This is a genomic window from Kiloniella sp. (assembly GCF_048259265.1).
Taxonomy (GTDB): Bacteria; Pseudomonadota; Alphaproteobacteria; order Kiloniellales; family Kiloniellaceae; genus Kiloniella.
The window spans coordinates 461,373-576,715 of sequence record NZ_JBLXHT010000001.1; the positions used below are offsets into that span (position 1 = coordinate 461,373).

A 115,343-nucleotide genomic window follows, 5' to 3' on the forward strand; every position below is an offset into this window, starting at 1 on the left:
CGTTTGCTCTGCAAAAGATGTAATAGATTTTCACCACCAGATTCTTTGGACTGAGGTTGATTTGCCAAAGTTTTGTCTTCTCTGTTTTTATCGTCTGGGGACATCCCTAGCTACTCCGCCTCTTTATTGTCTTTTGCTGTATAGTGCCGAATTGTTTTGAAGATTTAAACTAACTTTGTGTTTTTACTTATTTAAGCATAAGTGAGTAATCACTCATAATTGTAGCCTTTTCAATTTAAAGTCAAGTGTGGGGTTGGAAATTGTTGTGTCAAAGAATGAAAATTTACAAATTTAGATAAAAATGGTCGTTAATAGAAATGTTATAAATAAACTGTTAATCAGTTAAATGAGTATTGGTTTTATTATTCTTCAAATTGTTCTTCTTATTGTTTTTATTGGGTTATATCTATTTATCTGTGCTTTAGGATCAACGAATGAGGTCTGTTTCCAAACGCGTATGATGGTATTTTTATTCCTGAATCACCGATAAAACGGTCGTTAATAACCATGAAAAGGATTTTGGCTTTCCCATTATATCCTCGGCCCAATTCGGGTTCTTTCAGGGAGGATTAAATATGAGAGCAAAATCAGGCTTTCTAAAAGGTTTGAATCCGACCATGGCAATATGGTCGAAGTTTCTTGTCTTCGCCTTGGTGATTATGGCGTTCGTCGCCACCGAAGGCGTTGGTGATTTTTTTACAGGAATTAACAATTTCCTGGTTGGCACCATGAAATGGTACTACTTGGGAATTGTTGCATCTTTCTTGTTTTTTGTTATTTGGTTACTGTTTAGTCGATACGGTAATCTTCGTTTGGGTAAAGACAGCGACAGACCGGAATTCAGTTATTTTTCCTGGTTCGCAATGCTGTTTGGTGCTGGCATGGGGATCGGTCTAGTCTTCTGGTCAATTGCTGAACCAATTTACCACTTTCAGTCTAACCCCTTTATTTCAGAAGATGCGTCGCAAACAGCAGAAGCGGCACAAGTCGCCATGCGCATCACTTTGTTTCACTGGGGATTACACCCATGGGCTATTTACGTAATTGTTGCCCTGTCATTGGCTTACTTTGCCTACCGCAAAGACTTGCCTTTGACCATTCGTTCTTCACTGTATCCACTTATTGGTGAACGCATCTATGGTCCTATTGGGCATCTCGCTGATCTATTGGCTGTGTATGGTACAGTCTTTGGTGTTGCGACGTCTCTTGGGCTTGGTGTTCAGCAAATGGCCACCGGACTGTATGAAATTACTGGCTGGGGTTTCTGGATTACGGAAACGATCACCGACGGCGTTACGAAAACCGAACCCGCCTTGGCAGCAATGATGGTGTTGATTGCCATTATTTCTGGTTTGGCAACGATCTCTGTCGTGTCTGGCGTCGGTAAAGGGGTTAAAATCCTTTCCGAGGTTAATCTGTGGTTGTCCATTGCAATTCTGGCATTTTTTATTGCTTTCGGCCCAACCCGTTATCTTCTCGGATCATTCCTGCAGAACATGGGTGATTATATAGGAAATGTAATTCCTTTGAGCCTCTGGACCAATGCAAATGATGAAGCAAGTCAATGGCAAGGCTGGTGGACAGCTTTCTATTGGGGGTGGTGGATGTCATGGGCACCATTTGTAGGTATGTTTATTGCGCGTATTTCACGTGGCCGGACAATCCGTGAATTTATTCTAGGTGTTCTATTGGTGCCAACATTACTTGGTGCTGTCTGGTTAACCGCATTTGGTGGTACGGCATTGCATATCGAGCTCTTTGGTGACGGGGGTATCGTCGAGGCAGTTAAGTCTGATTTGACGTCAGCTCTATATGTAACCTTGCAAAAAATGAATGCTGGTTTCATGGGATCAATCGCTGCGATTGTTGCGACACTCCTTATTGCGACCTATTTCATTACCTCTTCTGACTCAGGCACTTTGGTGGTGAACACCTTATTATCAGTCGGGGATGAAAATCCACCTACTGTACACCGAGTCATTTGGGGGCTTGGGGAAGGTTTTGTTGCTGCCGCGCTATTAATGGCAGGGGGGCTAAAAGCCTTACAGGCGGCGGCGATTGCTGCAGCATTGCCATTCTCAATTATCATGATCTTTATGATGATTGGCTTGGTAAAGTCTCTTCGTCAGGAAGATTTAGGAATTGCTTATGCACCAAGCGGAGACCGTGTTAGCGGAAGTTTGAACGACTAACCGTTTATGCGTAAACGTTACTAAATGAAACGGCCCCACTAAATGTTGGGGCCGTTTTTGTGCAATTTCTATTTTGATACTTTGGGATAAAGGGACTCTATTTCTTCCTCATATAGCTCAATAACTTTGTGGCGTCGCACTTTTAGCGTTGGTGTCATCATTTCATTGTCAATTGTGAAAGGTTCTTTGGCGATCACAAATTTACGCACTTTCTCAAGCGGGGAGAGCTGTTTGTTGATTTGATCAACGGCTTTGGCGATAGAGATTTTTAACGAAGGATTGTTGTGTACAGAGGCGAGAACGGCGGCAACTCCGTTGGCTTCTCCCCATAGGTCGAGAAACTCATCATCCGGCACGATAATAGCCGTTAAGTGAGGGCGTTTGTTCCCGTATACCATGACTTGATGAATTGAAGGATGGAGAGATAGCTCCCCTTCTACACGAGCAGGGGAAACGTTATCACCCCCGGATAAAACGATAATATCCTTTTTGCGGTCAGTGATCTTTAAGCGTCCACGATGATCAATTTCGCCAATATCTCCGGTATGTAGCCAACCACCTATAATGGTTTCATCGGTGTATTTCTGATCATTCCAATAACCTGACATCAAAAGCTCGCCCGAAGCCAGTATTTCGCCGTCATCAGCGATTTTGATTTCAACACCCCTGAGTTGAGGGCCGACAGTGGACATATCTATTTTGTCGTGCCTGTTAACCGCGATAACTGGTGCCGCCTCTGTCTGTCCATAGCCCTGGAGAATTGTCAGGCCAAGCGCATGAAAAAACAGTCCGACATCCTCATTCAGGGCCGCGCCGCCGGAAACCATTGCTTTCAGGCGCCCCCCAAAACGCTGACGAAGTTTGTTACGAACCAATTTTTCCAAGAGGCGATCTTGAAGGTTTTCGACCAACCCGAGATTATCCGACTGATAGTACTTTTTTCGGCCGAGGGCTTCTGCTTTGTAGAATAGTTTGCGTTTGAGCGGTTTTTCTTTTTCCAAGCCACGGGTAATGCGACTGTGCATGGACTCAAATAATCTGGGAACTGCCGTCATAATAGTCGGACGGGCCTCAGCAAGGTTGCGCAACAGATGTTCTGCCCCTTCGCCGTAGTAGATTTGCGCCCCCAGCAGTAATGGGAAAAACTGTCCGGCTGTATGTTCGTAAGCATGGGAAAGAGGAAGGAACGAAAGAAATATCTCATCACCCAAGCCAAGGTGATAGAGAACGTCCCAAGCGCCTTCACAGTTACAAAGTATTGCGCCGTGACTTAACATGACTCCCTTGGGAAGTCCGCCCGTTCCTGATGTGTAGATGAGACAGGCAGTATCTTTTCTGGTGAGCTTATCTGCCTCTGCTTCGATATCCTCCGAAAGGTTATCCCCTTCGGCGATTAAATGCTCCCAATCATGTATTGGCAGTTCTGATTTGCCTTCGCTGATCTCAAAGATGTCCATGTCATCCTTGTCGATCGTATCCATTGTAATGGCCCACAGACAATTGGGGGCTTCCTTTGCCGCGGGAAGAGACCTTTTACAAAGAGCTTTCGTGGAGACAATAATCCCCTTGGCATCTGAATGGTCAAGGACGTGCTTATGGTTGGCGTGGGTATTTGTTGTGTAGGCTGGAACAGATATCCCTCCGGCAGCCATGATGGCCAGATCAGCAATAAACCATTCGGGTCTATTTTCGGCAACAAGGACAACTCTGTCACCTTTTTCAAGCCCGATCGTTTTCAGGCTACGTGCCAGTGCGGTTATCCGCCGAGATGTTTCCTCCCAACTAATGGGCCAGTATTGTTTGTTCTCTTTGAACCAAAGAAAAGGTTGTTCTTTTTTTTCTTTCGCGTGCGCGTAAAAAAGACTGACAAGGTTCTTGTAGTGCGGCGGAGAAATAGTTTGTTCCATGTTCCTTGTTAGGCCTTTACCTGTTCGCGTGATTTCTTATCATTATGTATTGTAATATTTGGCGATTCACACCTTGTTTTCAATTTCTAGATCCTAACTTATACAGACAACGTTCGTATTTGAAGACCGCGTTTGCGGAATGAGAGGAATTTTTATGACCGAAGCTGCTCACCCCAAAGAAGTAAATGATGAAAAGCTTGGTACTTTACCCGCCTGGGATTTGACTGATCTTTATCCCGCACCAGATTCTACCGAACTGGAAAATGATCTGGTTGCTGTCGAAAAATCAGCCATTGCTTTTAATGCTAAATATGCGGGGAAATTAGCGGATCTGGACGGGGATGCTCTTTGTACTGCGATTGAATCGTTTGAAACGACGCAAGAGATTATGGGCAAGGTGATGAGCTATGCCTATCTGGTCTACGCCGGTAATATGAGTGATCCGGAAGTTGGAAAATTTTTCCAGTCTATGCAGGAACGCAGCACAGGTATTTCGTCACACATCTTGTTTTTCTCTCTAGAGCTGAATCAGTTGGACGAGGGTGATCTACAGATCAAGATAACAGATAGCTCACTTGCCAAATATGCCCCTTGGTTGAGAGATTTACGGGCGCAAAAAGATTATCAACTTTCTGATGATGTGGAAAAAATTCTCCACGAGAAGCGTGTTTCCGGTCGCTCAGCATGGGTACGCCTGTTTGATGAAACGATGGCGAGCCTTCGCTTCCCTTATATGGGGGAAGAATTTAGTTCGGCACAGATTCTGAATAAACTCAGTGATCGCGACCCCAAAGCACGTAAAGAAGCGGCTCAGTCACTGGGAAAGGTGTTGGGCGAAAATCAGCGCCTTTTTGCGCATATCACGAATACTTTGGCGAAAGATAAAGAAGTCGAAGATCTGGCGCGTGGTTTCTCTCTCCCTGTTTCTTCCCGGAACCTCGCTAACGTTGTCGAAGACGAAGTCGTTGATGCTTTGGTAAGTTCGGTGTCTGATTCTTATCAGGATCTTGCGCATCGTTATTATAAGCTGAAAGCAAAGTGGTTTGGTGTAGAGCAACTTCCTTACTGGGATCGTAATGCCCCCCTGCCGGATGACGATGATGATGTTATTACGTGGGCCGATGCAACAGAGACTGTGTTGACTGCCTACGCAGGATTTTCGCCAAAGCTTGCTGAAGTGGGACAAAAGTTTTTTGATAACCCTTGGATTGATGCGCCTGTTCGTCCAGGTAAGGCGCCGGGTGCCTTTGCTCATCCGACCGTCCCTTGTGCGCACCCTTATTTACTTGTGAATTATCAAGGTCGGACACGAGATGTTATGACCTTGGCGCATGAGCTTGGGCATGGCGTACATCAGGTTCTAGCCGGGGGGCAAGGACCACTCATGTCGGATACGCCGTTAACGCTTGCTGAAACGGCTTCTGTTTTTGGTGAAATGCTGACTTTCCAGTCTGTCTTGAAAAAGAAAGCGGATGCCAAGGCGCGTAAGATCATGCTGGCTTCCAAAGTGGAAGACATGCTGAACACTGTCGTGCGACAGGTCGCGATGCACCAGTTCGAAACTCGAGTTCATGATGAACGTCGTAAAGGGGAACTGTTGCCCGAACAGCTTGGTGAAATTTGGATGCAGACCCAAAAAGCAAGCTTGGGGCCTGCTATTCGTTTCGAAGATGAATACGCAGCCTATTGGTCTTATGTCCCACACTTTATCCATGCACCGTTTTACGTTTATGCCTACGCGTTCGGGGATTGTCTGGTCAATTCACTCTATGCGGTTTACCAGCAAAGCGAGGATGGGTTCGCAGAAAAGTATCTTGATATGCTCTCTGCTGGTGGTTCAAAGCGTCACAAAGAGTTGCTCGCGCCCTTTGGTCTAGATGCAAGTGATCCGGATTTTTGGAAACAGGGACTCAAAGTTGTATCTGGATTTATTGATCAGCTGGAAGCTATGGAGGAATAATATTGCTCTGTTGTGATTTACCAGCCTCAAGGCAGGAGTTCCTTGAGGCTGGTAATGACTTAAGCCAAGGTAAGTGACCCAGTTTCAAGGAATGATTCAAGGTTTTTGATATAAGGCGCTGGATCGATGTTGTGGCGATCAAGCCATTCTTGGCTGTAATAGGTATCGAGATAGCGATCACCGGAATCGCAGATCAAGGTGACGATACTGCCTTTTTCTTTACGGGCTCTCATTTCGGACATGAGAAGAAAGGCACCATAAAGATTTGTTCCTGTGGATGCCCCGCATTTGCGTCCAAGTAGTTTTTCCAGAACGTTGATTGCAGCAATTGAAGCGGCATCTGGAATTTGAATCATACGATCAACCAGACTGGGCACAAAAGAAAGCTCAACTCTTGGGCGGCCGATGCCTTCAATTCGTGATCCAGAACTGGTTAGGTTTTTATCACCCGTTTTGTAGAAGTCATAAAAGACTGAACTTTCCGGATCAACGACGCAGAGTTTTGTTTCGTGCGTACAGGATTGATCATAGCGGATAAAGCGGCCGAGTGTTGCTGATGTGCCGCCCGTACCTGCGCTGGCTACAATCCATTCCGGGCAGGGGTGGGGTTCTAGCGCCATTTGCGAAAACAAAGACTGCGCAATGTTATTATTGCCCCGCCAATCGGTCGCGCGCTCTGCATAGGTGAATTGATCCATATAGTGGCCGTTTAACTCGTGCGCGAGCCGTTCTGATTCTGTGTAGATGTCTTTCGCATCAACCAGATGGCATTCACCACCATAAAATTCAATTTGTGCCAGTTTTTTTCGAGCTGTGGTTTTGGGCACGACGGCAATAAATCTTAGATTTAGTAATCGGGAAAAGTATGCCTCGGATATTGCTGTGCTACCTGATGATGCCTCGATAATGGTGGTATCCGGCCCAATCCATCCGTTACAAAGACCATAAAGAAAGAGTGATCTTGCAAGCCGATGTTTCAGACTGCCTGTCGGGTGTGTGCTTTCATCTTTAAAATATAAATCAACGCCAAGGCAACTTGGCAAATCCAACTTGATAAGGTGGGTATCAGAAGATCGGTTATAATCCGCTTCGATTTTGTTGAGAGCTTGTTGAACCCAAAGTCTTTTATTCATTAGAAAATCCGAAAATCGTAGTTCTTAAAAACACAGGATAACATAAGCTTTGATCCTGTTGATATCTTTGCGGGCGAAGGTATATGACCAATGGTGTTATTTTCTCTCAAATATAAGCATAATTTAGATTTTTATTGGGATAATTTCCCAAAATTTTTTGCCTGCAAGGTGAGGAAGATTGAGTTGGTACTTTTGAAGGTCAAACACCATATAAAGGTTTAACGTTTCATGTTTGGCAAGTTTCAGAGATTGTACGAAAGATCAGCAGAATGCAGGATGACGAAGATCTCCAAGATATAAGCGATTCAGGATCACGTCTCTCGGGGCGTTTGAAACGCTATGCTAAAGTCGGGAGCTCTGTGGGAGGGCTTGCTGCACAGGTTGTTGGAAATCGTGTGTTGGGGACAGGTCTAAACTCTGCAAAACATTCGGCAGAGTTGAAGAACGCTTTGGGAGGGCTTAAAGGGCCTTTGATGAAAGCGGCACAAATTCTTGCGACGATTCCCGACGCACTCCCCAAAGAATATGCCGAAGAGCTCCGTCAGCTTCAATCAAATGCACCATCCATGGGGTGGTTGTTTGTGAAGCGTCGCATGAAGACGGAGATGGGGACGGGGTGGCAGAGAAAATTCCAATCCTTTGATCAAGTCGCAACGGCAGCTGCATCACTTGGTCAGGTCCACCGTGCGATTGCTTTGGATGGGCAAGAGCTTGCCTGTAAATTGCAATATCCGGACATGATTTCGGCCGTTGAGGCTGACTTAAAACAGCTTGCTTTGTTGTTCGGGATTTATCGGCGTTATGACAAGGCGATTGATCCTTCAAATATCTTACACGAATTAACCGATCGCTTACGAGAAGAGCTGGATTATCAACGTGAAGCGCAAAACATGGGACTTTACGGGCACATGCTTGTAGATGAAAAACATGTATGTGTACCGAAAGCTGTTCCCGAGTTAACGACCAATCGTTTGATCACGATGAACTGGCTTGATGGTGTTCCGCTTCTTAATTTCATCAGTTCTCATGAAAACGATCTGGAAATGCGAAATCAGGTCGCGATGAATATGTTTCGTGCCTGGTATGTTCCCTTTTATAAATATGGCGTTATTCATGGTGATCCTCACCTCGGCAACTATTCCATACGAGAGAACGGTGATGTCAATTTGTTGGATTTTGGATGTATCCGTGTTTTTGATGCATCTTTTGTTAAGGGGGTTATTGATCTTTATTTTGGGCTTGAACGAGATGACGAAGACTTGGCTGTTCAAGCTTATGAAAGCTGGGGTTTTAAAATTCAAAGCCGAGAGATGCTAAATACGCTAAACATATGGGCGCATTTTCTTTATGGACCTCTGCTTCAGGATCGAAAAAGAACCATAGTTGATGATTATCAGGGGGGCGCTTACGGTGCCGGAGTAGCAAATAAGGTACATCAGGAACTACGTCGATTAGGTGGGGTCAAACCACCAAGGGAATTTGTTCTCATGGATCGTGCTGCTGTCGGTCTTGGGTCAGTGTTCATGCACTTGAATGCCGAAATAAACTGGCACCAACTGTTTCATGATCTTATTTCAGATTTTGATCACCAGATTTTGTTGGAAAGACAAACATCAGCCTTAAACGAATTCAATGTTCCAATTCCGACACGTGCATAAAGTAGATCTGTAAGCAGCTATTTGTCAGCTGTGAATACAGGCGAATCGATATTTTTAATATACTACATCAATAATTTGTTATTTGTGGGTGAAATTATTTCCCAACTGGCACAGGTGTTTTCCTTGGCTTATGGCGTTTTTAGAATGTTTTTGTGCAGTGCACACTTGCAGCTTTGATTTTAATTGCCTTTTAATAACAATGACAATTTGTTGGATGTTTCGATCCAACGACAATTCTTGTGGGGAGAAAATATGAAAATTGCTATTCCCAAGGAGCGTCGCCCGAATGAAACACGGGTCGCTGCTTCTCCTGAGACGGTGAAAAAACTCGCCGCTTTGGGGTGTGATGTCTTTGTGGAAAAAGGAGCAGGTGTTGCAGCCAGCTTCACGGATACAGCGTATAAGGATGCTGGCGCGACGATTGGGAAAGATGCCGCGACAACCTACAAGGATGCTAAAGCTGTTCTAAAGGTTCAAAAGCCAATTGCAGGCGGTAAAGATGATGAACTTAAGGTTTTGCTTAAAGGTACCATCGTTGTCTCAATAGCAGATCCTTATCGTTCTGAGAAAGAATTGGATGCTTATGCAGAGGCTGGATTAACAGCATTTGCAATGGATTTTGTACCGCGTATTACCCGTGCACAATCGATGGATGTTTTGTCAAGCCAATCAAATTTGGCAGGATATAAATCTGTGTTGGACGGTGCTGCGGTGTTCAATCGTGCTTTTCCGATGATGATGACCGCTGCCGGGACTATTGCTCCGGCCAAGGTCTTTGTCATGGGGGCAGGGGTTGCCGGACTACAAGCTATTGCAACGGCACGGCGCCTTGGTGCTGTTGTATCGGCGACGGATGTTCGTCCGGCTTCGAAAGAACAAGTTGAATCGCTTGGGGCAAAGTTTGTTGCTGTTGAAGACGATGAGTTTAAACAGGCTGAAACCGCTGGTGGTTACGCAAAAGAGATGTCGGATGCCTATAAGGCAAAACAGGCAACCTTGATTGCAGAGACCATTGCCAAGGTTGATATGGTCATTACCACGGCATTGATACCAGGACGTCCTGCGCCAGTATTGGTAACGGCAGAAATGGTCAAGTCAATGAAACCAGGATCGGTGATTGTTGACCTTGCTGTCGAAAACGGTGGTAACTGTGAACTGTCTGTAGCCGGAAAAGTTGTTGAAAAGGATGGTGTATCCATCGTTGGTTATAATAATGTTCCCGGACGTTTGGCGACGGATGCATCTTCGCTCTATGCCAAGAACGTTTTCAATTTCTTTGAACTTCTGTTCGATAAAGAAGCTAAGGAATTAAAAATTGACTGGAATGACGAAATCATCAAAGGAACCTGTGTAACACACGAAGGTTCGATTGTTCATCCAGCGTTGGCCCATACTGAAAAAAAGGCGGCTTCTAAAACAGAGACAAAGACAGCGGCCGAAGGTGAGCCAGCAACACCAAAATCAGCGGCCCAGAAGACTGCTATAAAAACGACAGTAAGAAAAACAACTACGACGAAAAAAGAATCTTCTAAACGGGCGCCTGCTAAGAAAACAACAGCGAAGCAAACGACAAAGGCTGCGGCGAACAAAGCTGCTCCAAAGCCTAAAGCGGCGCCTAAAAAAGCGTCGGCTAAGTCTGCTGAAAGTAAGCCCGAGACAAACACTGAACCTAAAGATGGGGGAGATGCCTAATGTCTAGTGAGGAATTTATAAACAAGGCAACTGACGTCGCTAATTCAGCACGTGCCTTATCTGACGAGGTTGCATCTCTTGCATCTGAGGCCAGTCGCCTTGCTATCGACACGGCCGGGCAAAGTGCAGGGTCCCCATTTATTATGGGCCTGACGGTGTTGGTTTTAGCTGTGTTTGTTGGCTATTACGTTGTCTGGAATGTAACCCCTGCATTGCACTCGCCTTTGATGGCGGTAACCAATGCCATTTCATCGGTGATTATTGTTGGCGCATTGATTGCTGCGGGACCAGCCGATGTTGGTTTTAGCGAAATCATGGGTTTCATTGCCATTGTGTTGGCTGCTGTGAACATCTTTGGTGGTTTTATCGTCGCGCAGCGTATGCTGCAAATGTTCAAGAAAAAGCAATAGGGGGAGCTTACTATGTCATCAGATCTTTCTGCTCTGTTATATCTGGCTGCTTCAGTCTGCTTTATTATGGCGCTTCGCGGGCTTTCACACCCGACAACCAGCCGACAGGGAAATATTTTTGGTATCGTTGGAATGGTTCTGGCCATCGGAACGACCCTTATGGCACCTGGCGTGGTGAGTTTTGGCACCATTCTTCTTGGACTGCTTGTCGGTGGGGCTATTGGTACCGTCATTGCCTTGCGCATTAAAATGACTGCCTTGCCGCAACTTGTTGCAGCCTTCCACAGTCTTGTCGGTTTGGCCGCGGTTTGTGTTGCTTTAGCAACCTTCTACAAACCAGAAGCCTATGGTATCGGACGGGTTGGCGATATTCAGATCTCAAGTCTTGTTGAATTGGCAATTGGTACAGCCGTTGGTGCGATTACCTTTACGGGATCAGTGGTCGCGTTTGCTAAGCTGCAAGGACTTGTTTCGGGTGCACCGCTGGTCTTCAAGATGCAACACATGCTTAATGCTGCACTTGGTGCGTTAGTTGTTGTGCTGCTTGTTTTGCTCTGTACAACACAGGAACCTCTTTATCTCTGGGTATTGATCGCGGTTACACTGTTGCTTGGCTTCTTACTGATTTTGCCGATTGGCGGTGCGGATATGCCTGTTGTTGTGTCCATGCTGAATTCCTATTCAGGCTGGGCCGCGTGTGGCATCGGTTTTACCCTGCAAAACAACTTGTTGATTATCACAGGTGCACTGGTTGGTTCTTCGGGGGCTATCCTCAGCTACATCATGTGTAAAGCCATGAACCGTTCTTTTATCAGCGTTATCCTTGGTGGCTTTGGAGCCGAGGCTGATGATGGTCCCGCCGGGAGCGGCGGTGATGATGATCGGGTTGTAAAATCCGGCTCTGGCGATGATGCGGCTTTCCTGATGAAAAATGCGGGGTCAGTTGTTATTGTGCCGGGATACGGTATGGCTGTTGCACAGGCTCAGCATACGCTGCGTGAAATGGTTGATTTGCTCAAAGCTGATGGGGTTAATGTGCGTTATGCTATTCATCCTGTTGCTGGGCGTATGCCGGGGCACATGAACGTGTTGCTGGCTGAAGCATCTGTGCCTTATGACGAGGTGCTAGAGATGGACGAGATCAATCGCGATTTCAAATCAACGGATGTTGTTTTTGTTATCGGTGCGAATGACATTACTAACCCAGCTGCCAAGACAGATCCCAAATCACCTATTTATGGGATGCCTATTCTGGAAGTTGATCAGGCCCAGACCGTTCTCTTTGTAAAGCGTGGTATGTCTGCTGGATATGCTGGTGTTCAGAACGAGCTTTTCTTCCGGGACAACACGATGATGCTGTTCGGTGATGCGAAACAGATGTGCGAGAAGATTGTGAAATCTTTGGAGCAACTCTAAGAGCTTCTTATCGTTGCTGTATTGGAAAAGGGCATCCTCGGATGTCCTTTTTATTTGTTTTTCTGTTGTAAGAACCTCGCACTAAAGAACCAACATGCGGTAGTTTTTTTACAAATTATTTCTTGATACTTGGCTTGAAAGGGATCATGTATCCCGTCCCTTTTTCCAACCTTATGTAAAACGAGGATGAAGCCATGAGTGATATCTCAATTGGTATTGATTTCGGTACGACGAATACTGTGATTGCTTTGGCTGACCAAAAGGGAGCGGTGAAATCCGTTAAATTCAAGCACGATGATATTCTGCATGATGTTTATCGTAGCCTGCTTTGTTACGAGAAGCATAGTCCGGCTAAAAACTCTAGAGTAGATGTAGCCGGTGGCCCCTGGGCGCTGGAACAATACCTAACGGCGCGCGGTGAAGTGCGTTTTCTTCAGTCTTTCAAAAGTCATATCGCCAGTAAGCTGTTTCAGGAAACGCAAATATTTTCCAAGCGTTTTACCTTGCAAGATATTATGGCTGATTTTTTTACGCAGTTTGTCTCGGATGCCGGAGATCAGATCCCTGAAGAAAAAACAAAGGTCATCGCGGGGCGTCCAATTATCTATGCGGGGCATTCTCCGGATGAAGACTTAGCGCGCGAACGATATGATGCGGCTTATAAAAGTATTGGTTTTTCCAACGTAAGTTACGTCTATGAGCCTGTGGGGGCGGCGTATTACTACGCAAAAAATATTGAGAAAGAAGCAACTATTCTTGTTGCTGACTTCGGCGGCGGAACAAGCGATTTTTCTCTCATCAAGTTTGAGCGTTCAGGTTCAACCTTGCGATCTACTCCTTTAGGCTATGCGGGGGTTGGTATCGCGGGTGATACCTTTGATAGTCGATTAATTGACCATGTGGTTTCTCCGTCTCTTGGTAAAGGCAGCGGATACTATTCCTTGGATCGTAAGGTTCTTGATATGCCCAACAGTTTCTACAATCGTTTTTCCAAGTGGCACGAGCTTGGGGTTTTGAAAAGCCCAACAACCCTTCGCGAACTTCGTGAACTAAAATCAGTGGCGGTTCATCCGGAAATGATCGAAGCCTTTATCGATGTTGTCGATAATGATTGGAGCATGGATATTTACGATGCCATTTCCAAAGCGAAAATGGCTTTAACTCATAGTAATGAAACGAATTTTTCGGTTCACTTCAGTGACAAAAAAATTGAGAAGACGATTTGTCGACAAGATTTTGAAAGCTGGATTGCCAAGGATTTGGCTGTGATCGAAAAAAAGGTCGATAACTTGTTACTGGAAAGCAAGATTCCTCTGTCTCAGATTGATAAGGTCTTTATGACGGGGGGAACATCTTACGTTCCGGCTGTGCAGACGCTTTTTGCCAAGCTTTTCGGAAAAGATAAATTGGCAAGCGGGAAGCAACTTGAATCCGTTGCTTACGGCCTTGCTCTGGTAGGTCAAGACCCAGACTCTCAAAGCTGGGCTGTTTAGATCGTGACTGCTTATGCTTTAAAGTAAGGATCGGGTTGCTGAGTAGAGAGATGCTCGAATTTGTTTTAGGCGCAAAACGGGCCGCCGTCTGAGTTAGAGGGCAGCCCGTTCTTCTTCCAAGAGGAAGATATCTCGCCTTAAGCGACGTTCACAGAACGCCGATCAGACTTTAATAGCCTTCACGTTCCATACGTTTACGTAGAAGTTTGCGATAGCGACGAACTGCTTCGGCACCCTCGCGCTTTCTGCGCTCACATGGTTTTTCGAAGTGACGACGCAACTTCATTTCACGGAAGACACCTTCGCGTTGCAGCTTTTTCTTAAGCGCGCGAAGAGCCTGATCAACATTATTATCACGAACGTGTACTTGCACGGGCGATCAGCTCCTTTCTAACGTCAGTCCATGATTGGTCTGACAGAGTTTTCTCGGTTACCCGAGTTGAACACATAAAGAACAACCGCTGGACCGATGGTACAGCAGGTTCATGGCAGTACCTATCACAGCCTTTTATGAATGTGAAGGGAAGAATAAAGAGCGCCCCAGATTCTTTAGAGATTCTTTTTCCCAGTATTTCTGTGCTTTAGCACTATAATATGATAACTTTTGCAAAGACACGGCGTTTTATTTTGATCCTGTGTAACCAGAGTTCCATAGTATAAACATGACCTTACTAAATATATCAAAAATGGGGCATCCTGTTTTACGACAGATTGCTGCATCTGTTTCTGATCCGACATCGACCGAAATCCGCGAGCTTGTTGAAAACATGGTCGAGACCATGACAGAGGCTGGTGGTACAGGTATAGCAGCCCCTCAGGTTTTCGAGTCGAAACGTATTTTTGTCTTCTTCGTTTCCGAAGATCGCGCCAATGCTGAGGCTGAAAGAATGGGGATTTCGATAGAGGGCGAGGCAGCTGTGCCTTTGACTGTTCTTGTGAACCCCGAAATTGATTTTATCGGTAATCAAATAGATGAAAGCTGGGAAGGGTGTCTTTCCATTCCGGGCTTGATGGGGAAAGTTCCCCGCCACAGGTCAATTCGCTATCGCGGGTTGGGGCTTGATGGTAAGCTTATAGAGCGTGAGGCCACCGGGTTTCATGCACGCGTTGTTCAGCATGAATACGATCATTTGAACGGTGTTCTCTACCCAGAACGAATGACAGATATTAAATCACTTATTTTTTCATCAGAAGTCGGTTATCAAAAAGCTGATGAATGAGATCTTTGGGGTAAGTGGAATGTTTCTGCATACTATCTTCCCGGAGCAAAATTGTACGTGAGCTAGGAAACTTAAGGAATCGTGATATGAGCGAAGCAAAAAAAGTCAAACTGTTAGAAGCTTTGTTATGCATTGTTCCTTTTGAGGGGTGGAGTGATGCTGCTCTTACTGAGGCGGGAACCAATTGTGATCTCTCATCTCAGGATGTTTCCATTCTCTTTCCAAGGGGCATAACTGATGTGTTGCGATTTTATAATCAGCAGCTTGACCATCAAGTTATGGAAAATTTGGAAAAGAATGGCGCGGTTGACATGAAAGTACGCGATCGAATTACATTAGCTGTAAGAACCAAACTGGAGCTTATGACACCGGATCGTGAAGCCATTCGCAAAGGCGTAAGCTTTTTCACAATGCCGCTTAAGGCTACGGAAGGTATGCATAATGTTTATGATACCGTCGATGCCATGTGGTTAGCCGCCGGGGATACATCCACCGATTATAATTTTTATAGCAAGCGCTTGTTGCTTGCGGGTGTTTATAGTTCGACGCTTTTATTTTGGTTGGATGATTGTTCTGAAGATTTTGAAAAAACCTGGAGCTTTCTTGATCGACGTATTGCAGAGGTTCTCAAAATTGGCGGCGCGTTAGGTAAAACAATAGGTAAGGTAAGTGCGCTGGCCAATAAATTTCAAGTTTGTGTCCCTTTTTCCAAGAAGAGCCCGTAAGAGAAGTTTGTCATTCTTAGCATCTTTGTCAGATCGGTTGATCGTGGAATATTTTTTTGAGCCAGTGGTTAGCCGGGCGACTACGGCCTTGGGTGTTGATGACAAACTCTTGACCTTTAGGGGCCGACTTTAACTCCCAGCCTTTGGGCGTTGGTGTCCATTTGTCCGCGTTTCGGTGATAAGATAGTGCGGGTGTCGGGTGTGCAAACCATTTAGGTAAACTCCAGACAGAGCGAGTGGAACCCTCAGCAGTCAAAACTCTATCCTGATCGATCTGGGAGAAAACGCCTCCGCCGGGAATATCGAGTTCTTGCCGACCGATCTTTAATTTGTCTTTTGCAATATAAAGGGTGTTGTTTACCCCGAATGAATGTGTGAGGTGAGGATGATCCGCATAGGCTGGGGATTGTTTTGCTGTAGAGTGAATATCAGTGCCGATGTTGATCACCTTTTGAATCTGTAGCCATCCATAGATAACGTGTAGGTCTGGTTGTTTGGGCAAAGGGCGCAAATTATTATCTACGCACCTGAACCAGCCAAAGAAGAGAAATAAATCTCCAGCAGTAATGCCTTGATTGGCAAGATGTTGTTGAGCTGCACCATATTGCCCAAAGCAACAGGTCCAATCGGGATGACGTGGAAGGCTGTCGGGATAGAGATCTGGGTCCAGATGCGCTCTGTCTTGAGGGGAAGCTGCTTTGGGTTTTAGCTTCTCAATGACAGCCCCTAAGTGCCCAATCGGCGAGGCGATATCCTGATAAGTCTTTGGCCCCATTGGGTGAGGGATGGGCAGGGAAAACATTTTTCCATTGGGTAGGATTGGGCTCGGACCACCGCCATACTGGGCATCAAACCCTTTTCGACTCAGGATAATCCGCATCTCATCACGATGTAAATTAATTCCGGGGAATGATCCGGGTAAAGTGGCCCATTTTGCGTCCGGGTTTTGCTTCGTCTTTTCCATATAGATGAAGCTTACTGGCGGGATCAGAGAGGATCTCTTCCCATTTTTCAACATCGTCCCCGAGTAGGTTTGTCATGACGGCATCCGAGTGACGGAAAACAGATCCAAGGTTTAATCCTGCAATGGAGCGGATAAACTGTTCAAACTGGGATGTGACGCAGGCATCCATGGACCAATGACCAGAATTGTGTGGGCGTGGGGCCATTTCGTTGATCAAGATTTCATCATCCGTTGTGACAAACATCTCTACGGCCATCATGCCGACGAGTTCCATTTCTTCGGCCATGTGTCGCGCCAAAGCTTCTGCGCGATCACTAATTTTTTGCGAAATGCGTGCCGGGACGATTGTTTGGTCCAGAATATGGTTTTTGTGGCGGTTCTCTACTGGAATATACGCCTGACAGTCACCTTGAATACTTCTGGCTACGATAACAGAAATTTCCATACGGAAATCGACTAGGGCCTCTACAACTAACTCTGCTTGATCCAAATTTGGGGCAACTGCATTCCATGCATCGGTTAATTTCGTATCAGCAGCTATAAAAGTTTGTCCCTTGCCATCATAACCCATTTCGGTGGTCTTTAAAATGCAGGGGCGTCCCATGTCTCTGACAACACGATCAAGTGATTCGGGGTTCGTAACTTCCATATAACGTGTCGTCGGAACGTTAATAGAGTTGCAGAAATCCTTTTCACGTAATCGATTTTGGCAAATGTGTAGAACGTTTGGACCAGGATTAACCGGGATGCGATCAATCAGAAACGCCGCTGTTTTGGCAGGAACATTTTCAAATTCATAAGTGACAACATCAACGTGTTCAGCAAAATCAGCAAGGGCCTTTTCATCATCATAAGCTGCTGTCGTTGAATATTTAGAAACTTCACTTGCAGGACTATCAGCTTCGGGACAGTAGATGTGGCAATGATATCCCAGCTCAGCAGCCGCAGATGCAGCCATTCTTCCGAGTTGTCCACCCCCAAGAATACCAATAATGGAACCTGGGGCGAGTGGGGCTGAAAGCGACTTGCTCATAATCGTTGTCTCCACGGATGTCCGTAAAACGTTGCCTGAATAATAATAGGTGTCTTAATTATAGGGTATCAACTGGCTCTATGGCGACAGCATCAGTTTGTTTTTGACGCCAGTTATCCAGAGCTTCTGCAATGTCTTCGTTTTGCAGCGCAAGTACTGAGCCTGATAAAAGAGCTGCGTTGATCGCGCCAGCTTTACCAATTGCCAATGTCCCAACGGGTACTCCGCCCGGCATCTGGACGATTGACAGCAGGCTGTCTTGTCCCTTGAGGCTTTTGCTTTCGATTGGAACACCAAAAACAGGTAATGGCGTCATAGCGGCTGCCATCCCCGGCAAATGCGCAGCACCACCAGCACCTGCGATAATAATGCTCAGACCTCTGCCGCGCGCCGTCGTGGCGTATTCAACCAGACGATCTGGGGTTCTATGAGCAGATACGATACGTTTTTCGTAAGATATACCCAAGGCTTCGAGGGTTTCGGCCGCATGTTTCATCGTGGGCCAGTCGGATTGGCTACCCATGATTATACCAACTTGCGGAGATTTCTCGGACATTGCTTAATCCTGATTTAGCTGTGTATCGGAGCGCATTATTAAGACGTGTGAGAAAAGAAGGCAAGTAAAGAGAACACAATGCTTTGTCTGGAAATTACGGAAAATTACCGTTTTTTGGTAACTTTATGTAAAATGATTGTATATAAAGTGCGTTGAGTATTTATTTTTTGGCGCCTCGTTTGATGGGATGGCTTTAAAATAACAGATGTTCCGGCAGGAAGCTGGAATGAAAATAAAGCAAAGGGATTGCTTGTCGTATGAAGGTCCAAAGACCAACCGGTGGAACTGGCTCTGTAAGCAGTGTCGGGCGTGTTTCGGCAACACCGACTGTAAAACCAGCACAAAAAGTTGATGGAGTGTCTGATGCGACAGCTCCTGTAGATGTTGCCTCGATTGGAGGCATTCCAGAGGCCGAGTTCACGCCAAAGGTTCGTGCTGCGATCGAGAAACTGATGAAAGAAGTTCAGGATGTTCGTCAGGAGTTGGATCAGGCCAAAAAAAGAGTGGATTACCTTGAAAAGCTCGCAGATCAGGACGTTCTGACACCTGTTCTAAATCGCCGTGCTTTTGTGCGCGAGCTTGATCGGATGATGGCATATAGCGAGCGCTATGAGGTGCCGGGTAGCGTTATTTATATAGATGTGAATGGCATGAAAGAAATCAATGACGGGTTGGGGCATGAAGCCGGTGATGAGGCTATTAAACATGTTGCATCCACATTGCTCAGTAATGTGCGTTCTTCTGATATTGTCGGGCGACTGGGGGGGGATGAATTTGGTGTGATTTTACTTCAGGCTCCTCCGGATATCGCAGCAGAGAAAGGACAGTTATTGGCTGGGGAAGTTGCAAAGATACCTTTTGATTATGAGGGCAATTCTGTGAATGTTCATGTTTCCCATGGTGTCCATAGTTTTCAGGGCGGGGATGCTGATGCGGCGCTCAAAGCAGCTGATAGGGCAATGTATGAACAGAAAAAAGCCAAACAAAATACTTCAGGAGAACGAGATGTCTCTTAGAGGTATCTGAAAACGTACCCCTAATCGGTTAGAAAATATTTAGGTTTTTGCAACCCGTGTCTGGGAATGCTTGTTCAGGCTATAATATCTGGCAGCAACTTGCTTTCAATTCTGTTCATGCTGTCTTTGAGATTAAGCTTTTTCTTTTTTAATCTTACAAGCTGTAACTGATCAAACGGAGCGTGCTCTTGCAAGCGGGCGATAATATCATCCATGTCTCGATGCTCCTGTTTGAGCCTTTCAAGTTCTTCGATTAGCTCTTTTCTACTACTACCTGTTGTATTTTCCACGTGTCAGGGTCTCTTGAACTCACATTTAACAGAAGGAGTTACTTATACTCTGACTTTAAAAATAAACATAGTTTTTGTGTAAGTTTTATTTCGATCGTTGTGGATTTGGTGAAAAGTGCCTGATTTTGGTTTGCTGAAAGAGCATTCTAGATAACAGTTAAGAGCGATTCGATAGTTTGTTCTTTATTCACAGTGCGCTATAAGCTGTGGTGAAAATGTTTGATCAAAGCCAGTTGCCCATAAATCCTTTTTGGAACTTCTCTCTTGATGTTTACGGACAGCAAGGGGTTGCTCCTGCCTGTCTGGTTTTACAGGAAAAGTATGATCTGGATGTTAATTTATTGCTTTTTTGCTGTTGGGCCGGATTTTGCGGAAAGCAACTGAGCACAAAAGAACTTTCCGGTTTGATCTCTGGTATTGAAAAGTGGCGAGATCATGTGATCCAACCCTTACGCGATATTCGGACATGGATGAAGTCTGAAACCATAAATGGTTTTCGCCATACAGAGGGATTGCGAAATCTTGTGAAAGATTCGGAACTATGGGCCGAAGCTTTGCAGCAAAACTTTATGCACCTTCATATGACGTTGCGACCTGCATTATTACCCTCGTCAGGAATGGCCGCAAAAAACATGGTTTTATATTTGGAGCTATGTGAAGTTGACGCCATTGGAACCGTGGATTGTGCTGACTTGGCCGCAATTGTTCGTGGCGGGTTCCCAGAGTTGCCACCTTTGGAAGCTGTGTGGCTGTTTCAGTAAAAGATCTAGCTAATTTTCCTGTCGCATCATTGGCGGGTGCTCAGGTAATCTAGCCTGGTGTGTGGGACTTGGTTTAGGATGATAAGTTGGTGAAGACCAAGTCCGATTTACAGGTCACCGGGTTTCAAGTCCAAATTATCGAGTTTCAAGTTCAGTTCTCTGGGCGCTTCTTGCTATTTTCATCCCATCGGTTCATCCCCGGGATCTCGATATCAAATAAATCAAGAATTCTACCCAAGCTATAATCTACCATTTCGTCCAAGCTATTTGGTTTGGCATAAAAGGCTGGAACAGGCGGTGCGATGATTGCGCCCAGCTCGGACAGGTTGACCATGGTACGCAGGTGCCCTGTGTGAAGTGGTGTTTCCCGAACCATAAGAACCAGTTTTCTGCGTTCTTTTAAGATAACATCTGCTGAACGGGTCAAGAGACTCGAGGTGACACCACTTGATATTTCAGACATGGTTCTGACAGAACAAGGGGCAATCACCATGCCGAGTGTTCGATAAGACCCGCTGGAAAGGCAAGCGGCAATGTCTTTGACATTATGAGTGACATCAGCAAGGCTTTTGACGTCTGAAACTTTTAAATTACTTTCGTAAGTCAATGTGATTTCAGCAGAATTACTCATGATTAGGTGAGTTTCAATATCGGTAGGGCGTAAGATTTCCAAGAGGCGAATACCGTAGGTTACACCGCTTGCTCCGCTGATTCCGACAATAATTCTCTTCTGCGTCATGGGTAACTATCTTTCACAAATATGATAAAAAAATGAAATATATATTGCCTGGCTCTTGGCAAGTTTGTCTGACAGGTCTAGCATATATACACGCTGTCTTCTCAACAATGTTTGTGGGTTTGGGTTGGTACGAATAAAACAAGATAACTGCGGTTGGGACGCTTTGGAAATTTCCCATATGCGAAAGCCTAATAAACGGCCTGCGGTCTTGATTTTGCCATCTCAAACACGATCAGTACTTTCTAAAAATTTTTTCAGATATTGTAATGGAGATTTTTCAGGAAAATTTCTAGTGCAATGATGATTCTTGGAGAAATTAATTGAAGTAAAGATTCACAACATTAAGTGTGATTGGTAGCAATTGAAACTTAGTATTTAAAGGGAGACGAATATGGCCACTGCCGAACGCATCGAGTCCTTGCGCACAAAACACGTTACTTTAGAGAGCGCTATTGATCAGGAGAGTACGCGCCCGCATCCCGATGAATCCCTACTGATGTCACTTAAAAAGCAAAAGCTTCGCGTTAAAGACGAAATGCAAATGTTGAGTGATCCCCACTAAGAATGCCGAGGTATTTAACGTACCTTTTGCTTGCATTTAGATAAATGAAAAAAGCACTCGCTCGGTTGTCCCGGGCGGGTGTTTTTTATTATCTTGCCTGTAAAAAATTTGTAAAATAATTATCTAATGCAGGCTTCTGTCTATTGGGGAAATTGATCCCCTAGTTAATATGCAGCAAGCTATTCTGACCAGTCGGGGAGGCTGGATAAAAAATATATAATCATGTTGGGACAACATCATGGGTTTATTTGATGACGTGCAAGCACGTTCTTTGGCAGAGTCAGAGACTTTCTGGGCCGAAGCCGCATCGGAAATTAATTGGTATAAGTCATATGCCAAAGTGCTAGACGACACTGACGCGCCATTTTACCAATGGTTTAGCGGGGGAGAACTAAACACCTGCTATAACGCGCTTGATCGACATGTAGAACAGGGGCAGGGCGATCAGACAGCCTTGATATACGATAGCCCTGTCACCGATACAAAAGAGAATATCAGCTATTCCGATCTCTTAAATCGTGTCGCCAAATTTGCGGGGTCACTTGTTGAGCTTGGTGTTGCAAAGGGTGACCGCGTTATTATTTATATGCCAATGATACCGGAAGCGGCGGTCGCAATGTTGGCTTGTGCAAGGCTTGGTGCTGTTCACTCGGTCGTCTTTGGCGGATTTGCAGCTAATGAGCTTGCAACGCGTATAGATGATTGTAGCCCGAAAATTATCGTCTCTGCTTCTTGCGGTATAGAGGTGAGCAAGGTTATTCCCTATAAGCCTTTGCTTGATGAAGCGATTGATCTTTCAACGCATAAGCCTGATCACTGTGTAATCTGGCAACGCCCGCAAATAGAAGCATCTATGACAGCCAAGCGCGATGTGGATTGGGCACAGGCAGAGGCGAAGGCCTCGGCTGTTGATTGTGTCCCTGTTACTGCGACAGATCCGCTTTATATTCTCTATACTTCTGGAACTACAGGGCAGCCCAAAGGAATTGTGCGTGATAATGGCGGGCATGCTGTTGCCCTGCATTGGTCGATGAAGAATATATATAATGTTGAACCTGGCGAGGTCTTTTGGGGGGCGTCGGACGTCGGCTGGGTTGTAGGACATTCCTATATTGTGTACGGGCCGTTAATTTACGGGGCAACCTCTGTCATGTACGAGGGTAAGCCTGTTGGCACGCCCGATCCCGGTGCATTTTGGCGTGTTATCTCCGAACATAATGTTTCCGTTCTCTTTACAGCCCCCACAGCTTTCCGGGCAATCCGTCAACAGGACCCAGACGCTACTTATCTGGAAAAGTATGATCTTTCGCACTTTAGAACTTTGTTTCTTGCTGGGGAGCGATGTGATCCTGATACATTGAATTGGGCGTTGGAAAAACTAAAGGTCCCGGTCATTGATCACTGGTGGCAGACAGAAACAGGATGGCCGATAGCCTCTAATTGTCTTGGAATTGAAGAATTACCTATTGTGGCAGGATCTCCTGCCCGATCAGTTCCCGGGTGGGATGTTCGTATTCTTGATGCTGAAGATCATAATGAAATGCCTGCGGGGGATATCGGGGCAATTGTTTGTAAGCTTCCTCTGCCGCCAGGAACTTTCTCGACCCTTTGGAATGCGAAAGAGCGCCACCGCCAAGCTTATTTGACAAGTTTCCCTGGTTTTTATGAAACAGGGGATGCTGGTTATAAAGATGAAAATGGTTATATCTATGTCATGTCCCGAACAGATGATATTATCAATGTCGCAGGACACCGCTTATCAACCGGGGCGATGGAAGAAGTTTTAGCGGCTCATGAAGATGTTGCAGAGTGCGCGGTAATTGGCGTGGCAGATAAACTCAAAGGCCAACTACCACTCGGCTTTATGGTTCTAAAAGCGGGAGCCATAAAATCTCATAGCGATGTTGTTGCCGAAGTTATACAAAAAGTCAGGCACGATATTGGCCCGGTTGCGGCCTTCAAGCTTGCTGTGGTCGTCGGACGGTTACCCAAGACGCGATCGGGTAAAATTTTGCGTGCGACAATGCGTAAAGTTGCCGATAACGAAGACTATAAAGTTCCCGCGACCATTGATGATCCGGCCATTCTGGATGAGATCAAGGCATCTCTGCAAAGCATTGGTTACGCGAAGTCGTAACGTGGCAATTGTTTCTGGTGGGGATTGTATCTATTGATCCATCCTGAAATATGTAAGCTTATTTCAGGACGGGACAACCTATAAAAAAGGCCTCTTAAAAATAAGAGGCCTTTTTGGGTTTTTGATGTGTAGGATATTAATCAGTCTTTTTGAAGGCGCGTGTGAAGGCTTCGTAGGGATCTTCCGGAAGTTCTTCTTTGACCGGTGCAGCTACAACTTCCTCTTCCATTGGTTCTGGTTTTGGAATGATGCGGCCAGCTTTTTCAGCTTCTTTGATCGCTTTGTCGATTGTCGCGTTCAGGTCGACTTGCTTACAAAGGCCAAGCAGAACAGGATCGCGAGGACGAATGTTACTAATATTCCAGTGAGATCGATCTCTGATCGCCTGAATGGTTTTCTTTGTCGTACCAATCAGTTTTGAAACATGGTTGTCCGTAAGCTCTGGGTGGTGGCGAACCAACCATGCAATTCCATCTGGTTTATCCTGACGTTTTGCAATTGGGGTGTAACGAGGACCCTTTGTCCGTTTGGACGGCTGTGGCAAATCATCCTGCTGATAAAAACGCAAAGATTTTGACGAATCCTTCTCGCAGCGTTCTAGTTCCGCGCGAGTGATCTGAGAATTTGCAATGGGGTCCATTCCCCGAATACCTACAGCGACTTCACCATCGGCAATTCCTTGCACTTCGAGTGTGTGAAGTTGACAGAATTCTGCAATCTGCTCAAAGGTTAGCGATGTGTTCTCGACCAACCAAACGGCGGTCGCTTTTGGCATTAGTGGTTGAGACATTGGTTCTCCTAATCGTGCCGTCGGCTAATGATCCTTCGGCTACGGTAATACGTATCCAACGGGTGGCTTACCCCGAATATACCGCGAGGCCAAGCAGTAAATAAAGGATTGAGGTGTTTTTTTATTAATTAGCTGGCTTTGGGGCTATTTTTCAAGTTTTAAAACAATTTTTCCGATATGTTTGGATGATTCCATTAATTTATGAGCTTCAGCAGCTTCTTCCAATGGTAGGACTTTGTAAATCAGAGGACCAAGCTTACCACTTTCAATTAACGGCCAGACTTTTTCTGTTAGATTGTTACCTATCTGGGCTTTAAATGCTCTGGAACGTGCACGCAGGGTTGACCCGGTGATTTTTAAGCGTTTGAGCATCACAGGCATAAAGTTTATATCTGCCTGTGATCCGGACAAGAAAGCGATGAAACAGAGGCGGCCATCTGTTCCCAAACAGGAAATATCGCGTTGTATGTAGTCTCCGCCGACCATATCCAGAACGACATCGACGCCTTTTTTCTGGGTGAAAGCCTTAGATTCTTCTACAAAATCCTGTGTTTTATAATTAAGAGCCAAGTCGGCCCCGAGATCCAGGCAGGCTTGACACTTTTCATCGCTACCTGCTGTGGTAATCACTTTGGCGCCAAAAGCTTTGGCCAATTGAATGGCGGTTGTACCAATGCCAGAGGTTCCGCCATGGATCAGAATAGTTTCGCCGGGTTTAAGCTCACAGCGATCAAAAACATTGCTCCACACAGTGAAATAGGTCTCTGGTAGCGCAGCGGCTTGTTCCATCGAAAGATTCTTTGGTATAGGCAAACACTGTCCAACCGGGGCAGTACAATATTCAGCGTACCCACCGCCACCAACAAGGGCGAGAACCTTGTCTCCTGGTTTATATTGGTTGATTTGTGCCCCTGTTTTGACAATCGTTCCTGATATTTCAAGGCCGGGAATATCGGATTCTCCCGGGGGAGGAGGATAGAGACCTTTGCGTTGAATCACGTCTGGGCGATTTACGCCAGCATAACTGACTTTTATAAGGACCTCATTTTCTGCGGGGGCCGGGATCGGACGGTGTGTCGGCACCAGCTGATCTGCGTCACCGTACTCTTTGATTTCAATTACGGTCATTTTTTCGGGGAATGGTCCGGAAGTATCTTGTGCCACGCGTTTACCCTGTCGGTTATTAATCTACTGTTTCTCTTTTAGATCTTCAGTTTAATATGCAGAGACGGCTATTGCCAATGACAACAATTGATATGCTCGAAATTCATAATCAGGAATTGATACCAAGGTATATGTGGCTGTATGTGAACAAACCGTATGAGAGCAAAAAAGTGGGGATGGTATGGATATTGATGATCTTGAGCCTAGAAAAGGTAAGCCTCAGCTCAAAGATTTAGAGCCTATGGGGTTAGATGAATTAAGAGAATATATTGCGCGGCTAGAGGACGAGATCACGAGAACACAGATAGAAATAGATCGAAAAGAAAAGCATCGTCAGGGGCTGGACGGTTTGTTTAAAGCTTAAGTCCAGTCATTGGGGTGTTTGTCGCGCTGCAAAACTGTAACGATGGTAAGGGGGCATTTTGTTCGTCAGTTTAGAAATAGTTTTACCAGTCTTTGCAATTATCTTGTCGGGATACATCGCTGGTAAAAGACAATGGGTGTCTTCTGCTGCTTTGAAGGGGCTATCCTTTTTTGTATATTATATGGCAATCCCGGCCCTTTTGTTCCGTACAATGGCTCAAGGGAACTTGTCAGCGGATATCGACTTTTCTCTTATCGTTGCTTTCTACAGCGTTTCACTTTCTATTTTTATTTTGAGCGCGGTTCTCGGACGCTTCTTGTATGGGCATGGGCTAAAAGAAGCTGCTGTGATGGCAATGGGGGCGACCTATGGCAATCTTTTATTACTTGGTTTTCCCTTAGTCTATTCTGCTTTTGGAGACAAAGGCATGGTCCCTTTGACCATGTTGATTGCTTTTCAAGCTCCGATACTTATGGCCTTAACGTCGATGTTGACGGAATATGACCTGTCGCGTGAAGGGGATGGAGGGCAAGGGGCCAAAACCATGTTGCTTTCTTTGGCAAAAGCGATTTGGAGCAATCCCATTATCATAGGACTTATCGCAGGTGGGCTTTATCAACTTTCAGGTTATGAGTTTGTCTCGGTTATGGATCGTTTCACGGCTTTGTTAGGTGGAGCTGTTATCCCCTGTGCCCTTTTTTCATTGGGGGTATCCCTTACTGAATTCAAACTCGCGGGTGATTTGAAACAAAGTTTTTTAATTGTTGTGTTAAAAACAATTATCTATCCCTGCATCGTTGCAATCCTTGTTTTTAACGTTATTGATGTTCCGCCTTTGTGGGCAGCAGTTGCTGTTATTTTGGCCGCGCAGCCGACAGGTGTGAACGTTTTTATCTTAGCGCAGCAATATGGGGTCTTTACGGCAAGGGCGGCGTCTGTCGTGCTTTCTTCTACGATTCTATCTGTTGTTACGGTAACGATGTTGATCGCATACTACGTGAACGTCTTGCCCAAGTAATTGTTATCAATTCTAATATTACAGGAGAAATAAATGTCGGGCCTCAAAGGGAAAGTGGCGGTCATTACAGGATCGACCAGCGGTATTGGTAAGGGGATTGCTGAAATTTTAGCAGCAGAAGGTGCTGATATTATGCTGAACGGTTTTGGGGACCGATCCGAAATTGCAGACCTAGAGAAAAAAATCGCCGCGGATTTTGGTGTAAAGGTAGCCTATTCAAGTGCTGATATGAGTAAATCATCTGAAATCACGGGTATGATATCTGAGGCTCAAGAAAAACTTGGTGCTGTTGATATTTTGGTGAATAACGCAGGGATTCAGCATGTTTCACCTGTCGATGAGTTTCCTGAAGAACGCTGGGATGCGGTTATTGCCATTAACCTCTCGTCTGCCTTTCATACGATAAAGGCGTCTTTACCTGGGATGAAAGAAAACGGATGGGGCCGTATTATCAATGTTGCTTCTGCACATGGTTTGACCGCATCGCCAAATAAATCAGCATATGTTGCGGCAAAGCATGGCGTTGTAGGGTTGACCAAGGCGGTTGCGTTAGAGGTCGCGACGAAGGGGATTACCGTGAATGCGATCTGTCCTGGGTGGGTCTTAACTGATTTGGTTCGTGCTCAGATCGAGGCCCGAGCAAAAGAGAGTGGTAGAACTTTTGAGGAAGAAAAGCGGGCTTTGGTTTCTGAAAAAACGCCATCTCAGGATTTTTCAACACCTGAACAGATAGGTAAGCTTGCTGCTTTCTTATGTAGTGAAGCCGCGGATCAAATGACGGGGGCACCCTATTCAATAGATGGGGGATGGATGGCACAATAATTTACAAGCTATTATTATAGTTATTTATTTTGCATCTGAAGAATACTAGAACCTAAGGGAAGCTTTTTATTTGCTTCCCTTTATTTTTGCCTCTTGAAAAAGAAAAAATAGATCTTAAATCTTTAAGTGTAAGAACAAGATTTATGTTGTTAACTCTTTTTTAGTTCATTTCTTATAATCTTGTAATGTCAAAAAAGGTTTTTTAGTTCTTTTATTACTATTTGTCTTTTTTTTGATGCCTCCCTGTTGACTTGCCGCCGGTTTTTTACCGGCGGATTTTTTTTGCGTAATGCTTTGATATCATTTGAATAAGCATTGGTTCAGAGAGCGAAAAGCGCCTGAAAAAAGGCAAATTTTGTCGTAAAAATGTCAAAAAACAAAACAACCCCTTGACGAGAGGCTCGAGTCTTCATAACCTCTTGCATAACAAAGGCAAGTTGACAGGGTGGACAAACAGACCAAACGACATAGATCGTAATGTCTGTTAGATATATTGCCAAAAAAAATAAAGGCCGAGCTTATCGAATATAAGCTCGGCCTTTGGCATTTTTGATCTGAAAATTATTTCTGATCTATTAGCTCAGGTTCTTTGGAATCCCCATTTGAAATTGGGATAGTTCGTGGTTTTTTTGATTCTGGAATCTCGCGTGCCAACTCAATGACAAGAAGGCCGTTTTCAAGATTTGCCCCAGTTACCTTAATATGGTCTGCCAAATCAAAGCTTTTTTCAAAGGACCTATTTGCAATTCCTCTGTGTAAATAGGTGACTTCTTCGTTTTTATCGCGTTCTTTTTTACCGGAAACATGAAGAGAATTTTCCTTGATGGTGATCTCTAGTTCGTCCTGTGCAAAACCAGCAATAGCCATTGTGATGCGATAATCATGTTCGGCTATTTTCTCTATGTTATAAGGGGGATAGCTGGATGTTGCCGTGTCTGGTCGGGTGGATGCATCAAGCATATTCATCATGCGATCAAAGCCGACAGTTGCACGTAGTAATGGTGTAAGGTCACGATGGTGCATTGCGTGTTCTCCTTCTGAGCAACAAGCTAAACAATGAGCCTACCGTCATGGTCAGGCTCGGGAATACTAAGAAGCCCTATTGGCACTCCTTGTACTGTTTGAGTTAGGATGTGATCTGAGTGTTTTCAAGATATGACCATAAAAAAATAGCGGGATGATTTCGGAGTATGATCTTCTTTCATGAAGCACTGGCAGAAACTACTGACTGAGTGGCCTCTGAACCCTAGGGTTTCAAGTCGGTTGTTTGGGCCAAGAATTTGTTAAGGCCCTTATGATAAGCTGGGTAAAACTCTGCATGTGTCTGTGTTATTATGCAGAATAGCGACGATCAGGCGGTTATGGTTACGTATCTGGATTCGACTTATCAAGAAGCCTTGTCTCTCACCAAAGAGGCGAGGGACTATTTGGCCGATAGAGCCAGTAACCGGCATCCATGGTTAAAGCCGGAAGACAGACTGCAAATTTGTTGTGAAAGTATGCGTCTTACAACGCGACTGACACAGGTTGTGGCATGGCTTTTGTTGCAAAGAGCTGTTCTTAATGGCGAGATAACTTTGGATGAGGCTAGACAGCCGGATAACAGAATCTCTGGTCGCCACGTTTGTGAAGCTGCAGATGAATTACCAGATGGTGCTGACCCAAGAATGGTTGATTTGATGGGGCGCAGCTACCAGCTTTATATGCGTGTGGCGAGACTGGATTCTCAATTGGATAGAGCAAAAAAAAAGGCTCCGTAAAACGGAACCTTTTTTAACATTTAAACAGTTTGGCTTAGTTCTTAATGCCAAAAGCTGCAAAACGCTTGTTGAACTTAGCAACCTGACCACCGGTATCAACCAAGCGGTGCTCGCCAGTCCAAGCTGGATGACTCTTAGGGTCAATATCAAGACGCATAGTATCGCCTTCTTTGCCCCATGTAGAGCGTGTTTCGAATTCACTGCCATCAGTCATTACAACTTTGATGGTGTGGTATTCTGGATGAATATCTTTTTTCATAGTCCGTATCCCCTTAGGAAGCGGGGGCTATTTAACCGAACCTGCGCCAAGAGGCAAGTTAATTCCACGAATCGTGTAAATTTACCTGTCAGAGGCATAGGGTCGCATTGAAGCCGTTAATAAATTGTGGTTTCTCATACTGGAGTGCAAAGGTCAATTCCGTTATTAGGTAAGTTATTATTTTTATGGAGTCCAGAAATGGAGTCCTTTATTAGGAAAGATAAGTATGAGCCGCAACAGTGGAAAGAGTTTAGCTGCCGCATCGAAAGAAGATGCGCCTAAAAGCAAAGAGTTAAAGCATCTGTTGTTGTTATGGCAGTTTGTGCGGCCATACAAACTACAAATCTGTGGTGCGATGATTGCTCTCGTCATTGCTGCAGGCACTGTGTTGGGACTAGGGAGAGGGCTTAGAGCTTTGATCGACCAGGGTTTTTCCAGTGGGAATGGCGAACTTCTTGATCAGGCTGTTTTTGTTCTTTTTGGCGTAACGGTCCTTTTAGCCTTGGCTAGTTATTCGCGATATTTTCTGGTGTCGTGGATTGGTGAAAGGGTTGTTGCCGATATACGTTCCGCCGTATTTGGGCATATTATTAAGATGTCTCCTGCCTTTTTCGAAGTCACCAGAAGTGGTGAAGTTCTTTCAAGACTGACAACGGATACAACGCTTTTACAGGTTGTTGTTGGGTCGTCTTTCTCTATCGCTCTTCGTAATTTATTGATGTTTTTCGGTGGGTTAGTTCTTCTTATTGTGACGTCGCCGAAATTAACGGGGTTTGTTGCGCTTGTTATTCCTTTTGTATTGATCCCAATTCTATTCTTTGGCCGGAAAGTGCGGACCCTGAGTAAAGACAGCCAAGACAGGATTGCAGACGTTGGTGTATATGCTGATGAGACAATCGGGGCGATTCGTACCGTACAGGCTTTTAGCCATGAAGCGCTTGATCGCCAGTATTTTTCGGATCGTGTCGAAGATGCTTTTACCACGGCAGTGACGCGAATCCGATTTCGAGCACTTTTGACGGCGATTGTTATCGTACTCGTTTTCGGTTCGATCAGTGCGATTCTTTGGGTTGGAGGTCGCGATGTGTTGGAAGGTCGTATAACCGCCGGTGAGCTGTCCTCTTTTGTCTTCTACGCAATTGTTGTCGCGGGATCACTGGGTGCCTTTAGTGAAGTAATAGGCGACTTACAACGGGCGGCTGGAGCAACAGAGCGTCTGTTGAGCCTTCTGGCTCTAAAAACAGATATTGCGGCACCAGAAGCTCCAACACCGTTGCCTGCAAAAATTAAAGGGGCAGTCTCTTTCAAAGATGTGAGTTTTAATTATCCGTCCAGACCAACGCAATCGGCGATGACAGCGTTTTCTGCGGATATCAAAGCAGGTGAGAAAGTGGCTATTGTCGGGCCTTCTGGGGCAGGGAAAACGACAGTTTTTCAGTTACTGCTTCGTTACTATGATGTGCAACAGGGCGCTGTTGAGATTGATGGTGTTACTCTTCCCGACTTTGACCCTGTTGAAATGCGTAAACACATTGGCTTGGTTTCTCAAGAGCCTGTGGTTTTCTCGGCGACTGCCTACGAGAACATTCGCTATGGCCGTCCAGATGCGAGCCGAGAAGAGATAATCAATGCAGCCAAAGCTGCGTCTGCACACGAGTTTTTGGAAAAGCTTCCTGATGGATATGATACTTACCTCGGCGAGAAAGGTGTGCGTCTTTCTGGTGGACAGAGGCAGCGTCTTGCCATTGCGCGGGCTATCCTGAGAGATCCAGAGATTTTACTTCTAGATGAAGCAACGTCTGCTTTGGATTCTCAAAGTGAAGTTGCGGTTCAAAAAGCATTAGATAATCTGCTGGATGGGCGAACAACAATCATGATTGCTCACCGCTTGGCGACGGTCTTGAAAGCAGATCGTATTTTGGTCATGGACGAAGGCCGCATCGTGGCAAGTGGAACGCATGCTGAGTTGGTTAAGCAGGACGGTCTTTATGCACGGTTGGCAGAGCTGCAGTTCGGTCCGGATCTGGATGCAGAGTTAACGGTCCAAGCAGCAAGCTAAGCTTCTTTTTTTATTATCCTGGGAAAAAATAAGCACCTTATGGGCGCTGATGAGGTGACCTATTAACGTTGTGTCAGTTTTAGCTCTATACGGCGGTTACGTCTGAAGGCGATTTCATCACGACTGCTGTCTAAGGGCTGGAACTGGCCAAAGCCTGTTGCAGCCAGTCTGGATGCCGGTATGCCTTGGGTTATCAGAAATTTAACAACGGAAATAGATCTCGCTGTTGAGAGCTCCCAGTTCGAAGGGAATTCAGCTGTAGAGATCGGTTGTACATCAGTATGGCCATCAACACGTAAAATCCAGTCAATATCATCGGGGATATTGGCAGAGAGCTCTTTGAGGGTTTTTGCCAATTGTCCCAACTGCTCTTGCCCACCAGCTTCCAGTGTTGCTGAGCCACTGGAAAAGAGGACTTCTGACTGAAAGACAAAACGATCTCCAACAATCCGGATGTCTTGCCTATTGCCTAAAACCTCCCTTAGCTTGCCAAAGAATTCTGATCTGTATTTAGCCAGCTGTTGTACCTTTGTGGCCAGTGCAACGTTGAGGCGTTTTCCCAGATCTAAAATCTGTGTTTCCTGTGCAGCATTAATGGCTTCGGTGATTTCCAGCGTAGCTGAGATATCCGAGAGTTGTTGACGAAGCGCAGCTATCTGTTGGTTTAGGAGTACGACTTCGGTTTGAGCTTCTTCTGTAAGGGCTTTCTGCCCCGTAATACTCGTTTCTGCGGTTGCGAGCTTTGCCGTCAGATTGTCCCGGAGCTCTTTCAGCAGGGCTATTTCAGCGAGTTGGGTTTCAACTTTCTCTTTATCAGCTTCAATAACTTTATAAGCGTCTTCCAGTTCGGCATTTACTTGTGCTGATTCTCTAGACAGCTTGGCAGCAGCCAATTCCAATGCAGAAAGCTGATCTTTTATGCTCTTCTTGTCGTTTTGAAGTTGTTGTTTTTCGGTTGCGAGCTGGTCGTTGTTTTCTTGTAACAGAGCTTGTGCGCTAACAAGGTCCTTTAATTGCTTACTGACAGAGAGTAATTCGCCTTCCAGATTTTCTTTGTCTTCCGAGAGAGACGCTAATTGATTCGCGAGACTGTCACGTGAAGATATGGAGCTTTGTAATTCTGTTGTTAGCTGTGTCACGCTGGACCGCAATCGAGTGTTCGCCGATTTCTCTAGTGAGAGGAGTTCTGCAAGCTCGCTAATTTCCCTGTTGAGGTTTGAAAGTGCCTTGTCTTTACCGCTGAGTGCGTTGCTGAGGGTGAACTGGGCAACCATGAAGACCATGAGCACGAAAATGATGACAAGAAGCAATGTTGCCAAGGCATCGACGAAACCAGGCCAGATATTGATAGATCTTTTACTACTTCTGCGGCTGGCTGAAAACATTCGGAGTTATTCGCCTTCTGCCATTGCTGCCAATGTACGAGTTAACAGACGAATTTCGCTTCTTATTTCCTGGACAGAACTTTCTCTGCCATTTGCTATTTCACCAGAAAGCTGCTCCAAGCGAAGGTCCATGCTTCTTAGGTGTCCTTTAGAGGCTTCGTCTAGACCTGCGTTTGCTTGGGTAGATTGTGTTTGCGCCAATTGGCTGAGGATTGGTTTTAGCTGTGATTGTGTTTCTGCAATGCTGAGCATAACGCTTTGTTCTGCGCGCATATGATCCGTCAGTGTGGACATCCGTTCCGTTAGTGTAATTAAAGACTGATTCCCGCGAACACGTTCTTCTTCATCCCGAGACATTGTTCTTTCCAGTTTCTCAAGGCTTTCGGCTGTTTGTTCTAACAGTGCAGAAATATAAGCTGGAACTGATTGGTCACCTTCAGCGCCGGGACCGCCACTGGAAAGCTTGGTGATGCCTGACAGCCATTCTTCCAAGTGGTTGAGAAAACGGTTGTGTGCCTGTCCTGCTTGTAATTCCAGAAAGCCGAGAACCAATGAACCCGCTAAGCCAAACAATGAAGAACTGAAGGCTGTTCCCATACCAGATAATGGAGTTGCTAAACCAGATTTTAACTCGTCAAACATAGCAGAGGGATCATCTGCTGTTGTGCTGAGGCCAGCGATTGTATCGCCGACGGCATTCACGGTTTCCAGCAATCCCCAAAAAGTTCCAAGAAGACCTAGGAAAATCAGCAAGCCGATCAAATATCTGGAGATATCGTGGCTTTCTTCTATGCGGCTTTGGATACCATCAAGAAGAGTCCGCATAGAAAGAGTGGAAAGGCTCAATTTGCCTTTTTTCTCTCCGATCATGGTTGCCATGGGGCCGAGAAGCCTTGGTTCTCTGACTTCGTTCATTGAACCGGCAAAAACCAAACCACCTTCTGTTTCTCTTTTTAGGTGTTCCAGCCAAGCAAGCTCTGGATTAAGAGAGAGTACTTGCCGGAAAATATAGATAATACCCAAGAAAAGAACGCCTAAAATCATGCCGTTCATAACTGCATTGGCTAGGAAAGCTTCCTGGAGACTTGGCGCAAGCACTGCAACAGCAATACTTACGATCCCCAGAAAAATCCCCATTCGGATTAGGTAGCGTGTTGGCCGTTTCATGCGTTAAGCGCCCTCTGGTATTTAGAAACTTTTGTGCAAGGTACAGCTTTTATTAGGCAAAACTAAGACAGCCACTTCCCGTGCACGAGAGTTGCTCTAAGAATTAGTTTTGAACAGGAATGATCTCTACCCGGTCCGGGTTGCCGTTTTTAGCTTTGTTACCCAATGCACGAACATGCATTCTAGTGCTCGGTATGCCTTTTTCCATAAGTACGCCTCGGACAGCGAGGGCTCGGGAGAGAGAAATCCGGCGGGCTTGCGCATTACTTTCGTTATCACCCGCATAGGCCAGAAGTTGAACAACTTTACTGTCGTCGGCTAAAAGCTGATCTGCGAGTGTATTTAGTTGTGCTCTTGCTTCTGAGCTCAGATCCGCATCACTTGGTTCAAATAATAACTGGATAGGCCCGAGTTCTTCCGGGGGGGTAACTGCGGCAGTTTCGTTGTTTGGTAACAATTCTACGGGTGAAGGTGTGGCTTCAGCCTCTGTCGGAGGAGGTGGTGGAACAAGTGTTTCCGTGCTCTCTGTTAAGGTAGTTTCCGCAATTGTTGGTGCCGTTGGTATTGCCGTTTCAGAAACAGTCTCAGCAGGCTCTGGAACTGGTGGCGGTGTCAAAACAGGCTCTGCGGTCACAGTTTCAATCTTTGGAGCTGGGGCTGTGATTGATGGCGTTGGCGCGGTTACTTTTGGTGCAGGTGCAGAGAACGTTGTTCCTTTAGCTGCTGTTGCGGCTGTTTGTGTGGTCTCTTCCCCAGATGGAACTTTTGGGGATGGAGCTTTTGGAGCAACAATTTCAGGTTCAACAATTTTCGGTGTTGCAACAGGCTCAACCTTGGTTGGTTGTGTCTCTTCCACGGCAGGGGCGGGTGGAATTCTGGAACTTGGTGCTTGGGCCTGACTAATAGGTTCAATCTTTTTAGACGTGGCTTTGGGCGCAGGTGTTACTGACGCAGTTTCATACACAGGAGCTTGAGGTGCCGGAGCCGAAGGGCTTTTTTCTATAGCTGGTACGTTCTGTACAGCACGACTTCCACCATTTGGGGGCGGAACCAATAACTGTGATTGGGGTGAAAATGCCGGGATTTGAGATGGGTACTGTGGCTGTTGCCCTGTGCTTGCTACCCGAGTACCGGATACCTGTGACAAGGGGACAAGAGGTTGTCCGTAGGGATTGTAGAGGCTTGAATTTGTTGTTTGCCCGGGTTGTTGCGGATAGGTCCCCTGAGCATAAGAGTTTTGGCCATATCGTTGCTGCCAGGAATTATAATTCTGCGGATTACCCTGTGCAGAATATGGACTTTGGTTATATCCTGAACCTTGAAAGTCAGCGAAATTGTTTACTGTGACCTGACTATGAGGAAAACTTTCAGGTGGAAAAAGAAGGTTTCCCGGTCTGCTGAGGTATTGATTGTTTCCGGCACCAGGGTAACCCGCTGGAGGCGTTTGCCCACTGATTTGCCCGCCATAGGAATATCCATTGGAATAGGCAGGAACGGATCCAATCAGTTGCTCATTAACATAAACGCCAGAACTTCCAGACCCGCCAATGATTGTTGTGTTCTGTGCAACCGCTGCTGATGTACTGCATAGTAGTGCGAGTGTGGCACAGCTTGCCTGTAACAATGTTGAGCGATTTTGGTGTCTATTATTATGCATATAGCTCATAGGCTTGAACAATTTCCATCCCCCAGGATGATTCTCGAATGTGAATCTTTGTCCGTAGCTTAATGCTCATAGAGGGATACGACAATAGGGAAGGCTAAAAGAAACAAAGGCTCATCGATGATGAGCCTTTGTAAAATAGTCAAAATGGTAATTTAGAGAGCGCGGAAAGCTAGTATTTACCGGACTCTTTGAACAATTTCACCATCTTAGGGTGCAAATCAATATTCGCACAAAGAATACTCTCGCTTTTTAGCTTGAAAGCCCGTCCATCGATTTCTGTAACCGATCCGCCAGCTTCTTTTACAAGAAGTAAGCCGGCAGCAACATCCCAAGCTGAAAGGTCTCTTTCCCAGAATGCGTCGTAGCGTCCGGCTGCAACATAAGCGAGATCAAGAGCAGCTGCCCCCCATCTGCGAACGCCGGCAGTTTGTGCCATTACAGCATTGATTTCACGCAAGAATGGGCCTCTGTCACCGCGCCCAAGGAAAGGAGTTCCTGTTGCAATGATCGTGCTATCTAGGCTTACACGGCCAGAAACCCGCAGACGACGGTCATTCAAATAAGCGCCATTACCTTTTTCTGCCGTGTACATTTCATCTTTGATCGGATCATACACAACAGCGGCAACGATTTCGTCACGAACCTCCAGAGCAATAGAAATGGCAAAGTGGGGCAAACCGTGTAGAAAGTTTGTTGTGCCATCAAGGGGATCAATAATCCATCTCTCGTCCTTGCTCTCGCCTTTTTCTACGCCGGCTTCTTCTGTAAGAAAGCCGAATTCAGGGCGCGCTCTTTTCAGCTCTTCCTTGAGAATTTTCTCAGCTTTAAGGTCTGCTGTTGAAACGAAGTCAGCAGGTCCTTTTTTGGAAACCTGTAGGTTTTCTACCTCACCAAAATCGCGTTTCAGGCTACGGGCGGCTTTTTCAGCGGCGCGGATCATAACCGTAATACGGGGGGAGCGATATACCATCGAAATTACTTTCCGTGTCAGAAGGCCATACTTTAAGGGGCCGTGTTTTAAGAGGGGCCTGATTAAGCCCCTCTGTGATAAACGATTTAGTCTTTGGCTCGTTCCACATAACTACCATCAGCAGTGTTAACAACAATGCGTGTGCCAGCTGCGATATGTGGGGGAACCAGGATACGGGCGCCATTATCCAGAACACCAGGCTTGTAAGAAGAAGACGCTGTTTGTCCTTTGACAACGGCGTCTGCTTCGACAACTTCACAGATTACGGTGTCAGGCAAAACGACAGAAATTGGCTCTTCTTCATAAAGTTCAATAGAAACGGTCATACCATCCTGAAGGAAGATAACAGGTTCACCAACCATGTCTTCGTGCAAAGCGATTTGCTCGTAACTTTCATTGTTCATGAAGGTAAGCATGTCATCTTCGCGGAAAAGAAACTGATATTCGATTTGATCCAAGCGGACACGATCAACATCTTCACTTGCGCGAAAGCGTTCATTCATTTTGGTACCATCGCGGATATCTTTTAGTTCCACTTGCAGGTACGCCCCACCTTTGCCCGGTTGCGTGTGTTGAGTTTTCATGGCACGCATCAGGCGGCCTTTGTGCTCAATAATATTGCCAGGGCGAATGGCATTACCGTTAATTTTCATGATCTGTGCCCGTCTTCAGTTGTCAAATAACATCAATTAGTGTGTGTACTTTTATGTCGCTGGGGAAACTATCAGGTCCTAAGCGTTCAGGCAATCGCCTCGTTTACTTCTATGATTGCCGTTGTCGAATTATCAGGATGGCTCCATACGGCAGTTTGTAGCGCGATGAAATCGGCCCCGGCTTCAGCATGTGCTTTCGCGATTTCAATTGTGATGTCATCCATGGATACACAAGGGGGTGTCATCATCGTTTGCCACCATGTGAGAAGTTCCAGACCTTTGGGGCCGCCTTCTTCAAATTCACGAACGTCAGGATCTTCAATTTCCGGCAAGGAGCGCCTATTGTTAAAGGCAACGTAATCAGCCCCAGCCTCGCCAACTAGGATTGCATCGTGCCGAGATATACCGCAGTCAACACCAACAATATAATCTGTTCCAAGATACTCGCGCGCTTCTTTATAGCTACCTGCATCGTTTAAATGCACACCATCACACCCGAACGCTTTGGCGTTTTGGTAATCATCTTCTATGAGAAAGGCGATATCACGTTCTTGCGTTATGGGCTGAAGGGTTTCAACAGCTTTCTTCAATGTTTCTGCGTTGTTAGCTGTCCCACTCAGCAAAACACAGGAAATCCCGCCTCCGTCCAAGGCCTGAAGATAGGAGGCTTTGAACTGTTCAACGTCCTTGTCACCAGACAACAGGTCGGCGGGGGTTAGGAGATAAATTTCTGAATTCATAGCTTCTCATACCTAAGCGGGTGGTTGCTGGCAATGGATAGAAAAGAATAGCTCATATCACAAAAGCGAATAGCTCATATCACAAAAGCGAATAGGTCATACCAGAAAAGAACGAATGAAAGAGCCAGAAAAGAAAATGGGGTTCAAGAGAACCCCATTCAAATCAAAGAATTATATTCTTGTTACAGGTGCTTTCCCATCGCAACGGCTGTATCCAACATACGAAGGCTGAAGCCCCACTCGTTGTCATACCAAGCCAGAACGCGCACAAAGTTACCCCCGATAATCTGGGTTTGCGTGGTATCAAAAACAGATGATGAGGGATTGTGATTGAAGTCACAGGAAACCAACGGTAGGGCATTAATGCCAAGAACACCTTTGAGGTATCCTTTGGAAGCATCAATCATAGCGTTGTTGATTTCTTCAACGGTGGTATCACGTTCCGCTGTGAAAGTCAGATCAATACAGCTGACATTGGCGGTTGGAACGCGGATAGCGTTTCCTTCCAGCTTGCCTTCAAGTTCAGGAAGAACCTCACCGATTGCCCGGGCTGCCCCTGTTGATGTCGGGATCATTGAAACGGCCGCAGCACGTGCACGACGCAAATCTTTATGCTTTGAATCAACCGTTGTTTGATCGCCTGTGTAGGCGTGCGTGGTTGTCATAAAGCCGTTCTTGATACCGATTTGATTTTGGAGAACGTCAACAACCGGGGCCAGACAGTTTGTTGTACAGGAAGCGTTAGACACAATTTTGTGGTCAGTGTTAAGTTGCTTGTGATTAACACCGTACACGACAGTTAGATCACAACCTTTTTTAGCAGGAGCAGAAATCAAAACTTTTTTAGCGCCACCAACCATGTGAAGGGACGAACCCTCTACATTGTTAAAGGCACCAGTACATTCGAGCACGATATCGACGCCGTAATCGCTCCACGGCAATTTAGCTGGGTCGCGGTCATGCAACATTCTGATTTTTTTGCCGTTGATAATGATGTTTTCATCATCCGCTTCGACCTCTGCATTGAGGGTGCCGTGAACGGAATCAAATTTAAGCATATGGGCGTGGATAGCGGGATCCCCAGATGCATTAATAGCAACGATTTCGATGTCGTCACGATTGGTTTCAATTGCTCCACGAAGTGTGAGGCGACCAATGCGACCAAAACCATTGATTCCAACTTTGACTGTCATGATTTGGAACCTATTTTCTTTATTTAGTTACACGTATTCGAGGCTTTTGCCTCTTAGTACAACACCCCAACCTTTCGGATGGGGTGCTCATTTAATTGAAGATTAATTCAGGGTGCCTGTCGACGCCCTGCTGTTATCCTCGGCTCTTTTCAAAAATGCCTGTTGCATAGCATCGGCATTTTCTTTTTTACCAGCCCAAGTTTTGAGGGGGGCTGCTTGTAGGGCACGACCATAAGAAAAACTAAGCTTCCATGGCAGATTACTACCGATCTTGTTCATGGCATTGAGATGGTTTGTTGCCAAATCATCACTTTGACCACCAGATAGGAAAACAATGCCCGGAACAGCAGCAGGCACACAGCGCAAGAGGGTTGCGACAGTGCGTTCAGCAACTTCGTCAACAGAACTCTGTTGAGGACAATCCTGTCCGGCAATCACCATGTTTGGTTTTAGAAGAATACCTTCCAACTCGACTTCCTGATTTGCCAATTCGGCAAAAACGGACCGCAGAACTTCTTCGCTAATGGCCTGGCAGACATTGATGTCGTGATCACCATCCATCAGGATTTCAGGTTCAACGATTGGAACTAAGCCAGCTTCTTGTGCAAGCGCAGCGTAGCGTGCCAAGGCGTGTGCATTGGCGCTAACCGCTGCAAAGCTGGGGGTTTCTTCAGTGATTTTATAAACACCACGCCACTTGGTGAATTTGGCGCCAAGTTTTGCATACTCTTTCAAGCGATCCCTGAGGCCATCAAGGCCTTCGGTGATCGTCTCAGTGTCATGCCCGGCAAGTGGTTTGGCCCCAAGATCAACTTTAATGCCGGGAATGATCCCTTGATCTTGAAGGACTTTACTAAGGGGCGTGCCATCAGCTGCATTCTGACGAAGGGTTTCATCATAAAGAATGACGCCGCTGATAAAATCATTCCCGCCTTTTGCTCGGAACAACAGCTCGCGGTAATCGCGACGAGAGTCTTCGGTTGATTCTACGCTTATAGAATCAAACCGTTTTTTTATGGTGCCTGTGCTCTCATCAGCGGCAAGAATTCCCTTGCCGCTGGCTACAAGAGCTTGTGCAATATCTGCAAGTGATTCAGTCATATCTAAAATCCTTTAACAGATCCCGAGCTTTATAGACGAGCTTTAACCGCATCTACGATGGCTTCAGGTGTAATTTTAAACTTCTTGTAGAGTTGATCAATTGGGGCCGAAGCTCCGAAATCAGTCATCCCGACAAATGCACCTTGTGATCCAATCCACTCGTGCCATCCAAATGGAAGAGCAGCTTCAACGGCAACGGTTAGTGTGCCGGGGGAGAGGACTTCGTCACGATAATGCTGTGGCTGCTGCTTGAACAGTTCCCAGCATGGCATGGAAACAACGGCTGTACCAATACCCATTTCTTCAAGAAGTTTCTGACCAGCAATTGCAATCTCAACTTCTGATCCTGTTGCCAACAGGGTGACCTGACGATCCAGTACAGATGGGTTAAGAATATAAGCACCATAACCTGAGAAGTTTACAGACAAATCCTTGCGCTGTGCAGGAAGTCCTTGACGAGTCAACGCAATCACAGAAGGTGTGTCTTCACTTTCAAGTGCGAGTTCCCAGCACTCAGCAGCTTCAATCGCATCCGCAGGACGGAACACATTAAGGTTCGGGATCGCACGAAGAGAGGCAATGTGCTCAACTGGTTGGTGCGTCGGACCATCTTCGCCTAAGCCGATAGAATCGTGGGTCATAACGTAGATGACGCGTTGTTTCATTAAGGCAGAAAGACGAATAGATGGGCGGCAGTAATCGGTAAATACTAGGAACGTTCCACCGTAAGGAATAAAGCCGCCGTGAAGTGCAAGTCCGTTCATCGCGGCAGCCATGCCGTGCTCACGTACACCGTAATAAATGTAACTGCCACCATAGTTGTCTGCAGTTACAGGGCCCTGAACGCCTGATTTGGTGTTATTGGAACCTGTGAGATCTGCAGAGCCACCAATCATTTGTGGGATCAGCGCAGTAAGTTCTTCCAGTGCGTTTTGAGAAGACTGACGAGTCGCTAGTTTGGGTAGTTCTTCGCTGACTTTGATTTTGTAAGCTTGGAAAGTTTCTTTCCAGCCATCTGGTAGTTTTCCAGCCATCTGGTCTTCGAAAAGCTTCCGCTTGTCCGCTGGGATTTTTGCAAGTTCAGCATCCCATGCCGCAGAGAATTCTGCGCCGCGTTCACCAGCTGCTCTCCACGCTTTGAGAATGTTTTTTGGGATCTCAAACGGGGCGTGTGGCCAGCCAATTTTTTCTCTTGTACCAGCAATTTCATCATCGCCAAGCGGCGCACCGTGAGTTTTGGATGTTCCCGCTTTTGTCGGGGCGCCAAAACCAATTACTGTTTTACAGGCAATAAGAGAAGGCTTGTCACTGTTACGGGCTGCGTCGATTGCCGCAGCAATTGCTTCTGGATCGTGGCCGTCGATAGCAACCGCATCCCAGCCACAGGCTTCAAAGCGTTTGATCTGGTTATCGGAAACGGATAGATCCGTTGAGCCATCAATGGTGATGCCGTTGTCATCAAAAAGAACGATCAGCTTGTTGAGCTTCAGGTGACCTGCCATTGAAATTGCTTCGTGGCTGATACCTTCCATAAGGCAGCCATCACCGGCAATTGCATAGGTGTGATGATCAACAATTTCGTCGCCATAACGGGCGTTCATCATGCGCTCGCCCAAGGCCATGCCGACAGCTGTCGCAATTCCCTGTCCAAGGGGACCGGTCGTTGTTTCAATGCCAGGAGCATGACCAAATTCAGGGTGACCAGCTGTGATGCTGTCCAGTTGACGGAAGTTTTTAATCTGATCCATTGTCATGTCTGGATAACCAGTCAAGTGAAGCAAGGAATAGATTAGCATTGATCCATGACCAGCAGACAAAACAAAACGGTCGCGGTCTGCCCAGTCAGGGCGTAATGGATCAAATTTAAGAAAACGGCTGTAAAGTACGGTAGCTACATCAGCCATGCCCATTGGCATTCCTGGATGTCCAGAGTTCGCGCGTTGAACGGCATCCATGGAAAGAGCACGAATGGCATTTGCCATATCAGTGTGGTTGCTACCTGGCGCGGCGTCCGCAGCAGATACGGGAAGGCGCAGTGCAGTCATATTCAAGATCCCCAGTTGGGTTCAGATTATCCTGTCTGGAATGTTTAAGACAGGGGGCCATTAACGGCGGCAAAATGCCCCTTTGCACCGCCAAGGTCAACAGTGATCTGAGGAATGGCTGTTAAGTTCGGGAAAATGACCCTATAAAGGACACAATGAAAAGACTTGTAAGACAGGCGGTTGACCTATGTAAGATGGGCATCTTATTCTGGTTAATATTGATATTACCCTGTAATTGAGCTGGGTTACTGAATCTGGGGATAAAATTTCAGCAAATGGCTGTTTCTTGATATGACGAGATTATTAAAAGCTCTGGAGCGTCTTGCTCTAGCAGTGGATACAATTGAGAAAAACTTTGAGGCCACATCAAACGAATCCGATGGAACACTTCAAGAGATGCAAAAAAATCTTGATCAGAGTCTGAAAGAGAATGCTGATCTTAAAACCACAAAACAAGAAGTTGGTGATCGTCTTGATAAAGTGATCGGGCAACTCTCGGCCTCACTGGAGAAGTAAGAATATGGCGCAAGTAACACTGACCGTGAACGGACGCCGCTATTCAGTTGGTTGTCAGGATGGACAAGAAGATCACCTTTTGGGCTTGGCTAAATATATCAATCAAAAGATTGACGAACTTAAAGGATCAATGGGGCAGGTAAGTGAAACCCATTTAATGCTTATGGCAAGTTTGCTTCTTGCAGACGAGTTACACGAAGCCTATATCCAAATCGATGATGGTAAATCCGGAAACGGTAAAAAAGATGCCGCTGCTGACGAGGTTGAAGCAGAGAAAGTCGCAAGCGCGCTGGAAAATTGTGCGGATCGTCTGGAATCTATTGCCGCCCGATTGGAAAATCAGTAAAAGATCTCACTGGTGCTGCGGGGTGCGTTAGGCTGGTAAAATCCCTGGGGCCAATAATCTTCTTTAGGGAGCTGTCCCTGTCAAGATCGTGGTCTTGGCATATGGCGCCCACCTGCTTATGCAGGCCGCAAGAGGACTTTGAGCCGACGGCTACCGCGGCACCACGTTTTCCTCTCTGGTTTATTCAGCCCTGGTCAGGGTAAATAGCGACGAATTTGGAGGGGATGATGAATACATCGAATATAGATGAGATAGATCAACGTAAAAAGTTACTCCGTAAAGAAGCCAAGACGAATCGTGCTGAAGCTTATAAGCACAATCCGAATGCGGCTGATCAGCTATGCAGACGCCTGTTTGAAACGATTTCATTGCCTGCGCATTCAGTTGTTTCCGCCTATTGGCCTTTGGGGGATGAACTTGATCCCATGCCATTATTACAAACCTTGCATCATAAAGACTTCACCCCGGTGCTTCCTGTTATGTTGGGTGCTAGTAAGCCCTTGGTTTTCAGAAGTTGGGCACCAGGCGATACGCTTGATGATGCTGGCTTCGGGACAAAAGAACCGAGTGCCGACAAGGACGAATTGGAGCCTAATGTGCTTTTTGTTCCTCTTTTGGCCTTTGATCGTGCTGGATATCGGCTTGGCTATGGTGGCGGGTTTTATGACCGGACGCTGGATAAGTTGCGGGCTAAAAAATCAGTCATTGCGATTGGTATAGCCTATGCTGGGCAGGAAATGCCCGCAGTTATTCGTGGACCTTATGATCAACCTTTGGATTATATTGTGACTGAGCAGGAAGTTATCGAGCTTTCCTGATCACTCTGACCTAAATGCTCTGTTTCGGTAGTTTAAAGATTATCGGGATTAGGGGGGATTGGGTAAATTCTTTGCCAAGCTCTTCCTCACGGGGTAGTACACGCGGTGTATTGAAAGAAGGTGTTTTTCCTCAATAACCCGTAAATTAAAGAGACTGTTATGAGATTATTGTTCTGTGGTGATGTTGTCGGGCGCTCTGGTCGTGATGCAATTGTTGCGCATTTGCCAGGACTTCGCCGGGATCTGAAACTGGATTTCGTTATTGTGAACGGCGAAAATGCAGCATCGGGTTTCGGAATCACAGAAAAAATCTGTAAGCAGTTTTTTGATCACGGTGCTGACGTTGTTTCTGGTGGTAATCATAGCTGGGATCAGCGGGATTGCATAGTTTACATTAACAAGGAAAATCGACTGTTGCGCCCTTTGAATTATCCAGAAGGCGCGCCTGGGCGTGGAGCTGCACTCTATGAGGCGCCCGGTGGGCGTAAGATCATGGTGATGAATGCCATGGGGCGAGTGTTTATGGATCCGTTGGATGATCCCTTTGCGGCGATTTCCAAAATACTGGATCGTTATAAAATGGGGCAGCAGGGGCTTTCTGCGGTTGTGGTTGATTTTCACGGCGAAGCAACCAGTGAAAAAATGGCCATGGGACACTTTTTGGATGGCAAAGTCAGTCTTGTTGTTGGAACGCATACCCACGTACCAACCGCTGATCATACAGTGTTGCCAAATGGCACAGCCTATCAGAGTGATGTCGGGATGACCGGGGATTATGATTCGGTTATTGGCATGAAAAAAGAAGTTCCCGTCGCGCGCTTTACCAAAAAATTGCCGACAGAACGCATGAGCCCGGCTGTTGGCGAGGCGACTTTGTGTGCGTTGTATGTAGAAACAGATGATGCCACAGGGCTAGCTACTCGTGTAGAGCCTGTGCGTGTTGGTGGGCGCTTGTCTCAAACGATTCCACAGGTTGATTAGCGTTATTGAATTAAGAGTGCTTAGCGATTTTTTTTGATAGGGATTTAAAGCGCTGAACCTCATCAATCATCATGCTGGTTTGTTGAAGAGTATCTTTGGCGATGGCGGCTACTTGTGAAGCTGCTTCCAGTGGTTGGTCCGGCGAAGGGCTTGCCGTTTCAAGAAGAGTGTTTAAAGCGTCCAGATTTGAATAAAATGCGTAATCCTCTGTCAGGTCAGCAGCTTGTTCAGCAAGTTTTGAAAATTCTTTTGCATCAAGTTGATTGTCCTCGGGGAAATCGAGGATGTGAAATTTCTCAGCCATGATGTGTACCCGATCCAGATATCACGTTCTTTAGTTAATGATAGCCTACTCTATGCATTTTAACTTAAACTTTAGTTAATGGTTTTGGTTAAGCTTATCAAGTTTCAAGGGCATAATAGCGGATGATCATTTAGTGTTGGTGTGGCCGAAAAAAGAAAACAATTCTATTAGGGCTTCTTCTGGCAGCGAAATCCTGCTAGAAGGCAATTAAAAATACCGTTTAATAATACAAGAGCTAGGAATTCTGCTCATGGCAGGCCATTCACAATTTAAGAACATTATGCACCGCAAAGGTGCCCAAGATAAAAAACGTGCAAAAATTTTTGCGCGTCACACCCGCGAAATTATGGTTGCAGCCCGTGCTGGGTTACCGGATCCAGAGCAAAACTCGACCTTGCGTAATGCCATTATGGCTGCACGTGCTGCGAACATGCCAAAAGATAACATTGATCGCGCTGTCAAACGTGTTGCTGGTGGGGAAGATGTCGCAAATTACGAAGACGTTCGTTACGAGGGTTATGGTCCGGCTGGCGTCGCAGTGATTGTTGATGCGTCGACTGATAACCGTAACAGAACAGCATCGGAAGTTCGGACTGCCTTTTCCAAGCTTGGTGGTAACCTGGGGGAAACAGGCAGTGTCTCTTTCATGTTTGACCGTGTTGGTTCTTTGACCTATCCCGCGTCTGTTGCTGATGCAGATGCAATGTTCGAAGCCGCTGTTGAAGCAGGGGCAGATAACGTTGAAAGCACCGAAGATGACCACGAAATCATTTGTGATCCGGGTGATTTTGCGGATGTTCGTGATGCTTTGATTGAAAAATTTGGCCCGCCGACTGAACTTGGTCTGCAGTGGAAACCACAAAACACTATAAGCTTGAATGAAGATCAGGCATCAACAATGTTGAAGTTGATTGATACGCTTGATGATAACGACGATGTTCAAAATGTGAGTGCGAATTTTGAAATCGACGATGAAATCATGGACAAGCTTACAGCTGGTTAAGTCATAAAGGAGGCCGGGTCCAGAGATAATGCGGATCATTGGAATCGATCCCGGCCTTCGTTTTACCGGGTGGGGAATTATCGAATCAGAAGGCAGCAGCCTACACCATATTGCAAATGGTGTTGTGAAAACGCTGTCGACGAACGATCTTCCCAAACGCCTTGTGGAAATCCACGACGGCATTCAAACCGTTCTTGCTGACTATCAACCTGATGAAGCGGCCGTTGAAATAACGCTGGCCAACAAGAACCCAAGTTCTACTCTTAAACTTGGTATGGCGCGGGGTATTGCCCTCATTACTCCGGCACTGGTTGGTTTGCCTGTGGGGGAATACTTGCCAATGATTGTTAAAAAGTCAGTCGTTGGCACAGGTCACGCAACAAAAGATCAGGTTCAAATGATGGTTGAACGGCTGTTGCCGGGGTGTAAAATCACCTCTTCTGATGCAGCTGATGCCTTGGCGATTGCCATTTGTCATGCCCATAATGCTTCGACGGGCAGAAAATGGGCAGAAGGAACTGAAGATCCAATCAGTGCCGCTTTGAAAAAAGCAGGGATTGAAGACCCAAGAACTTTGAAGAAAACAGGCAAAACCTGGGGGAAGAAGTTTAGATGATCGGCAAGCTGACCGGAAAGGTTGATTCCACAGGGGATGACTGGGTTATGCTCGATGTTGGCGGTGTTGGCTACATTGTTTTTTGTTCCAGTCGTACGCTCTCTGTTCTGCCCGGCGAAGGGGAAGTAACGAGCCTGTTGATCGAAACTCACGTCAGAGAAGACCATATCCATTTGTTTGGGTTTGCGACTGCTGCTGAAAAAGAGTGGTATCTCTTGCTTGGTACTGTTCAAGGGGTGGGTGCAAAGGTTGGTCTTGCAATCTTGTCGGCGATATCGCCCGATGAACTTTCTGTCGCCATTGCTGCTCAGGATAAAACCACAATAACCCGGGCAAATGGTGTCGGACCAAAGCTAGCCATCCGTATAATGAATGAGCTCAAAGACAAAATTGCCAAGCTGTCACTTGGAACGTCAGGCGAGATTGTTGATAGTTCGACGGCAGAAGGTAAGCCTGCATCAACGCCGATGGCGATTTCAGAAGACGCAATTTCTGCCCTAGTCAATTTGGGGTACCGACGTTCAGAGGCGTACAGTGCAGTTGCGAAAATATCCAGCGAGAAGGGAGCTGATACGGCCCTTGAAGAACTTATTCGTGGTGGTCTTGCGGAGTTAATGCGGTGAACGACGATAGATTAGTATCCAATGAATTTTCCGAAGGAGATGGCGTAGAAAATTCTTTACGTCCCCTGAGCCTCGGTGAATTTATTGGACAGCGCCAATTACGCGAAAACCTCCATATTTTTATTGAGGCTGCAAAACAGCGTGGTGATGCATTGGACCATGTTCTTTTCTTCGGTCCACCAGGTCTTGGGAAGACGACCTTGGCCCAAGTGGTTGCTCGCGAACTCGGCGTTGGCTTTCGGGCGACGTCAGGGCCCGTCATTGCGAAGGCTGGGGATCTCGCGGCTATTTTGACGAACCTGCAGCCACACGACGTACTTTTTATTGATGAAATACATCGCTTGTCGCCGGTGGTTGAAGAGATCCTTTATCCAGCGATGGAAGATTTCAAGCTGGATTTGATTATTGGGGAGGGACCCGCCGCAAGATCAGTACAGATTGACTTGCCGCCCTTTACGTTAATAGGGGCAACGACTCGTTCTGGGTTGATTTCTACGCCTCTGCGCGAAAGGTTTGGTATTCCGCTCAGGCTTCAATTTTATGAGCCAGAGGAATTACAGCAGATTGTTTCTCGTGGGGCCAAAATTCTTGAAGCACCGATGAGTGATGATGGAGCTTTCGAAATTGCACGCCGGGCAAGGGGGACGCCAAGGGTATCTGGTCGATTGCTCCGTCGGGTAAGGGACTTTGCGGCGGTCGCGGGCGTTGAGTTGATTGAAGCGGCTGATGCGGATGTGGCCCTCCGCCGTTTGGATGTTGACGAAAAAGGCCTTGATGCCATGGATCGTCGATACTTACGTGTTATTGCAGAGAACTATGGTGGCGGTCCTGTCGGCGCAGAAACCCTTGCAGCTGCTTTATCTGAACAACGAGACGTTATCGAAGACGTTATCGAACCTTATTTAATTCAGCAGGGCTTTTTACAGCGAACACCACGTGGACGTTTACTCAGTTCCACAGGGTATAAATACCTTGGTTTGAACGAGCCTGTTGAGATTAAGGCCCGAAGGTCGTCGCAAATGGATCTTCTATCCGGTGCAGGAGCGTCAGGAGATAGCTCAGACGATAATAGTGAAATCGGGTGATCAGGGACAGATATGAAACAAATTTGTGACCTTCCCCTAACTGGGGTGTTTGAAAAAGGCAGTCATTATTATCCCGTTCGTGTTTATTACGAAGACACGGATAATGCCAAAATTGTGTATCACGCCAATTACTTGAAGTTTGCAGAGCGAGCCCGAACAGAGATCTTGAGACTCCTTGATTTTGAACAGACAGATCTAAGTAAGTGTTTTGGCCTTTTTTTTGCCGTAAAAGATTGCTTTCTTAAGTTCGCACAGCCTGCGTATCTTGACGACTTGTTGGTTGTTAAGTCCAGAATTACCCAAATGAAAGGCGCTAGCTTCTCATTTGAACAGATTATTTATCGGAACGATGTTCTATTAGTTCACTGTGATATCCGTATCGCTTGTGTGGACGAAAAGGGGGGACCCGCAAGGATCCCATCAGAAATAAGTCAAACTTTGAGTAAGTTCGGGGTGTAAGCCCGAGGTATAAGTTTGGGGAATGAGTTTAGGGTGCTAAAAGGAGCTGTCAAAGCCGATGGCAAATGAAGTTGTAGAAACAGTCGAGACAGTCGGTCTTGGTAGCAATGTCGTTGATTCAGTTGCATTGGGTGGGGCATCAGCTGTTCATGATCTCAGTGTGTGGGGATTATTTCTTCAAGCCGATCTGATTGTAAAAATCGTTATTTTTATCCTCATTATTGCCTCTATCTGGTCTTGGGCAATCATGATTGATAAAATTGTCAAACTGCGCAGCTTGCGTCGCCGGGCTGATCAGTTCGATGAAGCATTTTGGTCAGGCGGTTCGTTGGATGATCTTTATGATCGTATCGAAAAACGGCCTTCTGATCCTGTTTCAAGTATTTTTATTTCTGCCATGCGTGAATGGCGTCGAGCGAGTAGTCGTGGCAACGGTAGCCGAAGTGATCACGCCCGTGTCAGTTTGCAACAGCGCATTGATCGTGTGATGGATATCAGCCTGAACCGGGAAATGGATATCTTGGAAAGGGGTATGGTGTTCCTTGCTTCTGTCGGATCTTCCGCACCTTTTATCGGTCTTTTCGGGACAGTATGGGGCATTATGAATGCCTTCACCTCGATCGCAGCGTCAAAGAACACCAGCCTTGCTGTTGTTGCCCCCGGGATTGCAGAAGCTCTGTTTGCAACGGCGCTTGGTCTTGTCGCGGCTATTCCAGCAGTTCTTGCCTATAATAAGCTATCCAGTGATATCGGGCGTTATGGTGCTCGGTTGGAAGTTTTTGCAGGTGAATTCAGTGCGATTCTCTCTCGTCAGTTAGAGGAGCACTAGAATGGCTGCGCCGACACTTGGTGGGGGGGCAGCCAAAGGCAGCGGTCGTTGGAAGCGTTCCAGCCGCAAACCTATGAGTGATATCAACGTAACGCCGTTTGTGGATGTTATGCTTGTGCTCCTGATTGTCTTTATGGTAACGGCGCCTCTCTTGACCGTCGGGGTGCCTGTTGATTTACCAAAAGCACAGGCCAAAACGTTGAATGCTTCCGAAGAACCGCTGGTTATTTCTGTAAACGCCACGGGTGAACTTTTTCTGCAAGAAACCAAATTGACAGAAGAACAGCTGGTTCCTCGCTTGAATGCAATCACTGAGAATAAACCAGATACGCGGGTTTATGTGCGGGGCGATAAAGCCATTGATTACGGGCGAGTCATGCAAGTCATGAGTCTTGTTAACAGTGCGGGTTATGACAGGGTCGCTTTGATTGCTGAATTACCCAAAGAAAATAAGTAGTCGCTAAGAATATGCGTACAGGCATTGCTGTTTCTTTATTAATGCATATGGCGTTGTTGGCGTTTGTAATTTTCGGATTACCACGCTTTAACAAGCCCTTTCTTGCTGAGCAGGTCGTGCCTGTCGAGTTTGTTGTGCTTGCCGAGCTTGATTTGGAAAAGCCACCAGCTCCTGAACAGGACATCCCTGAACCCGAGCCGGAAGAGATTCCTGAACCAGAGCCTAAACCGGAACCAGAACCTAAGCCAGAGCCAACACCGGAGCCACAACCTGAGCCCGAGCCAGCTCCAGAACCTGAGCCTCAACCTGAACCGGCTCCAGAACCAGAGCCTGCGCCGGAGCCAATCCCCGAACCAGAACCTGTACCCGAACCAGAACCTTTGAAGGTTGAAGCGCCAGAGCCGGAGCTTATTGAAAATATTGAGCCTGAACCTGAAGAGGTGAAAAAGGCTTTGCCGCCAAAACCGAAGACGCGTCCAAAACCGCCTAAACGTCCGGAACCCAAACCGGAAGTCGTGAAGAAAGAGGAAGAGCCGAAGCCAAAGGTTGATGCGCTTACGTCTATCTTGAAAAATGTGGATAAACTGAAGTCAGCACCAAAGAAAACCACGACTAAGGGCAAGGCTCCAACAACGCCGACACGTCAACGCGCTTCCGCTGCGCAGATCAATGATATTCAAAGATCTCTTCAGCAGCAGATGCGACAGTGCTGGCGGGTAGATGCCGGGGCCTTACAGGCAGAGGAAATGATCGTCGAAATCTCTGTGCAAATGCGCCAAGATGGGAGCGTTAGCGGTGTGCAAATTGTTGATCAGAACAGATTTAACAAAGACGCATATTTCAGAACTGCCGCTGAGAATGCTCGTCGTGCTGTTATCAGCTGTGCGCCCTACAAGCTTCCAGTTGATCTCTACGGTGATTGGCAAACAGTGAACATGACATTTGATCCATCAAAGATGTTTGGGCAATGATTTCAAGGCTTCGTTCTAAAGGCGCCTTATATTGTTTTGTCTCGGTAATATGTTTGTATTCACAAAGTATAGCGGTTGCTGAGCCTTTTGCTTTTATAGAAACAGCGGGTAAATGCTGGAAAACAAATTTTAGCCCTAATTCTTCTTTAGATACTATTGTTGAATTATCAATGAAGTTATCTCGAGATGGTCATGTTGAAGAGGTTATCGTTGTTGATCGTGAGAGATTCGATCATGATAATGTCTTTAACAATGCATTGAATGAGCTTAGTAAAACACTTGTCGGGTGTGGTCCTTATAAATTTCCTAGTGATCTCTATGGTGACTGGAGAATGATTAATATTCGAATTGATCCATCAAAAATGTTCGATCAATGAACGGGAGAAGAACAGTGATGTTAATAAAGGCAACGCGCGGATTGCTGGTTGCAGCGATCAGTGTGTTAGGAATTGCGATTGGTAGTGTGCCTGCGCAGGCTGAGATCAACGTAAATATTACCGAAGGTTTTGTTGAACCTTTACCCGTTGCTGTTGCGGACTTTAATGGCGGGCAGCCAGAAGCACAGCTGATCGGGCGGGATATTGCCGAGGTGATTTCTGCAAACCTTGAGCGTACAGGTTTGTTCAAACCTATCGATAATAAAGCCTTCATCCAAGACCAAAACTCTCTTCAGGTTGGGGTTCGTTTTGGGGATTGGCGTTTGATTAATGCCCAAGCACTGGTGACAGGCTCTGCCCGGGTCCAAGGTGATGGCAAGGTACGTATTGAATTCCGCCTTTGGGATGTCTATGCCGAAAATATGATGACGGGCTTTTCTTATACCTCGACTCGTACGAACTGGAGACGGATTGCACATCAAATCTCTGATGCCATCTATAAGCGTCTAACAGGGGAACAAGGGTATTTTGATACCCGTGTTGTCTATGTCTCTGAAACAGGGCCACAGAATCGGCGTCAAAGACGTTTGGCAATTATGGATCAGGATGGATTCAACCATAAATTCCTGACGAATGGCAGATTTGATGTTTTCACACCGCGTTTTTCTCCAACGTCACAAGAGATCACATATTTGTCATTCGAGGGGAATGTTCCAAAGGTAAAGCTACTTGATCTACAAACTGGTCGTGAAGAAACCCTTGGGAACTTCAAGGGAATGAGTTTCGCACCGCGATTCTCTCCGGATGGAAATTCTGTGGTGATGAGCCTTGCTGATCGTGGGAATACAGAAATTTACACGATGGATCTACGGACCAGAAAGTTTTCGCGTCTGACAAATCACCCGGCTATTGATACATCGCCGTCTTATTCACCGGATGGATCTAAGGTTGTATTCAACTCTGATCGTGGTGGTAGTCAGCAACTTTATGTGATGGATATTAATGGCGGAAATGTTAAGAGAATCTCTTTTAACAAAGGACGTTACGCGACACCTGTTTGGTCCCCGCGCGGCGATCTTATTGCTTTTACACGCCTTTCCGGTAGAAAATTCTATATCGGCGTAATGAAGCCTGATGGATCAGGTGAACGTATGCTTGCGGAAGGTTACCATGCAGAGGGACCAACGTGGTCACCGAATGGTCGTGTTCTGTCCTATTACAAACAAGGCAAGTCGGATAGTCGCGGTAAGGTGAAAAGCAAAGTTTATACGGTTGATCTGTCCGGATATAACGAAAGAGAGGTCGTTACGCCTCTTGATGGAGTTGATCCGGCTTGGTCTCCACTATTGCAATAAGCTGTATGCTTGATAAATAACAGTTATATCGTTATAGTCGTGGACGTTTCCCGATTTAATCGGTGTAACTGGGGGTTTATTGAGTTTCTTCGTTGATCTGTTGTTTCAGACAGATCACCTAACAATTTTAGTATTCGGGTATTACTCGAGAGGGCGAAAAAATTATGCGCTTTAAGTTGCTCACAATGTTTGCAGCCGCACTGTTCCTAAGTGCTTGTGCCAGCAATTCTGATAACAATGCAGACGGATCAAACGATGGTTCATCTGCAACAACTGGTACAACTGACCAGTCCTCCTCTGTAAGTTCTTCATCCATTCAGGGGCCACAGCCTGGTTCTCTGGAACACCTCGTTGTAAACGTTGGTGATCGTGTTTTCTTTGGTTATGACCAAAGCGACCTTCAGGGCGAAGGTCAGAAAACTACTGAAGCACTTGCCGTTTGGATGAACAGCTATCCTGCTGTGACGCTGACTGTTGAAGGTCATGCTGATGAGCGTGGAACACGTGAATACAACTTGGCTCTTGGTGAGCGTCGTGCAAACTCTGTACGTGATTACCTTGTTGCTCTTGGTGTAAATCCGAATCGTGTTCAGGTCGTTAGTTTCGGTAAAGAACGTCCAGCTGTTCTCGGCTCTACCGAAGAAGCATGGTCTCAGAACCGTCGTGCAGTCTTCGTTGTAAACTAAGCGCATAGACTGATCTTATTAAAAATCCCGTTTGGTTGATGAAACCAAACGGGATTTTTTTGTTAAATTACTGCTTTTATATGTGTGATATTTGGTGTGCCATATTCTCACCAATATAAGGCTATATATAATCAGGACCTACTATCGTTTAAGGGTGCAAGAAAAAATGTCATTGATGGCTGTTAGTTTGAAGACGTTTCGTTTAGGCGCGGGTGCTGCGTTCGTTGTTATGGCAATGCAAGCGAGTGCTTGGGCGCAAAATTCACAAGTACAGGGGTTGGTTAATAAAATTGATCGCCTTCAACGTGAACTGGTGACACTACAACAACACGTTTATCAGGGTAAAACGCCATCTGCCGAAGAGCTTGCTGCTGTAGGTTCGGATAGTGGCGGTGCTAATGCGGGACGATTAGAGCTTCGTCTTTCCCAAGTTGAAAACCAAATGAGAGGTCTGACCGGGCAATTTGAGGAAGTAAATTTCCGTCTGGATCAGCTTGGTAAAAGGCTGGATAAGCTTGTTGCCGATACGGATTTACGATTACAGAACTTGGAAAATGGCCGACAAGTAGGGGCTGTGCAACAGGGAACACCTCTTGCTGCAAACAACACAGCTTCACAGGCCCTGCAAACGACGGGACAGCCATCAGCATCCGGGCAACCTGGTGTGTTGGGAACAATTCCAGCAGAAGATTTGAATAATTTTAATACTCAACAACAGGCAGCAACGGCACCAAATACCGCAGTAGATAGTGCGTCACCGCAAAGTTTAATCCAGGGCGGGTTACGCTCTGACGAAGTGGCAAGCTATACACTCCCCGGCGATACACCAAAAGAACAGTATGACTATTCCTTTGGTCTGCTTCGTCAAGCCCGCTATGATGAGGCTGAACAGGCTTTCTCTAAGTTTGTTGAAAATCATCCAGAAGATTCTCTTGCGGGCAACGCGACCTATTGGTTGGGTGAAACTTATTATGTCCGCGGTGATTACCAACAAGCCGCCATTACCTTTGCAGATTCTTTCCAGCGCTATCCCAATTCTTCTAAAGCACCAGATAATCTTTTAAAGCTTGGTCTTTCGCTTTCTTCGCTTGGTAATACATCAGATGCTTGTGGTACTTTTGGGGAGCTTTTGAACCGTTATCCCAATGCAAGTGCGATTGTTAAACAACGTGCAGGTCAGGAATCTCAACGCTTGAACTGCTCTTAAGCTTCGATGCAAAGAGTTTCCAGTGAGTGATCTTTCGACGGAAAAGGTGCTGCAATCAAAGCCTGCTTCCAAATCACTGCCAATTAGCGAGGAAGAGTTTGCACAGCTGATGTCTGTGATTGCTCTTCCTCGAAATCCTTTTCGGATCGGGGTTGCTGTATCTGGCGGTGCGGACAGTATGGCACTTTGTCTATTGCTCAGGAATTGGGTGAAAGCTAAGGGTGGCGAACTTCTTGCGGTGACTGTTGATCACCGTCTGCGCCCCGAATCTGGCATTGAGGCTGACTGGGTACATGCACGCCTTGCGGCTGAAGGAATTGAGCATGATATTCTTACACGTTCTCTTGCAACGGATAGTGAAGAAAAGGGGAGCTCGCAGGTTCGAGCGCGCAAAGCACGGCATTATTTGATTTCCAAATGGTGTAGAGAGAAAGAAATTTTCTTTCTGGCCTTGGGACATCATTTAGATGATCAGGTTGAAACGTTCCTTATGCGCCTTGTCAGGCAAAGTAAATCTGATGGCTTGGCTGGTATCTCTATGCAACGGCAAGACGGCGCAATGACGCTTATCCGTCCTTTACTTGGTTTTCCAAAACAGCGTTTGGTTGAAACCTTAAGGCATCATGGCTGGGGGTGGATTGAAGAACCCAGTAATCAGCGGGCAGATTATTTAAGAAACCGTATTCGACAACAGCTTCCTTTGTTAGAGCGACAGGGAGTAAGAAAAAACAGTTTAGAGCGGATCACCCGTAGTCTGGGGCGAATTCGTCGATCTCTGCAAAAAAGAACAGATGCTTTTATTGATCAAAGAGTACGTCTGAATCCAATCGGATACGCTGAAATTGATTTTCGCGAATCGGAGGAAATTCAAACGGAAATATTCCAAAGAGCTCTACAGCGTACTCTTTTGACCGTTGGGGGAGGAGATTATTCTCCTAAAACTATAAAGCTTGATCGTTTGGTTCAATCTTTGACGAGTTCAGATTCGGTTAAGCTGACGCTTGCTGGCTGTGAAATTATCAAAAAAGATGATGTTATCTTTATTGTTCGAGAGAACAGGTTGGTGCCAAAGTTGTTGTTAACCCCTGGACAGGAATGTCTTTGGGACAACAGGTTCTTTGTGCAGGTTAATGACGAAATCAAAAATGATAACCTAATGTTGCAAACATTGGGGGAAAGAGGGTGGCAGGACCTGTGCGCGTTACATCCGGGAGTAAAAAGTGTCAGTGTTTCCCGGTTTGTCCGATATAGCCTGCCAGCAGTTTATCATGGGGATAAAATCATAACCGTTCCCCATTTGGAGTACCTGAATCCGGACTGGATCGATGAAATTCAGATGAAAATGCGATTCGAACCAAAAAATATGCTGATTCAGTTGCCCTTTACGGTTGCTTAGGAGCGTAAGCGCATTATCTTCTAGGAAGAAGTGATTCATTTCGCTGGACCTGTTTGGGTGCAGCACAGATTTTTTGGAAGGTCGTTACCTTGAATTTCAGCCGTAATGCAGCCCTATGGATTGTAGTGGCCCTGCTTTTGTTTGCCCTGTTCAATTTGTTTCAGGGGCCGTCGTCTCAGAGCGGGCAACAACAGGTAGCTTATTCTGAGTTCCTAACCCAGGTCGAATCTGGGCAAGTTACCTCTGTTACTATTCAGGGGCGTGAAATCAAAGGTGTTTCCAGTGATGGACGTCAGTTCTCTAGCTATGCGCCTGATGATCCAAAGCTCGTTGAAACGCTGCGTGATGCTGGCGTGATCGTAAAAGCAATACCAAAGGAAGAGGGATCTACACTGATACAGATTCTGATTTCATGGTTCCCTATGATCCTGTTGATTGGTGTGTGGATTTTCCTTTTCCGCCAAATGCAGGGGAATAGCGGTAAGGCTATGGGCTTTGGTAAATCCAAAGCTAAGCTGCTGACGGAAAAGCAAGGGCGCGTCACCTTTGATGATGTCGCCGGTATTGATGAAGCCAAAGAAGAGCTTCAAGAGATTGTTGAGTTCCTGAAAGATCCTCAGAAATTTCAGCGCTTGGGCGGAAAAATTCCAAAAGGTTGCTTGCTTGTTGGCCCTCCGGGTACAGGTAAGACGTTGTTGGCGCGGGCGATTGCCGGTGAAGCAAATGTGCCTTTCTTTACTATTTCCGGTTCTGACTTTGTCGAAATGTTTGTTGGTGTTGGTGCTAGCCGTGTCCGCGATATGTTTGAACAGGGTAAAAAAAATGCGCCGTGTATTCTGTTTATTGACGAGATTGATGCTGTCGGTCGTCACCGTGGCGCTGGTATGGGCGGGGGTAATGATGAACGCGAACAGACACTCAACCAGCTTCTCGTAGAGATGGATGGTTTTGAATCAAACGAAGGCGTGATCATTATTGCGGCAACGAACCGTCCTGATGTTCTTGATGCTGCGTTACTGCGTCCGGGGCGTTTTGACAGACAGGTTACTGTAACAAACCCAGATATTCTTGGGCGTGAAAAAATTCTCAAGGTTCACTTGCGTAAAGTTCCTTTGGCGCCTGATGTTGATGCGCGTGTTGTTGCGCGGGGAACACCTGGTTTCTCTGGTGCTGCTTTGGCTAACCTTGTTAACGAAGCTGCCTTGCTTGCTGCCCGTTCAGGTAAGCGTGTTGTTACGATGTCTGACTTTGAAGATGCAAAAGACAAAGTAATGATGGGTGCTGAGCGTCGTTCAATGGTCATGACGGATGAAGAGCGGGAAATGACTGCCTATCATGAAGCCGGACATGCTCTTGTCGGTATTCATGTTAAGGGCAATGATCCTCTTCATAAGGTGACAATTATTCCGCGTGGTCAGTCACTGGGTGTGACCATGAACCTGCCAGAGCGAGATCGCCTTGGTTATAAGGTCATGGAAATGAAGGCGCGCCTTGCGATGATGTTTGGTGGTCGCGAAGCTGAACAACTTATCTATGGCGCAGACAACGTTACGACCGGTGCTGGCAATGATATTCAGCAGGCGACAAACATGGCCCGTTCCATGGTGATGGTTTACGGCATGAGCGAAAAGCTGGGCCGCTTGCGTTATGTTTCTCGCCAAGATGATCCATTTAGCTATGGCGGCGGCGGTGATAACGGTATGGGGGTTTCCAGTGAAACTCAGAAAATGATTGATGACGAAGTTCGAAGCATTATCGAAACGGCTGAAATGCAGGCTCGTGATGTTTTGACAAAACACCGTGATCAACTTGAACTTATCACCAAAGCACTTTTGGAATACGAATCTCTATCTGGTGAAGATGTTAAACAGCTTCTGAAAGATGGCAAGATTGACCGTAGTGATGATAGTAATTCTGATCATGGCTCTGATGTACCTCGTACTTCAGTTCCAAAGAGTGGAAAAGTTCATCGCGATGATGAAGAAGATGACAAGGGTGGTGCAACACCAGAACCTCAGCCTGAAAGCTGATCGTTTTTCTGTCATGATGATTTAATAAAACCAAGGCCTCGCATTCTGTGGGGCCTTGGTGTTTTACACAGATATCCACAGGTATCTTATGTCACATAAACTCTATATTCGCCCGGTTGGAATATCTTCTACCCAAAGCTCTGTTGGCAAGGCATTGCCCTTTATGGGGAATGGCAACAGCTTTGCTGCTGCGGAAGTGATGATCAGAACGTCAACCGGAGAAATCCGAGAGCGTCATGTTCTGCCCACTTCGGAGATTTTACCGTGGTTAACGGATAATAACCATACGGATTTAACTTCTACGGCATCTGATCTCTTGGCGACTTTGGGGAAACCAAGGTCTTCTTTTGCGGGTCTGGATATGTCTAGGCCCCATGTTATGGCTGTTATTAACGTCACGCCCGACTCATTTTCTGATGGCGGGGATCGTTATTCTGCTGGTACAGCCGTTGGTGATGGTTTGCAGATGATCGACAAGGGAGCGACAATTCTTGATATTGGTGGGGAATCAACGCGACCAGGTGCCGATCCGGTTTCGTTGGACGAAGAGTTAAGGCGGGTTATTCCTGTTGTCGAAAAACTCGCCGAAGCAGGGGCCTTGGTTTCAATTGATACCAGACATGCAAAGGTGATGACAGAGGCCGTGCAGGCTGGTGCCGCTATTATCAATGATGTCACGGCGTTGGAAGGTGATGCAGAAAGCCTGGAAGCTGCCGCAAACGCAAAAGTACCTGTTATTCTGATGCATATGCAGGGGACCCCTGAAACGATGCAGGCAAATCCGCTCTATCAGGACGCTGCTCTGGATATTTATGATTATTTGCAATTACGTGTTCAGGCGTGTCTGGATGCTGGTATTCCAAAAGATATGATTGCAGTTGATCCAGGTATTGGCTTTGGGAAAACTGTGGATCATAATCTTAGATTATTGGATACTTTATCTCTTTTGCATGGCATCGGATGCCCGGTCTTACTTGGCGTTAGCCGCAAGAGTTTCATAGGCAAGCTGTCACAAGGCGAAGAACCAAAAGATCGTGTGGCGGGATCACTTGCCTGTGCGTTAGCGGGTTTGGATCGTGGTGTTCAGATGTACCGGGTTCATGATGTGGCAGAGACAAGCCAAGCCTTTGCAATTGGACAGGCTATAAGACAGGCTGTGTAAAAGCATATTTAAAAAATATTAGTGTTGGTGTTGGAGTTATAAAAAAGAGATGAGCCGTAAATACTTTGGAACAGATGGTATTCGTGGAAAAGCGAATGAAGAGCCTGTAACAGCTGAAATTGCACTGGCTGTTGCCAAAGCTGCTGGGGCACATTTCCAACGCGGTAATCATCGCCATACAGTCGTGATCGGCAAAGATACACGTTTGTCCGGCTATCTTCTGGAGCCAGCATTAACAGCGGGTTTTGTTTCCGTTGGTATGGACGTCGTCCTTTTGGGGCCAGTGCCAACACCGGCTGTGGGGATGCTGACACGTTCTATGCGGGCGGATATGGGCGTCATGATTTCGGCATCCCATAACCCTTTTGAAGACAACGGGATCAAGTTATTCGGCCCAGATGGTTTTAAACTGTCCGATGATGTCGAAGCCAGAATTGAAGCCCGTCTACAGGACAACAAATCAATTCCCCTCGCGTCGAGTACCAAGCTGGGGCGTGCACGGCGTCTGGATGATGCATCGGGGAGATATATTGAGTTTGTGAAAAATACCTTCCCCAAAGATTTGCGTCTGGATGGTATGAAAGTTGTTATCGATTGCGCCAATGGTGCTGCATACAAGGTTGCGCCAACAGTTCTCTATGAACTGGGTGCCGACGTTATCCCTGTGGCGGTGACGCCGGACGGTTTTAATATCAACAGGGATTGTGGTGCGACGGCGACCACTTTGATGCAGGAAGCAGTTGTCGCGCACGGTGCGGATATTGGCATTGCTCTTGATGGAGACGCCGACCGTTTGATTTTGGCTGATGAGCACGGTCAAATTGTTGATGGCGATCAAGTGATGGCAATCATTGCCAAGACCCTTCACGCACGTGAACTTCTCAAGGGGGGCGGTGTTGTTGCAACGGTTATGTCCAACATGGGGCTGGAAACATACCTGAATGACCTTGGATTAGAGCTTATTCGTACCCCCGTCGGAGATCGCTACGTGGTTCAGACTATGCGTGAGCAGGGATACAATCTTGGGGGTGAGCAATCCGGTCATATGGTGATTAGCGACCACACAACGACTGGGGATGGCCTGATTGCAGCACTACAGGTGTTGGCTGCGGTTATCAGGGCTGATCGTCCAGCAAGTGAAGTTGTTCGCGGGTTCACCCCGTTACCGCAGTTACTGAAGAATGTTCGCATCACGAGCGGCGTGCCGTTGGATGATGTGTTAGGTATGGGCAAGGTACAAGATGCCATAAAAGCCGGGGAAGCCCAGCTTAATGGCACGGGGCGGGTCTTGATCCGTAAATCCGGAACCGAGCCACTTATCCGCGTTATGGCTGAAGGCGAAGACTCTGATCTTGTGAGTACTGTTGTGTCCGAGATTTCAGATACAATCTCTAACGTAACGTAATTGGGTTCCCAATCAGGTTATCTCGTTTTGAATATATATATACCTAAGGTGCTTTAGGCAGGTGGCGATACGCCACTTGTCTAAAAGACAGACGTGCCGACGTCTGGACCTTTTTTTAGTATCTCTGCCAATATCTCCAATCCTCTGATCAATTTTTCTTCTGAACCGGGTTGGCCTAGACAGATCCTGACGGCATGTGGCGGGGCTTTTCGACCAACGATAAAAGCTTCAGAGGCAGAGATGGTAACACCAGCTCTGTTGGCTGCATGGGTAAACTGGCTAGACCTCCAAGGTGCAGGTAGGTGAAGCCAGACATAGATACCTAATGTTTCGCTTTCCATCTCGTAGTCAGCAAAGATTTCTCTGGCAATTTCAACACGGCGTCGTGCACTCTTTTTTCTACCTTCCAAAATTTTATCTGCAGACCTACTCATGATCCATCTTGTTGCAATTTCAGCGGTAACAGGGGAAGCCATCCAGCATGTAGCACGAACAGCTGCGACTAGACTGGAAATACTGTGTTGAGGGCCTGTCAGAAAACCAACACGCAAGCCGGGGGCGATCGTTTTCGCCAGGGAGCTGATGTAATAGCAACGCTCTGGGGCTAGGTTTGTAATAGGGGGCAAAGCGTTTTCAGCAACAAGACCAAAAACATCATCTTCGATGATTGAAACTCTGTAACGTCGTGCAATGTCGGCTATGGCTTGCCGACGTTCCATGGGGAGTAGGCGTGTTGTTGGATTCTGAAAATTAGGCACGCAGTATAAGAACTTTACATCACCTGCTTTACAGGATTCCTCAAAGGCTTTTGGTAAAATACCATGTTCATCCATTTCAAGGCCATCAAGACGTAGTCCAAGCATTCTGCATACCGATTGTATGCCGGGATAGGTCATTTCTTCACATAAGACGCGATCACCCGGGCGCGCCAGTGCTGCCATTGCGACGGCTATGGCGTGGTGCGCACCTGCGGTGAGAATTACGTTATCCGGCTCAACGGTGAGGCCGTTCATATCAAACCATTTAGCGCCAGCTTCACGATGGTGGGCGAGCCCGGAATGGGGTTGATAGCTAAGCAGAGTTGAAATTTCCGGGTCGGTAGAGATGCTTTGCAGCGTTGATGACATTTCCTTTTCTTCAATGTCTCCTGGGGGCGGATAAGCAAAATCCATCTGGATTAAATTGTGATCTTTAAATCTCGATTGATTGAGCATGTGACGTTCAGCAGCGGATGGTCCATGAACAAAAGTGCCACGTCCAACTTCACCAAATGTAAGTCCCCGACGTTCAGCTTCGGCATAGGCGCGACTGACCGTTCCAACGGTGACCCCAAGATGCCAGGAAAGGTCACGATGCGTCGGAAGACGATCACCCTGTTGCAAGAAGCCGTTTCGAATATCTTCGGAAAGGGCGTCAGCAATTGCCATATAGCGAGGACCTGCGCCGAATTTTACTTTTGGAAGCCAGTTTGTCATGGTGACAATGTAGTCATTGACCCCCTAATTGAGCAAGGTGTAAATGAGACAATGTGTGATTTTTATATAATTGTTCGCTCTGTTTTAAATAGTTGACTTATTTTCAATTGCTTAGGTGATGCTTGGCTGTGTGATGCGCAGGGAAAGGTGAAGACAATGTCTCGTGAATTGTTACGTAATGCTTATGAAAAAGGTGAAAGATATCTTTCTGAGGTTGATAGCCAAAGGGTCTTTCCGTCTGATCATGATCTTAAGGCGCTTAGCCAATTTGAAGAGCCACTCCCAGAGAAGGGGCATGATCCCAATGATATCTTAAAGCAATTGGATGAGGTGGGCTCGCCTGCGACTGTCGCATCTGCCGGGAGCAGGTATTTCGGTTTTGTTGTCGGGGGGAGTTTACCTGTCACGGTTGGTGCCAACTGGATTGCAACTGCTTGGGATCAGGTTGCATCTTCTCCGGTGACATCGCCTGTGGCCGACAAAATTGAAAAAGTAACAACACAATGGCTTTTGGATGTCTTGGTTTTACCAGAGCAATCTGCGGTTGGTTTTGTGACTGGGGCGACAATGGCAACTTTCACCGCTTTGGCGGCTGCGCGGCATAAGATTCTGAAAAAACACGGATGGAACGTTGAAGAAGATGGTCTTTTCGGAGCGCCTGAAATCAAGGTTGTTGTGAGCGATGAAGTCCATGTCACGGTACTTAAAGCGCTGTCTATGCTGGGGTTGGGAAAGAATCGGGTTATTAAGATCGCAACCGATGCTAACGGTGCCATTGATATCAGCAGGTTACCGGTATTGGACGGCCAAACAATCGTTTGCACACAAGCTGGGAATGTGAACAGCGGTGCCTTTGATCCTATTGATGAGATTTGTAATCGTGCCAAAGCGGTTGATGCCTGGGTACATGTGGATGGAGCCTTTGGTCTTTGGGCGAGGTCTTCTGTATCTCGGGCGTATTTAACTAAAGGTATCGAAAAAGCTGATTCCTGGGCCGTTGATGGGCACAAATGGTTAAACACGCCCTATGATGGAGGTCTTGTCATTTGCCGGGATGATGATGCCCTTCATGGTGCCATGTCTGTTTCTGCTGCCTATTTGAGGGAACGAGATGGGGCATCGCAAAGTTATATTCCGGAGTTTTCCAAACGTGCCCGGGGTATTGATATATGGGCAGCACTCAAGTTTCTGGGGCGCGAAGGGCTCGATGACCTGATTTCCGGTTGTTGTGATTTAGCTCAGTATTTTGCAAAAGGTCTGGAAGCTTTGGGATTAAACATTTTGAACGATGTTGTTCTCAATCAAATCGTGGTTTCCTGGGATAGCGTAGAGAAAACAGAAGCCTTAATTGAAATGGTTCAACAAGACGGCACGTGCTGGTTTGGTCCTACGGTCTGGAAAGGTCACAATGCGTTTCGGCTTTCAGTATCATCCTGGAAGATAACGCACCAAGATATTGATCAGTCTTTGAAGGCGATTGAAGATGCCATGAAAAATATTGAGGCAGAGAATAAGATCGAGCCAGCAAAATAGGAAAGAGAAGGTCTGAGTAATAATGGAAATTCCACTGTACCAAGTAGACGCATTTACGGGGCAGCTTTTTAGTGGGAATCCAGCAGCTGTTTGTCCCCTGACCGAATGGTTACCGGATGATCTGTTGTCTGAAATCGCAGCAGAGAACAACCTGTCTGAAACGGCCTTCTTTGTTCCGACACAACAGGGGTATCATTTGCGCTGGTTCACGCCGACAACCGAGGTTGATCTTTGTGGTCATGCTACTTTGGCAACAGCACATGTGATTTCCACTGAACTGGATCAAACAACCAAAGAAATTTCATTTGAATCCAAAAGCGGGGTGCTGAAGGTTGCTTGTCACAATGGGCGATACACGCTTGATTTTCCGTCTCGCAGACCGTCACCTTTGGATGGCATTTCGATGGTTGAAGAGGCGATTGGTGTGCGCCCGCAAGCAACCTATATATCAAGTAAGCTAATGGCTGTGCTCGATGACGAAGAAAGTGTTCTTGCTGTTGAGCCAAACTTTGACAAAGTTGCCGAACTGCCTGGGGATGGTTTGATCATCACATCAACTAGCCGTGATTATGATTACGTTGCCAGATACTTTGGCCCGCATTGTGGTATTCTGGAAGATCCTGTAACTGGCTCAGCGCATGTTGTTTGTGCACCTTATTGGAAAGACGTGCTTGGTAAGTCGACAATGATTGCCAAGCAGGTTTCTAAGCGAGGTGGTGTACTCGAGATAGAGGATTGTGGAGATCGAATTCTTTTAACGGGAACGGCAATACTTTATCTCAAGGGGGTAATTTATCTATAGTGTATCCGGTTGGTTCAAAAAGAGATCATAGGCATGAATATCGAAATAGTAACATCACCTGAGGATTTTTCTTCTGTTGTGCGGCTTTTCAAGAACTATGAGAAGTGGGCGCAAGCATGCCCTTGTTTCGAAGGATTTGAGAAAGAACTGCATGAAATCGATAAACGTTATTCGCTGCCTAATGGTCGGTTATGGATTGTTAAATCTATTGAGGGGGAAGCTGTCGGTGTTGTTGGTGTAAAGTTCAAAGAGACGGCTTGTTATGAGCTTAAGCGCCTTTGGATTGAACCGTCTGGGCGGGGGCACAATACAGGACAGGCCCTTATCAATAGAGTTTTGGATTTTGCCGCGGAACAAAAGGCACGCTCAATATTACTTGAAACTGTCCGGGGGCAAATGGATCACGCGATCAAGCTCTACAAAAATTCAGGCTTTCTGCAGACTGAATTTGATGAAATCACTAATGTTATGAAAATGTCCTATACCTTTTAGAGCGGCCATATCCAGAGGATAAGAGGCACTGACACCACAAGGATGATGACATCAAGTGGAAGCCCCATGCGCCAGTAGTCGCCAAATTTATATCCACCCGGTCCCATAACAAGCAAATTGGATTGATGCCCGATAGGCGTTAAGTAGGTCGATGAGCTTCCGATTGCGATTGCGATCAGGAAAGTGTCAACATTCACACCTAAACCATTCGCAATAGAAATACCAATGGGGGCCATCAGTACCGCTGTCGCAGCATTATTCATGACATCAGATAAAATCATGGTTATGAAAATCAATAATCCCATGATGGCCCAGACAGGAATATGTGCACTCAATGATACAAGCGGCGAGGCAATCATTGCTGTACCTCCCGATGTTTCCAAGGCTAGCCCGACAGGGATCATTGCTGCCAAGAGCACGATAATTGACCAGTCCACAGATTCGTACAGTTCTTTGAGGTTGAGCTCACCCAACAAAACCATAGTGCCAACAGCACCGAGAAAAGAAATTTGGGGGGGCAAAATACCAAAGACGACCAGAAGAATTGCAATCGCGAAAAGAAGAGGTGCAACAATTGATCCCCGTTTGGGGGTTAGGGAAAGCTCTCTTTCCGCAAGAGGAAGAAGCCCTAGGGATGCTAACGTCTCAGGCATTTCCTCTCTGATGCCCTGAATGAGCAGAACATCACCGGGCATAAAACGAACCCGTCCGATCCGTTCGTTGACCGGTTGACCTTGTCGGGCAACGCCGAGGGTATTAATGCCGTGGTGTGTATGTAATTGCATGTTATGTGCAGTCCGGCCTTCAAGCCTGGATCCTGGTGTAACCACAGCCTCTAATATACCAACTCGATCAGACTGAAGATCTTCAGAGCTGTCATCTGCAGAGCCAACAAGCTCGAGATTGGCTTCATCAACAACCCGCTGGAGTGTATCGGTATCTGATTCGAGGGTAAGAATGTCTTCTGCTTTGAGGCGCATATAACCCGATGGGGCGAGCATACGGTCTTCGCGCCGAACCAAGGCTACGACAGCGACGTTACCCTGAGCCAGTGTTTCCAAATCGACAAGACGGTGTCCCACATAAGGTGAATTTTCCGGAATTCGGACTTCGGCTATATAGTCTTCAATCTGGAAAAGGCTTTCATTCTCACTGTTGTTTACAGCTCTTTTCGGCAACAGGCGCCAGCCCACGACAGAGATAAAAAGAATGCCTGTTAAGGCGACACCAAACCCCACGGGTAAGAAATCGAACATGGCAAAGCCTTGCCCGGTTTCAGCCTGTCGAAAACTTGAGATAATGATGTTAGGTGGCGTACCAATGAGCGTGGTGAGGCCGCCAAGCAATGAGCCAAAGCTGAGGGGCATCAGGACTTCGCTCGTAGGTCTTTTACTGTTGTATGCGCTGCCGATCGCTATTGGAAGCATAAGGGCAAGGGCGCCGACGTTGTTCATGAATGCGGAGCAAATGGCAACAACTGTGGTCAGTGCCAGTATGTGAAGTGTGGGATGTCCCGCAGCAGGCTCTAGAAAACGAGTTGCCAACTCGACGATACCCGAATTACGCAATGCCTGTGAGATGATCAAAACGGCGGCAACGGTAATTACCGCAGGATGCCCGAATCCTTCAAAGGCTGTATCCGCAGGGACAACACCAAGGATCACAGATCCAATAAGTGCCATCATTGCAACAACATCGTACCTTATTCGGCCCCATATAAATAAAATTAATGCGAGACCTATAATGGCAAAAACGATAAATTGATCGGTATTCATTCCCACCCTGCTTTGGCCACCTAACTTTGCGAAGTTAATTACTAAGTATATAGAAAATATTCTGGAATAGCACTGACTACAATGCTGTGCTTATGCAAAAATTTCATTTCTGTGAAAATCAGGCAAATAAAAGGGAGCATTTTGCGGTGCAATATGTTTATGATGCGTCCGCGACCTGAAAAAGTCGGTTTGCGACCCTAGCTTATAGGGTGGTTTGTTTCGTGTAGTTAAAAAAAAACTGCCATACTGGAGTAAAATGTCCAATGAAAGAAAAACCTAGTGAACGTCCCTTAAATCCAAGATTTTCATCCGGGCCTTGTTCCAAGCGTCCTGGTTGGTCTTTGGATTCACTAGGCTCTTGCTGGCATGGAAGATCTCATCGCGCAAAAGGCGGAAAAGCCAAGCTCGCGGAAGTGATCGAAAAGTCACGCAAAATCCTTGGTATCCCCGAAGATTATCGTGTCGGAATTGTCCCAGCCTCCGATACTGGTGCCGTAGAAATGGCACTGTGGTCTCTTCTCGGACCACGGGGAGTAGATATGCTGTCATGGGAAAGTTTTGGCAAGGGTTGGGTTACAGATGTAATCAAACAGCTGAAACTCAATGATGTACGTACTTTTGAAGCCGATTACGGGAAATTACCTGATCTATTACAGGTTTCTTGGGATCGTGATGTGGTTTTTACCTGGAACGGTACGACCTCTGGTGTTCGTGTGCCTAATGGAGAGTGGATCAGTTCTGATCGTGCGGGACTTTCTATTTGCGATGCAACATCAGCTGCTTTTGCGATGCCTTTACCCTGGGATAAGCTGGATGTCACAACGTGGTCGTGGCAAAAAGTTCTGGGGGGAGAAGGTGCTCATGGCATGATCGCGCTCAGTCCGCGTGCTGTTGAACGGCTTGAGAACCACGAGCCATCTTGGCCGATGCCTAAGATTTTCCGTTTAACAAAAGGTGGAAAATTAAACGAATCGATCTTCACTGGAGCCACTATTAATACGCCTTCGATGTTATGCGTCGAAGATGCACTGGATTCTCTTGGTTGGGCTGAAAGTGTGGGTGGCCTAGAAGGCCTGGTTGGTCGTTGCGATGCAAATTTTGCAGTCATTTCGGATTGGGTTTCCAAAAGTGATTGGGCTGCCTTTCTTGCTGAAGACACATCGACAAGCTCAACAACATCTGTTTGCTTGAAGGTAACGGCTGACTGGTTCATAGCCCTTTCTGATGATGCGCAGGCCAAAGCGGCCAAAAGACTTGCGGCATTGTTGGAAGAAGAAAATGCCGCGCTTGATATCGGTGCTTATCGTGATGCACCGGCGGGCTTACGCATTTGGGGTGGTGCCACAGTTGAAACCTCAGACATCGAGCTTTTGTTGCCCTGGTTGGATTGGGCAATAGAGCAAGTACGTACAGAATTCGAATAGAGTGTTGGAAAAATGGTTAAAGTACTCATAAGTGATAAGTTAAGCCCGAAAGCTGCAGATATCTTTCGCGATCGTGGCGTTGAAGTTGATACTAAAGTTGGTCTTTCCGAAGAAGAATTGATTGCCATAATTGGTGACTATGATGGTCTGGCTATCCGGTCCGCTACAAAAGTAACGCCAAAGGTTTTGGAAGCTGCGACTAATTTGAAAGTTGTTGGACGTGCGGGTATTGGTGTTGATAACGTCAATATTGACGCGGCTTCTGCCAAAGGTGTTGTTGTTATGAACACACCACATGGTAACTCCATTACCACGGCTGAACATGCGATTGCGATGATGTTTGCTGCTGCCCGACAAATTCCGGAAGCAAATGAATCAACACAAGCAGGTAAATGGGAAAAATCCCGTTTTATGGGATCAGAGCTAACAGCCAAAACCCTGGGTGTAATTGGTTGTGGAAATATCGGTTCTATTGTTGTTGATCGTGCACAGGGATTGAAGATGAAAGTGATTTCTTTTGATCCTTTCCTCTCACCTGAACGCGCCAAGGACCTCGGCGTTGAAAAAGTTGAGCTGGACGAGCTTTTGGCTCGTGCCGATTTTATTACGCTCCACGTTCCTCTGACGGATCAAACCAAGGGGATTATTGATGCCAAGGCATTGGCCAAAACCAAAAAAGGCGTTCGTATTATTAACTGCGCCCGTGGTGGTCTGGTTGTTGAAGCTGACCTTAAAGATGCCTTGGAAAGCGGCCATGTTGCCGGTGCAGCGAGTGATGTGTTCGAGGTTGAGCCAGCAAAGGACTCTGTTCTTTTTGGGGCACCGAACTTTGTTGCGACACCACATTTGGGGGCGTCAACTGCTGAAGCGCAGGAGAATGTTGCCTTACAGGTTGCTGAGCAACTTTCTGATTATTTGCTGTCGGGTGCGGTAACCAATGCGCTGAACATGCCGTCTCTGACTGCAGAAGAGTTTAATAAGCTGGAACCTTATATGGCGCTGTCGCAACAGTTGGGTAGCTTTGCGGGGCAGCTTACACGGACAGGTCTGAAAGCGATCAAGATCGACTATGAAGGCTCCGTTGCTTCCTTTAATTGCCGTCCGTTGACGCAGACGATTGTTGCCAGCCTTTTGGCTCCGATTATGGATTCAGTGAATGTGGTTAGCGCTCCTATTATTGCGAGAGAACGTAATATTGATGTCAGCGAAGCCAAACATGAACGTGATTGTGACTTCCAAACATTAATCCGCCTGACGGTAACAACCGAAAAAGGTGAACGTTCTGTTGCTGGGACGCTCTTTGGTGGCAAACGTCCGCGTCTGGTTAATATCAAAGGTATCGAAATTGAGGCGGAACTTGGCAAACATATGCTTTATCTAACCAACGAAGATACGCCCGGATATATCGGAGCATTGGGTATGCAGTTGGGCGAAGCAGGTGTGAATATTGCAACGTTCCATCTGGGCAGAACAGCGCCTGGGCAGGATGCGATTGCTCTTGTTGAGCTGGATAGTCCTCTGGATGCGGCACAGTTAGACAAGGTCAAACAACTTCCGCAGACCAAGCAGGTTGTGCAACTTAACTTCTAAGCTGAAACGCTATTATAATTAAGATCTGATTTTGCATAAAGCATAAAAAGAAGGCTGTGGGACGTTCCCACAGCCTTCTTTTTGAACTCTTTTGGGGAATTATCAGGATACTGAATTTACGACATATTTTTTGATTATTGACAGAAAAGAGTAACTTTTCAGCCTTGAATCAGGGAATCAGGTTGCTCTTGGAGAGTAAAACCTGTAGTCAATCACCGAAAGAGCCCAAGGTTAGACCTTTTCTCGGTCACGGCAGGTTTTTTCGCATCGTATGAGCTTAAAAACGACCCGGAACGCAGACCATGAAAAAGAATGGGAACCAGGCTTTATTGCCAGCTGGCCTACAGGATTTGTTAATGCCTGCCGCCGCGCATGAAGCCGAAGTAGTGCGCCGTCTTATAGATAGTTTTTCATCTGAAGGTTATGACCGCATCAAACCTCCGTTATTGGAGTTTGAAAATGCGTTGCTTTCAGGCGCTGGAGAAACCCTGTCTGACCAAATTTTTCGCCTTATGGACCCGTCAAGCCATCGCATGATGGGGGTACGTGCAGATATCACCCCTCAGGTCGCCCGAATTGCAGCATCACGTCTGCAGAATGCACCGAGACCATTGCGCCTTTGTTATGGCGGCGATGTTCTGCAAGTAACGGGCAGCCAGCTTCGTCCTGAAAGACAGTTTACACAAGTTGGCGGGGAGCTGATTGGTATTACTGACAACACGGCCGATGCTGAAGTTATTTTGGCCGCTGTCACGGCGCTTGAAACTATTGGTGTCAAAGACCTAAGTGTTGATATCAATCTGCCAACGCTCGTTCCCGCTATTGCAAAAGAGTTTGGCTATGAAGCCGAGCAGGCGCTGGAACTACGGATTGCTTTGGATCGTAAAGATGCAGCCGAAGTTGAGAAGATCGCGGGTGAAAATGCGGGTTTCTTCCGACAGCTTTTAAGTGCTGCGGGTTCAGCTCAACACGTTATTGAATCTGCTCAAAAACTGGGCTTCTCTGGTGTGGCTGCTGATGAGTTCTCCAAGCTTGTTGACGTGGTTGAGCTGGTTGCGGAATCTGCCCCAGAGTTAACGGTAACCTTGGATCTCGTTGAACACCGTGGGTTTGAATATCACACAGGAACCAGTTTTATCTTTTTTGCCAAAGGGGTCCGGGGGGAACTGGGACGTGGCGGACGTTATGATTCAGTGAGTGTTGATAATATTACTGAACCTGCCACGGGTTTTACTCTTTTTATGGATACAGTTTTACGAGCCTTGCCAAAGCCAAAAATAGCACGCCGTATTTTCCTTCCTCATGGAACACGGCGTGATGAAGGTGCTGCATTGCGCGCGCAGGGTTGGGTAACAATTTCGGGTCTTGGACCTTTCGAGAATGATCGCGCGGAAGCGCTGCGTTTGTCCTGTAGTCATCTCTTAGAGGATGACCACATACATGAGTTAGGAAATAACTGACATGTCTAATGTTGCTGTTGTTGGCTCCCAATGGGGAGACGAAGGTAAAGGTAAAATTGTTGATTGGCTTTCTGAAAGAGCGGACGTTGTTGTTCGTTTCCAAGGTGGTCACAACGCTGGTCATACACTCGTTATTGATGGCGAAGTTTATAAACTTTCTCTTTTACCTTCCGGTATCGTCCGTAAAGGTAAAATGTCTATCATTGGGAACGGCGTTGTTGTTGACCCCTGGGCTCTTTTAGCTGAGATGGATCGTCTGCGCGAGCAGGGGGTTGAACTTACGCCTGAGAATCTAAAAGTTTCAGAAAATGCAGCTCTTATTTTACCACTGCATGGTGAAGTCGATCGTGCGCGTGAAGCTGCTGCAAAGGGTGATGCCAAGATTGGTACGACAGGCCGCGGTATCGGCCCAGCTTACGAAGACAAAGTTGGGCGTCGTGCTATTCGTATTTGTGACTTGGCAGATGCCGATTTCCTGAAAGAACGTGTTGATGCACTACTGCTGCACCACAATGCTCTGCTCAGAGGCTTAAACCAGCCTGAAATTGATGGCGCTGGCGTTGTTGAGAAGCTTTTGGAGGTTGCGCCAAAAATTCTGCCCTTTGTTGATGTTGTTTGGCAACGTCTTGAAGAATGCCGCAAAACAGATAAACGCGTTCTTTTCGAAGGTGCTCAAGGCGCTATGTTGGACGTTGATCACGGTACCTATCCGTTCGTGACATCATCGAATACGATTTCTGGTCAGGCCTCTGCTGGATCTGGTGTTGGACCCAGTTCTGTTGGCTATGTTCTGGGCATCACCAAAGCTTATACAACGCGCGTTGGTTCTGGTCCTTTTCCAACAGAATTGTTTGATGATGTCGGGCAGCGTTTGGGTGAGCGTGGGCGCGAGTTTGGTACTGTAACAGGTCGCCAACGTCGCTGTGGCTGGTTTGATGCTGTCATGGTTCGTCAAGCATGTAAAGTTGGTGGCATTACAGGTATTGCCCTGACCAAACTTGACGTTCTTGATGGCTTTAAAGAGCTTAAGGTTTGTGTTGGTTACCGGATTGATGGTGAAGAGTACGATCACTTGCCATCACTTGCGAGCAAGCAGGCTAAAGTAGAGCCGATCTATGAAACACTCGAAGGTTGGGATGACAGCACATATGGTGCTCGTTCCTGGGCTGATCTTCCTGCGACAGCGATTAAATACATCCGTCGTATCGAAGAGCTTATTGATGTTCCTGTGGCTTTGCTATCAACAAGTCCGGAACGTGATGATACTATTTTGGTTCAGGATCCTTTTCATCCTAAACCATAAAAATCTAATTTGGACTATATAAAGTCTTTTAATAAAAGCACTTCTCTGACACTGGGGGAGTGCTTTTATTTTTTACGTTCTCGTAGGCGTTATATATTTTTTGTTAACTATCTTTTTTACCTTTCTCTGTTATAGCTCTAGAACAGTATTCATCTTTTGTGTTGTGAAGGCCGGGGGGCCTGTTCTCAGGTTGAGGAAGTAATGCCTACTCATATCAAAGAAATTGCCAACGAATTGGCACACTTACAACAACCTGTAGAATTCGAAGGTAAGTTTCGGCTTCTTCCTGCAGAACGTCTGCCTGAATTACAGTCACCGGGAACCTTGGCGATCGCAGCGACCAGTCTAAAGGGGAATAATTCTCTTTTTGCGTTGATTTGTCAGAAGGAAGCCGCACCAAGGTTTTCTATGATCCGGTTGATGAGCCGTGTTAGCTGCCCGGTGATGATGACACCTGTTGGTTCAGGGACGGTAATCTTCCCTGAAGATAATGTTCGTCGTTTCGTTCTTGTATATGAACGGCCTTCCGGAAATCGTCTGATCCCTGAAGCGGGCCAGCTTGTTCCGAAAATGGACGAAGAAACAATTATCAATGGGTTTATACATAATTTGTTACCCGCTTTGAGAGAGCTTTCTTCTCGAACACTAATGCACCGGGCCATTCGCCCTGAAAATATTTTCGTAGCATCTGATGGCAGAGCAATGTTGGGTGAATGCCTTTCAACCCCTGCTGCCTATGCACAACCAGTATTATATGAGCCAATTGATTCGGGTATGGCATTACCTTCGGGGCGTGGTGAAGGGGGTGTTCTTGATGATTTTTACTCCTTTGGTGTTCTTTTGGCGGAAGTCGCGATGGGGGGCTCTCTTCTCAAGGGGAAGTCCGACGAAGAAATTATTGAGGCGAAAATAAAGCTTGGGTCTTATGGTGCATTGGTGGGGCAAACCCGGGTACCTCTTAAATTGATGGAGCCTTTACGCGGATTATTGAGTGATGATCCTTATGAGCGTTGGGCAATGCCAGACATTGAAATGTGGGCTAATGGTCGTCATTTGAGCCCTAAACAGGTTCCGTTACCTCCAAAGGCTGTCAGATCAATCTCTTTTGCCGGAAAAGACTATCTAACGGCACCAATGCTTGCCAATGCCATGAGGTTAAATTGGTCAGAGAGTAAGAAATTGATTTCATCTGATCATCTTGATTCTTGGGTTCGACGCGCATTGTCCAATGAAGATATGGGGGATTTAATCGTTCTTGCTGAACGGACGTCAAGTGCCTTAGCGTCAACAGGAAGCGGGGATGACAGGGCCGTTTCAGCTTCTATCATGGCATTAGATCCAGCGGCACCGATTATATACAAAGATGTTGCTGTTCGTGTCGACGCCATCGCGCAAGCTATTGCATTGGAATTTTTTGAGCCGGGTAAGGTAGAGCAGTTTCTCGATGTTATCAGGATGAAGCTGTCCCAAGCATGGGTGACCTCACAAACTAGGACCAAGCCTGAATTTATCGCCATTATTAAACAGATTGAGCACTTGGCCCAAAATGTAAAAAGCATGGTTCCGGGGTATGGGATGGAGCGGGCGGTCTATGCCGGTAACGAGGGCTGGCCTTGCATGTCTCCTTTGGTTGGGGACCATTATGTTGATGATATTAAAAATCTGTTACCAGCGTTAGAGAATATGGTTGCTTCTGGTCGAATAGAGGGGGCACCAGTTGACCGGCATATACTTGCCTTTGCCATGAACAATATGCGTGGAAATTTTGATGCTCTGTTAAAGCGGTTTGAAGATCCTTTTGACAGGGATGTTTATAATGGGGCTTCGTTAAGAATTTTGGCAGATATGCAAAAACAATTCGGGCCACCCAATTTACCCGCTTTATCAGCTCATATGGCGAATTTATTGATAGATTCGGTAGAGAATTTTCATAATACGGCTTTTCGCAAACAGCTTCGTGAAGCAGTTGAAAATGCGACGGCCGAAGGAAAATTAACAATATTACAGTCAATTTTGGATAATTCTCAAATCAAGGATCAGGATCAAACAGGTTTTGATCAGGCGCAGATGATTTTTTCTAACTTGGAAGCGCAAGCAACTTGGCTTGAGCAGGGTGGTCTTGTTTCAAATGAAAATGTCCAACTTGTAAGTGAGAAGACCTCGGCGGTAATTTCCGGCTTATGTTCCAGTTTGGCATTGGTTGGTATGACAATTGCCTGGGTTTTTTAGGGGATACAATGAGTCGCGTACTTCTTCTTCTCGTTTTGCTTGTGCTTGCGGCGGTATTAATGCCGTCTGCAATTTTGCTTGCTGTGTTAATGGTGCCGAGCTTGGTCGTTTATGTAATTGACCGTAACCCGCATCGATATTTTACAGTTACGATAGGTTTGCCAAACTTTTGCGGAGTTCTTCCTCCCTTAATGGAACTTTGGGAGCGGGGACAATCCTTTGATGGTGCTTTCAGCGCAATTTCTGATCCATGGAATATGATGATTGCATATGGTGCTGCGGGCTTGGGCTGGATTCTTTATCTCGGAACACCGATTTTTGTTTCTAGCTATTTAAGCATCTCAACAGATGGTAAAATTAAAGCCATTCGCCGCTATCAGGATGATCTTGTCGAAGCGTGGGGGGACGGCGTTAAGCAATCGGTGAGTGCTACTACGCCTGAGCAAGATGCTGAACCTCAAGAGCAAGAAGTTAGTTGAGTCTTTTCACTCTCTTTAAAATCATGATTAAATAATAAAGAACAAAAAGGGCGAAAAAGAGTTCTTGGACTTCACTTGCCCTTTGAAAAAAACGAAAAGGTACATCCAAAGCGGCAAATAGCCGTTCTGTCATGCGTGTGGTTTCAGCAATAATCGCAGTGGGTAGTAAAACTAGCGTTGGCACAATAATAGCGTAGGGATGGTTTCTCAGGCTTGGCTTGCGCAGAAAAATAAAGGGGAGAATAATACCGCCTAAAATGATGCCAATTTCCAAAATTGTGCGTGGTTTTTGATCCAGCCAAGAGCTGGTGTTATGGAAATTGGTTTCTCCTTGGTCATTAATTTTTGACCATTCGTCAGATGTATCCCATTGGAACCAGTGCTGCCCCCAACTCGCTTCTTCCCCGGACATATAAAAGCTGCCCAACGCAGCAAGTAAAATCCAAAACCAGAGGAAAGAAAACGTCGGCACCTTTGGGTGAAAAATGATACGCAAAGCCAATAGGAAAGATATGGCTGGAATAATTGCATGAGAGGTTTCCAGTATTCCTGTCCGTTCGTTACCGATCCAGTCACTATAGACCTGACCTGGTAGAACAAGTCCTGTCACCAACAGAATTAATACCAGAATGATAGGTAGCCATAACCACATCCATTTGGGAAGATTGTCTTCGAATGTCTTTTCAGAAGAGGTCATGACGAGCCTTGTTTTTCTTTTCATAAATTGATTTTGGAAATTAGCTTTTCAAAACGTTATTTTCCAGCAAATTTTTATAAGGAGATTGCGGTGTTTGGGAAAGACTGTCTTACTGGACAATAAAAAAGCCAGTTAGACGTATCCAACTGGCTTTTTTGTGTTTTATGTTGACCTATGAAATGGCTAACTTTTGTTCGATGGCAGCATTCTTGATCGCTTTTTGCAATTTTTCGAACGCACGGACCTCGATTTGTCTGACGCGTTCACGACTGATGTCATAAACATGAGAAAGATCTTCTAGTGTCGTAGGGTTGTCTTTTAAACGACGTTCTTGAAGGATATGTCTTTCCCGCTCATTCAGTGTTTGCAATGCATCTTCAAGTAAAGCCCGACGTTTTGTGAGCTCTTCAGACTCTGCAAATTGAACTTCCTGGCTTTCTGTTTCATCAACCAACCAGTCCTGCCACTCTCCGTCGCCATCAATGCGTAAGGGAGCATTCAAAGAGTTATCCGGACCAGCAAGGCGGCGGTTCATCTGAACGACATCGTTTTCTGAAACTTTGAGGGTGTCGGCGATGTGAGTTACCTGTTCAGGTGACAGATCTCCTTCATCAATAGCTGACATTTGCCCCTTCAGTTTGCGCAAGTTGAAAAACAGTTTTTTCTGCGCAGCAGTCGTCCCCATTTTGACGAGAGACCAAGAGTGCAGAATGTATTCTTGGATTGATGCTCTGATCCACCACATTGCATATGTGGCGAGACGGAAACCTTTTTCCGGGTCAAAGCGTTTTACGGCCTGCATCATACCGACGTTGCCTTCGGAAATTAGTTCCGATACGGGTAGCCCGTAACCGCGATAGCCCATTGCAATTTTTGCAACGAGACGTAGATGACTGGTCACAAGTGTGTGTGCGGCATCTGTATCGTCATGTTCACGCCAGCGTTTGGCGAGCATGTATTCCTGATTCTGCTCTAGCATAGGAAACTTACGAATATCCTGAAGATATCTCGACAGGTTTCCCTCTGGTGTCAGGGCTGGGATTTTTGATGATACCATTTTGCGTTCCCCTTTTAGTAGCTAGTTATGATGCGATGCTCACAACGACATTTCTCTGCGTGATGCTAGATATGGTGTGTCATGCCGCGGTGCACAAGAGGTAACTTAATTCTAAATGCGATTTTTAATTATTATAAACTAATAATCAAATCTTTCAAATCTCTTGATAGTTCGCTGGAGAAAGAAAGGTTTTCTTTTGTTATGGGGTGAACAAATCCAAGTGTTTTGGCGTGTAACGCCTGTCTATTGAAAGTTTTCATTAGCACCTGTGCTTCTTCGGGAAGGTTCTTGATCCTGCTTTGGCTTTGACTGCCGTAAAGGGGGTCGCCGAGAAGCGGGTGGCCTATGTGGGTCATGTGTACGCGAATTTGATGGGTGCGCCCTGTTTCCAAGCGACACTCTATTAAGCTTGCCGCGCCATTAGAAAGTACGTCCAGGGTTTTATAATGGGTTACAGCAGTTTTCCCACCCCTAGGTACAACGGCCATCTTCTTTCTGTTCTTTGGGCTACGGCCAATATTTCCTTGAATTTGACCCGCAGCGGGCTTGGGGAACCCCCATACAATTGCGTTATAGCTGCGTTCTATATCGTGTGTGGCAAAAAGTTGTACCAGACCCTGATGGCATTCGTCCGTTTTGGCGACAACCATCAAACCGCTGGTGTCCTTGTCAATACGGTGCACAATGCCGGGGCGACGTACGCCCCCAATGCCTTTGAAATCATCTCCGCAATGATAGAGCAGGGCGTTGACCAATGTTCCATCGCTGTTTCCTGGGGCGGGATGAACAACCATGCCTGATGGTTTATTTACAATAAGAAGGTAAGGATCTTCATATATAATATCGAGCGGGATATCTTGTGCTATCGGTTCTGGATCAGCTGCTAAGGGAACGGTCAGTGTTAATTTTTGACCCGGCTTTAAACGGTAATTCGGTGTTTCAATTATGGCTTCGTCAATGGCGAGGCAGCTTTCAGAAATAAGCGCTTGCAACCGGCTTCTGGACAGATCAGGAAGGTGGTTCACGAGAAAGCGGTCGAGGCGTTGTTTTTTTTCTGCATCTGAAACGATTAAATTGTAGATCTGTGGATGATCAGTGTTATTGCCGTTATCTGGCATGTTTTCCTCGTATTGGCTTCTCTTTACAGACTGCTCTGGCTTGCCGAACAGGCTTTGCTCGCTTATTACATGACTTCCTTTTACTCGTGGGTTGATTAAGATGAAAGCTATTAAGATAGCCGTTGCGATAATGACTATTCTGCTGGTTGTTGGTTTTGCTGTTGTTATTTATACAATTTCGACAAGGTTAAGTGATGGGACTCTATCAAAAAAGCCCAATGATGCTGAACTGATTTCTGAATCGCAGGTTATCGGCAAGGACTTGAAAGTTTCGGGTCAGAGCTTTGGCTCTATCGAGGTAAAAATTCCCGCAGGGTGCCGCTTGGCTGATGCGCAATTACGAGGGAATACGGTTCTTTTCCGTTTTGATGGCGAACTAACACGCGATTGTCAGCGTGTGGATATTTATGACAGTAGCAATGGCACTAGAATAGGGGGGTGGCAGATTGATATTTCGGGCAACTGATATCCTTAATAAGATAACTAGATGTATTTTAAAATGTTGATTAAAGAATAGATGGAACAGGCAGTATGACGAACTTTGCCTCAGATAACGTCACGGGTGTTTCGCCTGAAATCATGGATGCGATGATCAGAGCAAATGATGATCATGCTGTGATGAGCTATGGCGCGGATAAGTGGACAGATGGCTTATCAGATAAAGTTGCTGAAATCTTCGAGACAGATGTGACAGTGTTCCCTGTTATTAGTGGAACTGCGGCCAATGTTTTACCTATCTCTTATTTAACCCCAGCCTACGGCACGGTTTATTGTCATAAAGAAGCACATATCAATACTGATGAATGCGGGGCTTCTGAATTTTATTCGGGTGGCGCAAAGCTCATTCCTTTACCCGGTGATCATGGTAAGTTTACGGGATTGTCGCTGAAAGACGCAATTTTTGGCCGCGGTGTCCCTCGTCATACGCAACCCAGCTTGGTTAGCCTGACCCAAACAACTGAGGCTGGAACGCTTTATCGGCCAGATGAAATTATGGCGATTGCAGAAGTTGCCAAAGAGAATAATCTCAAGGTTCATATGGATGGTGCCCGGTTTGCAAATGCTGTCGTTGGAACCAATTGCTCGCCCGCTGATCTTACGTGGCGTTCCGGGGTCGATGTCCTTTCTTTCGGGGCGACAAAAAACGGAGCAATGGGCGCTGAGCTAGTTGTGTTTTTCGGAAAGCCAAATGTAAAGGAACTTGAAAACAGGCGCGTACGCGGCGGACATTTTATTTCAAAAATGCGTTTTCTGTCTGCTCAACTGACTGCTTATCTGGACAATAATTTATGGCAAAGAAATGCCATGCAAGCCAATGGTATGGCGAAGCGTATGGCGATGGGACTGTCTGGTATCACCTCAATTGAATTCGTACATCCTGTCGAAGCAAATATACTTTTTCTGACAATGCCAAGGGTGATGGTCAGTGCCTTGAAGGAAGCAGGTTTTGAATTTTATGAAATGATACCAGGAGAAAAAAGGTCTTTGGTTCGTTTGGTCATGTCCTTTAACTCGAGCCAAGCTGATGTTGATCGGTTCGTTGAAATCGCGCGGGGACAAATCCTTTAAGGCTCCTGCTTTTATAATAACTAAATAGTGAAAAATAGCCCCGGTTTAGCCTATTGGTTTAGCCGGGGTTTTTTATTTTTTAGAATAAAAGAGAAAATAGTTAATCCAGCTCGCAGGTTAGAACGTAAAAAATATAAGAGTAGTATCAAAAGATTAGAGTATCGTGCATTCGTTTTGTGTTTTTTTGATACCCGCCTTTATGAGTTTTAGTTCAGCCTCCTAAAATCTCATTGTTGTGTAAAGAAGCGATAGAAGGCTGTTTTTATGAAGGAACGCATTTCAGGTTAAGCCAATATATAGAGGAGGTCATAATGCCCAAGACCGATATTTTCGACGCCTATTCCGAGCTATACGGTAGCCGGCAAGAAAGCGAAATGTCGTTGAGGGACTACTTGTCTGGGTGTAGGGAAGACAGGGTTATGTATGCCTCAACAGCAGAACGAATGCTGGATGCTATTGGTACGCCTGAGATTTTTGACACAAGTCAGGATGAGCGTATGGGCCGGATCTTTATGAACCGGACGATCAAGCGCTACCCAAGTTTTAGCGAGTTCTATGGTATGGAGGAAACCATAGAACGCATTGTTGGTTTCTTTAAACACGCTTCTCAAGGCCTCGAAGAAAAAAAACAGATCCTTTATTTATTGGGACCAGTTGGTGGCGGTAAATCTTCAATTGCTGAGCGATTAAAGATTTTAATGGAGAATTGTCCGGTTTATGTCTTGAAAGCGGGTGATCATATTAGCCCTATTTTTGAATCTCCTCTTGGCTTGTTTAATCCAGAGACAATGGGGGATCTTCTTGAGGACAAGTATCACATTCCCAAACATCGCCTGACAGGGCTGATATCTCCATGGGCACTTAAACGTTTAGAAGAATTTGAAGGTGACATTTCCAAGTTTACGGTAGTGAAGATGTATCCATCAAAACTCCGTCAAATTTGTATTTCCAAAACAGAACCTGGTGATGAAAATAATCAGGATATTTCTACCCTTGTCGGGAAGGTTGATATTCGCAAACTGGAATATTATAGCCAAAACGATTCAGATGCTTATTCCTATAGCGGTGGCTTGAACATGGCGACGCAGGGTCTGCTTGAATTTGTTGAAATGTTTAAAGCGCCGATTAAAATGCTGCACCCGTTACTGACTGCGACGCAGGAAGGTAATTATGTGGGGACGGAAAACCTGGGGGCGATACCTTTCCAGGGTATTATTCTGGCGCATTCAAATGAATCTGAATGGCAAAATTTTAAGAACAATAAAAACAATGAAGCCTTTATTGATCGTGTTTGCGTGATCAAGGTTCCCTATAGCTTACGTGCTAATGAAGAGGCTGATATTTATCATAAGCTGCTGAGAGATAGCGACCTTAATGATACCCACTGTGCACCGTCAACATTGGAAATGATGTCACAGTTCAGTGTGATGACGCGTTTAAAAGAACATGAAAATTCCAATATTTTCTCAAAGATGCGGGTCTATAATGGCGATAATCTAAAAGATGTCGATCCGAATGCAAAACCGATTCAGGAATACCGGGAAGCTGCTGGACAGAACGAAGGTATGAATGGTGTTTCTACTCGTTTTGCCTTCAAGGTTTTGGCCGAGACATTTAACTATGATCCGAATGAAGTTGCCGCCGATCCAGTGCACCTTATGTACGTGTTGGAACAGGCAATACAGCGTGAACAATTCCCTGATGAAATAGAGAAACGCTATCTTGAATTCATCAAAGGCTATTTATCTGTCCGCTACGCCGAATTTATCGGGAATGAAATTCAAAAGGCCTATTTGGAATCCTATTCAGATTTTGGGCAAAATCTTTTTGACCGGTACATATCCTATGCTGATGCGTGGATTGAAGGGCATGATTTCAAAGATCCTGATACGGGACAATTGCTTGATCCTCGAATCTTGGATCAGGAACTGTCTAAGATTGAGAAGCCGGCGGGAATTTCAAACCCGAAAGACTTTAGGAACGAGGTTGTGAAATTTACGCTACGTGCCCGGGCTAACAACAAAGGGCACAATCCCCGTTGGACATCCTATGAAAAATTACGAGAAGTAATAGAAAAACGGATGTTCAGTCAGGTGGAAGACCTGTTGCCAGTGATTTCTTTCGGATCGAAAAAAGATAAAAAGACTGAATCCAAGCACAATGAATTTGTCGATCGGATGGTTGACCGTGGCTATAGCAAGCGACAGGTTCATCGTTTGGTTGATTGGTATATGCGTGTGAATAAAGCGGGTTAGTCAGATGATCTTGCGAGGCAATGGATAGGTGGACTAACAGCATGATGCATTTTATTGATAGGCGACTAAATCCAAAGGGCAAGAGTTTACCCAATCGGCAGAGGTTTATTCGTCGTGCTCAAAGTCAGATACGCAAAGCCGTAAAAGAGGCTGTTAATGGCGGGAAAGTGACCGATATAGGTCATAATGGCCGGATAACCATTCCCTCTAAGGGGTTAAACGAACCGCGTTTCAAGTATGACTATTCTAAAGGCAAGCATGATCGTGTTTTGCCGGGCAATAAAGAGTTCTCTACCGGGGATCAGATAAAGCGTCCGCCAAAAGGTGGTGAGGGACAGGGCGGTAAAAAAGCCAGTGAGGATGGAGAGGGAGAAGATAGCTTTCAGTTCTCTTTGTCCAGAGAGGAGTTTCTGGATGTTTTCTTTGAAGATCTGGAGCTACCAGATCTGGTGAAAACGTCACTGAAAGAAGAAGTTGAGTTTGAGAAGCAGCGAGTTGGATATGTACGCGTCGGATCACCTAGTAATCTTGATTTGAAGCGAACGATGCGGCATAGCCTTGCCCGTCGAATTTCGATGAAACGGCCAGGAAGTGAGGAACTTAACTCACTTCGTGAAGAGATACTGGACCTTGAGGCGAGGGGGCGGAAAACCAAAAGACTAAAAGAGCTCCACGAGCAACTTGAATTGCTAGAGCATCGTCGTCGATTTGTTCCCTACATTGACCCCTTGGACGTTCGCTACAAATCGTTCACAAAAATTCCAAAACCGAATACACGCGCTGTGATGTTTTGCTTGATGGATGTTTCCGGGTCAATGAGTGAAAGCATGAAAGATCTGGCAAAAAGGTTCTTTATGCTTTTGCATCTGTTTCTTTCGACCCAATACGAACGGGTTGAGCTGGTTTTTATTCGCCATACACACATGGCAAAAGAGGTTGATGAAGAGACTTTTTTTTATTCCAGAGAGACAGGGGGAACCATTGTTTCTTCTGCACTGGAAGAAATGCAGAAAGTTCTAAAAGATCGCTATCCCCTTGGCGACTGGAATGTCTATGCGGCCCAAGCGTCTGATGGCGACAACTTTGCAAGTGATCGGGAAAAATGCCTCGCCATAATGGGCGATGTGATCCTGCCGGCCTGTCAGTACTTTGCTTATATTGAGGTTATGGATGAGCAAGAGCTTGAGATCTTCAAAGACGAACAAAACATGACCGATCTTTGGCGGATTTATGCTCAACTAACCGGGGGTTTTGAACAATTTGCCATGCGAAGAGTTGTCAAACCGAATGATATTTTTCCTGTTTTTAGGGATTTATTTTCAAAAGAGGATGCCGGGGAAAATTAATACGAAAGAAAGCTGAATATCTCGTGAAACAAAAAGCCCGATGAGTTGGTATTTTTGTGCGGTTGATGGTCAGGACAGTATTAGAAAGGAGTTCTTATGGCAAAGGCACAAGAGGTACAGAAGCCGCTGTATGAAGGTGGGGAATGGAGCTTTGAGAAGCTCGATTGTGTCTATGATGCCATAGAAGAAATCGCAAATACTGAGTTGGGGTTGAATGTTTATCCGAATCAAATAGAGGTTATTACCTCTGAACAAATGTTGGATGCCTATTCAGGTATTGGTATGCCATTAATGTACAATCATTGGTCATTTGGTAAAAGCTTTGTTCAGGACGAATTTTACTACCGCAAAGGTATGCGGGGCCTTGCCTATGAGATTGTTATAAATTCTAGCCCTTGTATCAGCTACGTCATGGAAGAAAACACCATGACGATGCAGGCACTGGTCGTCGCCCACGCTGCGTTTGGGCATAATCATTTCTTCAAAAATAACCATCTATTCAAACAATGGACAGATGCAGAAGCTATTCTGGACTATATGCATTTTGCCCGTGAATACATCAATAAGTGTGAAGAGCGACATGGTGTCGAAGCCGTGGAAGAATTGTTGGATGCGGCACATGCTCTTCGCGAGAACGCGGTTGATCACTATTCAAGGCCTGTTCCTATGTCTCGTGAGATGGCGAAACAGCGCATAGACGATCGTGAAGAGCATAAACGCGGTGATTATAGAGATATCTGGCGTACATTGCCGCATAATGAAGCGGACGTTGAGGATGGTGAAGTGAAAAGCCAACGTCAGGAAGCCAACATGGCTAAATTTGGGTTGCCTGAAGCCAACCTTCTTTATTTTTTTGAAAAACATAGCCCCGTACTGGAAGATTGGCAGCGAGAAATATTGCGTATTGTTCGAAATATCGCCCAGTATTTTTACCCGCAAAGGCAAACCAAAGTTATGAACGAGGGCTGTGCCTGTTTTTGTCATTACTACATTATGAACAGACTATTTGATAAAGGCCTAATCACCGAAGGCGCAATGCTGGAATTCATTGATTATCATACTAGGGTCGTGGCCCAGCCAGATTTTGATGATCAGAGATGGAGCGGGATAAACCCATATGCTTTGGGTTTTGCGATGATGCAGGATATTTACCGCATATGTCATGAACCAACAGATGAAGATAAACAATGGTTCCCCGACATAGCAGGATCCAACAATGGTATTGAAGTTCTTAAAGATGCCTGGGCAAACTATCGGGATGAGAGTTTTATCTTGCAGTTTTTAAGCCCGAAGCTGATCCGGGATTTTAGATTGTTCCAGATACACGACAATTCGTCCCTTCCACACTTAAAAGTCGAAGCCATTCATGATAGCCGTGGATACAAAAAAGTTCGGAGTGCTTTGGCTAAATCCCATACTGTTTCAGCGATGACATTGGATATACAGGTTGCTGATGTTGAATTTGAGGGAGATCGTGCGATTACCTTACGCCACATGGTGCACGACGATGTACCAATTGATGGCAAAGAAGCTGAACAGGTGATGCGTAGAATAGCGCAATTGTGGGGCTATGATGTTAGTCTTTATTGCGAGGATGCCCTTACAGGAAAAATTCTCGCGACTTATGATGTTACCGCTTGTTGAAACTTGGTTTTCCAAGGGGCGTCAGGGGCGCGCAGAGGATATGTATAAAGCCCAACTTTTATACTGTTTAATTATTTGCTAGCTGTTATTCTTGATGAGTCGTTGAAGACGCTTGTTTTTGTTGCCTATATTTGGAAACAAGTTTCATTAGCAACACGTGTTCAAAACTTAACTGTCAGGATTAATCATCTTGAAATATCGGTGTTTGCCACACCGATTTCAGAGGGGAGCACAGGACAATTAGCTCGATTAATGAAATAGATACGCAAGAATTGGATAAAACTTATCCTATACGTGATGAGGTGGTTATTCAGTCCTTGTCAAATGAAGTTGGGGAAGAAACGATTCCCTTTCTTATCGAACAGTTTCTTGCCGATTTAAGGACGCATCTCGCAGGTGTTCTTAATGCAGCACGAGTACATGATAGCACAGAGTTAGAAAGGGAAAGTCATACTTTAAAAAGTGTCAGTGGAACTTTTGGGGCTCTTCGGCTACAGGAACGTATGCGGCTTATTAATGAATCTTGTCGACGTGGGAATCATGAGCACGCGATTGAGCTTGTTATAGGTGTTGATGCCATCGGGGCCTTAACAATGGAAGCCTATAAGGATAAATAGAAGAATGTGCGCCTTGTCTTGTACTGCTTGGGCCTCTTGTAAGCTTGGCAAGGCGTATGTTCCCTCGTATCATCAATGTTTTCTTGTTTAGCTGAATAATCATCCGATTGGTACGATATTTGATGACAGACACACCCTCTATTTTGCTTGTAGAAGATACGGCATCGCTTGTTGCTGTTTATACAAGTTATTTAAAGCGTTCTGGCTATGAATCTACTCAGGTGATGTCTGGTAAAGAAGCTCTTCATGAGCTGGAGGGCGGCGGATACAGAGTTATTCTGCTAGACCTGCAATTGCCTGACATGGATGGTATTGAAATCTTGCGTATGGTGCAGGAGCGAAAATTACCGATCGCTGTGGTTATTATCACATCAAATGCATCTGTGAACATCGCCGTCGAATCAATGCGTTTGGGGGCTTATGATTTCCTTGAGAAACCGTTTTCTGCCGATCGACTAATCGTCACGGTGCGAAATGCCTTGAAGCATATGCAGCTATCCGAGATGGTTGAAGCCATTAAAGAGCGAACGCATTTTTATGGGTTTATTGGCTCTTCCTTTGCGATGCAGTCCATTTATCGTACAATTGATTCTGCGGCGGCTTCCAAGGCAACGGTCTTCATCACAGGGGAAAGCGGTACAGGAAAAGAAGTTTGTGCAGAAGCAATTCATAAGTGTAGCCCCCGTGCAGAAAAGCCATTTATCCCCCTTAATTGCGGGGCAATACCAAAGGACTTAATGGAATCAGAGATCTTTGGTCATGTGAAGGGGGCCTTTACGGGGGCAATCGGGAACAGGGACGGTGCTGCGACACAGGCGGATGGCGGGACTTTGTTTCTGGACGAAATCTGCGAAATGGATCTTGATCTGCAGACAAAGCTCTTACGCTTTATCCAAAGTGGCACTTTTCACAAAGTCGGTAGTACTCGATTGGAGAAAGTAAATATTCGAATTGTTTGTGCGACCAACCGTAGTCCTTTGCAAGAAGTCCAAGCGGGACGGTTTCGTGAAGATTTATACTATCGCCTTCATGTTATTCCTATTCATCTTCCGCCGTTAAGAGATCGTGACGAGGATATTCTGGAAATTGCCAAGTCTTTTTTAGTTGAGTATGCAAAAGAAGAAGGCAAAGAGTTTTCCATCTTCTCTTCTGAAGCAGCGGAAGTGATTAATAATTACAATTGGCCTGGGAATATTCGCCAACTGCAGAATGTCATAAGAAACTCAATTGTCTTGAACGAAGGCAAGGTTTTAACCGCTGATATGCTGCCGTCGTTAAGTAGTCAAAATTCGAGTGTTGTGCAATATAAGGAAAGTGTTACCGCAAGTGATGATGGAAATCTTGGAAGCTCAATCCCTGACGCCACCGATTTTTTCGTAACCGATCAGGCGACACCAGCGACAGATTTAGCAGAAGTTTTACCGCTTTGGATGATTGAAAAAGACGCAATCGAAGGTGCCATAGAAAAGTGTGATGGTAATATCGTAAAAGCAGCAAGTTTGCTGGATATCAATCCTTCGACAATCTATCGTAAGAAGGCCCAGTGGAAAGAATTGGCGAAGAAAACACCCTAGTTATAGTTTTTCTTCTTTGCTTTCGGGTTTATCAACGTACCAACCATCAAAATGATAAAGAGCATCGTTAGTGCCAGTGAAACGTATATCAAAGCTTCTCCTTGATAGGCTTGTGTTGCTTGCCCGCCAACAAGAGGCATTAATCCGCCTATCCCCCATAGAAATCCGAATGATGCATTTGCCGCAATCAAATCAGCTCCCTTATATTCGTGCCCAACAGCCGTAAGAACCGTGTTGTAGATAGATGTTAAAATTCCCCCCCAACAAAATAGAAGGAATTTAAACACGAAAATCATATGGGAAAATTGGAATGTCAGGATGATGCATAACATGCAAATCATTCCTAGAATAAGCAGTAGGCGCGGAATGTTTATGTGATCGGCAAGCCAGCCGATTGGGTATTGGAAGACAAGGCCACCAAGAAAAAACAAGGTTAGCATGACATGCATATCAGGCTGTGCATATCCTACTCTGGAACCGTAGTAATGAAAAAAAGTTCCCATTAGGGTTTCTGTTCCCGAAGCAAGAACAACCGCAGCACAATATGCAGGGGCGATCAATATAAATGAAAATTGATTAAAGCTGCTCGGGGTTTTCAAATCCATCTCTGGATCTTGTGCCAGCAGTAAAGGAATTGTTGCGAGGAAACAAATACAGGCACCACTTATAAAGGGAAGCCAGCTATCAGTTCCCGTGATAACGAGAAGTAAAGGGCCGGAAGCAAAGCCCAGGCCTAAGGAAATATTGAAAAGGGCGAGTATGCGTCCACGGTGAGATGAGATGGCCAGGTGATTAATCCAGCTTTCACTGCCAATGAAAATCCCGGCAACAGCCATGCCCATAACAAAGCGGATGAGAACCCAGGAAACTGGTGTTGGAAAGAGAAGCAGGCAAACAAACATGAGTGTTTCGCCAAGCATACAAATGATGACAAATTTTCTCATGCCGAGATAGGAAATACAGGTAGGGACAAAAGGGGAAAAAAGTACAATAGCGATTCCAAGCATGGAACCGATAAGACCAATAAATGATCCGCTACTCCCATCGCGATCAAGTAAAATCGTCATCAAAGGAAGCGTAAACCCCATACTAATTCCAGCAATAGATACGCAGGAAATAACTGCGATCAAATCTTTGAAGTTGCGGGGGCGTTTAGAAGTTAGTTCTTGTTCCTTTGTGGCTTTATTCACACGGATATTTTTCCCTTAATGTTAATACGATGCTTTCAAATGCTGGCTGGGTATCGATTTTTTTTGTAAGAGACAGCCTAATGACGTCAATGAATTGACCGCGTTGTGTGTTCGCTGGAAAACAAAATGCCTCTGCAATCAGTCCTTGTTCTCTCATTTCCAACAGGCTCTCAACCGTACCTGTAATATATCCGTTACACAGACCGCCAAACCATCGGTCTTCGGAATTACATAGCTGGGCAAGCTCTTTATTCGTAAGTTGTTGGGTTGCAAAAGCATTGGTGGAAACGAGGGTAAAAAAACTAATAATGAATGTTCTAAGCAAAATGTCGTACCTGGTTATAAAAGTGTTGAAAGCCGAGTTTATCACGGAATTGCACGCGATGGTTTATTTTTGCGGGGAATGTGCAGATTTATCTGAAATAACGCAATTTAAATAAAGGTCTCTCTTGCAAACGATTGATTAAACAGAAGCTTATGAGTAGTTTAGATCTTAACAATTATAGAGTGTGATTTTTTACACAAAACCATAAACATAAAACATCATAAAAGGTTGGATCGTGCGCAAATTTACGATTTCAATATCCATAATATTACTTCTCGTCATTGGTGGCGTGCTATTTGGGCCAGGTTTTATTAACTGGAACCAGTATAAAGGCGACATAACAGAGCAAGTTTATGCTCATACGGGACGAACTTTGGATATTGAGGGGGATCTTCACCTTAGAATACTCCCTGTGCCAAGTTTTTCTGCGGCGAATGTCCGATTGGAAAACGACCCAAGATCCAACGAAAACACAATGATTTCCCTTGATGAATTGGGGGTGAAAATTGCTGTTTTCCCATTGTTGAGTGGTCGACTTCGGGTTGATGAGGTTATTTTAAGAAAACCTATCATACATGTTGAGAAGTTTGCAGATGGTTCGGGAAACTGGGTTTTCTCGCCTGTGGATATTACTCAAGAGAAAGCAGATGGCGGGCTTGCACTAAACCCAAATAACGCTTTAGATAGTGATGAAGACGAAGCTGATAGCACCTTCTTTTCCGGTGTTGTGCTTGATCATTTTCGAATTATTGACGGTACCGTCCATTATAGAGATGGCAATGTTCAGGAGACTTTTGAAGGGATTAATGTTGAGGTAGCTGCAAAAAGTCTCACAGGTCCTTTTACTCTGGGTGGTGATTTGTTGTTGAGAGGGCAGCGTACAGAGATTGAATTGGATTTGGGCCAGTTTGCCGACGAAGGAGCAACCGCAATTAATGCAGGTATCCGCCTACCTGATTCCGAAGCAAAGCTAAAGTTTAATGGCCTGGTTTCTCGTCATGTCAACAGTACTTCCTATCGCGGAAAATTTGACGGGGATGGAAGTGATCTGGGGTCGTTGATTTCAGAGTTGTTTAAGGTTGATGTCAAAACAAGTGCGGACAGTCATTTTGAAATATCTGCTGAGCTGGAGGGTGACCTTAACAAGCTTTCTGTGAATGATCTTACCTTTCGGGTTGGGGCGCAAAAAGTGACTGGCACGGTTAGTGCTGGTCTGAAAGGCGGTTTCGATATCTCGATGAATCTGGCAAGCCCAAGAGTGAACCTGGATGATATTCTCACTGTTCAAGATGCGATCCAAAAGAACAAGATCTCGGCCACAAAAAGTACTTCCGATGAGAACAATGCGGTAACAGGACATTCAACGTCAGAAGTTGACCAAGGTACGAAACAGCTTTCTAAATCTTCGTGGCCAACGTTTTCCCCTGAAATTTCTCTTCAGGCGCAAATCAGTATTGATGATATTATTTACAATCAAAGAATTGTGCGTGGTTTGGTTTTGCAGTCCAGCCTCGGGAATGGTGTGTTCGAGATTCAGAATTTAAGCGCTCAACTTCCAAGTGGAAGCCAAATAGCTCTTGCTGCCAATTATCAAAATCAAACAGTTAATGGGCAATTGAACGCGCGGACAGAGGATCTGCGTGGACTTTTGACATGGCTTGAATTAGATGTTCCTGATGTCCCCAATGACAGGTTGCGACGGTTGGATGGTAAGCTGCGCTTTAGCTTGAGGCCCGAACAGATCGTTCTAAATCCGGTCTCCATTACGTTAGATGTTACTCATCTGGATGGGGCGGCTACAATTGCGCTTCGTGATCGTTTAGGCATTGGGGCACGTGTTGTTATTGATCGAATAGATCTGGATGCCTACAAGATAGGTGAAACAAAGGCATCATCCGATAAAACAAACGAGAATGCTGAGTTGTCTAACGATTCTTCTTTGGCTGATAATAGCAATTCATCAACTCAGAAAGCATCAGCTAACGGAAATAAATCGGAATCGTTGTTAGGGCGGTTGGATGCTAACCTGGATATTACTCTGGGGGAAGCCGTGTACCAAGGTATTCCGCTTCGCGGGGTGAAGCTGGATGCCACTTTGCAACAAGGTAATCTTCAAATAAGAAATGCGTCTTTGGATGATATTGAGGGGTCATCTCTCGCTTTATCAGGTGCGATCAAACAGATTGAGACGGAAACGCCTTCTTTCGATACGACAATAATCGCCAAGGTTGCTGACCTTCCAAAGCTTTTGACGCTTGCCGGGCAAGATAAAATTAAGGGAATGCCCCAGCTGGGCTCTTTAGAGATTAGTGGTAATGTTCAAGGGACTAAAGACAATCTAGCGCTTGACCTGCTTGGGGCAGCAATAGGTGGGTCCTATCAGGCTAAAGGTGTGATTCAGCCAGGGACCAACTCGTTGTATCAAGGTTTGGTGGTTATTGATCACCCTGATGCTGCACAGCTTGTGAAAAGACTTAATCCTGAAGCTTCGGCAAATCCACAATGGGGGCGGGTTTCTGTTAAATCTGTCGTCAAGGCGGGACCGGGGGAAGTCGAACTGTCAGAACTTGATGGAACCATTGCCAATACTCGTATTCAAGGGAGTGTCGTCGCAAACTTAAAAGGTGCGAAACCGAAGGTGACAGCTAACCTGATGACAGGTCAACTGAATCTGAATAGCCTTTGGCCTCAACCAGGGCAGGGCGGAGCATCAGGTGGCGCAAGCGGTGGTGGTAGCTCGGTTTCTGCTGGATTGAACCGGCGCTGGTCACAGGAAAGAATGGATCTGTCCGGATTGTCTTCTTTGGATGCCGAGATCTCGCTTATATCTGATACCGTTCAGAAGGATGCTTTAAGTATCTCAGATGTGCAGGCAAAAGCGACGTTGCTGGATGGTGTTTTGACACTTTCCCAGTTTTCAGGCGTTGCCTATGGTGGTGGAATTACAGCAACAGGCACTGTTGATGGCCGGGATCAGATTCTTGTGGATATGGATATCAAGGGTGACAATATTGATAGTGGTTCGTTGCTTCGGGATATGGCTGATTTCAAAAGAGTATCAGGCCCTGTTTCCGTTGAAGGTAAGATTACGACAAAAGGCAGGTCCGAAGCTGATCTTGTTCAGGCATTGAATGGTAACGGTCAGATTAATGGTGTTTTAACCGCAAAAGTTAAAACCAAAGAAGTTGTTGGCGGAGCGCTGCTTGGCGTCCTTGGTTCGAAGCTAAAGGGAATTCAAGGCGTTGGAGATGCAACGACAACATTGTTGCAATCGTTCGCAGGACATCCCGCTCAGTTGAAGGGGACGTATACGATTCATAATGGTGTTCTTGTTACCAAAGACCTTCGAGTTGATGGCAATCGAACATCGGTTTTTACGGCAGCCACAGTGGATTTACCAGCATGGTTGATTGAAAGTCAAAGTGACCTGTTTCGTGAAGGTGAAGACCCGACTAAACCTTATTTAACCGTTCATCTGAAGGGGGATTTAGATAAGCCGAACCCAAGGGTCAAAGGTCAGTTCCTGCAATCAAACAAGTCTAATACAATCAATCAGCTCTTGGGTGGCGAAGTTCCAAGTGAAGACGTTTCCGAACCGCAACCAGAAGTAACGGGGGAACCTGTTGAGCAAAAGAATGAGCCAGTTGTTGAGGACAAGAAGTCCAAGAAAAAGAAAGCCAAAGAACTTCTGAAGGGACTTTTTAAGGAACTTGGTGGCTAAGCCTTAGCCTTTTCGTTTGAAGTGATTACTGGGTAAGGTAATCGAACATAAAAAAATAGAGTGTTTTTCCGTTGGAAAGGCGCTCTATTTTTCTGAGATAGGTTCAGACGCAGTATCTTTATTACTGTCTTCAAGCCGTTTTTTGAGGTGATTGAGAACAAGAATTCGAAGCGCGCTTGAAAGGTTACTTGTTCTGGCTTCGTCGACTTTTTCAACAAACTGGTTGAGCGATAAGCCTTCGCGCTTTGCGAGCAGCTTTATTTCCTGCCAAAAGCCTTCTTCCAGACTAAAGCTGGTTCGGTGCCCGGATATAGTTACGGAACGTTTTTTGATTTCTTCTGATTTGAAGTCCAGAACCATGTCGTTCTCTTAATGCAACAAAAGAAAAATAAGGCGGGCAGATATGGATCTACTACCCGCCTTAAATCTACTTATGCTTTACGGGGACCGACCATGTTTTCAGGGCGGACCTTTTCATCAAACTCTTCTGCTGTCAAAAGGCCGAGTGCTACAGCTGCTTCTTTAAGTGTGCTGTTTTCGACGTAGGCCTTCTTTGCAACCTTTGCTGCGTTGTCATAGCCGATATGCGGGTTTAGGGCCGTCACCAGCATGAGGGATTGTTGCATCAGGGTTGTGATGCGCTCTTCGTTTGCTTCGATACCATCAACACAATTTTCTCGGAATGAGTCACAGGCATCCCCAATCAGCTTGGCAGATTGCAGCAAGTTGTAAATCATCACGGGTTTGAAAACGTTGAGTTCAAAGTGTCCGTTTGATCCGGCTACAGTAATTGTTGTGTGGTTCCCCATAACCTGTGCACAAACCATTGTCATCGCTTCGGCCTGGGTTGGATTTACCTTACCGGGCATAATGGATGAACCCGGCTCGTTTGCAGGCAATAGTAGCTCGCCTAGGCCACAACGTGGACCAGAACCAAGCATGCGGATGTCATTGGCAATCTTCATCAGGGAAGCTGAAAGAACGTTTAACGCACCTGATGCCTCAATAATGGCGTCATGTGCTGCAAGTGCTTCAAACTTATTTGGTGCTGTTGTGAATGGTAGCTTTGTAATGTCTGAAACCTGAGCCGCGAACTTTTCAGCAAAACCTTCGACAGAGTTCAAACCGGTACCAACAGCGGTGCCACCCTGCGCAAGTTCAGCAAGGCGTGGAAGTGTATTTTTGATCCGGGCAATGCCATATTCGATCTGCTTGGCGTAGCCGGAAAATTCCTGCCCCAGGGTCAGGGGCGTTGCATCCATTAGGTGTGTGCGGCCGATTTTGATGATTTTTTCATAAGCTTTGGCTTTGGCATCAAGAGAAGCGTGCAGCCGTTCCAGTGCAGGGATAGTTTCCTCACTTAACTGTCTTACACCCGCGATGGACATTGCCGATGGGAAAGTATCATTTGATGACTGCCCCATGTTGCAGTGATCGTTTGGATGCACAGGGGATTTTCCACCACGCTCACCAGTCAGGATTTCATTTGCGCGACCAGCAATGACTTCATTAGTATTCATGTTGCTCTGCGTACCAGAGCCTGTTTGCCAGACAACCAGCGGGAAGTGATCCGTCAGCTTTCCGTCGATAACTTCTTGTGCGGCTTGGCAGATCGTCTCGCCGAGCTTTTTATCCAACACACCTAGTTCAATGTTCGTGCGTGCAGCAGCAAGTTTTTGTGTACCAAGTGCCTTAATCAGTGCAGGTGGCATTTTTTCGCCACCGATCTTGAAGTTCTGAAGCGAGCGTTGAGTCTGAGCACCCCAATAACGGTCTGCTGCGACGTCTATTTCGCCCATGGAATCTGTTTCAATACGAATGTTGCCTTGATCGGACATGCTGGTGGCTCCCTAACTTTCTCTGGCAGCTGATTTGATAATTGAGCAGTAGCAGGTTTGTCTGTTATCTGTTCAGTTGTAATGTTGCGCCGCAGTATACACAGATTGCGTCACGGAAAAACAGGCTAACTGAACTAATTATTTTCGATGACGGTTATTCCTTTATTTCTGTTTATTTTTGTTATCCCGAGTTGCTTCTATTTTTCCAAGGTTACTTGATTGTTTATAGAACAGAGTCGTAGCAGACAGAGTTTATCGTTTTATCGTTTTATCTTTTTAGGTTTCTTTTTCGTATGAGCGCGTTTTGATGCGGCAATAGCCAGTTCGGCCCAATGAATGAATTCTTCTGGATCTTCTTGTACTGTTTCCGGGACAAGCCAGTATGACATTTTTATTGGTTTGTTTTTGCCTCCATACGTGAAAGGTTCACTCCCAGCTTCAATAAAAAGGACTTCGCTTTTTTTATCCGCTTTCAAATAGATGCTGCCAAAGGCCTCTAGAGCAAACATGATGTCTTCAAAATAAAGACCATGTCCGCCAAACATTGATTTAACTCTGATTTCACCCAGTGGAAGGCAGAGATTTATTGTTTCTTCGACACAGCTAGGTAAAGTCTTACTCATGAATTTGTCTCGTTGATAAATGCGTTTATAACGGCAAGAGCCTCTGACCAGTTTTGCTCATCTGTTCGACCTGATTTTTTCCGCGGACTTAAGTTATGATTCCCGTTTTCTGACCAGTAGACTCTTATTTTATCTGATAAACTATAATGCTCAACCTCGTCTGGTCTTCCAAACGGATCACGTGTGCCCTGTATGATTAGACAGGGTGTTTTGGCATTTTCAAGATGTGCGGTTCTGGTGTTTTCTGGTTTGTTAGGGGGGTGAAAGGGATAGCCGAGACAGATAGTACCAGTAACATTCATTTCATCCGCAATCATACTGGCCATGCGCCCGCCAAGGGATTTCCCCATTATATAAAGAGGGCGCTGAGGGTGTTGATCTATTACCTGTTGCCAGAATTCTAATAATTTAGGGGCTCGATCCGGTGGGCGCTTCTTCCCGGTTGTTCGACGCTCTGCCATAAAGGGAAATTCAAACCGGATAATATTGTGGCCTTGATTCCCTAACTTTTCAGCGAAGTAATTCATAAAATCGGTATCCATAGGGGCGCCCGATCCGTGGGTAAAAAGGATAGTTACCTTATTCGTATTGAGAGTTGCTTCTGGGCCGTTCTGTAAAAAATGGATGCTTGTCATGATGCTTTCATGTATATTTAGAACAGGTTATGACTTTTGATGCACAGATCTACGGTATAGAGCATGAGTGATATTCGCCAGAAAGATTTATCTGACAAGTCTGTTCAGGACATGAATTCTGAAGAGAAGAAAGAAATGCGTCGGCGTTTTGAAGAATTTGCCAGCCAGGTCGGTCAGAATAATGACTCTATTCTCGCCACACCCGAGAAACCCAAAAAAGTTGTTAAGTGGGACCCCAAAACGATGGGCCGCGCTGAGAAGAAGTAGAACGCGAAAGGCACTGTATTAGTGGGGGAAAGGCCAAGACAAGCTTGTGCCCATACCGCAGAATATATTGCAACGCGGCATCAATTTGCTATACCACGACATACAAAGAGTATTTCGGGTTCTACATAGTCCCTTACAAAAATCCGATGCTCAATAAATGTATCTAACGTCAGACGTCGGGATAACCATGAGCCTGTATACAGATTATCTAAAAGAAATTGAAACGCGCAAAAAACAGGGATTAAACCCTAAGCCTATAGAAGATGATGCGCTTACAAGAGAAGTTATTTCTCAAATCAAAGATCCGAATAATGAACACAGAGAAGATTCTCTAAAGTATTTCATCTATAACACCTTGCCTGGTACGACCAGCGCGGCAGGGGAAAAGGCGAAATTCCTGAAAGATATTATTCTTGGTGAAGCGAGCGTTGAAGAGATTACGCCCTCCTTTGCCTTTGAGCTACTTTCGCATATGAAGGGCGGGCCTTCGATTGAGGTTCTTCTTGATCTCGCCCTTGGTGATGATCAATCGATTGCGAAACAAGCCGCGGATGTACTGAAAACTCAATTTTTCCTTTATGATGCAGATATGGCGCGTTTGAAGGCAGCATTTGATGCCGGAAACATCGTGGCTCGTGATGTCCTCGAAAGCTATGCCAAGGCAGAGTTTTTTACTAAACTCCCCGATGTAGACGAAGAGATTAAAGTTGTTACCTACATTGCTGCCGAAGGTGATATTTCCACCGATCTATTGTCACCGGGTAATCAGGCGCATTCTCGTTCAGATCGTGAACTACACGGTAAGTGTTTTATTTCTGAAGAAGCGCAAGCAGAAATTCAGGAATTGCAGAGGCAGCACCCTGATAAGCGGGTCATGCTGATTGCTGAAAAAGGCACCATGGGAGTTGGGTCTTCCCGTATGTCCGGAGTGAACAATGTCGCTTTGTGGACAGGTAAACAAGCTAGTCCCTACGTTCCCTTTGTTAATTTTGCACCGATTGTTGCAGGTACAAACGGTATTTCTCCGATCTTCCTGACAACTGTTGGGGTAACTGGTGGTATTGGTATTGATCTGAAAAATTGGGTCAAAAAGCTGGATTCCGAAGGCAAGCCAATTCTGAACAATGACGGTAATCCGATCCTTGAACAAAAATATTCTGTAGAAACAGGTACCGTTCTCACTATCAACACAAAAGACAAAAAGCTTCTCAATGAGGCTGGTGATGAAAATCTTGCTGATGTGGCGTCTTCTTTTAGCCCACAGAAAGTTGAGTTTATGAAGGCGGGTGGTTCTTATGCTATCGTCTTCGGTAAAAAGCTCCAGACTTTTGCTTGTGAAACACTGGGCGTTGAACTGAAGTCTGCTTTTGCACAATCAAAAGAAATTCACCATGAAGGTCAGGGCCTGACTGCTGTTGAAAAAATCTTCAATGCAAATGCTGTTGGTGTTCGTCCCGGTGTTGTTCTGCATGCCGGATCCGATGTGCGTGTGAAGGTTAATATTGTCGGTTCTCAAGACACGACTGGCCTAATGACCTCGCAAGAGCTCGAAGCTATGGCTGCAACAGTTCTGTCCCCAACGATCGATGGAGCTTATCAGTCAGGTTGTCATACTGCGTCGGTCTGGGATTTTAAGGCGCAGGAAAACACGCCCAAGCTGATGGCCTTTATGCACAAGTTTGGTCTGATAACTGCGCGTGATCCAAAAGATGTTTATCATTCTATGACCGACGTGATTCATAAAGTCCTGAATGATATTACGGTTGATGACTGGGCTATTATTATTGGTGGGGATTCCCACACGCGTATGTCAAAGGGTGTCGCTTTTGGTGCCGATTCAGGTACTGTTGCCTTGGCTTTGGCCACAGGTGAAGCGACCATGCCGATCCCAGAGTCTGTAAAGGTAACCTTCAAAGGTACCATGGCTGATCACATGGACTTCCGCGATGTGGTCCATGCGACACAGGCACAGATGCTCAAGCAATTTGGCGATAACGTCTTCCAAGGACGCATTATTGAGGTGCATATCGGTACCTTGCTGGCAGATCAGGCATTCACCTTCACAGACTGGACGGCTGAGATGAAAGCCAAAGCGTCAATCTGTGTATCTGAAGATGAAACCTTGATCGAATCTCTGGAGATTGCAAAATCACGTATTCAGATAATGATCGACAAGGGCATGGAGAACGATAACAAAATGCTCCATGGTCTGATCGCGATTGCTGAAAAGCGTATTGCCGAGATTAAATCAGGCGAGAAACCCGCTTTGACACCTGACGCCAACGCGAAATATTTTGCTGAAGTCGTTGTTGATCTGGATGAAATTGACGAGCCGATGATCGCCGATCCTGATGTAAACAATGCTGATGTTTCCAAACGGTACACTCACGATACGATCAGACCAATTTCTTACTATCAGGCAGAGAAAAAAGTAGATCTTGGCTTTGTGGGTTCCTGTATGGTTCACAAAGGCGATGTGAAAATCGTAGCTCAGATGCTCCGTAATCTTGAAAAAGTAAACGGTAGTGTTGAATTCAAGGCGCCTCTGGTTGTTGCAGCCCCGACCTACAACATCATTGATGAGTTGAAGGAAGAAGGCGACTGGACTGTTCTGCAGAAGTACTCTGGGTTTGAATTTGACGATGCAGCCCCGAAAGTTGAGGCCCGTACAGAATACGAAAATATTCTCTATCTTGAGAGACCTGGCTGTAGTCTTTGTATGGGGAACCAGGAAAAGGCTGCCAAGGGTGATACGGTTCTTGCCACTTCTACACGTCTTTTCGAAGGGCGGGTTGTCGAGGATTCCAAAGATAAAAAGGGCGAATCTCTATTGGCTTCAACACCAGTTGTGGTTCTTTCCGCAATCTTGGGGCGAACACCGACAATGGAAGAATATAAAGCCTCTGTCGAAGGTATCGATTTGACAAAATTTGCCCCGCCACTAACAAAGCCGGGAAATACAAAGTCAGCCCATTTCTAAATGCCTAAAGCGGTTTTTAGCTTATTTATGCAGGGGTGGTCATTTTGGCCGCCCCTGTTGTTCGTTTGGTCCCCCCTTGGGTATTTAATTAAAGGGGACAGATGTGTGTGATGAATTTTTTAGTTTAATGCCACTCGCATCAGCCTCTGATCATTTATCCAAAGTGTTATGCTGCGACGGATTGGCTTAGGGAACCTAAAGGCTATAGGGTTCAGTTAGAAAATAGGAGCACAAGAGTTGTTACTGGGGCAGAAATTTGATGCCCCAGCCATTATTGTACGACTTTAATCTGGTGGTTAAGTATTGGAAATACCGTGCGTGGTTAGGTTTAACTACCCGAGATTACTTCTTTCTGAAGGTATCTAGTGTGACAATGTTATCACCAGATTCACTCTGCTTTTCTTTGATCTTCTGCTCTTCCGGGCTTGCATCTGCATTGGCAGCAGTATCACTGTTTTCAAAGCCGTCTTCTTCAAAGTCTTCCAGAAGATCTTCGAGCTCTTCTTCCAGATCTTCGTTGTCGCCATTTGTGATATCGAACTGCAGACCAAACCGTACAGATGGGTCTGCGAAGGCAACAATAGCCGAATAGGGAATACTCATACGTTCTGGAACATCCGAGAAACTGAGCGTTACACTGAAACCATCTTTGCCAACTTCAAGATCCCAGAATTGGTATTGAAGGATGATGGTCATTTCGCCGGGGTAACGTGCTTTCAGATGATCAGGGATACTGACATCTTCCTGAGCCGTTTTAAAGGTGATGTAAAAATGATGGTCGCCGGGCAGACCGTGTTCTGCAGCATATTCGAGAGATTCTCGAACCACGTTCAAGAGAGCTTTTTCGACCATATGGTCGTAGCGAAGTTCGCTTTCTGAAATCTCGTTGTTTCCCGACATACTTCTATATTACCCGGCCGCTGCTTATCTGAACGTTTTATCGCTCTGATTAATTCTATACCTCTACCTGCTACTCTAACACAAAGCCAGAGTCCAGAAATGAAAAGTGGGAGCTTCTGTTGCCAGGTGCCCCCGAACCCCGCCTAAGCTTGTGAAAGCCTAGGACTTAAAAGCGGTTGCTCAGACTGCAATTAAGCAGCGAGAGCTACCCCACGAGAATTGTCATTTGCAATTACTCAAAACGGCCCGATAACGGCGGAACCATGCCGGGCACCGAACAAATCTTTACCACGCGTGTCGATCCTATTTCGCCCCCATAATTCACATTCATAAGAATGTAAGGAATGGTGGAGGCGCCGGGTACCGCCCCCGGGTCCACAACGCTTATTCCATAAGCCCGTTTAGCACCATAGACGGCCGAAGCCGACCCCTTGAATATAATGACTATGTGTAGGACTTCACAAGGGTATATGTCCAAAAAGGGTATTTTTCTTATCTACAAAGGGCTGATTTATTAGATCTCGGTGCTTTTGGGGGAGGAAAATCACCGTTGGTGATGTTGATTATTGGTAAAGAATATTGCTCAACAAGGTGTTTCGTTCTGATCTCGCTGCTCTGTGTTTTGGAAAAGAGTGAAGATACGCGTGTTATTTATCAAATTGCCATCATGTTCTAATCTGGAGAGAGAAGCTTACTGTTTATGCGTGCATTTATGTTTGGTGGGAACGGAATAACTTTAGGTGCAACTGTGCAGAATTTAGGGCGTGATAAGCTATCACATGAGGGAAGCACTGAGTGGTTAATCTTTTTGTAAAGGGATATCTTCACAGGTGATGACTAAATTCGGACACGTGATATGATCCCTCATTCAGATTTTCGGATTCTTCCCATCCTAACTTTTTGCCTACTTTAGCTTTTGAAGGAAAATTAATGCGTCAGTATCTCGATCTCATGAAAGATGTCCTAGAGAACGGAACGGATAAAGGAGATCGGACAGGTACAGGAACAAGGAGCGTTTTTGGACGTCAGATCCGGTTTGATCTTTCTCAGGGGTTCCCCTTGATGACGACAAAGAAGCTTCACCTTAAATCTGTCGTTCACGAACTGCTTTGGTTCTTATCCGGGGATACGAATATTAAATACCTTAAGGAAAATGGGGTTCGGATCTGGGATGAATGGGCTGATGAAAATGGTGACCTTGGTCCCGTCTATGGGCATCAATGGCGTTCATGGCCAACGCCTGATGGCACAACTGTGGATCAGATCACCAACTTGATGGCGCAAATCAAGAATAATCCTGATTCCCGGCGGCATATTGTTTCTGCCTGGAATGTGGCGGAAGTGGATAATATGGCCTTACCACCGTGCCATAGTCTGTTTCAGTTCTATGTTGCCGACGGTCGTCTTTCTTGTCAGCTTTATCAACGATCCGCGGATATCTTCCTTGGTGTTCCCTTTAATATCGCGTCCTATGCGCTTCTGACTTATATGATCGCGCAGCAAGCAGATTTGGAGCCGGGTGACTTTGTCCATACCTTTGGTGATGCCCATATCTATTCCAATCACTTTGAGCAGGTGAAAACCCAATTACAACGTGAACCACTCAAATTACCAAGCCTGCGGATCAACAAAAAGCCCGACAGTATCTTTGATTATACGTTTGATGACTTTGATATCTTGGACTACGAAGCGCACCCGCATATCGCTGGTAAAGTATCTGTTTGATTCTAAAACAGCGTTCTAATCGGTTCGAGTATATTTCAACAATAATATCGTTTGCGAGAAACTATAATGCCTTTCGATACCCTGACAACGCCGGCGCTTTTACTTGATAAAGATGTATTTGAAGAAAGCTGCCGCGTGATGCAAGAACGCGCCCAAGAGGCTGGGGTCAAGCTACGCCCACATATGAAAACGGCGAAAGCTTTAGAGGCTTATCACTGTGCAACAAAAGACGGCTTTGCTGGTATTACGGTTTCTACTCTGGCGGAAGCTGACTTCTTTGCTAACGGAGGTGTCACAGATATCCTCTATGCCGTGGGGATTGTTCCATCGAAGTTATCCCAAGCGCAGAGGGTACAGGATAAAGGTGTTAAATTGACTTTGATCACCGATAATCCCGATGCCATTTCCTTGTTGGATCATGAGGCGAAAAGACTTGGGACAACCTTTCCTGTGTTGATTGAGGTCGATAGTGGCGGGCGACGCGGCGGGGTTCTTGCTGGTTCTCAGGAGCTTTTGAGTTTGGCCGAGGCTATTACGGGATCACAGTGCCTGAGTTTGGAAGGGGTTATGACCCATGCTGGCCATTCCTATCACGTCTCTACACCAGAAGAGATCGCCGAGATAGCAGAACAGGAGCGGGAGGCCGTTGTTAGTGCTTCTGCGCGACTTTTGAAGGCAAGTTTTTCCTGTTCTGTCGTCAGTGCTGGTTCAACGCCGACAGCCGTTTTTGCAAAAAGCTACGAAGGTCTTACAGAAATCAGGCCGGGCGTTTATATGTTTGGTGATGTTGATCAGATGTTTATCGGTGCCTGTAAACAAAACGAGATCGCGGCAACGGTTCTTGCCTCAGTAATCGGACACAATAAAACAGCAAAACGTCTTCTTATAGACGCTGGTGGCTTGGCTTTGTCGAAAGATGTAAGTGCCAGCGAATTCTCTTCGCATACAGGTTATGGCCTTGTATGTGGATTGGATGGCGAAGTAATCGAAGAGTTATACGTCGAATCTGTCCATCAGGAACACGGCCTTATTGCATCAATTTCCGGTGACCTTCCCTACGAGAAATTCCCGGTAGGAAGCCGTCTTCGGATCTTGCCAATCCACACCTGTATGACCTGTGCGGGGTTTTCTCACTATGAAGTGCATAACGCGGAAGGGGAGCTTTTGGGGAAATGGGAGCGGGTTAATCGTTGGTAACAGCATAAAAGTTTTATGAGGCCGACATGAGTTTTCTGAATCGTTTCCGAGATGTCTTTGTTTTTGTTGGCAGTCTTTGGGCTGTTTTTGCCTTGAACTGGATGCTGTCCGGCGGCCTTTATCAATATGGTCTTGTGCCAAGGAATATAGGGGCACTTCCGGGTATTTTGGTTTCGCCCTTTCTGCATGCGGGTTACGTTCATCTGATATCGAATTCAGTCCCTCTTTTGATTTTAGGCTGTTTGGTGTCACTTGAAACCCGGGGTGGACGGCGAGGGCAGTTTCGTTCAATTTGTCTGGCCCTTATTCTCTTTTCCGGTGGTTTGGTGTGGTGCTTTGGCCGAGAAGCGCTTCATATCGGGTCTAGCGGTATTGTCTATGGATTGCTTGGGTATCTATTGGGATCTGCCTGGTGGCGTCGCGATTTTCGATCAATCATCATCGCGGTATTTGTTCTTGCGCTATACAGTGGATTAATCTCTGGACTTTTTATCCCAATGAGAGGCGTCTCGTTTGAAGCACATCTGTTTGGTTTCTTATCCGGTGGATTGATTGCCTACATTTCCTATCGCACCCAAAAACCACCCAGATATTCTTAATAAAATATCTCTGAGTAGTTTCTTCGGTAGCTGCAGGCACGTGTAGAGGGATTATGTCAGTAAGAAGCCTTTTGCATAGGGGTCGCGATCATCAATGAAGATATTGTTTAGGCCGTGGATGCGTGCCCAGCCCTCTATGGATGGAATAATGGCATCGTAGTCACCCACTTTTGTTCTATCTTCAACGCGGCCTTTGAACAGGCTACCGATGATACTCTCGTGCACAAAATCATCCCCGATGTCGAGTTTTCCGCGGGCTGCTAACTGTGCCATACGGGCAGAGGTTCCCGTACCACAGGGGGAACGATCAATGCCTTTGTCACCATAAAATACGGCATTTCGGGCGTTGGCGTCCGGATGTACTGGTGTACCTGTCCACTGTAAATGCGAACAGCCGCGAATTCGATCATCTTCCGGGTGAACAAAGTCGTACTTTTCATTGATCAGGTTACGGATCATGGGGCTTAAACGCTGGATATCCCCCGGCGTGATATCGCTCAGATCCTGGTAGTTTTCTTGTTCCTCAATGATAGCGTAAAAATTACCGCCGTAGGCGACATCAAATTTCAGATTACCAAAGTTTGGCACATCAACATTGAGGTTGGTTGAGTGGAGGAAAGAAGCAACATTGCGAATACGCACAGAATCAACGTAGTCGCCGTTCTTTTTATACTCAGCGATTACCAAGCCAGCTGGTGTATCCAGACGCAAAACGCCTTCTTCTCTTGGGGTAACCAGACCACGTTCGATCATGATGGTGACGGTGCCAATAGTACCATGGCCGCACATGGGCAAGCAGCCACTGGTTTCAATGAACAGGATACCGATATCACAATCTTCACGGGTTGGCGGGTAAAGAATGCTGCCGGACATGATGTCGTGTCCGCGGGGCTCAAACATTAATCCTGTTCTGATCCAGTCGTATTCAGCAAGGAAATGTGCACGCCGTTCCAGCATGGAATTTCCTTGAAGAAGAGGGCTGCCGCCTGCAACAACCCGGACCGGGTTTCCGCAAGTATGTGCATCAACACAGAAAAAAGTATGGTTTGCCACGTGTGTCTATCCTTATGAAGGCTTTCTGCCTAACTGGGGCTTTGTTATTATGTATAAAGTTGAGATGAATTAGTTGAAGCGGTCAATTCTAAATGGCTTAAGGTCAAAATCAGTTGGCCGACCGGAAACCATATCAGCAATTGTTCGCCCCGTTACCGCGCCACCAGTGATTCCCAAATGACCATGACCAAAGGCATAGTGGACATTTGAATGCTGGCTTGACTGGCTAATGACGGGAACGCTGTCAGGTGTTGACGGGCGGCGACCCATCCATTTTGTGCCTCCAGCCCCATTCAGGTTTGGCATGTAGTTTTTTGCGAGTGTCAGGAGTGTGTCGCATCGTTTGTAATTGGGATCTGCGTCTATCCCGGCAAATTCAACGGCCCCACCGATACGCAGGCCGACGCTCATAGGTGTGGCGACAAATTTGTCCTCTGCAAAGAGAACCATATTGTTAAGATCAACACCGGGTGTTGGCAGTGTTGTATTGTATCCACGTTCGGTATCCAGCGGAAAGTGATCGCCAAGTTTTTTTGCCAGACGTGCTGACCAGGCACCAGCACAGATAACCAACTGATCAAACGTGATATTTTGTCCGCCTTTGGTTATCGCAGACGAGGGTTGATTATCCTGATGCTCAATCTGTTCAATTTCATCTGTGATGTAGGTACCGCCATTACGGGTAAACTGTTCTGCGAGGCCTTTGACTAAATCAGCGGGATTGGCAAAGTGTCCCCATCTTGGTGTGTAAACACCGCATTTTGCTAACTCACCTAATTGAGGCTCGTGTTCCAGGATTTCCGATCGTGAAACATGACGCGCCTCAATATCGTTTCGGCGGATCAAATCCCAGTAATAAGCATCTTTTTCTCTGCCCTTTTCGCTTTTATAAACGGTCAATGACCCTTCTGTTTTCAAAAGCGATTGTAAACCCGCTTCACCAAGAAGGGGGGCGTAGTCATCAAAAGCTGTCTTCAGATAGGCACTCATCGCAGAAGTAGTTTTTTCTACCTGTTGATGGCTACTGGATTTGAGGAACAGATACAGCCAAGGGAGGAACTTTGGTAGATATGTCAGGCGAAGGGATAAAGGCCCCAAGGGGTCCAGTAACCAGCCGGGCACATCTTTCCAAAGTCCGGGAAGAGCAAAGGGAACAATTTCCGTCGCAGCAATCGCACCAGCATTACCACACGATGCGCTATCGCCAAGTGGATCACGTTCTACAAGGGTGACAGCGTGGCCATCTTTTAAAAGATAGCTCGCACTGCAAAGACCAATGATGCCTGATCCAACAACGAGTATATTTTTTTTCGTTCCTGCGCTCATCCATAATCTCCAAAGGCTGAGTCGTGTTGCGTTACCTTATGGCAGCGTATAGGCAGTTTTTACTGTTGTGAAGAATTCAGCAGCATAACTGCCCTGTTCTCTGCTGCCATAGCTTGATCCTTTGGTGCCGCCAAATGGGACATGGTAATCAACGCCTGCTGTCGGCAAGTTCACCATTGCCATACCTGCCTTGGCATTGCGTTTGAAATCGGATGCGTATTTCAAGGACGTAGTGCAGATACCGGATGACAAGCCGAACTCGGTGTCATTGGCAACGGCGAGGGCCTGATCATAGTCGGCAACACGGATGACAGAAGCAACAGGTCCAAAAACTTCTTCACGATTGATGCGCATTGAATTAGCTGTCTCGGTAAAGAGCGCCGGAGACAGGTAGAAGCCTTTGGTCGCACGTTCCAGAAGTTCGCCACCATAAGCAAGTTTTGCCCCTTCGTCCTGGCCGATACGGATGTAATCCATATCTTGTTTTAGCTGGCTTTCATCAACAACCGGGCCGATGTGCACACCATCAGACAACGCATTGTCGATTTTGAGTTGTTCAAGCCGAGTGATTACTTTTGCGACGAATTCATCGTGCACACCTTCTGTTACGATTAGGCGTGAAGATGCTGTGCAACGTTGACCGGTTGAGAAATAGGCCCCCTGAACAGCAGTCTCGACCGCTATATCAAGATTGGCGTCATCAAGAACTACGAGCGGGTTTTTGCCCCCCATTTCAAGCTGGAATTTAGCCATGCGTCCGGCACAGGTGGCGGCGACATGACGACCAGTTGCGACTGATCCGGTGAAGCTGACCCCATTTACTTTAGGGTTGGTCAAAATTTCTTCACCAACAACGGAACCGCGACCCATGACAAGGTTAAAGACACCCTCGGGCAGGCCAGAGCGTGAGATAATATCAGCCAAAGCCCAACCGCATCCTGGAACAAGATCGGCAGGTTTGAAGACGATAGCGTTGCCATAACAAATTGCCGGTGCGATTTTCCAAGCCGGAATGGCAATCGGGAAGTTCCAAGGGGTAATAATACCAACAACGCCCAATGCTTCCCTGCTTACTTCTACTTCGACACCGGGACGGACAGAGGCAAGTTTGTCGCCTTTTAGACGAAGTGTTTCGCCCGCAAAGAATTTGAAAATCTGGCCTGCACGTGCCGTTTCACCAATACCTTCTGCAAGGGTCTTTCCTTCTTCGCGCGAAAGCAGCTCACCTAGCTCTGCTTTCCTCGCAAGGAGTTCTGTGCCGATTGCATCCAGCACATCAAAGCGTTGTTGTGGTGTCGACTGTGACCAGCTTTTTGCCGCAAGATCGGCAACATCAATTGCGTCGCGGGTTTGTGCCGCATCGGCTTGGGTGTAAACACCAACGATTTCTGATGTGTTTGATGGGTTGATGTTATCACGGGCTGTCGAGCCATCGACATATTGACCGTTAATGTAATTCTGTTTCAAAATTTCTACTCCCTTAGGTTGGGCAGGACCATCATCTATTCGTTTGATCCTTTGTATTGGATCTCGATGACTGGCGATCATTTTTAATCATTAACCCGATGTTTTCGGGTTCTGGCTGACTGTTTTGAAATCTTTGTAATCGTCTTTTTTTTGTTCAGTCGTTTTGACGGAAAAGACGATAGACTTCTGAGTTTTTTGTCAAATCTGGTTAATCATTTCGGATATTATATGTATTCATTGGATATTGTATACAATATTTTAATGTAAGTTGAAGATTTAATGGGTGGAACTATATATCTTGTTGAATTTAAACTACTTTAAGAGAAATCCTTTACCGATCACATCATCGTCTTCCATGGTGAAAATGGATTCACCAGTGTAATTTGCTTTACCTTTGACGCGAACCCGAACTGCTTGATGAGGGCCGTAGTTAAAGATGTCTTCTGCTGTTGCGTTGAATATACTCTTGGTGACGCTTTCAAATTGACGTGTTTGACCCGAGTTGATCTGTCCTTTGGCAACTTGAACGGCTATACGGGCGGTAACACCAGAACCGGTTGGACTGCGATCGACCTGTTTGTCTGCAAAGACACAGATATTTGCTGTTGGTTTTGATGAAAAGACTTCTTCGCCATCTGTTAAAATTGTTCCGTAAAGAAACGCAAGATCTTCAGATTTCGGGTGAGATAAGGTCACTGATGCCTTTACTGCGGTACTAATGGCGTCTGCGGCTTGAACTAAATCACGTGTTGATGATTTATGCACATCTAGGCCCAGTTGTTTAGTAGAAGCCAAGGCGTAAAAGGCACCACCATATCCAATGTCATAGTTAACAGTGCCGTAGTCAGGAATGTTAATACTCAGGTTTGTCTGGAAGGCAAATGCAGGAACAGACAGAAAGGAAACAGCGCCACTTTTTCCATCCTTTACATCGATATCGGCAACAACCAGACCACAGGGGCATTCAATTTTAACTGTTGTTGTCGGCTCTACGGCTTTGACGATGCCCTGATCAACTGCATACCGTCCAAGCGCAATGACCGCATGCCCACACATTGTGCTGTAACCTTCGTTGTGCAGAAAAAGAACGCCAAGATCAGCCTCGGGATGTGATGGCTCAACAAGAAGAGCGCCATACATGTCATAATGGCCGCGTGGCTCAAACATAAGGAGATGCCTCAGATGATCGAGGTTTTCTCGGACATAACGACGTTTTTCGAGAATGCTGGCCCCTTTGATCGTTGGGTATCCATCGGTGATAATACGAAGTGGTTCCCCGCCAGTATGCATTTCTACTGTTTTAATTTTGATGCCTGTCATAGTCTTTCTCGAATTAATAATTTTGAATATTTTATACAATAATACAGGGCCAAGAAAAAAGCAGCAAATAATAAAGCTGCTTTTTTCTGTTAACCTAATGTTTGATTATGGCCTTACTCGTTCGGTAAGAGAAGGCTTAACCAACTGATTGTTCATCCAAAAATTCGATCAGATTCTCACACCCTGCTTCTATATGACGATCAAGTAGGTCTGTTGCAGATGCTACGTCACCTGCTTTACAGAATTTGAGTAAATCCCAGTGATCATCTCGTGCTTTTGCGCGTGCGCCAGCACTGTGCAGCTGAATCCGCAAGTAGCGATCAATATTATTGTGCAAATTTTGAACAATTGCCAAAGTTTTGGGGCGTTCTGCGGCGATGTAGAGAATGTGGTGGAATTCTGCGTTTAGCTCTCCCCAGAGAGATATTTCACCATTTTCAAGGGCGACATCATACCGGTTGAGGATGTTTTCTGCGTCCTGAATAAGTTCTGGTGGCATTCTGGGGATTGCACGAGAGATCAAGTCGCCTTCAAGTAAGCGTCGGACATCAAAAAGTTCGCGGATTTCGTCACGGGATAGAGCCGAGACAACGGCACCTTTGTGGGCGTAAAAGGTAACCAGACCTTCTGCCTCCAGCTGTCTCAAGGCTTCACGAACAGGAATTCTGCTGACATTAAAGCGTGAAGCAATGGCGTCCTGTCTTAATTGGGCACCTTCTTTTTGCTGTCCGGAAAGTATTTCCTCTCTAAGAGCTTCGGCCACCGCTTCGGTGATTGTTTGGCGTTTAAAGCCGCCAGATTTATTATTGGTATCGGGCATTCGGTTTTGGGCTTCCGTTTTTATATTTGCTTAATTATGATGCCTTCATTGCCAATGATGGCTGGGCGGCATAATAGGATATTTTATCCTCCTTTGACCAGCAGCTTTCATAGATAAATCTGAAATCGAGCTTAAGAGACATGATCGTCTTATCATGATTTTGGGTATCTTGTAGTTATGCGTGATGGAAAAGAGTAAATTAATGACGACTATTTCCTTGATTGTGGCCCATGGGAAAAACCGAGCAATCGGGAAAGATAACGTTATGCCTTGGCACATCCCGGGTGATTTGAAGTTTTTCAAAGCGCAGACGCTGGGCAAGCCTGTCGTTATGGGGCGTAAAACATTTCAATCCATTGGCCGGCCTTTGCCGGGTCGCCTTAATATTGTGATCACCCGTGACGGGAACTTTGCTGCAGAAGGTGTTTACCTAAGCAAAAGTTTGGAAGAAGCACTGGATTTGGCGCGCGAAGAAGTTAAACGTCAGGGCGGGGACGAGCTTATGGTTATTGGTGGCGCGCAAATCTATAGCCAAGCCATAGATTTAGCGGATCGACTTTACATTACCGAAGTTGATCTTGAACCCGAAGCCGATGCTTTCTTTCCTGAAACCAAAGCTCAGGAATGGTCCGAGAGTTCGCGTGAGATACATGTGCCTGATGGAAGTGTACCCGGATATGCTTTTGTCATTTTAAATAGAATTGCATCGTGACGTTAATAGGCTCAGTTTTGTTGCGTGTTCGGGATGGTCAAAGCAATTTCTGATGTTCCCCTAATTTCACGTTTGAGTTTTTCTTTTAGTATGTCACTGAAAGCTTCAAAGCCCAGAACTTCAATCAGGAATGCGTTTTCGCCGCCAATAACATTTTTTAGATAATAGTCGCCGAGCCATGCAGAGGGGGCGCCGAAGCCGTTCGGGTTAGGGCGAAAGGACAAGACGGGCAATCCATTAATGGTTATACCCCGTTTAATGGCATCGTTTCTGGCCAGCTGAACATGTCGCCCATCACTATTTGGTCCATCCCCGGAAATATCAATGACCAATCTGGGGGCTATGAAGTTATTGTTCTCAATTTCAAAGCTGGCAACATCAATCATTCTGCTAATGGATGTTGAGGGGGCTGAGCTGATCGGGCTATGAGTGAGTTTGTCCGAAAAGATATTTGCGCTTTCTAGGTCATCAAGAATGGCCCACTCAACGACTTTGATTTGATGTTGTTCGCCTGCCCATTCAATATAGGTCAACGCAATACGGCCCAAAGGGCCAGATCGAATGCTATCAATAACTTCGGGATCTTTTAAGGCTTCGATATAACCTCTGCGTTGGAGGTTAGCTTCGTACTCATCAACACTCGAAGAAACATCTACCGCCAAGACGAGTTCCAAGTCGACAGGTTCTTGCCCGGTCCCATAATCGGCTCCATAGGCGGAGGTAATGCAAAAATAGCTTCCCAAAAGCAATCCCTGCATCAATCGGGAAATGATGCCGCGAAGGCTTTTGAAATTTTTTATTATGACCCTCGGTATAACCCACAGCATGGAATGCTCCACAGACAATCTGATCAGATATGAATCCTCTCATAAAAAATTAAATTCTCATAACGGTATGAAAAAAAGCCCCGTGAAAAATCCACGAGGCTTTTTGCTGGAATAAATATTTTTGTTGAGAGAAACGAGATTATTCCATCGAGATCGAAGGTGCTTTACGTTCTGACCTGGCTAGGCTAGACCAGACTTTGTCAGCGATAGAGGCATAACGTTTGGCATGTTCACCATCTGGCGAAGAAATCACAATGGGTTCGCCTTCGTCGGATGTCATTCTGATATCGATATGCAATGGCATTTCACCAAGGAAAGGCGTTTCCATTTTTTCAGCTTCGGCACGGGCACCGTGTTCTCCAAAGATGTGGGCTTCATGACCACACTCTGGGCAGATGTATACGCTCATATTTTCAATGATACCAAGAACAGGTACATCGACTTTGCGGAACATGTTCAGGCCCTTACGTGCGTCGAGCAGGGCGATGTCTTGCGGGGTTGAGACAATGACGGCACCGTTGAGTGGGACCTGTTGTGCCATGGTCAATTGTGCATCACCTGTCCCAGGTGGCATATCGACAATCAGGAGATCCAGTTCACCCCAAACAACGTCGCGTAACATTTGGGTTAAAGCACTTTGGACCATAGGCCCGCGCCAGATCATAGGGGTGTCTTCTGCAACCAGAAAGCCGACCGACATACATTTAATGCCGTGTCTTTCCATTGGTAACAGGGTTTTCCCATCTGGTGAGGAAGGTTTCCCGGTGATCCCCATCATGCGGGGTTGGGATGGACCGTAGATATCCGCATCCATCAGGCCAATTTTTAACCCTTGTTTTGCAAGTGATAAGGCAAGGTTGATAGCTGTTGTTGATTTTCCAACGCCGCCTTTTCCGCTGGCAACGGCAATGATGTTCTTAATGCCTTTAAGCTCGATCTTATTCCCGGGGCCCGGAGAGGGTGTCGATGAGGCTGCTTTTGGGGGCTGAGAAGATGCTTGGGGCTTGGCTTGGCCGGGGGCATTATCTGCGGTAAGAATCGCGCTAACGGATAAAACACCATCAAGGGCATGGACTGCTTTTTCTGCGGATTTACGTAATGTTTCCATTTCTGCAGCTTGTGCGGGATCAACTTCGATGGAAAACCCGACATTGCCTTCTTTTATGATGAGGCCGGAAATCATGCCAAGGCTGACAATATCCTTTTTGCTCTGAGGTTCTACTATTGTTCTCAAAATATCGAGAATTTGTTGCTCTGTAACCATACTCATCCCTGAATTCCCCTTGAATTCTTTGCGCCTTGAACAATATGTGCAGGTACTCTTTGTTGGTCTCTTACACGTTGATTAAAGTGTTATGCCTTGATTATATAGTGGGGTCCACGACAAAGATAAGGGGGAATTGACGCACCCTCTGTGGAAAATATTTAGTTTTCTGTTGCACTGGGCTTGAAAAACAGGTGCATTTAGTGACAGTTTCAAGCAAATTCGTTTGCATTATTAATTAATTAACACAGGGAAAATAGATGCCTTGGGAAAATAAAGGTTCTGGCGGCGGCGGCCCTTGGGGCGGCGGCAATGGCGGCAGCGGTGGTGGTGGAGGACAACGACCACCTGATATCGAAGATATGATTCGCAAGAGTCAGGACCGGGTTAAAGAAATGATCCCAGGTGGTGGTGGATTCAGTGTTAAAGGCTTTGCCTTTATTCTTGGCGTTGTCTTGGTTCTATGGATCGCATCCGGTTTTTATCGTGTACAGCCAAATGAGCAGGGCGTTGTCCTCACTTTTGGTGAATGGACAGCAACAACTGAACCTGGTTTGCATTGGCATTTGCCGTACCCTATTGAGACTGTGATGACGCCAGAGGTCACGACTATTCACCAAATCAGTATTGGGTTTAGTGGTGGTTCGCGACAGGTTAAATCAATAGCAGCAGAAAGCCTGATGCTTACGGGTGATCAGAATATTATTGATGTGAATTTAACCGTTCAGTGGAAAGTTCGTGACGCTGGAGAGTTTCTATTCAACATCCGAGATCAGGAAGCTACGGTAAAGATCGCAGCTGAATCGGCTTTACGTGAAATTGTTGGGCGGACTCTTTTTGATCAGGCAGTTTCTACAGGACGTGATGAAATTCAGATAAAGGTTTTGTCGCTGCTACAAGAACTGTTGGATCAGTATAAGGCAGGTGTCCTTATCACAGAGGTTCAGTTGCAGAATATTCAGCCTCCTCAGGCTGTTATCGATGCATTTGATGACGTACAGCGTTCTTTGCAAGATAAAGATCGTGCCCGTAACGAGGCCGAAAAGTACAGAAATGATGCTATTCCTCGTGCAAGGGGTGATGCACTGAAAGTTGTCCAGGCTGCCGAAGCTTACAAAGAAAGCCTTGAAAACAAAGCGACTGGTGAAGCCGAACGTTTTCTCTCTGTTTATCGTGAGTACAAGCAAAATCCAGAAGTGACGAAGCGTCGTATATATCTGGAAACGATGCAGAAAGTGCTTGGGAAAACAGATAAAGTCATTCTTGGATCTGATCAGGAAGGCGTTGTACCTTACTTGCCGCTTGATCAGCTTCGTAGAAATAGCCAGTGATAAGGGGTAATTACAATGAATAGCAAAATTACTCTTATTGGGGGTATCGTCGTTGCTGTCTTGGCTGTCTTGGCTAGCAGTAGTGTTTATACGATCAATCCTACAGAGCAGGTAATGGTCCTACAATTTGGGCAGCATAAAAGAACTGTCCAGGAACCTGGACTTCATTTTAAGCTGCCTTTCCTCGAAGATGTTGTCCGTTATGAAAAACGCGTACTGAATCTTGATCCTCCGGTAAAACGGATGATCCTTTCAGATAAAAAACCTCTTAATGTGGACAGCTTTGCCAGATATCGAATTGCTGACCCTCTTACGTTCTTTAAAACAGTTCGTACTGAAGCCGGGGCACGTGATCGACTTCAAGCTATGGTTATCTCAGAACTTCTAAAAGTAATGGGTACAGTAGATTTGAATGTTGTTCTTTCTGACGATCGTGAAATATTTATGGCTAAAGTCCTTGCTCAGGTTAATGCACAGGCTAGCCGTTTTGGTATCGATGTTCTCGATATACGTATTCGCCGTGCAGATCTTCCTTCAGAGACGAGTCAGGCTGTGTTTGCTCGTATGAAAACAGAACGTGAAAGAGAAGCTGCGGAAAACCGTGCGCAAGGCTTTGAACTTGCGGAGAGGATCCGGGCAACTGCTGATCGTGAGGTGACGGTTCTTGCTGCTGAAGCAAACAAAGAATCTGAAATTCTTCGTGGTCAGGGTGATGCCGCTCTTACAAAGATCTTAAATGATGCTTATGGGCAGGACCCGGAGTTCTTCAAGTTCTATCGTTCTATGCAGGCTTATGAAGGGGCGTTGGCCACCAACGGCACCTATATGGTGATTTCACCGGATAGTGATTTCTTTGATTACTTCTCTAGTGTAGATGCACCAGATAAATCAGCCAAATAAGTTGATTTAATACTTATGAAAGCGGCGGTATCTAAAAGATGCCGCCGCTTTTTTGTGATAGATATTCAGATTTTTGATGAATAAATAGTGATGTAAAAATGACTGAATTTTTGACGGCTTTGGCGATGGTTCTTGTTATAGAAGGGATTTTCCTGTCACTTTTCCCTCATCGATTACGGCAACTACTAGAGCTATTGGACGAAATGTCACCCAGTGCATTGCGTGCTGGTGGGCTTAG

The 115,343-nt window shown here is 45.9% G+C and carries 106 protein-coding genes and 2 other RNA genes (2 of these 108 cut by a window edge); 65 read left to right on the forward strand and 43 right to left on the reverse strand.

Translation table 11 applies throughout. The features are described from left to right. Positions 1 to 104 carry the beginning of an acyl-[ACP]--phospholipid O-acyltransferase gene (locus tag ACN0QW_RS02210; RefSeq protein WP_417428383.1) on the reverse strand. The gene continues 3,382 nt to the left of window position 1, outside the view, so 104 of the gene's 3,486 nt are visible here — the first part of the coding sequence; it begins with the start codon at positions 102 to 104; its stop codon lies off the left edge, out of view. 471 nt (positions 105 to 575) lie between these two features. On the opposite strand from ACN0QW_RS02210, the gene ACN0QW_RS02215 reads away from it, so the two are divergent. Further along, complete coding sequence (locus tag ACN0QW_RS02215; protein WP_417428385.1) at positions 576 to 2,192, forward strand: BCCT family transporter; 1,617 nt, start codon at positions 576 to 578, stop codon at positions 2,190 to 2,192. 68 nt (positions 2,193 to 2,260) lie between these two features. Here the strand turns inward: ACN0QW_RS02215 and ACN0QW_RS02220 are convergent, their stop codons facing one another. Beyond that, the gene (locus tag ACN0QW_RS02220) at positions 2,261 to 4,099 is read right to left on the reverse strand and encodes an AMP-dependent synthetase/ligase (protein ID WP_417428387.1); all 1,839 of its coding nucleotides are present in this window, start codon (positions 4,097 to 4,099) and stop codon (positions 2,261 to 2,263) included. A 154-nt stretch (positions 4,100 to 4,253) separates the two neighbouring features. Here ACN0QW_RS02220 and ACN0QW_RS02225 point away from each other — a divergent pair, with 154 nt between their 5' ends. After that, on the forward strand, positions 4,254 to 6,059 hold the full coding sequence (locus ACN0QW_RS02225) for a M3 family oligoendopeptidase (RefSeq protein ID WP_417428389.1): 1,806 nt from the start codon (positions 4,254 to 4,256) through the stop codon (positions 6,057 to 6,059). A 59-nt stretch (positions 6,060 to 6,118) separates the two neighbouring features. Here ACN0QW_RS02225 and ACN0QW_RS02230 read toward each other — a convergent pair whose 3' ends face one another. Next, on the reverse strand, positions 6,119 to 7,192 hold the full coding sequence (locus ACN0QW_RS02230; RefSeq protein ID WP_417428391.1) for a PLP-dependent cysteine synthase family protein: 1,074 nt from the start codon (positions 7,190 to 7,192) through the stop codon (positions 6,119 to 6,121). A 269-nt stretch (positions 7,193 to 7,461) separates the two neighbouring features. On the opposite strand from ACN0QW_RS02230, the gene ACN0QW_RS02235 reads away from it, so the two are divergent. The 5 genes from ACN0QW_RS02235 (at position 7,462) to ACN0QW_RS02255 (ending at position 13,861) form a co-directional block, all read left to right on the forward strand. After that, positions 7,462 to 8,850: an ABC1 kinase family protein gene (locus tag ACN0QW_RS02235; protein WP_417428393.1), complete on the forward strand. Its 1,389-nt coding sequence runs from the start codon at positions 7,462 to 7,464 to the stop codon at positions 8,848 to 8,850. Positions 8,851 to 9,102: 252 nt separating this feature from the next. Then, positions 9,103 to 10,542: a Re/Si-specific NAD(P)(+) transhydrogenase subunit alpha gene (locus ACN0QW_RS02240; protein ID WP_417428395.1), complete on the forward strand. Its 1,440-nt coding sequence runs from the start codon at positions 9,103 to 9,105 to the stop codon at positions 10,540 to 10,542. After that, entirely contained in the window at positions 10,542 to 10,952 is a 411-nt protein-coding gene (locus ACN0QW_RS02245) for an NAD(P) transhydrogenase subunit alpha (RefSeq protein ID WP_299373676.1), read from the forward strand. The genes ACN0QW_RS02240 and ACN0QW_RS02245 overlap by 1 nt, the downstream gene beginning before the upstream one ends. 12 nt (positions 10,953 to 10,964) lie before the next feature. Further along, positions 10,965 to 12,368 carry an NAD(P)(+) transhydrogenase (Re/Si-specific) subunit beta gene (locus tag ACN0QW_RS02250; RefSeq protein WP_299373674.1) on the forward strand — a complete coding sequence of 468 codons (1,404 nt, stop codon included), beginning with the start codon at positions 10,965 to 10,967 and terminating at the stop codon, positions 12,366 to 12,368. A 194-nt stretch (positions 12,369 to 12,562) separates the two neighbouring features. Next, a complete protein-coding gene (locus ACN0QW_RS02255; protein ID WP_417428398.1) occupies positions 12,563 to 13,861 on the forward strand; it encodes an Hsp70 family protein in 1,299 nt (432 codons plus the stop codon). Between the two features lie 169 nt (positions 13,862 to 14,030). Here the strand turns inward: ACN0QW_RS02255 and rpsU are convergent, their stop codons facing one another. Next, positions 14,031 to 14,234: a 30S ribosomal protein S21 gene (gene rpsU, locus ACN0QW_RS02260; RefSeq protein ID WP_046508209.1), complete on the reverse strand. Its 204-nt coding sequence runs from the start codon at positions 14,232 to 14,234 to the stop codon at positions 14,031 to 14,033. Between the two features lie 289 nt (positions 14,235 to 14,523). Between rpsU and def the strand changes: the two genes are divergently transcribed. Beyond that, complete coding sequence (def, locus tag ACN0QW_RS02265; RefSeq protein WP_417428400.1) at positions 14,524 to 15,081, forward strand: peptide deformylase; 558 nt, start codon at positions 14,524 to 14,526, stop codon at positions 15,079 to 15,081. A gap of 86 nt (positions 15,082 to 15,167) precedes the next feature. Next, positions 15,168 to 15,806: a COQ9 family protein gene (locus tag ACN0QW_RS02270; RefSeq protein WP_417428402.1), complete on the forward strand. Its 639-nt coding sequence runs from the start codon at positions 15,168 to 15,170 to the stop codon at positions 15,804 to 15,806. A gap of 28 nt (positions 15,807 to 15,834) precedes the next feature. Here the strand turns inward: ACN0QW_RS02270 and ACN0QW_RS02275 are convergent, their stop codons facing one another. The 3 genes from ACN0QW_RS02275 to purE are packed head-to-tail and all read right to left on the reverse strand — an operon-like array spanning position 15,835 to position 18,359. Beyond that, positions 15,835 to 16,770, reverse strand: a complete 936-nt coding sequence (locus tag ACN0QW_RS02275; RefSeq protein ID WP_417428404.1) for a hypothetical protein — start codon at positions 16,768 to 16,770, stop codon at positions 15,835 to 15,837. Continuing rightward, on the reverse strand, positions 16,703 to 17,803 hold the full coding sequence (locus ACN0QW_RS02280; protein ID WP_417428406.1) for a 5-(carboxyamino)imidazole ribonucleotide synthase: 1,101 nt from the start codon (positions 17,801 to 17,803) through the stop codon (positions 16,703 to 16,705). The genes ACN0QW_RS02275 and ACN0QW_RS02280 overlap by 68 nt, the downstream gene beginning before the upstream one ends. A gap of 58 nt (positions 17,804 to 17,861) precedes the next feature. Further along, positions 17,862 to 18,359 carry a 5-(carboxyamino)imidazole ribonucleotide mutase gene (purE, locus tag ACN0QW_RS02285; RefSeq protein WP_417428408.1) on the reverse strand — a complete coding sequence of 166 codons (498 nt, stop codon included), beginning with the start codon at positions 18,357 to 18,359 and terminating at the stop codon, positions 17,862 to 17,864. Between the two features lie 257 nt (positions 18,360 to 18,616). Between purE and ACN0QW_RS02290 the strand changes: the two genes are divergently transcribed. Continuing rightward, positions 18,617 to 19,375 carry a GGDEF domain-containing protein gene (locus ACN0QW_RS02290; RefSeq protein WP_417428410.1) on the forward strand — a complete coding sequence of 253 codons (759 nt, stop codon included), beginning with the start codon at positions 18,617 to 18,619 and terminating at the stop codon, positions 19,373 to 19,375. A 74-nt stretch (positions 19,376 to 19,449) separates the two neighbouring features. Here the strand turns inward: ACN0QW_RS02290 and ACN0QW_RS02295 are convergent, their stop codons facing one another. Next, positions 19,450 to 19,665, reverse strand: coding sequence for a YdcH family protein (locus tag ACN0QW_RS02295; protein WP_417428412.1), 216 nt, complete (start codon positions 19,663 to 19,665; stop codon positions 19,450 to 19,452). Between the two features lie 215 nt (positions 19,666 to 19,880). Here ACN0QW_RS02295 and ACN0QW_RS02300 point away from each other — a divergent pair, with 215 nt between their 5' ends. Beyond that, positions 19,881 to 20,426 (forward strand): TIGR02444 family protein, encoded by a 546-nt coding sequence (locus ACN0QW_RS02300; protein WP_417428414.1) that lies wholly within the window; start codon positions 19,881 to 19,883, stop codon positions 20,424 to 20,426. 151 nt (positions 20,427 to 20,577) lie between these two features. Here ACN0QW_RS02300 and ACN0QW_RS02305 read toward each other — a convergent pair whose 3' ends face one another. Beyond that, positions 20,578 to 21,165, reverse strand: a complete 588-nt coding sequence (locus ACN0QW_RS02305) for a UbiX family flavin prenyltransferase (protein WP_417428416.1) — start codon at positions 21,163 to 21,165, stop codon at positions 20,578 to 20,580. 391 nt (positions 21,166 to 21,556) lie between these two features. Here ACN0QW_RS02305 and ACN0QW_RS02310 point away from each other — a divergent pair, with 391 nt between their 5' ends. Continuing rightward, positions 21,557 to 21,727, forward strand: a complete 171-nt coding sequence (locus ACN0QW_RS02310; protein ID WP_082130264.1) for a YdcH family protein — start codon at positions 21,557 to 21,559, stop codon at positions 21,725 to 21,727. Between the two features lie 238 nt (positions 21,728 to 21,965). After that, on the forward strand, positions 21,966 to 23,864 hold the full coding sequence (locus ACN0QW_RS02315; RefSeq protein ID WP_417428418.1) for a propionyl-CoA synthetase: 1,899 nt from the start codon (positions 21,966 to 21,968) through the stop codon (positions 23,862 to 23,864). A gap of 136 nt (positions 23,865 to 24,000) precedes the next feature. Here ACN0QW_RS02315 and ACN0QW_RS02320 read toward each other — a convergent pair whose 3' ends face one another. Then, complete coding sequence (locus ACN0QW_RS02320) at positions 24,001 to 24,654, reverse strand: DUF1013 domain-containing protein (RefSeq protein ID WP_299373627.1); 654 nt, start codon at positions 24,652 to 24,654, stop codon at positions 24,001 to 24,003. 144 nt (positions 24,655 to 24,798) lie between these two features. Continuing rightward, entirely contained in the window at positions 24,799 to 25,782 is a 984-nt protein-coding gene (locus tag ACN0QW_RS02325) for an NAD(P)H-quinone oxidoreductase (protein ID WP_417428721.1), read from the reverse strand. 217 nt (positions 25,783 to 25,999) lie between these two features. On the opposite strand from ACN0QW_RS02325, the gene ACN0QW_RS02330 reads away from it, so the two are divergent. From ACN0QW_RS02330 to ACN0QW_RS02340, 3 genes are read left to right on the forward strand one after another with little or no spacing between them, the layout of a single operon-like run. Beyond that, positions 26,000 to 26,182, forward strand: a complete 183-nt coding sequence (locus ACN0QW_RS02330; protein WP_417428420.1) for a DUF1192 family protein — start codon at positions 26,000 to 26,002, stop codon at positions 26,180 to 26,182. 58 nt (positions 26,183 to 26,240) lie between these two features. Further along, entirely contained in the window at positions 26,241 to 27,200 is a 960-nt protein-coding gene (locus ACN0QW_RS02335; RefSeq protein ID WP_417428422.1) for an AEC family transporter, read from the forward strand. Between the two features lie 33 nt (positions 27,201 to 27,233). After that, positions 27,234 to 28,022: a 3-hydroxybutyrate dehydrogenase gene (locus ACN0QW_RS02340; RefSeq protein ID WP_417428424.1), complete on the forward strand. Its 789-nt coding sequence runs from the start codon at positions 27,234 to 27,236 to the stop codon at positions 28,020 to 28,022. Positions 28,023 to 28,583: 561 nt separating this feature from the next. On the opposite strand, the gene ACN0QW_RS02345 is transcribed toward ACN0QW_RS02340, so the two are convergent. Beyond that, positions 28,584 to 29,045, reverse strand: a complete 462-nt coding sequence (locus ACN0QW_RS02345; protein ID WP_417428426.1) for an Hsp20 family protein — start codon at positions 29,043 to 29,045, stop codon at positions 28,584 to 28,586. Between the two features lie 311 nt (positions 29,046 to 29,356). On the opposite strand from ACN0QW_RS02345, the gene ACN0QW_RS02350 reads away from it, so the two are divergent. Next, entirely contained in the window at positions 29,357 to 29,782 is a 426-nt protein-coding gene (locus ACN0QW_RS02350; RefSeq protein WP_417428428.1) for a DUF1465 family protein, read from the forward strand. A gap of 34 nt (positions 29,783 to 29,816) precedes the next feature. Here ACN0QW_RS02350 and rpmE read toward each other — a convergent pair whose 3' ends face one another. Beyond that, positions 29,817 to 30,041, reverse strand: a complete 225-nt coding sequence (gene rpmE, locus ACN0QW_RS02355) for a 50S ribosomal protein L31 (RefSeq protein ID WP_085901212.1) — start codon at positions 30,039 to 30,041, stop codon at positions 29,817 to 29,819. 226 nt (positions 30,042 to 30,267) lie between these two features. On the opposite strand from rpmE, the gene ACN0QW_RS02360 reads away from it, so the two are divergent. After that, positions 30,268 to 32,100 carry an ABC transporter transmembrane domain-containing protein gene (locus tag ACN0QW_RS02360; protein ID WP_417428430.1) on the forward strand — a complete coding sequence of 611 codons (1,833 nt, stop codon included), beginning with the start codon at positions 30,268 to 30,270 and terminating at the stop codon, positions 32,098 to 32,100. A gap of 62 nt (positions 32,101 to 32,162) precedes the next feature. Here ACN0QW_RS02360 and ACN0QW_RS02365 read toward each other — a convergent pair whose 3' ends face one another. The 9 genes from ACN0QW_RS02365 to tkt form a co-directional block, all read right to left on the reverse strand. Next, entirely contained in the window at positions 32,163 to 33,485 is a 1,323-nt protein-coding gene (locus tag ACN0QW_RS02365; protein WP_417428432.1) for a peptidoglycan -binding protein, read from the reverse strand. 6 nt (positions 33,486 to 33,491) lie between these two features. Further along, positions 33,492 to 34,652 (reverse strand): flagellar motor protein MotA, encoded by a 1,161-nt coding sequence (locus ACN0QW_RS02370; protein ID WP_417428434.1) that lies wholly within the window; start codon positions 34,650 to 34,652, stop codon positions 33,492 to 33,494. Between the two features lie 103 nt (positions 34,653 to 34,755). Further along, a complete protein-coding gene (locus ACN0QW_RS02375) occupies positions 34,756 to 36,309 on the reverse strand; it encodes an OmpA family protein (protein WP_417428436.1) in 1,554 nt (517 codons plus the stop codon). Between the two features lie 178 nt (positions 36,310 to 36,487). Further along, positions 36,488 to 37,288 carry an inositol monophosphatase family protein gene (locus tag ACN0QW_RS02380; protein WP_299373596.1) on the reverse strand — a complete coding sequence of 267 codons (801 nt, stop codon included), beginning with the start codon at positions 37,286 to 37,288 and terminating at the stop codon, positions 36,488 to 36,490. A gap of 86 nt (positions 37,289 to 37,374) precedes the next feature. Beyond that, complete coding sequence (gene efp, locus ACN0QW_RS02385) at positions 37,375 to 37,941, reverse strand: elongation factor P (protein WP_047762249.1); 567 nt, start codon at positions 37,939 to 37,941, stop codon at positions 37,375 to 37,377. A gap of 86 nt (positions 37,942 to 38,027) precedes the next feature. Then, the gene (locus ACN0QW_RS02390) at positions 38,028 to 38,681 is read right to left on the reverse strand and encodes a thiamine phosphate synthase (RefSeq protein WP_417428439.1); all 654 of its coding nucleotides are present in this window, start codon (positions 38,679 to 38,681) and stop codon (positions 38,028 to 38,030) included. Between the two features lie 182 nt (positions 38,682 to 38,863). Then, entirely contained in the window at positions 38,864 to 39,874 is a 1,011-nt protein-coding gene (gap, locus tag ACN0QW_RS02395) for a type I glyceraldehyde-3-phosphate dehydrogenase (protein WP_417428441.1), read from the reverse strand. Positions 39,875 to 39,976: 102 nt separating this feature from the next. After that, positions 39,977 to 40,975: a class I fructose-bisphosphate aldolase gene (locus ACN0QW_RS02400; protein WP_299373580.1), complete on the reverse strand. Its 999-nt coding sequence runs from the start codon at positions 40,973 to 40,975 to the stop codon at positions 39,977 to 39,979. Positions 40,976 to 41,004: 29 nt separating this feature from the next. After that, positions 41,005 to 43,020 carry a transketolase gene (gene tkt / locus ACN0QW_RS02405; protein ID WP_417428443.1) on the reverse strand — a complete coding sequence of 672 codons (2,016 nt, stop codon included), beginning with the start codon at positions 43,018 to 43,020 and terminating at the stop codon, positions 41,005 to 41,007. A gap of 291 nt (positions 43,021 to 43,311) precedes the next feature. Here tkt and ACN0QW_RS02410 point away from each other — a divergent pair, with 291 nt between their 5' ends. The 5 genes from ACN0QW_RS02410 to ACN0QW_RS02430 all read left to right on the forward strand — a co-directional run bounded on the left by ACN0QW_RS02410 (position 43,312) and on the right by ACN0QW_RS02430 (position 45,681). After that, positions 43,312 to 43,536: a hypothetical protein gene (locus ACN0QW_RS02410; RefSeq protein ID WP_417428445.1), complete on the forward strand. Its 225-nt coding sequence runs from the start codon at positions 43,312 to 43,314 to the stop codon at positions 43,534 to 43,536. Between the two features lie 4 nt (positions 43,537 to 43,540). Next, positions 43,541 to 43,882: a cell division protein ZapA gene (locus ACN0QW_RS02415; RefSeq protein ID WP_417428447.1), complete on the forward strand. Its 342-nt coding sequence runs from the start codon at positions 43,541 to 43,543 to the stop codon at positions 43,880 to 43,882. 9 nt (positions 43,883 to 43,891) lie between these two features. Next, positions 43,892 to 44,048, forward strand: a non-coding RNA gene (gene ssrS / locus ACN0QW_RS02420) — 6S RNA. Between the two features lie 58 nt (positions 44,049 to 44,106). Next, entirely contained in the window at positions 44,107 to 44,700 is a 594-nt protein-coding gene (locus ACN0QW_RS02425; RefSeq protein WP_417428449.1) for a 5-formyltetrahydrofolate cyclo-ligase, read from the forward strand. Between the two features lie 159 nt (positions 44,701 to 44,859). Continuing rightward, on the forward strand, positions 44,860 to 45,681 hold the full coding sequence (locus ACN0QW_RS02430) for a TIGR00282 family metallophosphoesterase (RefSeq protein WP_417428451.1): 822 nt from the start codon (positions 44,860 to 44,862) through the stop codon (positions 45,679 to 45,681). A 10-nt stretch (positions 45,682 to 45,691) separates the two neighbouring features. Here the strand turns inward: ACN0QW_RS02430 and ACN0QW_RS02435 are convergent, their stop codons facing one another. Further along, complete coding sequence (locus ACN0QW_RS02435; protein WP_417428453.1) at positions 45,692 to 45,985, reverse strand: hypothetical protein; 294 nt, start codon at positions 45,983 to 45,985, stop codon at positions 45,692 to 45,694. A 250-nt stretch (positions 45,986 to 46,235) separates the two neighbouring features. Between ACN0QW_RS02435 and ACN0QW_RS02440 the strand changes: the two genes are divergently transcribed. From ACN0QW_RS02440 to glmM, 16 genes are all read left to right on the forward strand, one after another. Further along, on the forward strand, positions 46,236 to 46,988 hold the full coding sequence (locus tag ACN0QW_RS02440) for a YebC/PmpR family DNA-binding transcriptional regulator (protein ID WP_417428455.1): 753 nt from the start codon (positions 46,236 to 46,238) through the stop codon (positions 46,986 to 46,988). A gap of 28 nt (positions 46,989 to 47,016) precedes the next feature. Beyond that, positions 47,017 to 47,604, forward strand: a complete 588-nt coding sequence (gene ruvC, locus ACN0QW_RS02445; protein ID WP_417428457.1) for a crossover junction endodeoxyribonuclease RuvC — start codon at positions 47,017 to 47,019, stop codon at positions 47,602 to 47,604. After that, positions 47,601 to 48,227 carry a Holliday junction branch migration protein RuvA gene (ruvA, locus tag ACN0QW_RS02450; RefSeq protein ID WP_417428459.1) on the forward strand — a complete coding sequence of 209 codons (627 nt, stop codon included), beginning with the start codon at positions 47,601 to 47,603 and terminating at the stop codon, positions 48,225 to 48,227. Before ruvC ends, ruvA begins: the two co-directional genes overlap by 4 nt. After that, positions 48,224 to 49,312 (forward strand): Holliday junction branch migration DNA helicase RuvB, encoded by a 1,089-nt coding sequence (gene ruvB, locus ACN0QW_RS02455; protein ID WP_417428461.1) that lies wholly within the window; start codon positions 48,224 to 48,226, stop codon positions 49,310 to 49,312. Before ruvA ends, ruvB begins: the two co-directional genes overlap by 4 nt. A gap of 12 nt (positions 49,313 to 49,324) precedes the next feature. Further along, positions 49,325 to 49,771: a tol-pal system-associated acyl-CoA thioesterase gene (gene ybgC / locus ACN0QW_RS02460; RefSeq protein WP_417428463.1), complete on the forward strand. Its 447-nt coding sequence runs from the start codon at positions 49,325 to 49,327 to the stop codon at positions 49,769 to 49,771. 58 nt (positions 49,772 to 49,829) lie between these two features. Continuing rightward, on the forward strand, positions 49,830 to 50,600 hold the full coding sequence (tolQ, locus tag ACN0QW_RS02465) for a protein TolQ (RefSeq protein WP_299380860.1): 771 nt from the start codon (positions 49,830 to 49,832) through the stop codon (positions 50,598 to 50,600). 1 nt (position 50,601) lies between these two features. Beyond that, complete coding sequence (gene tolR / locus ACN0QW_RS02470) at positions 50,602 to 51,057, forward strand: protein TolR (RefSeq protein ID WP_417428465.1); 456 nt, start codon at positions 50,602 to 50,604, stop codon at positions 51,055 to 51,057. 11 nt (positions 51,058 to 51,068) lie between these two features. Next, the gene (locus ACN0QW_RS02475) at positions 51,069 to 52,028 is read left to right on the forward strand and encodes a hypothetical protein (RefSeq protein ID WP_417428467.1); all 960 of its coding nucleotides are present in this window, start codon (positions 51,069 to 51,071) and stop codon (positions 52,026 to 52,028) included. A 170-nt stretch (positions 52,029 to 52,198) separates the two neighbouring features. Next, entirely contained in the window at positions 52,199 to 52,405 is a 207-nt protein-coding gene (locus ACN0QW_RS02480; protein WP_417428469.1) for a hypothetical protein, read from the forward strand. Between the two features lie 17 nt (positions 52,406 to 52,422). Further along, positions 52,423 to 53,760: a Tol-Pal system beta propeller repeat protein TolB gene (gene tolB / locus ACN0QW_RS02485; protein WP_417428723.1), complete on the forward strand. Its 1,338-nt coding sequence runs from the start codon at positions 52,423 to 52,425 to the stop codon at positions 53,758 to 53,760. A gap of 164 nt (positions 53,761 to 53,924) precedes the next feature. Further along, positions 53,925 to 54,446, forward strand: coding sequence for a peptidoglycan-associated lipoprotein Pal (pal, locus tag ACN0QW_RS02490; protein ID WP_299380864.1), 522 nt, complete (start codon positions 53,925 to 53,927; stop codon positions 54,444 to 54,446). A gap of 166 nt (positions 54,447 to 54,612) precedes the next feature. Then, positions 54,613 to 55,653 (forward strand): tol-pal system protein YbgF, encoded by a 1,041-nt coding sequence (gene ybgF / locus ACN0QW_RS02495; RefSeq protein WP_417428472.1) that lies wholly within the window; start codon positions 54,613 to 54,615, stop codon positions 55,651 to 55,653. Positions 55,654 to 55,675: 22 nt separating this feature from the next. Then, on the forward strand, positions 55,676 to 57,049 hold the full coding sequence (gene tilS / locus ACN0QW_RS02500; RefSeq protein ID WP_417428474.1) for a tRNA lysidine(34) synthetase TilS: 1,374 nt from the start codon (positions 55,676 to 55,678) through the stop codon (positions 57,047 to 57,049). 89 nt (positions 57,050 to 57,138) lie between these two features. Continuing rightward, the gene (gene ftsH / locus ACN0QW_RS02505; protein ID WP_299380867.1) at positions 57,139 to 59,079 is read left to right on the forward strand and encodes an ATP-dependent zinc metalloprotease FtsH; all 1,941 of its coding nucleotides are present in this window, start codon (positions 57,139 to 57,141) and stop codon (positions 59,077 to 59,079) included. A gap of 88 nt (positions 59,080 to 59,167) precedes the next feature. Then, entirely contained in the window at positions 59,168 to 60,241 is a 1,074-nt protein-coding gene (gene folP, locus ACN0QW_RS02510; RefSeq protein WP_417428476.1) for a dihydropteroate synthase, read from the forward strand. Between the two features lie 49 nt (positions 60,242 to 60,290). Continuing rightward, a complete protein-coding gene (gene glmM / locus ACN0QW_RS02515) occupies positions 60,291 to 61,646 on the forward strand; it encodes a phosphoglucosamine mutase (protein WP_417428478.1) in 1,356 nt (451 codons plus the stop codon). 80 nt (positions 61,647 to 61,726) lie between these two features. Here glmM and ACN0QW_RS02520 read toward each other — a convergent pair whose 3' ends face one another. Next, positions 61,727 to 63,121 (reverse strand): PLP-dependent aminotransferase family protein, encoded by a 1,395-nt coding sequence (locus ACN0QW_RS02520; RefSeq protein WP_417428480.1) that lies wholly within the window; start codon positions 63,119 to 63,121, stop codon positions 61,727 to 61,729. Between the two features lie 156 nt (positions 63,122 to 63,277). On the opposite strand from ACN0QW_RS02520, the gene ACN0QW_RS02525 reads away from it, so the two are divergent. From ACN0QW_RS02525 to ACN0QW_RS02535, 3 genes are read left to right on the forward strand one after another with little or no spacing between them, the layout of a single operon-like run. Next, positions 63,278 to 64,654, forward strand: coding sequence for a pyridoxal phosphate-dependent decarboxylase family protein (locus ACN0QW_RS02525; protein WP_417428482.1), 1,377 nt, complete (start codon positions 63,278 to 63,280; stop codon positions 64,652 to 64,654). Between the two features lie 22 nt (positions 64,655 to 64,676). Then, positions 64,677 to 65,456: a PhzF family phenazine biosynthesis protein gene (locus ACN0QW_RS02530; RefSeq protein ID WP_417428484.1), complete on the forward strand. Its 780-nt coding sequence runs from the start codon at positions 64,677 to 64,679 to the stop codon at positions 65,454 to 65,456. Between the two features lie 33 nt (positions 65,457 to 65,489). Beyond that, positions 65,490 to 65,948 carry a GNAT family N-acetyltransferase gene (locus ACN0QW_RS02535; protein WP_417428486.1) on the forward strand — a complete coding sequence of 153 codons (459 nt, stop codon included), beginning with the start codon at positions 65,490 to 65,492 and terminating at the stop codon, positions 65,946 to 65,948. On the opposite strand, the gene ACN0QW_RS02540 is transcribed toward ACN0QW_RS02535, so the two are convergent. Next, positions 65,945 to 67,723 carry an SLC13 family permease gene (locus tag ACN0QW_RS02540; RefSeq protein ID WP_417428488.1) on the reverse strand — a complete coding sequence of 593 codons (1,779 nt, stop codon included), beginning with the start codon at positions 67,721 to 67,723 and terminating at the stop codon, positions 65,945 to 65,947. The two genes, ACN0QW_RS02535 and ACN0QW_RS02540, sit on opposite strands and share 4 nt — an antisense overlap. A 263-nt stretch (positions 67,724 to 67,986) precedes the next feature. Here ACN0QW_RS02540 and ACN0QW_RS02545 point away from each other — a divergent pair, with 263 nt between their 5' ends. From ACN0QW_RS02545 to ACN0QW_RS02570, 6 genes are all read left to right on the forward strand, one after another. Then, entirely contained in the window at positions 67,987 to 69,147 is a 1,161-nt protein-coding gene (locus ACN0QW_RS02545; protein WP_417428490.1) for a phosphoserine transaminase, read from the forward strand. 12 nt (positions 69,148 to 69,159) lie between these two features. Continuing rightward, on the forward strand, positions 69,160 to 70,737 hold the full coding sequence (gene serA / locus ACN0QW_RS02550) for a phosphoglycerate dehydrogenase (protein WP_417428492.1): 1,578 nt from the start codon (positions 69,160 to 69,162) through the stop codon (positions 70,735 to 70,737). A 302-nt stretch (positions 70,738 to 71,039) separates the two neighbouring features. Further along, on the forward strand, positions 71,040 to 72,197 hold the full coding sequence (locus ACN0QW_RS02555) for an ATP phosphoribosyltransferase regulatory subunit (RefSeq protein WP_417428494.1): 1,158 nt from the start codon (positions 71,040 to 71,042) through the stop codon (positions 72,195 to 72,197). 1 nt (position 72,198) lies between these two features. Further along, positions 72,199 to 73,500 carry an adenylosuccinate synthase gene (locus ACN0QW_RS02560; protein WP_417428496.1) on the forward strand — a complete coding sequence of 434 codons (1,302 nt, stop codon included), beginning with the start codon at positions 72,199 to 72,201 and terminating at the stop codon, positions 73,498 to 73,500. A gap of 201 nt (positions 73,501 to 73,701) precedes the next feature. Then, the gene (locus ACN0QW_RS02565) at positions 73,702 to 75,729 is read left to right on the forward strand and encodes a hypothetical protein (RefSeq protein ID WP_417428498.1); all 2,028 of its coding nucleotides are present in this window, start codon (positions 73,702 to 73,704) and stop codon (positions 75,727 to 75,729) included. Positions 75,730 to 75,737: 8 nt separating this feature from the next. Next, positions 75,738 to 76,208 carry a hypothetical protein gene (locus ACN0QW_RS02570; protein WP_417428500.1) on the forward strand — a complete coding sequence of 157 codons (471 nt, stop codon included), beginning with the start codon at positions 75,738 to 75,740 and terminating at the stop codon, positions 76,206 to 76,208. Here the strand turns inward: ACN0QW_RS02570 and ACN0QW_RS02575 are convergent. From ACN0QW_RS02575 to ACN0QW_RS02585, 3 genes are all read right to left on the reverse strand, one after another. Next, complete coding sequence (locus ACN0QW_RS02575; RefSeq protein WP_417428502.1) at positions 76,201 to 76,929, reverse strand: hypothetical protein; 729 nt, start codon at positions 76,927 to 76,929, stop codon at positions 76,201 to 76,203. The two genes, ACN0QW_RS02570 and ACN0QW_RS02575, sit on opposite strands and share 8 nt — an antisense overlap. A gap of 148 nt (positions 76,930 to 77,077) precedes the next feature. Continuing rightward, the gene (gene rpoH, locus ACN0QW_RS02580) at positions 77,078 to 77,962 is read right to left on the reverse strand and encodes an RNA polymerase sigma factor RpoH (RefSeq protein ID WP_299379005.1); all 885 of its coding nucleotides are present in this window, start codon (positions 77,960 to 77,962) and stop codon (positions 77,078 to 77,080) included. 131 nt (positions 77,963 to 78,093) lie between these two features. Next, the gene (locus ACN0QW_RS02585) at positions 78,094 to 79,080 is read right to left on the reverse strand and encodes an RluA family pseudouridine synthase (RefSeq protein ID WP_417428504.1); all 987 of its coding nucleotides are present in this window, start codon (positions 79,078 to 79,080) and stop codon (positions 78,094 to 78,096) included. A gap of 100 nt (positions 79,081 to 79,180) precedes the next feature. Between ACN0QW_RS02585 and ACN0QW_RS02590 the strand changes: the two genes are divergently transcribed. The 7 genes from ACN0QW_RS02590 (at position 79,181) to ACN0QW_RS02620 (ending at position 88,085) form a co-directional block, all read left to right on the forward strand. Then, positions 79,181 to 79,546 (forward strand): hypothetical protein, encoded by a 366-nt coding sequence (locus ACN0QW_RS02590; protein ID WP_417428506.1) that lies wholly within the window; start codon positions 79,181 to 79,183, stop codon positions 79,544 to 79,546. 65 nt (positions 79,547 to 79,611) lie between these two features. Next, a complete protein-coding gene (locus ACN0QW_RS02595) occupies positions 79,612 to 80,649 on the forward strand; it encodes a threonine aldolase family protein (RefSeq protein ID WP_417428508.1) in 1,038 nt (345 codons plus the stop codon). A gap of 311 nt (positions 80,650 to 80,960) precedes the next feature. Next, positions 80,961 to 82,904 (forward strand): PrkA family serine protein kinase, encoded by a 1,944-nt coding sequence (locus ACN0QW_RS02600; protein WP_417428510.1) that lies wholly within the window; start codon positions 80,961 to 80,963, stop codon positions 82,902 to 82,904. A gap of 41 nt (positions 82,905 to 82,945) precedes the next feature. After that, a complete protein-coding gene (locus ACN0QW_RS02605; protein ID WP_417428512.1) occupies positions 82,946 to 84,250 on the forward strand; it encodes a YeaH/YhbH family protein in 1,305 nt (434 codons plus the stop codon). A 96-nt stretch (positions 84,251 to 84,346) separates the two neighbouring features. Next, the gene (locus tag ACN0QW_RS02610; RefSeq protein WP_417428514.1) at positions 84,347 to 85,894 is read left to right on the forward strand and encodes a SpoVR family protein; all 1,548 of its coding nucleotides are present in this window, start codon (positions 84,347 to 84,349) and stop codon (positions 85,892 to 85,894) included. 272 nt (positions 85,895 to 86,166) lie between these two features. Further along, the gene (locus ACN0QW_RS02615; RefSeq protein WP_417428516.1) at positions 86,167 to 86,511 is read left to right on the forward strand and encodes an Hpt domain-containing protein; all 345 of its coding nucleotides are present in this window, start codon (positions 86,167 to 86,169) and stop codon (positions 86,509 to 86,511) included. A 122-nt stretch (positions 86,512 to 86,633) separates the two neighbouring features. Next, complete coding sequence (locus ACN0QW_RS02620) at positions 86,634 to 88,085, forward strand: sigma-54-dependent transcriptional regulator (RefSeq protein WP_417428518.1); 1,452 nt, start codon at positions 86,634 to 86,636, stop codon at positions 88,083 to 88,085. Here ACN0QW_RS02620 and ACN0QW_RS02625 read toward each other — a convergent pair. Then, positions 88,082 to 89,275 (reverse strand): MFS transporter, encoded by a 1,194-nt coding sequence (locus ACN0QW_RS02625; protein WP_417428520.1) that lies wholly within the window; start codon positions 89,273 to 89,275, stop codon positions 88,082 to 88,084. The two genes, ACN0QW_RS02620 and ACN0QW_RS02625, sit on opposite strands and share 4 nt — an antisense overlap. After that, positions 89,268 to 89,600 (reverse strand): Rap1a/Tai family immunity protein, encoded by a 333-nt coding sequence (locus tag ACN0QW_RS02630; protein ID WP_417428522.1) that lies wholly within the window; start codon positions 89,598 to 89,600, stop codon positions 89,268 to 89,270. The genes ACN0QW_RS02625 and ACN0QW_RS02630 overlap by 8 nt, the downstream gene beginning before the upstream one ends. 235 nt (positions 89,601 to 89,835) lie before the next feature. Between ACN0QW_RS02630 and ACN0QW_RS02635 the strand changes: the two genes are divergently transcribed. Beyond that, positions 89,836 to 93,321, forward strand: a complete 3,486-nt coding sequence (locus ACN0QW_RS02635) for an AsmA family protein (RefSeq protein WP_417428524.1) — start codon at positions 89,836 to 89,838, stop codon at positions 93,319 to 93,321. 84 nt (positions 93,322 to 93,405) lie between these two features. On the opposite strand, the gene ACN0QW_RS02640 is transcribed toward ACN0QW_RS02635, so the two are convergent. From ACN0QW_RS02640 to ACN0QW_RS02655, 4 genes are all read right to left on the reverse strand, one after another. Then, the gene (locus ACN0QW_RS02640) at positions 93,406 to 93,681 is read right to left on the reverse strand and encodes a ribbon-helix-helix domain-containing protein (RefSeq protein WP_417428526.1); all 276 of its coding nucleotides are present in this window, start codon (positions 93,679 to 93,681) and stop codon (positions 93,406 to 93,408) included. Between the two features lie 71 nt (positions 93,682 to 93,752). Next, positions 93,753 to 95,159 carry a class II fumarate hydratase gene (gene fumC / locus ACN0QW_RS02645; protein ID WP_299378986.1) on the reverse strand — a complete coding sequence of 469 codons (1,407 nt, stop codon included), beginning with the start codon at positions 95,157 to 95,159 and terminating at the stop codon, positions 93,753 to 93,755. A 260-nt stretch (positions 95,160 to 95,419) separates the two neighbouring features. Beyond that, entirely contained in the window at positions 95,420 to 95,782 is a 363-nt protein-coding gene (locus tag ACN0QW_RS02650; protein WP_417428529.1) for a TfoX/Sxy family protein, read from the reverse strand. Beyond that, positions 95,779 to 96,417 (reverse strand): alpha/beta family hydrolase, encoded by a 639-nt coding sequence (locus ACN0QW_RS02655; RefSeq protein WP_417428531.1) that lies wholly within the window; start codon positions 96,415 to 96,417, stop codon positions 95,779 to 95,781. Before ACN0QW_RS02655 ends, ACN0QW_RS02650 begins: the two co-directional genes overlap by 4 nt. 63 nt (positions 96,418 to 96,480) lie before the next feature. Here ACN0QW_RS02655 and ACN0QW_RS02660 point away from each other — a divergent pair, with 63 nt between their 5' ends. After that, positions 96,481 to 96,684 (forward strand): hypothetical protein, encoded by a 204-nt coding sequence (locus ACN0QW_RS02660; RefSeq protein ID WP_085901272.1) that lies wholly within the window; start codon positions 96,481 to 96,483, stop codon positions 96,682 to 96,684. Between the two features lie 187 nt (positions 96,685 to 96,871). Further along, complete coding sequence (locus tag ACN0QW_RS02665) at positions 96,872 to 99,664, forward strand: bifunctional aconitate hydratase 2/2-methylisocitrate dehydratase (protein ID WP_417428533.1); 2,793 nt, start codon at positions 96,872 to 96,874, stop codon at positions 99,662 to 99,664. Positions 99,665 to 100,006: 342 nt separating this feature from the next. On the opposite strand, the gene ACN0QW_RS02670 is transcribed toward ACN0QW_RS02665, so the two are convergent. Together ACN0QW_RS02670 and ssrA are read right to left on the reverse strand one after the other, a co-directional pair. Beyond that, complete coding sequence (locus tag ACN0QW_RS02670) at positions 100,007 to 100,564, reverse strand: SspB family protein (protein ID WP_417428535.1); 558 nt, start codon at positions 100,562 to 100,564, stop codon at positions 100,007 to 100,009. Between the two features lie 105 nt (positions 100,565 to 100,669). Next, positions 100,670 to 101,032, reverse strand: a transfer-messenger RNA (tmRNA) gene (gene ssrA, locus ACN0QW_RS02675). Positions 101,033 to 101,494: 462 nt separating this feature from the next. Here ssrA and ACN0QW_RS02680 point away from each other — a divergent pair. The 3 genes from ACN0QW_RS02680 (at position 101,495) to ACN0QW_RS02690 (ending at position 104,085) form a co-directional block, all read left to right on the forward strand. Further along, a complete protein-coding gene (locus tag ACN0QW_RS02680) occupies positions 101,495 to 102,289 on the forward strand; it encodes a thymidylate synthase (RefSeq protein ID WP_417428537.1) in 795 nt (264 codons plus the stop codon). A gap of 66 nt (positions 102,290 to 102,355) precedes the next feature. Continuing rightward, positions 102,356 to 103,486 carry an alanine racemase gene (locus tag ACN0QW_RS02685; RefSeq protein ID WP_417428539.1) on the forward strand — a complete coding sequence of 377 codons (1,131 nt, stop codon included), beginning with the start codon at positions 102,356 to 102,358 and terminating at the stop codon, positions 103,484 to 103,486. A gap of 26 nt (positions 103,487 to 103,512) precedes the next feature. Further along, positions 103,513 to 104,085, forward strand: a complete 573-nt coding sequence (locus ACN0QW_RS02690; RefSeq protein WP_417428541.1) for a rhomboid family intramembrane serine protease — start codon at positions 103,513 to 103,515, stop codon at positions 104,083 to 104,085. A 51-nt stretch (positions 104,086 to 104,136) separates the two neighbouring features. On the opposite strand, the gene ACN0QW_RS02695 is transcribed toward ACN0QW_RS02690, so the two are convergent. The 5 genes from ACN0QW_RS02695 to ACN0QW_RS02715 all read right to left on the reverse strand — a co-directional run bounded on the left by ACN0QW_RS02695 (position 104,137) and on the right by ACN0QW_RS02715 (position 110,071). Then, a complete protein-coding gene (locus tag ACN0QW_RS02695) occupies positions 104,137 to 105,138 on the reverse strand; it encodes a 4-hydroxyproline epimerase (protein WP_417428543.1) in 1,002 nt (333 codons plus the stop codon). A gap of 69 nt (positions 105,139 to 105,207) precedes the next feature. After that, on the reverse strand, positions 105,208 to 106,464 hold the full coding sequence (locus ACN0QW_RS02700) for an NAD(P)/FAD-dependent oxidoreductase (RefSeq protein WP_417428545.1): 1,257 nt from the start codon (positions 106,462 to 106,464) through the stop codon (positions 105,208 to 105,210). Positions 106,465 to 106,500: 36 nt separating this feature from the next. Continuing rightward, the gene (locus ACN0QW_RS02705) at positions 106,501 to 107,931 is read right to left on the reverse strand and encodes an aldehyde dehydrogenase family protein (RefSeq protein WP_417428547.1); all 1,431 of its coding nucleotides are present in this window, start codon (positions 107,929 to 107,931) and stop codon (positions 106,501 to 106,503) included. A gap of 312 nt (positions 107,932 to 108,243) precedes the next feature. After that, positions 108,244 to 109,251 (reverse strand): proline racemase family protein, encoded by a 1,008-nt coding sequence (locus ACN0QW_RS02710; protein ID WP_417428549.1) that lies wholly within the window; start codon positions 109,249 to 109,251, stop codon positions 108,244 to 108,246. Positions 109,252 to 109,387: 136 nt separating this feature from the next. After that, entirely contained in the window at positions 109,388 to 110,071 is a 684-nt protein-coding gene (locus ACN0QW_RS02715; RefSeq protein WP_299381196.1) for a GntR family transcriptional regulator, read from the reverse strand. A 202-nt stretch (positions 110,072 to 110,273) separates the two neighbouring features. On the opposite strand from ACN0QW_RS02715, the gene ACN0QW_RS02720 reads away from it, so the two are divergent. After that, the gene (locus ACN0QW_RS02720; RefSeq protein WP_417428551.1) at positions 110,274 to 110,783 is read left to right on the forward strand and encodes a dihydrofolate reductase; all 510 of its coding nucleotides are present in this window, start codon (positions 110,274 to 110,276) and stop codon (positions 110,781 to 110,783) included. 11 nt (positions 110,784 to 110,794) lie between these two features. Here ACN0QW_RS02720 and ACN0QW_RS02725 read toward each other — a convergent pair whose 3' ends face one another. Continuing rightward, a complete protein-coding gene (locus ACN0QW_RS02725; protein ID WP_417428553.1) occupies positions 110,795 to 111,610 on the reverse strand; it encodes a DUF1194 domain-containing protein in 816 nt (271 codons plus the stop codon). 139 nt (positions 111,611 to 111,749) lie between these two features. Then, the gene (gene apbC, locus ACN0QW_RS02730; RefSeq protein WP_417428555.1) at positions 111,750 to 112,880 is read right to left on the reverse strand and encodes an iron-sulfur cluster carrier protein ApbC; all 1,131 of its coding nucleotides are present in this window, start codon (positions 112,878 to 112,880) and stop codon (positions 111,750 to 111,752) included. A 254-nt stretch (positions 112,881 to 113,134) separates the two neighbouring features. Here apbC and hflK point away from each other — a divergent pair, with 254 nt between their 5' ends. The 3 genes from hflK to ACN0QW_RS02745 all read left to right on the forward strand — a co-directional run. After that, complete coding sequence (gene hflK / locus ACN0QW_RS02735; RefSeq protein ID WP_299381189.1) at positions 113,135 to 114,205, forward strand: FtsH protease activity modulator HflK; 1,071 nt, start codon at positions 113,135 to 113,137, stop codon at positions 114,203 to 114,205. Between the two features lie 15 nt (positions 114,206 to 114,220). After that, a complete protein-coding gene (gene hflC / locus ACN0QW_RS02740; RefSeq protein ID WP_417428558.1) occupies positions 114,221 to 115,105 on the forward strand; it encodes a protease modulator HflC in 885 nt (294 codons plus the stop codon). A 98-nt stretch (positions 115,106 to 115,203) separates the two neighbouring features. Beyond that, on the forward strand, positions 115,204 to 115,343 hold the 5' portion of the coding sequence (locus ACN0QW_RS02745) for a DUF2065 domain-containing protein (protein WP_417428560.1). It continues 49 nt past the right edge of the window; the window shows 140 of its 189 coding nt (coding positions 1-140); it begins with the start codon at positions 115,204 to 115,206; its stop codon lies off the right edge, out of view.

Bases quoted from the DNA above. Each gene is read 5' to 3' on its own strand.
- pal (WP_299380864.1), top strand. From the start codon at position 53,925: ATGCGCTTTAAGTTGCTCACAATGTTTGCAGCCGCACTGTTCCTAAGT.
- ACN0QW_RS02370 (WP_417428434.1), bottom strand. From the start codon at position 34,652: ATGAAACGGCCAACACGCTACCTAATCCGAATGGGGATTTTTCTGGGG.
- ACN0QW_RS02700 (WP_417428545.1), bottom strand. From the start codon at position 106,464: ATGAGCGCAGGAACGAAAAAAAATATACTCGTTGTTGGATCAGGCATC.
- folP (WP_417428476.1), top strand. From the start codon at position 59,168: ATGTCACATAAACTCTATATTCGCCCGGTTGGAATATCTTCTACCCAA.
- ACN0QW_RS02560 (WP_417428496.1), top strand. From the start codon at position 72,199: ATGTCTAATGTTGCTGTTGTTGGCTCCCAATGGGGAGACGAAGGTAAA.
- ACN0QW_RS02215 (WP_417428385.1), top strand. From the start codon at position 576: ATGAGAGCAAAATCAGGCTTTCTAAAAGGTTTGAATCCGACCATGGCA.
- ACN0QW_RS02660 (WP_085901272.1), top strand. From the start codon at position 96,481: ATGAGTGATATTCGCCAGAAAGATTTATCTGACAAGTCTGTTCAGGAC.
- ACN0QW_RS02655 (WP_417428531.1), bottom strand. From the start codon at position 96,417: ATGACAAGCATCCATTTTTTACAGAACGGCCCAGAAGCAACTCTCAAT.
- tkt (WP_417428443.1), bottom strand. From the start codon at position 43,020: ATGACTGCACTGCGCCTTCCCGTATCTGCTGCGGACGCCGCGCCAGGT.
- efp (WP_047762249.1), bottom strand. From the start codon at position 37,941: ATGAAAATTAACGGTAATGCCATTCGCCCTGGCAATATTATTGAGCAC.
- ACN0QW_RS02220 (WP_417428387.1), bottom strand. From the start codon at position 4,099: ATGGAACAAACTATTTCTCCGCCGCACTACAAGAACCTTGTCAGTCTT.
- ACN0QW_RS02620 (WP_417428518.1), top strand. From the start codon at position 86,634: ATGACAGACACACCCTCTATTTTGCTTGTAGAAGATACGGCATCGCTT.
- ACN0QW_RS02545 (WP_417428490.1), top strand. From the start codon at position 67,987: ATGAAAGAAAAACCTAGTGAACGTCCCTTAAATCCAAGATTTTCATCC.
- ACN0QW_RS02375 (WP_417428436.1), bottom strand. From the start codon at position 36,309: ATGCATAATAATAGACACCAAAATCGCTCAACATTGTTACAGGCAAGC.
- ACN0QW_RS02245 (WP_299373676.1), top strand. From the start codon at position 10,542: ATGTCTAGTGAGGAATTTATAAACAAGGCAACTGACGTCGCTAATTCA.
- ACN0QW_RS02535 (WP_417428486.1), top strand. From the start codon at position 65,490: ATGAATATCGAAATAGTAACATCACCTGAGGATTTTTCTTCTGTTGTG.
- ACN0QW_RS02415 (WP_417428447.1), top strand. From the start codon at position 43,541: ATGGCGCAAGTAACACTGACCGTGAACGGACGCCGCTATTCAGTTGGT.
- ACN0QW_RS02680 (WP_417428537.1), top strand. From the start codon at position 101,495: ATGCGTCAGTATCTCGATCTCATGAAAGATGTCCTAGAGAACGGAACG.
- serA (WP_417428492.1), top strand. From the start codon at position 69,160: ATGGTTAAAGTACTCATAAGTGATAAGTTAAGCCCGAAAGCTGCAGAT.
- ACN0QW_RS02555 (WP_417428494.1), top strand. From the start codon at position 71,040: ATGAAAAAGAATGGGAACCAGGCTTTATTGCCAGCTGGCCTACAGGAT.
- apbC (WP_417428555.1), bottom strand. From the start codon at position 112,880: ATGAGTATGGTTACAGAGCAACAAATTCTCGATATTTTGAGAACAATA.
- rpmE (WP_085901212.1), bottom strand. From the start codon at position 30,041: ATGAAAAAAGATATTCATCCAGAATACCACACCATCAAAGTTGTAATG.
- ACN0QW_RS02565 (WP_417428498.1), top strand. From the start codon at position 73,702: ATGCCTACTCATATCAAAGAAATTGCCAACGAATTGGCACACTTACAA.
- ACN0QW_RS02250 (WP_299373674.1), top strand. From the start codon at position 10,965: ATGTCATCAGATCTTTCTGCTCTGTTATATCTGGCTGCTTCAGTCTGC.
- ACN0QW_RS02610 (WP_417428514.1), top strand. From the start codon at position 84,347: ATGGCAAAGGCACAAGAGGTACAGAAGCCGCTGTATGAAGGTGGGGAA.
- ACN0QW_RS02575 (WP_417428502.1), bottom strand. From the start codon at position 76,929: ATGAAAAGAAAAACAAGGCTCGTCATGACCTCTTCTGAAAAGACATTC.
- ACN0QW_RS02430 (WP_417428451.1), top strand. From the start codon at position 44,860: ATGAGATTATTGTTCTGTGGTGATGTTGTCGGGCGCTCTGGTCGTGAT.
- ACN0QW_RS02690 (WP_417428541.1), top strand. From the start codon at position 103,513: ATGAGTTTTCTGAATCGTTTCCGAGATGTCTTTGTTTTTGTTGGCAGT.
- ACN0QW_RS02240 (WP_417428395.1), top strand. From the start codon at position 9,103: ATGAAAATTGCTATTCCCAAGGAGCGTCGCCCGAATGAAACACGGGTC.
- tolB (WP_417428723.1), top strand. From the start codon at position 52,423: ATGTTAATAAAGGCAACGCGCGGATTGCTGGTTGCAGCGATCAGTGTG.
- ACN0QW_RS02670 (WP_417428535.1), bottom strand. From the start codon at position 100,564: ATGTCGGGAAACAACGAGATTTCAGAAAGCGAACTTCGCTACGACCAT.
- glmM (WP_417428478.1), top strand. From the start codon at position 60,291: ATGAGCCGTAAATACTTTGGAACAGATGGTATTCGTGGAAAAGCGAAT.
- ACN0QW_RS02595 (WP_417428508.1), top strand. From the start codon at position 79,612: ATGACGAACTTTGCCTCAGATAACGTCACGGGTGTTTCGCCTGAAATC.
- ruvA (WP_417428459.1), top strand. From the start codon at position 47,601: ATGATCGGCAAGCTGACCGGAAAGGTTGATTCCACAGGGGATGACTGG.
- tolQ (WP_299380860.1), top strand. From the start codon at position 49,830: ATGGCAAATGAAGTTGTAGAAACAGTCGAGACAGTCGGTCTTGGTAGC.
- ybgF (WP_417428472.1), top strand. From the start codon at position 54,613: ATGTCATTGATGGCTGTTAGTTTGAAGACGTTTCGTTTAGGCGCGGGT.
- ACN0QW_RS02360 (WP_417428430.1), top strand. From the start codon at position 30,268: ATGAGCCGCAACAGTGGAAAGAGTTTAGCTGCCGCATCGAAAGAAGAT.
- gap (WP_417428441.1), bottom strand. From the start codon at position 39,874: ATGACAGTCAAAGTTGGAATCAATGGTTTTGGTCGCATTGGTCGCCTC.
- ACN0QW_RS02230 (WP_417428391.1), bottom strand. From the start codon at position 7,192: ATGAATAAAAGACTTTGGGTTCAACAAGCTCTCAACAAAATCGAAGCG.
- ACN0QW_RS02650 (WP_417428529.1), bottom strand. From the start codon at position 95,782: ATGAGTAAGACTTTACCTAGCTGTGTCGAAGAAACAATAAATCTCTGC.
- ruvC (WP_417428457.1), top strand. From the start codon at position 47,017: ATGCGGATCATTGGAATCGATCCCGGCCTTCGTTTTACCGGGTGGGGA.
- ACN0QW_RS02315 (WP_417428418.1), top strand. From the start codon at position 21,966: ATGGGTTTATTTGATGACGTGCAAGCACGTTCTTTGGCAGAGTCAGAG.
- ACN0QW_RS02290 (WP_417428410.1), top strand. From the start codon at position 18,617: ATGAAGGTCCAAAGACCAACCGGTGGAACTGGCTCTGTAAGCAGTGTC.
- ACN0QW_RS02520 (WP_417428480.1), bottom strand. From the start codon at position 63,121: ATGACAAACTGGCTTCCAAAAGTAAAATTCGGCGCAGGTCCTCGCTAT.
- hflK (WP_299381189.1), top strand. From the start codon at position 113,135: ATGCCTTGGGAAAATAAAGGTTCTGGCGGCGGCGGCCCTTGGGGCGGC.
- ACN0QW_RS02345 (WP_417428426.1), bottom strand. From the start codon at position 29,045: ATGCACCATCGTGACCTTACACCATTACTACGTGCAACTGTCGGCTTT.
- purE (WP_417428408.1), bottom strand. From the start codon at position 18,359: ATGTCCGAGAAATCTCCGCAAGTTGGTATAATCATGGGTAGCCAATCC.
- ACN0QW_RS02605 (WP_417428512.1), top strand. From the start codon at position 82,946: ATGATGCATTTTATTGATAGGCGACTAAATCCAAAGGGCAAGAGTTTA.
- ACN0QW_RS02475 (WP_417428467.1), top strand. From the start codon at position 51,069: ATGCGTACAGGCATTGCTGTTTCTTTATTAATGCATATGGCGTTGTTG.
- ACN0QW_RS02280 (WP_417428406.1), bottom strand. From the start codon at position 17,803: ATGAGCAAGTCGCTTTCAGCCCCACTCGCCCCAGGTTCCATTATTGGT.
- hflC (WP_417428558.1), top strand. From the start codon at position 114,221: ATGAATAGCAAAATTACTCTTATTGGGGGTATCGTCGTTGCTGTCTTG.
- ACN0QW_RS02640 (WP_417428526.1), bottom strand. From the start codon at position 93,681: ATGGTTCTGGACTTCAAATCAGAAGAAATCAAAAAACGTTCCGTAACT.
- ACN0QW_RS02665 (WP_417428533.1), top strand. From the start codon at position 96,872: ATGAGCCTGTATACAGATTATCTAAAAGAAATTGAAACGCGCAAAAAA.
- ACN0QW_RS02600 (WP_417428510.1), top strand. From the start codon at position 80,961: ATGCCCAAGACCGATATTTTCGACGCCTATTCCGAGCTATACGGTAGC.
- ACN0QW_RS02310 (WP_082130264.1), top strand. From the start codon at position 21,557: ATGGCCACTGCCGAACGCATCGAGTCCTTGCGCACAAAACACGTTACT.
- rpoH (WP_299379005.1), bottom strand. From the start codon at position 77,962: ATGGTATCATCAAAAATCCCAGCCCTGACACCAGAGGGAAACCTGTCG.
- ACN0QW_RS02320 (WP_299373627.1), bottom strand. From the start codon at position 24,654: ATGTCTCAACCACTAATGCCAAAAGCGACCGCCGTTTGGTTGGTCGAG.
- ACN0QW_RS02255 (WP_417428398.1), top strand. From the start codon at position 12,563: ATGAGTGATATCTCAATTGGTATTGATTTCGGTACGACGAATACTGTG.
- ACN0QW_RS02685 (WP_417428539.1), top strand. From the start codon at position 102,356: ATGCCTTTCGATACCCTGACAACGCCGGCGCTTTTACTTGATAAAGAT.
- ACN0QW_RS02590 (WP_417428506.1), top strand. From the start codon at position 79,181: ATGAAAGCTATTAAGATAGCCGTTGCGATAATGACTATTCTGCTGGTT.
- ACN0QW_RS02530 (WP_417428484.1), top strand. From the start codon at position 64,677: ATGGAAATTCCACTGTACCAAGTAGACGCATTTACGGGGCAGCTTTTT.
- ACN0QW_RS02275 (WP_417428404.1), bottom strand. From the start codon at position 16,770: ATGGAAAAGACGAAGCAAAACCCGGACGCAAAATGGGCCACTTTACCC.
- ACN0QW_RS02425 (WP_417428449.1), top strand. From the start codon at position 44,107: ATGATGAATACATCGAATATAGATGAGATAGATCAACGTAAAAAGTTA.
- ACN0QW_RS02305 (WP_417428416.1), bottom strand. From the start codon at position 21,165: ATGACGCAGAAGAGAATTATTGTCGGAATCAGCGGAGCAAGCGGTGTA.
- ACN0QW_RS02325 (WP_417428721.1), bottom strand. From the start codon at position 25,782: ATGACCGTAATTGAAATCAAAGAGTACGGTGACGCAGATCAGCTGGTG.
- ACN0QW_RS02480 (WP_417428469.1), top strand. From the start codon at position 52,199: ATGAAGTTATCTCGAGATGGTCATGTTGAAGAGGTTATCGTTGTTGAT.
- ACN0QW_RS02350 (WP_417428428.1), top strand. From the start codon at position 29,357: ATGCAGAATAGCGACGATCAGGCGGTTATGGTTACGTATCTGGATTCG.
- ybgC (WP_417428463.1), top strand. From the start codon at position 49,325: ATGAAACAAATTTGTGACCTTCCCCTAACTGGGGTGTTTGAAAAAGGC.
- ACN0QW_RS02390 (WP_417428439.1), bottom strand. From the start codon at position 38,681: ATGAATTCAGAAATTTATCTCCTAACCCCCGCCGACCTGTTGTCTGGT.
- ACN0QW_RS02525 (WP_417428482.1), top strand. From the start codon at position 63,278: ATGTCTCGTGAATTGTTACGTAATGCTTATGAAAAAGGTGAAAGATAT.
- ACN0QW_RS02440 (WP_417428455.1), top strand. From the start codon at position 46,236: ATGGCAGGCCATTCACAATTTAAGAACATTATGCACCGCAAAGGTGCC.
- ACN0QW_RS02570 (WP_417428500.1), top strand. From the start codon at position 75,738: ATGAGTCGCGTACTTCTTCTTCTCGTTTTGCTTGTGCTTGCGGCGGTA.
- ACN0QW_RS02585 (WP_417428504.1), bottom strand. From the start codon at position 79,080: ATGCCAGATAACGGCAATAACACTGATCATCCACAGATCTACAATTTA.
- ACN0QW_RS02225 (WP_417428389.1), top strand. From the start codon at position 4,254: ATGACCGAAGCTGCTCACCCCAAAGAAGTAAATGATGAAAAGCTTGGT.
- ACN0QW_RS02330 (WP_417428420.1), top strand. From the start codon at position 26,000: ATGGATATTGATGATCTTGAGCCTAGAAAAGGTAAGCCTCAGCTCAAA.
- ACN0QW_RS02365 (WP_417428432.1), bottom strand. From the start codon at position 33,485: ATGTTTTCAGCCAGCCGCAGAAGTAGTAAAAGATCTATCAATATCTGG.
- fumC (WP_299378986.1), bottom strand. From the start codon at position 95,159: ATGTCCGATCAAGGCAACATTCGTATTGAAACAGATTCCATGGGCGAA.
- ACN0QW_RS02340 (WP_417428424.1), top strand. From the start codon at position 27,234: ATGTCGGGCCTCAAAGGGAAAGTGGCGGTCATTACAGGATCGACCAGC.
- ACN0QW_RS02270 (WP_417428402.1), top strand. From the start codon at position 15,168: ATGAGCGAAGCAAAAAAAGTCAAACTGTTAGAAGCTTTGTTATGCATT.
- def (WP_417428400.1), top strand. From the start codon at position 14,524: ATGACCTTACTAAATATATCAAAAATGGGGCATCCTGTTTTACGACAG.
- ACN0QW_RS02400 (WP_299373580.1), bottom strand. From the start codon at position 40,975: ATGACTGAATCACTTGCAGATATTGCACAAGCTCTTGTAGCCAGCGGC.
- ACN0QW_RS02435 (WP_417428453.1), bottom strand. From the start codon at position 45,985: ATGGCTGAGAAATTTCACATCCTCGATTTCCCCGAGGACAATCAACTT.
- ACN0QW_RS02380 (WP_299373596.1), bottom strand. From the start codon at position 37,288: ATGGTATATCGCTCCCCCCGTATTACGGTTATGATCCGCGCCGCTGAA.
- ACN0QW_RS02720 (WP_417428551.1), top strand. From the start codon at position 110,274: ATGACGACTATTTCCTTGATTGTGGCCCATGGGAAAAACCGAGCAATC.
- ACN0QW_RS02540 (WP_417428488.1), bottom strand. From the start codon at position 67,723: ATGAATACCGATCAATTTATCGTTTTTGCCATTATAGGTCTCGCATTA.
- ACN0QW_RS02715 (WP_299381196.1), bottom strand. From the start codon at position 110,071: ATGCCCGATACCAATAATAAATCTGGCGGCTTTAAACGCCAAACAATC.
- ACN0QW_RS02710 (WP_417428549.1), bottom strand. From the start codon at position 109,251: ATGACAGGCATCAAAATTAAAACAGTAGAAATGCATACTGGCGGGGAA.
- ACN0QW_RS02300 (WP_417428414.1), top strand. From the start codon at position 19,881: ATGTTTGATCAAAGCCAGTTGCCCATAAATCCTTTTTGGAACTTCTCT.
- tolR (WP_417428465.1), top strand. From the start codon at position 50,602: ATGGCTGCGCCGACACTTGGTGGGGGGGCAGCCAAAGGCAGCGGTCGT.
- ACN0QW_RS02410 (WP_417428445.1), top strand. From the start codon at position 43,312: ATGACGAGATTATTAAAAGCTCTGGAGCGTCTTGCTCTAGCAGTGGAT.
- ACN0QW_RS02235 (WP_417428393.1), top strand. From the start codon at position 7,462: ATGCAGGATGACGAAGATCTCCAAGATATAAGCGATTCAGGATCACGT.
- ACN0QW_RS02725 (WP_417428553.1), bottom strand. From the start codon at position 111,610: ATGCTGTGGGTTATACCGAGGGTCATAATAAAAAATTTCAAAAGCCTT.